The organism is Metabacillus indicus LMG 22858 (assembly GCF_000708755.2).
Classification (GTDB): domain Bacteria; phylum Bacillota; class Bacilli; order Bacillales; family Bacillaceae; genus Bacillus_P; species Bacillus_P indicus.
The window spans coordinates 570,388-653,997 of record NZ_JGVU02000001.1; the positions used below are offsets into that span (position 1 = coordinate 570,388).

87 protein-coding genes (1 of these 87 only partly in view) are annotated in these 83,610 nt (G+C 43.9%); 64 read left to right on the forward strand and 23 right to left on the reverse strand.

The window, feature by feature from the left end; genetic code table 11:
- The 6 genes in view from AZ46_RS02760 to AZ46_RS02790 are tightly spaced (at most 11 nt apart) and all read left to right on the forward strand, a layout consistent with a single transcriptional unit that may run on beyond the window.
- Positions 1-1,098, forward strand: partial view of an ABC transporter substrate-binding protein gene (locus AZ46_RS02760; protein ID WP_029281670.1) — the 3' portion only. Its footprint begins 135 nt before the window's first position; 1,098 of the gene's 1,233 nt are visible here — the last part of the coding sequence; the start codon falls outside the window, past its left edge; the stop codon is at positions 1,096-1,098.
- Positions 1,076-2,731, forward strand: coding sequence for an ABC transporter permease subunit (locus AZ46_RS21375; protein WP_081870120.1), 1,656 nt, complete (start codon positions 1,076-1,078; stop codon positions 2,729-2,731). The genes AZ46_RS02760 and AZ46_RS21375 overlap by 23 nt, the downstream gene beginning before the upstream one ends.
- Before the next feature lie 5 nt (positions 2,732-2,736).
- On the forward strand, positions 2,737-3,723 hold the full coding sequence (locus AZ46_RS20920; protein WP_051865132.1) for an ABC transporter ATP-binding protein: 987 nt from the start codon (positions 2,737-2,739) through the stop codon (positions 3,721-3,723).
- Positions 3,720-4,373 (forward strand): TVP38/TMEM64 family protein, encoded by a 654-nt coding sequence (locus AZ46_RS02780; protein ID WP_029281666.1) that lies wholly within the window; start codon positions 3,720-3,722, stop codon positions 4,371-4,373. The genes AZ46_RS20920 and AZ46_RS02780 overlap by 4 nt, the downstream gene beginning before the upstream one ends.
- A gap of 9 nt (positions 4,374-4,382) precedes the next feature.
- Entirely contained in the window at positions 4,383-4,964 is a 582-nt protein-coding gene (locus tag AZ46_RS02785) for a CDP-alcohol phosphatidyltransferase family protein (RefSeq protein ID WP_029281664.1), read from the forward strand.
- A gap of 11 nt (positions 4,965-4,975) precedes the next feature.
- On the forward strand, positions 4,976-6,397 hold the full coding sequence (locus AZ46_RS02790; RefSeq protein WP_029281663.1) for a dihydrolipoyl dehydrogenase family protein: 1,422 nt from the start codon (positions 4,976-4,978) through the stop codon (positions 6,395-6,397).
- 11 nt (positions 6,398-6,408) lie between these two features.
- On the opposite strand, the gene AZ46_RS02795 is transcribed toward AZ46_RS02790, so the two are convergent.
- Complete coding sequence (locus AZ46_RS02795; protein WP_029281661.1) at positions 6,409-7,485, reverse strand: FAD-dependent oxidoreductase; 1,077 nt, start codon at positions 7,483-7,485, stop codon at positions 6,409-6,411.
- A gap of 267 nt (positions 7,486-7,752) precedes the next feature.
- Complete coding sequence (locus AZ46_RS02800) at positions 7,753-8,208, reverse strand: membrane protein (protein ID WP_029281659.1); 456 nt, start codon at positions 8,206-8,208, stop codon at positions 7,753-7,755.
- 187 nt (positions 8,209-8,395) lie between these two features.
- Here AZ46_RS02800 and AZ46_RS02805 point away from each other — a divergent pair, with 187 nt between their 5' ends.
- The 6 genes from AZ46_RS02805 to AZ46_RS22550 all read left to right on the forward strand — a co-directional run bounded on the left by AZ46_RS02805 (position 8,396) and on the right by AZ46_RS22550 (position 10,676).
- Positions 8,396-8,614, forward strand: coding sequence for a DUF1659 domain-containing protein (locus AZ46_RS02805; RefSeq protein WP_029281657.1), 219 nt, complete (start codon positions 8,396-8,398; stop codon positions 8,612-8,614).
- Positions 8,615-8,650: 36 nt separating this feature from the next.
- Entirely contained in the window at positions 8,651-8,866 is a 216-nt protein-coding gene (locus AZ46_RS02810) for a DUF2922 domain-containing protein (RefSeq protein WP_029281655.1), read from the forward strand.
- Between the two features lie 133 nt (positions 8,867-8,999).
- Positions 9,000-9,140, forward strand: coding sequence for a YvrJ family protein (locus tag AZ46_RS02815; RefSeq protein WP_029281653.1), 141 nt, complete (start codon positions 9,000-9,002; stop codon positions 9,138-9,140).
- A gap of 38 nt (positions 9,141-9,178) precedes the next feature.
- Positions 9,179-10,042, forward strand: a complete 864-nt coding sequence (locus AZ46_RS02820) for a cation diffusion facilitator family transporter (RefSeq protein WP_029281651.1) — start codon at positions 9,179-9,181, stop codon at positions 10,040-10,042.
- A 128-nt stretch (positions 10,043-10,170) separates the two neighbouring features.
- On the forward strand, positions 10,171-10,422 hold the full coding sequence (locus AZ46_RS02825; RefSeq protein ID WP_051827056.1) for a hypothetical protein: 252 nt from the start codon (positions 10,171-10,173) through the stop codon (positions 10,420-10,422).
- A gap of 167 nt (positions 10,423-10,589) precedes the next feature.
- Complete coding sequence (locus tag AZ46_RS22550; RefSeq protein ID WP_369733073.1) at positions 10,590-10,676, forward strand: putative holin-like toxin; 87 nt, start codon at positions 10,590-10,592, stop codon at positions 10,674-10,676.
- Between the two features lie 245 nt (positions 10,677-10,921).
- On the opposite strand, the gene AZ46_RS22425 is transcribed toward AZ46_RS22550, so the two are convergent.
- Entirely contained in the window at positions 10,922-11,053 is a 132-nt protein-coding gene (locus AZ46_RS22425; protein WP_267881635.1) for a hypothetical protein, read from the reverse strand.
- 232 nt (positions 11,054-11,285) lie between these two features.
- On the opposite strand from AZ46_RS22425, the gene AZ46_RS02830 reads away from it, so the two are divergent.
- Complete coding sequence (locus AZ46_RS02830) at positions 11,286-13,682, forward strand: putative bifunctional diguanylate cyclase/phosphodiesterase (protein ID WP_029281647.1); 2,397 nt, start codon at positions 11,286-11,288, stop codon at positions 13,680-13,682.
- A 30-nt stretch (positions 13,683-13,712) separates the two neighbouring features.
- Here the strand turns inward: AZ46_RS02830 and AZ46_RS02835 are convergent, their stop codons facing one another.
- Positions 13,713-14,510, reverse strand: a complete 798-nt coding sequence (locus AZ46_RS02835) for a Cof-type HAD-IIB family hydrolase (protein WP_029281645.1) — start codon at positions 14,508-14,510, stop codon at positions 13,713-13,715.
- 111 nt (positions 14,511-14,621) lie between these two features.
- Positions 14,622-15,047, reverse strand: a complete 426-nt coding sequence (locus AZ46_RS02840; protein ID WP_029281644.1) for a hypothetical protein — start codon at positions 15,045-15,047, stop codon at positions 14,622-14,624.
- Between the two features lie 137 nt (positions 15,048-15,184).
- Between AZ46_RS02840 and AZ46_RS02845 the strand changes: the two genes are divergently transcribed.
- The 13 genes from AZ46_RS02845 (at position 15,185) to AZ46_RS02905 (ending at position 27,275) form a co-directional block, all read left to right on the forward strand.
- Positions 15,185-15,568 carry a DUF6843 domain-containing protein gene (locus tag AZ46_RS02845; RefSeq protein WP_029281642.1) on the forward strand — a complete coding sequence of 128 codons (384 nt, stop codon included), beginning with the start codon at positions 15,185-15,187 and terminating at the stop codon, positions 15,566-15,568.
- An 83-nt stretch (positions 15,569-15,651) separates the two neighbouring features.
- Positions 15,652-16,494: a glucose PTS transporter transcription antiterminator GlcT gene (glcT, locus tag AZ46_RS02850; protein ID WP_029281640.1), complete on the forward strand. Its 843-nt coding sequence runs from the start codon at positions 15,652-15,654 to the stop codon at positions 16,492-16,494.
- A 223-nt stretch (positions 16,495-16,717) separates the two neighbouring features.
- Positions 16,718-18,817 carry a glucose-specific PTS transporter subunit IIBC gene (ptsG, locus tag AZ46_RS02855; RefSeq protein ID WP_029281638.1) on the forward strand — a complete coding sequence of 700 codons (2,100 nt, stop codon included), beginning with the start codon at positions 16,718-16,720 and terminating at the stop codon, positions 18,815-18,817.
- 99 nt (positions 18,818-18,916) lie between these two features.
- Positions 18,917-19,183, forward strand: coding sequence for a phosphocarrier protein HPr (locus AZ46_RS02860; RefSeq protein WP_029281636.1), 267 nt, complete (start codon positions 18,917-18,919; stop codon positions 19,181-19,183).
- Positions 19,183-20,898: a phosphoenolpyruvate--protein phosphotransferase gene (gene ptsP / locus AZ46_RS02865; RefSeq protein WP_029281634.1), complete on the forward strand. Its 1,716-nt coding sequence runs from the start codon at positions 19,183-19,185 to the stop codon at positions 20,896-20,898. Before AZ46_RS02860 ends, ptsP begins: the two co-directional genes overlap by 1 nt.
- 117 nt (positions 20,899-21,015) lie before the next feature.
- The gene (locus AZ46_RS20925; RefSeq protein WP_029281632.1) at positions 21,016-22,554 is read left to right on the forward strand and encodes an ATP-binding protein; all 1,539 of its coding nucleotides are present in this window, start codon (positions 21,016-21,018) and stop codon (positions 22,552-22,554) included.
- A 37-nt stretch (positions 22,555-22,591) separates the two neighbouring features.
- Positions 22,592-22,834: a transcriptional regulator SplA domain-containing protein gene (locus AZ46_RS02875; RefSeq protein WP_029281630.1), complete on the forward strand. Its 243-nt coding sequence runs from the start codon at positions 22,592-22,594 to the stop codon at positions 22,832-22,834.
- A gap of 142 nt (positions 22,835-22,976) precedes the next feature.
- On the forward strand, positions 22,977-24,005 hold the full coding sequence (gene splB, locus AZ46_RS02880; protein ID WP_029281628.1) for a spore photoproduct lyase: 1,029 nt from the start codon (positions 22,977-22,979) through the stop codon (positions 24,003-24,005).
- A 108-nt stretch (positions 24,006-24,113) separates the two neighbouring features.
- Entirely contained in the window at positions 24,114-24,899 is a 786-nt protein-coding gene (locus tag AZ46_RS02885) for an SDR family oxidoreductase (protein ID WP_029281626.1), read from the forward strand.
- A gap of 59 nt (positions 24,900-24,958) precedes the next feature.
- Positions 24,959-25,432 carry a hypothetical protein gene (locus tag AZ46_RS02890; protein ID WP_029281624.1) on the forward strand — a complete coding sequence of 158 codons (474 nt, stop codon included), beginning with the start codon at positions 24,959-24,961 and terminating at the stop codon, positions 25,430-25,432.
- Positions 25,429-25,929, forward strand: coding sequence for a hypothetical protein (locus tag AZ46_RS02895; protein WP_029281622.1), 501 nt, complete (start codon positions 25,429-25,431; stop codon positions 25,927-25,929). Before AZ46_RS02890 ends, AZ46_RS02895 begins: the two co-directional genes overlap by 4 nt.
- Before the next feature lie 33 nt (positions 25,930-25,962).
- Complete coding sequence (locus AZ46_RS02900; protein WP_029281620.1) at positions 25,963-26,838, forward strand: NAD(P)-dependent oxidoreductase; 876 nt, start codon at positions 25,963-25,965, stop codon at positions 26,836-26,838.
- Complete coding sequence (locus AZ46_RS02905) at positions 26,814-27,275, forward strand: GNAT family N-acetyltransferase (RefSeq protein ID WP_029281618.1); 462 nt, start codon at positions 26,814-26,816, stop codon at positions 27,273-27,275. The genes AZ46_RS02900 and AZ46_RS02905 overlap by 25 nt, the downstream gene beginning before the upstream one ends.
- 45 nt (positions 27,276-27,320) lie before the next feature.
- Here the strand turns inward: AZ46_RS02905 and AZ46_RS02910 are convergent, their stop codons facing one another.
- A complete protein-coding gene (locus AZ46_RS02910; protein ID WP_029281616.1) occupies positions 27,321-28,076 on the reverse strand; it encodes a CAP domain-containing protein in 756 nt (251 codons plus the stop codon).
- A gap of 386 nt (positions 28,077-28,462) precedes the next feature.
- Here AZ46_RS02910 and AZ46_RS02915 point away from each other — a divergent pair, with 386 nt between their 5' ends.
- From AZ46_RS02915 to AZ46_RS02925, 4 genes are all read left to right on the forward strand, one after another.
- Complete coding sequence (locus tag AZ46_RS02915) at positions 28,463-30,589, forward strand: peptidoglycan D,D-transpeptidase FtsI family protein (RefSeq protein WP_051865135.1); 2,127 nt, start codon at positions 28,463-28,465, stop codon at positions 30,587-30,589.
- Between the two features lie 119 nt (positions 30,590-30,708).
- On the forward strand, positions 30,709-31,380 hold the full coding sequence (locus AZ46_RS02920; RefSeq protein ID WP_029281612.1) for a carboxymuconolactone decarboxylase family protein: 672 nt from the start codon (positions 30,709-30,711) through the stop codon (positions 31,378-31,380).
- 43 nt (positions 31,381-31,423) lie between these two features.
- Positions 31,424-31,597, forward strand: a complete 174-nt coding sequence (locus AZ46_RS22135; RefSeq protein ID WP_168713759.1) for a hypothetical protein — start codon at positions 31,424-31,426, stop codon at positions 31,595-31,597.
- A gap of 291 nt (positions 31,598-31,888) precedes the next feature.
- Complete coding sequence (locus AZ46_RS02925) at positions 31,889-33,700, forward strand: PAS domain S-box protein (RefSeq protein ID WP_029281610.1); 1,812 nt, start codon at positions 31,889-31,891, stop codon at positions 33,698-33,700.
- Positions 33,701-33,743: 43 nt separating this feature from the next.
- Here the strand turns inward: AZ46_RS02925 and AZ46_RS02930 are convergent, their stop codons facing one another.
- Positions 33,744-34,892 (reverse strand): aminotransferase A, encoded by a 1,149-nt coding sequence (locus tag AZ46_RS02930; protein WP_029281607.1) that lies wholly within the window; start codon positions 34,890-34,892, stop codon positions 33,744-33,746.
- 155 nt (positions 34,893-35,047) lie between these two features.
- On the opposite strand from AZ46_RS02930, the gene corA reads away from it, so the two are divergent.
- A complete protein-coding gene (gene corA, locus AZ46_RS02935; RefSeq protein ID WP_029281605.1) occupies positions 35,048-36,019 on the forward strand; it encodes a magnesium/cobalt transporter CorA in 972 nt (323 codons plus the stop codon).
- A gap of 97 nt (positions 36,020-36,116) precedes the next feature.
- Complete coding sequence (locus AZ46_RS02940; RefSeq protein WP_234703364.1) at positions 36,117-36,677, forward strand: TIGR00725 family protein; 561 nt, start codon at positions 36,117-36,119, stop codon at positions 36,675-36,677.
- Between the two features lie 45 nt (positions 36,678-36,722).
- On the opposite strand, the gene AZ46_RS02945 is transcribed toward AZ46_RS02940, so the two are convergent.
- The 4 genes from AZ46_RS02945 to AZ46_RS02960 form a co-directional block, all read right to left on the reverse strand.
- Positions 36,723-37,109 (reverse strand): hypothetical protein, encoded by a 387-nt coding sequence (locus AZ46_RS02945; protein ID WP_035318995.1) that lies wholly within the window; start codon positions 37,107-37,109, stop codon positions 36,723-36,725.
- A 138-nt stretch (positions 37,110-37,247) separates the two neighbouring features.
- Positions 37,248-37,445: a hypothetical protein gene (locus AZ46_RS02950; protein WP_029281600.1), complete on the reverse strand. Its 198-nt coding sequence runs from the start codon at positions 37,443-37,445 to the stop codon at positions 37,248-37,250.
- A 131-nt stretch (positions 37,446-37,576) separates the two neighbouring features.
- A complete protein-coding gene (locus AZ46_RS02955; protein WP_029281598.1) occupies positions 37,577-38,041 on the reverse strand; it encodes a GNAT family N-acetyltransferase in 465 nt (154 codons plus the stop codon).
- Positions 38,031-38,588, reverse strand: coding sequence for a PadR family transcriptional regulator (locus tag AZ46_RS02960; RefSeq protein ID WP_029281597.1), 558 nt, complete (start codon positions 38,586-38,588; stop codon positions 38,031-38,033). The genes AZ46_RS02955 and AZ46_RS02960 overlap by 11 nt, the downstream gene beginning before the upstream one ends.
- Before the next feature lie 228 nt (positions 38,589-38,816).
- On the opposite strand from AZ46_RS02960, the gene AZ46_RS02965 reads away from it, so the two are divergent.
- Positions 38,817-40,067, forward strand: a complete 1,251-nt coding sequence (locus tag AZ46_RS02965; RefSeq protein WP_174434969.1) for an ATP-binding protein — start codon at positions 38,817-38,819, stop codon at positions 40,065-40,067.
- Positions 40,068-40,547: 480 nt separating this feature from the next.
- On the opposite strand, the gene AZ46_RS02975 is transcribed toward AZ46_RS02965, so the two are convergent.
- Entirely contained in the window at positions 40,548-41,831 is a 1,284-nt protein-coding gene (locus AZ46_RS02975) for an NCS2 family permease (protein ID WP_029281593.1), read from the reverse strand.
- Between the two features lie 254 nt (positions 41,832-42,085).
- On the opposite strand from AZ46_RS02975, the gene AZ46_RS02980 reads away from it, so the two are divergent.
- A complete protein-coding gene (locus tag AZ46_RS02980) occupies positions 42,086-43,405 on the forward strand; it encodes an MFS transporter (RefSeq protein ID WP_029281591.1) in 1,320 nt (439 codons plus the stop codon).
- Between the two features lie 98 nt (positions 43,406-43,503).
- A complete protein-coding gene (locus tag AZ46_RS02985) occupies positions 43,504-44,406 on the forward strand; it encodes a chemotaxis protein (RefSeq protein ID WP_029281589.1) in 903 nt (300 codons plus the stop codon).
- Between the two features lie 60 nt (positions 44,407-44,466).
- Here AZ46_RS02985 and AZ46_RS02990 read toward each other — a convergent pair whose 3' ends face one another.
- The 4 genes from AZ46_RS02990 to AZ46_RS03005 all read right to left on the reverse strand — a co-directional run bounded on the left by AZ46_RS02990 (position 44,467) and on the right by AZ46_RS03005 (position 48,532).
- Entirely contained in the window at positions 44,467-44,928 is a 462-nt protein-coding gene (locus tag AZ46_RS02990; RefSeq protein WP_029281587.1) for a YkyB family protein, read from the reverse strand.
- Positions 44,929-45,010: 82 nt separating this feature from the next.
- Positions 45,011-46,504 carry an HD domain-containing phosphohydrolase gene (locus AZ46_RS02995; RefSeq protein WP_081870123.1) on the reverse strand — a complete coding sequence of 498 codons (1,494 nt, stop codon included), beginning with the start codon at positions 46,502-46,504 and terminating at the stop codon, positions 45,011-45,013.
- Between the two features lie 154 nt (positions 46,505-46,658).
- Positions 46,659-47,948, reverse strand: a complete 1,290-nt coding sequence (locus tag AZ46_RS03000; RefSeq protein ID WP_029281584.1) for an MFS transporter — start codon at positions 47,946-47,948, stop codon at positions 46,659-46,661.
- Positions 47,949-48,037: 89 nt separating this feature from the next.
- Entirely contained in the window at positions 48,038-48,532 is a 495-nt protein-coding gene (locus tag AZ46_RS03005) for a L,D-transpeptidase family protein (RefSeq protein WP_029281582.1), read from the reverse strand.
- A gap of 189 nt (positions 48,533-48,721) precedes the next feature.
- Between AZ46_RS03005 and AZ46_RS03010 the strand changes: the two genes are divergently transcribed.
- The 3 genes from AZ46_RS03010 (at position 48,722) to AZ46_RS03020 (ending at position 54,784) form a co-directional block, all read left to right on the forward strand.
- The gene (locus AZ46_RS03010) at positions 48,722-50,248 is read left to right on the forward strand and encodes a Ppx/GppA family phosphatase (RefSeq protein ID WP_029281580.1); all 1,527 of its coding nucleotides are present in this window, start codon (positions 48,722-48,724) and stop codon (positions 50,246-50,248) included.
- A 156-nt stretch (positions 50,249-50,404) separates the two neighbouring features.
- The gene (locus tag AZ46_RS03015; RefSeq protein WP_051865140.1) at positions 50,405-52,516 is read left to right on the forward strand and encodes an RNA degradosome polyphosphate kinase; all 2,112 of its coding nucleotides are present in this window, start codon (positions 50,405-50,407) and stop codon (positions 52,514-52,516) included.
- 168 nt (positions 52,517-52,684) lie between these two features.
- Positions 52,685-54,784 (forward strand): EAL domain-containing protein, encoded by a 2,100-nt coding sequence (locus AZ46_RS03020; protein ID WP_051865143.1) that lies wholly within the window; start codon positions 52,685-52,687, stop codon positions 54,782-54,784.
- 1 nt (position 54,785) lies between these two features.
- On the opposite strand, the gene AZ46_RS03025 is transcribed toward AZ46_RS03020, so the two are convergent.
- Positions 54,786-55,598 (reverse strand): metallophosphoesterase, encoded by an 813-nt coding sequence (locus tag AZ46_RS03025; protein ID WP_051865185.1) that lies wholly within the window; start codon positions 55,596-55,598, stop codon positions 54,786-54,788.
- 156 nt (positions 55,599-55,754) lie between these two features.
- Between AZ46_RS03025 and fadH the strand changes: the two genes are divergently transcribed.
- The 5 genes from fadH to AZ46_RS03050 all read left to right on the forward strand — a co-directional run bounded on the left by fadH (position 55,755) and on the right by AZ46_RS03050 (position 60,044).
- The gene (fadH, locus tag AZ46_RS03030; RefSeq protein WP_174434966.1) at positions 55,755-56,561 is read left to right on the forward strand and encodes a 2,4-dienoyl-CoA reductase; all 807 of its coding nucleotides are present in this window, start codon (positions 55,755-55,757) and stop codon (positions 56,559-56,561) included.
- Positions 56,562-56,706: 145 nt separating this feature from the next.
- Positions 56,707-57,909: an EAL-associated domain-containing protein gene (locus AZ46_RS03035; RefSeq protein ID WP_029281566.1), complete on the forward strand. Its 1,203-nt coding sequence runs from the start codon at positions 56,707-56,709 to the stop codon at positions 57,907-57,909.
- Between the two features lie 56 nt (positions 57,910-57,965).
- A complete protein-coding gene (locus AZ46_RS03040; protein ID WP_029281564.1) occupies positions 57,966-58,205 on the forward strand; it encodes a hypothetical protein in 240 nt (79 codons plus the stop codon).
- A gap of 185 nt (positions 58,206-58,390) precedes the next feature.
- A complete protein-coding gene (locus AZ46_RS03045) occupies positions 58,391-59,050 on the forward strand; it encodes a DUF3993 domain-containing protein (RefSeq protein WP_029281562.1) in 660 nt (219 codons plus the stop codon).
- Between the two features lie 97 nt (positions 59,051-59,147).
- Positions 59,148-60,044 (forward strand): manganese catalase family protein, encoded by an 897-nt coding sequence (locus AZ46_RS03050; protein WP_029281560.1) that lies wholly within the window; start codon positions 59,148-59,150, stop codon positions 60,042-60,044.
- 46 nt (positions 60,045-60,090) lie between these two features.
- Here the strand turns inward: AZ46_RS03050 and AZ46_RS03055 are convergent, their stop codons facing one another.
- Both AZ46_RS03055 and AZ46_RS03060 read right to left on the reverse strand, forming a co-directional pair.
- On the reverse strand, positions 60,091-60,327 hold the full coding sequence (locus tag AZ46_RS03055; protein ID WP_029281558.1) for a glutaredoxin domain-containing protein: 237 nt from the start codon (positions 60,325-60,327) through the stop codon (positions 60,091-60,093).
- Positions 60,328-60,346: 19 nt separating this feature from the next.
- Entirely contained in the window at positions 60,347-61,309 is a 963-nt protein-coding gene (locus AZ46_RS03060; protein WP_029281556.1) for an MBL fold metallo-hydrolase, read from the reverse strand.
- A 177-nt stretch (positions 61,310-61,486) separates the two neighbouring features.
- Here AZ46_RS03060 and AZ46_RS03065 point away from each other — a divergent pair, with 177 nt between their 5' ends.
- The 6 genes from AZ46_RS03065 to AZ46_RS03085 all read left to right on the forward strand — a co-directional run bounded on the left by AZ46_RS03065 (position 61,487) and on the right by AZ46_RS03085 (position 65,213).
- Positions 61,487-61,723: a YkuJ family protein gene (locus AZ46_RS03065; protein ID WP_029281554.1), complete on the forward strand. Its 237-nt coding sequence runs from the start codon at positions 61,487-61,489 to the stop codon at positions 61,721-61,723.
- 14 nt (positions 61,724-61,737) lie between these two features.
- A complete protein-coding gene (locus tag AZ46_RS22140; protein ID WP_168713760.1) occupies positions 61,738-61,887 on the forward strand; it encodes a hypothetical protein in 150 nt (49 codons plus the stop codon).
- Positions 61,888-62,191: 304 nt separating this feature from the next.
- Positions 62,192-62,710 (forward strand): ribonuclease H-like YkuK family protein, encoded by a 519-nt coding sequence (locus tag AZ46_RS03070; RefSeq protein WP_029281552.1) that lies wholly within the window; start codon positions 62,192-62,194, stop codon positions 62,708-62,710.
- A 73-nt stretch (positions 62,711-62,783) separates the two neighbouring features.
- Positions 62,784-62,978, forward strand: a complete 195-nt coding sequence (abbA, locus tag AZ46_RS03075) for an antirepressor AbbA (RefSeq protein ID WP_029281550.1) — start codon at positions 62,784-62,786, stop codon at positions 62,976-62,978.
- Between the two features lie 197 nt (positions 62,979-63,175).
- The gene (cbpB, locus tag AZ46_RS03080; protein ID WP_029281547.1) at positions 63,176-63,619 is read left to right on the forward strand and encodes a cyclic-di-AMP-binding protein CbpB; all 444 of its coding nucleotides are present in this window, start codon (positions 63,176-63,178) and stop codon (positions 63,617-63,619) included.
- 121 nt (positions 63,620-63,740) lie between these two features.
- Positions 63,741-65,213, forward strand: a complete 1,473-nt coding sequence (locus AZ46_RS03085; protein WP_029281546.1) for an MDR family MFS transporter — start codon at positions 63,741-63,743, stop codon at positions 65,211-65,213.
- A gap of 20 nt (positions 65,214-65,233) precedes the next feature.
- On the opposite strand, the gene AZ46_RS03090 is transcribed toward AZ46_RS03085, so the two are convergent.
- Entirely contained in the window at positions 65,234-65,596 is a 363-nt protein-coding gene (locus AZ46_RS03090; RefSeq protein ID WP_029281544.1) for a VOC family protein, read from the reverse strand.
- 11 nt (positions 65,597-65,607) lie between these two features.
- Positions 65,608-66,339 carry a sulfite exporter TauE/SafE family protein gene (locus AZ46_RS03095; RefSeq protein WP_029281542.1) on the reverse strand — a complete coding sequence of 244 codons (732 nt, stop codon included), beginning with the start codon at positions 66,337-66,339 and terminating at the stop codon, positions 65,608-65,610.
- Between the two features lie 126 nt (positions 66,340-66,465).
- Here AZ46_RS03095 and AZ46_RS03100 point away from each other — a divergent pair, with 126 nt between their 5' ends.
- The 4 genes from AZ46_RS03100 to AZ46_RS03115 all read left to right on the forward strand — a co-directional run bounded on the left by AZ46_RS03100 (position 66,466) and on the right by AZ46_RS03115 (position 69,732).
- Positions 66,466-67,338 carry a LysR family transcriptional regulator gene (locus AZ46_RS03100; RefSeq protein WP_029281541.1) on the forward strand — a complete coding sequence of 291 codons (873 nt, stop codon included), beginning with the start codon at positions 66,466-66,468 and terminating at the stop codon, positions 67,336-67,338.
- A 187-nt stretch (positions 67,339-67,525) separates the two neighbouring features.
- Positions 67,526-68,236 carry a 2,3,4,5-tetrahydropyridine-2,6-dicarboxylate N-acetyltransferase gene (gene dapD / locus AZ46_RS03105; RefSeq protein ID WP_029281540.1) on the forward strand — a complete coding sequence of 237 codons (711 nt, stop codon included), beginning with the start codon at positions 67,526-67,528 and terminating at the stop codon, positions 68,234-68,236.
- 79 nt (positions 68,237-68,315) lie between these two features.
- The gene (locus AZ46_RS03110; protein ID WP_029281539.1) at positions 68,316-69,446 is read left to right on the forward strand and encodes an N-acetyldiaminopimelate deacetylase; all 1,131 of its coding nucleotides are present in this window, start codon (positions 68,316-68,318) and stop codon (positions 69,444-69,446) included.
- A 43-nt stretch (positions 69,447-69,489) separates the two neighbouring features.
- Positions 69,490-69,732: a YkuS family protein gene (locus tag AZ46_RS03115; RefSeq protein WP_029281537.1), complete on the forward strand. Its 243-nt coding sequence runs from the start codon at positions 69,490-69,492 to the stop codon at positions 69,730-69,732.
- 44 nt (positions 69,733-69,776) lie between these two features.
- On the opposite strand, the gene AZ46_RS03120 is transcribed toward AZ46_RS03115, so the two are convergent.
- Entirely contained in the window at positions 69,777-70,619 is an 843-nt protein-coding gene (locus AZ46_RS03120) for a mechanosensitive ion channel family protein (RefSeq protein WP_029281535.1), read from the reverse strand.
- Between the two features lie 331 nt (positions 70,620-70,950).
- Here AZ46_RS03120 and AZ46_RS03125 point away from each other — a divergent pair, with 331 nt between their 5' ends.
- From AZ46_RS03125 to AZ46_RS03140, 4 genes are all read left to right on the forward strand, one after another.
- Positions 70,951-71,493 carry a peroxiredoxin gene (locus AZ46_RS03125; RefSeq protein WP_029281532.1) on the forward strand — a complete coding sequence of 181 codons (543 nt, stop codon included), beginning with the start codon at positions 70,951-70,953 and terminating at the stop codon, positions 71,491-71,493.
- Between the two features lie 67 nt (positions 71,494-71,560).
- Positions 71,561-72,016, forward strand: coding sequence for a TlpA disulfide reductase family protein (locus tag AZ46_RS03130; protein ID WP_029281531.1), 456 nt, complete (start codon positions 71,561-71,563; stop codon positions 72,014-72,016).
- A gap of 460 nt (positions 72,017-72,476) precedes the next feature.
- A complete protein-coding gene (gene cspD / locus AZ46_RS03135; RefSeq protein ID WP_029281530.1) occupies positions 72,477-72,677 on the forward strand; it encodes a cold-shock protein CspD in 201 nt (66 codons plus the stop codon).
- 545 nt (positions 72,678-73,222) lie between these two features.
- The gene (locus AZ46_RS03140; RefSeq protein WP_029281529.1) at positions 73,223-73,840 is read left to right on the forward strand and encodes an acetate uptake transporter; all 618 of its coding nucleotides are present in this window, start codon (positions 73,223-73,225) and stop codon (positions 73,838-73,840) included.
- 44 nt (positions 73,841-73,884) lie between these two features.
- Here the strand turns inward: AZ46_RS03140 and AZ46_RS03145 are convergent, their stop codons facing one another.
- Positions 73,885-74,175, reverse strand: a complete 291-nt coding sequence (locus AZ46_RS03145) for a DUF6509 family protein (protein WP_029281528.1) — start codon at positions 74,173-74,175, stop codon at positions 73,885-73,887.
- A 254-nt stretch (positions 74,176-74,429) separates the two neighbouring features.
- Here AZ46_RS03145 and AZ46_RS03150 point away from each other — a divergent pair, with 254 nt between their 5' ends.
- The 7 genes from AZ46_RS03150 to AZ46_RS03180 all read left to right on the forward strand — a co-directional run bounded on the left by AZ46_RS03150 (position 74,430) and on the right by AZ46_RS03180 (position 83,058).
- Complete coding sequence (locus AZ46_RS03150) at positions 74,430-75,320, forward strand: nitrilase-related carbon-nitrogen hydrolase (RefSeq protein ID WP_029281527.1); 891 nt, start codon at positions 74,430-74,432, stop codon at positions 75,318-75,320.
- Positions 75,321-75,339: 19 nt separating this feature from the next.
- Positions 75,340-76,698, forward strand: coding sequence for an NAD(P)-dependent oxidoreductase (locus AZ46_RS03155; protein WP_035318998.1), 1,359 nt, complete (start codon positions 75,340-75,342; stop codon positions 76,696-76,698).
- Between the two features lie 152 nt (positions 76,699-76,850).
- Positions 76,851-78,131: an NAD-dependent dihydropyrimidine dehydrogenase subunit PreA gene (gene preA / locus AZ46_RS03160; RefSeq protein WP_029281524.1), complete on the forward strand. Its 1,281-nt coding sequence runs from the start codon at positions 76,851-76,853 to the stop codon at positions 78,129-78,131.
- A 15-nt stretch (positions 78,132-78,146) separates the two neighbouring features.
- A complete protein-coding gene (gene hydA, locus AZ46_RS03165) occupies positions 78,147-79,565 on the forward strand; it encodes a dihydropyrimidinase (protein ID WP_029281523.1) in 1,419 nt (472 codons plus the stop codon).
- Between the two features lie 50 nt (positions 79,566-79,615).
- Complete coding sequence (locus tag AZ46_RS03170) at positions 79,616-81,091, forward strand: NCS1 family transporter (protein WP_234703366.1); 1,476 nt, start codon at positions 79,616-79,618, stop codon at positions 81,089-81,091.
- Between the two features lie 13 nt (positions 81,092-81,104).
- Positions 81,105-81,314, forward strand: coding sequence for a hypothetical protein (locus AZ46_RS03175; RefSeq protein WP_029281518.1), 210 nt, complete (start codon positions 81,105-81,107; stop codon positions 81,312-81,314).
- Positions 81,315-81,441: 127 nt separating this feature from the next.
- On the forward strand, positions 81,442-83,058 hold the full coding sequence (locus tag AZ46_RS03180; RefSeq protein WP_029281516.1) for a PucR family transcriptional regulator: 1,617 nt from the start codon (positions 81,442-81,444) through the stop codon (positions 83,056-83,058).
- Positions 83,059-83,610: the final 552 nt, after the last annotated feature.

Genomic DNA, 83,610 nt, shown 5'->3' on the forward strand with positions numbered 1-83,610 from the left:
GTCAGAATGTTTATGTGGGGCGGTGACGAGGGAATTAACCAGTACATTGACGACTGGGCTGCACCGAGGCTTAAAGAACAATATGGACTGACCCTTGAACGGGTTCCGATGGACGCCCCTGAATTTCTTCAAAAGCTCCTGAACGAGAAAAAGGCGGGAGAAAACAAAGGTTCAACAGATATTATCTGGATCAACGGCGAAAACTTTAAAAACGCCAAAAACAGTGATCTTCTGTACGGGCCATTCACAGAAAAGCTTCCGAACTTCAAAAATCATATCAACGGGGATGCTCTTGATATTCAGTATGATTTCGGTGAAAAAACAGAAGGTCTTGAAGCGCCGTGGGGCAAGGTGCAGTTTGTTTTTCACTATGACGGGGCGAAGGTGAAGGATCCTCCGGCATCACTTGAAGAACTTAAGAAATGGGCAGAGGATAATCCCGGAAAGTTCACGTACCCCGATGCAAATGAATTCACGGGAAATGCATTTTTAAGGCATGTTTTCTATGAGTCGGGAGGAGGAGCAGACCTGTTTTTAAAAGAGGGTTTTGATGAAGAACTTGCTGCCTCATCAAGCTCTGATATGTGGACGTATCTGAATGATCTGAAACCATCTCTATGGAAAAAGGGAGCTACTTACCCGAATACGCTGACAGAGCTTGACAGACTGTACAGCAGCGGGGAAGTGTGGATGACAATGGGCTACAACGAAGCAAGAGCGGAAAGCTTAATCGAAAAAGGAATTTTCCCTGAAACGACAAAATCATTCGTGCTTGATTCCGGGTCACTCGGAAACACTCATTTTCTTGGCATTCCATTTAACACTCAAAACCCGGAAGGCGCTATGACGGCCATTAACTTCTTCATGTCTCCGGAAGCTCAGCTTGCGAAGTATGACAGCACATATTGGGGAGAGGGAATGGCTGTTGATCCAGAAACATTTAACGAGGAGCAAAAGAAGAAGTTTAATGACATCGAAAGGGGACAGTCAGTGCTCCCTCAGGATGTGCTCCAAAAAGCGCTTGTTCCTGAAGTGGACGCACAATATGTGGACTGGTTAAAGGAGAATTGGCTGAATGAAGTGGCAGGAAAGAAATAGGCTGAAGCCTGCCGTCCCCGCAGTCCTGTTTACCTTGTTGATGGTTTTTGCAGGACTGTGGCTTGCTGCGGCTGAGAGCTTAACGGCGCCTGATGGAGCGAAAAGCCTGTCAGCGTATCAAGATCTTTTTACTAATGAGTCTTTCAGGGACTCATTATTTTATAGTCTGAAAATCACCCTGCTGTCGACAGTCATCTCTATTTTGGCAGGGCTATTGATTATCAGGTCTGTCTATCCGCTTTTGAAAAATAGATATCTAAAGCTTGCTGCATGGATTCCAATGCTTTTCCCCCATTTTGTATGGGGGTATATGCTGTTTTTACTTTTATCACAGAACGGGTGGATTTCATCCATTTCAACAGAACTGGGACTGATCTCTTCAACAGGCGCTTTTCCTGATTTTATGAAAGATTCAGAAGGGACCGGCATTATTCTCACGTATGTTTGGAAAGAGATTCCGTTCGTTCTTCTCATCCTTCTTCCTGTCTATCTGCAGCTGAATACGGGACGCAAAGATGCTGTGTATACTCTCGGAGGCAATGAATGGGATGCTTTTAAACTGGTGGAATGGCCGGTGCTCATCCCGAGTCTAATTGAAATCTTTATCCTTTTGTTTTCCTTTATTTTTGCAGCCTACGAAGTGCCTGCTCTGCTTGGGACGACTTACCCGAAAATGGTTTCTGTTTTAACTTATGAGTGGTTTTATTCGGGCGACTGGAGCAGAAGACCGGCTGCATTTGCGGTTATGATTCTCTCGACTGCTGTCATTCTGGCAGCTCTGGCAGCTGTTTACCTTCTATTCAATAAGCAAAGAGAAAGAATAACCAGGTCCAGTACGGTGGAAAGCGTCCGACACGGCAGCGGGTCCCGTCCTGTGATGGCCGTTCTGCTGATACTGTTTACAGCCCCGGTGTTATTCGTTATAGCAAAAAGCATGACATCCGGATGGACGGGACTGTTTCCGGAAACTTTCTCAGTAAGAGGATACGCTTTATTGATGGATGAGCCAAAACTGGCAGAAGCTTTGTCTCAGTCCATCACGATAGCCGTCTGTGTGATTGTTTTGAACCTGCTGCTTGGCATACCGGCTGCCCAGGTTCTTGCCCACCATTCTTTTAAAGGGAAATCAGCAGCAGAAACGCTGCTGCTTACACCTGTCATTGTCCCGGTTCTGGCCATCGCAATGGGACTTCATACAGTGTTTATCCAGGCAGGCTTGGCCGGGTCGCTTTCAGGTGTCATCCTGATCCACCTTCTCCCGACTCTGCCCTACACCATCAAGGTAATGCGTTCAGGATTTGAGAGAGCGGGAGTTTTGACGGGCGAACAGGCTGCTCTGCTTGGAGCCGGCAGGTTGAAAGTGTTTTACACCATTTATTTTCCTCAGCTGATTCCGTCCATACGAAGCGTTATTTTTTTGGCATCCACCATCTCCCTGAGCCAGTATTTACTTACAGCTCTAATAGGAGGCGGAAATGTACTTACACTTGCAGGTCTGTATTTTCCTTACTTCAGCAGTGCAGATGACACGGTGATTGCGAGTTTCTCTCTGCTGTTTGCCATCCTTCCGATTGGGATCTGGCTGTTGTTTGAAGGGCTGCTTCGCTTAGTAACTCCATATCAGAAAAGGTGATCGGTTTGAATCAAGGAATAGAACTATGCGCGTTAACAAAAATGTATAAGCAAAAGCCTGTTTTTGACAGGATGGACTTGACCATACACAAAGGGGAAATTGTTTCACTGGTCGGTCCTTCGGGGACGGGAAAAACGACTTTACTGCGGTGCATTGCAGGACTTGAGACGCTGGATGAGGGTGAAATTAAGATTAACGGAGAGAATGTAACCTGGAGTAAACCCCAGAAACGTCCGGTCGTCATGATGTTTCAGCAGCCGCTGCTTTTTTCGCATATGACGGTATTTGAAAATGTTGAGTACGGGTTAAAGGCAGCTAAAAAGAAAAACCGGCGGGAACAGGTCGCTGCGATGCTTGAAAAAGTGGATATGTCAGCTTATTCAGATGCTTATCCAAACGAATTATCAGGCGGCCAGCAGCAAAGGATTTCTCTAGCGAGGGCACTTATCGTGAAACCTGAGCTGATCCTTTTGGATGAGCCGTTTTCAAGTCTTGATCCAGAGCTCAGGAAAAAAATGAGGATGTGGGTCAGAAGGCTGCTTAAGGAAGAGGGCATGTCTGCATTATTTGTTACACATGATATGGAAGAAGCCATGTACATGGGGGACAGGGCAGCCGTGCTTGCTGACGGAAGGGTTCATCAGGCAGATGTCCCGGAAACCGTCTATCTGCATCCTAAAACGGTAGCTGCCGCTTCGATCTTCAGTGAAGGGATGATGACCGGCATCGGCTCCTTTGTGCACATCAGCAACCTGAGACTTGCTGTCGATAAGAAGGAGCAGTATCCATACAGCTATGCTGCTGAAATTGAAGACATTTTCATGAAGCACGGCGTCACTTTCTATACGCTTAAACTGAAAGATGCAAATGATAGAATAACCATCCATTCAGATATATTGGCAGGCATCCAGGATTCAGTCTATGTTGAAGTCGTTCATCCGGAACTCATTCAGACGTTTGATCATTCCGAAAAAGAGGAAGATGCAGGATGAAAAAGAACAGTGTATGGAAATTGCTTGTCATTGCTGCGGGAGCGGGAGTGCTGCTGTGGATTAACAGCCGTTATCTGAATCTGCAGCCTAAGACGATCAAGGACTGGATGTTATCCTTCGGGGCAGCTGCACCGCTCCTTTATATCGTTTTATATTCCGTCAGGCCGTTAATTCTTTTTCCGGCGTCTGTCATGTCCCTTGCAGGCGGCCTTGCTTTCGGCCCCTATCTGGGGACACTGTATACTCTGGCCGGCGCAACAATTGGAGCCGTTGTGGCTTATTTGGCAGCCGGCACCTTCAAGCTTGACATGTTCAGGAAATCAGATAATCAAAGAATGCAGACACTGAAAAAGCAGCTTGAGCAGAACGGATTTTTCTATGTGCTTATCCTCAGGCTGATTCCGATTGTCCATTTTGATGCCATAAGCTATGCAGCCGGCATTTCAAAAGTGAGACTTCTTCCATTCGCGGCTGCAACTTTTATAGGGGTAATCCCGGGTACATTTGCCTTCACCTTTTTAGGATCAAGCTTTGCCGAAGGGAACGTGCTGCTGCTTGCTGCTGCAGGAGCTGTATTTCTTCTTTTGATGCTCTTGCCCCTTCTTTTCAGGGAAAAAGTAAAACAGCTGCTTACCAATGAATCGAAATGAGGAAAATGTATGCTTGATACACATGCAAGAAAATATGTTCAGCCCATCATCCATCATTCTGCAAAGCGTCTCCTGCGAGCGGGACTCACGGCGAATCAGGTGACGGTTCTGGCTTTTATCATCGGTTCGTCTTCCGGCTTTTTCGTTTATATCGGACAGCCTTTCTGGGCCTTGGCCGTACTGTGGCTATCCGGATATTTGGATGCCGTTGACGGAACGATGGCGAGGCTGACGAAACCTTCAGGATTTGGAACCGTTCTTGATATTACATTTGACAGGGTGGTTGAAATAAGCGTCATCGTAGGCCTTGCGTTTGCGTTTCCTGATGCGCGTCTTGCCCTTCTGCTGTTGTCGGTTTCTATTATCCTTTCAATGACAATCTTCCTTACAGTAGGGGCCGTCAGCGAAAAACAGGGAGTGAAAACCTTTTATTATCAGGCTGGACTGGCTGAGAGGACAGAAGGATTTATTTTGTTTTCTCTTATGATTCTTTTAACTGATCACCTTATTCTAATTACCTATTTATTCTTTGCAATTGAACTGTTTACAGCCATGCAGAGGCTGAGAGAAGCGAAAACCATTTTGAAGTAGGGGGATCAGACATGGAATATGACGTAATTGTAATTGGCGGAGGATCAGGGGGGCTGACGGCTGCTGCAGGCGCTGCAAGCTTTGGGGCGAAGACGGCTTTAATAGAAAAAGAGAAAGCTTTAGGGGGAGACTGCCTTCACGCTGGCTGTGTTCCTTCTAAAGCTTTTATCGCTGCAGCAAACAAAGTGTACAGCGCTAAAAAAGCAGCAGCCGCGTTCGGACTTACCTCAGGCGGCAAAGCCGATATGAAAAAAGTGATGGAGTCCGTTCAAAGGGCGATAGCTGTTATTCAGGAGCATGATGATGATGAGCGTTTTGAGAGTCTTGGAATCGATGTGATTCACGGCGAGGCCGTTTTTGTCTCAAGTCATGAGGTCAGTGTGGGAGATAACATCCTCAAAGGGAAAAAAATCATTCTTGCAACAGGCTCAAGACCGGCGATTCCGGATATTGACGGCATCCGCGATTCCGGCTATTTGACAAACCGGAATGTATTTAATCTGGAGGTTCTGCCTGAAAGTCTTGCCGTTATAGGCGGAGGACCGATCGGAGTGGAGCTTGCACAGGCTTTCTCCAGGCTTGGGACCCAAGTAACACTTATTGAAAGGTCCTCATTGCCGCTCTCAAAAGAAGATGATGAGATCAGGGAGACCGCAGCCCGCCTGCTAAGTAAGGAATTCACCATTTTAACAGAAGCAGCCATTGAATCAGTGTCTTCTTTTGAAGACAGGAAAGAGCTTGTGATACGGCAGAATGATGTTCTTAAAACGCTTGAAGTGAGCCATATTCTCGTAGCAGCCGGAAGAAAACCGAACAGTGACGGGCTGAAGCTTGAGACTATAGGGGTCGAATGCGACGAGAAAGGAGCCGTGAAAGTCAACCGTTCCATGCAGACGAGCGTTCCGCATATTTTCGCCATCGGAGATGTTAACGGAAACCAGCTTTTTACTCATGCTGCCGGCCTGGAAGGAAAAGGCGTCGTTCAAAAAGCAGTCCTTGGATTGCCGCATACCGTCAAGTATGACAGCATGCCTTGGGTTACATATACGCACCCGGAGATCTTTCATCTTGGCATGACAGAGGATGAAGCGCGGAAAAATTACAGGGATATTGGCGTATACAAGGCTCTCCTCAATGAAGTGGACAGATTTATAGCCGAAGATGAGACAGAAGGATTTGTGAAAATCATAACGGATAAACACGGCGCTATCTTAGGTGCCCACGCAATAGGAGAGGGAGCGGGAGACTGGATGCAGCCTGTCGTATATGCCAGTCAGCTCGGGAAAAAAATCGGCGATCTTTCCCAGATGGTTTATCCTTATCCCAACAGGGCAGCAGCTGTTCAAAAAACGGCGGACCTGTACTGGAGAGAAAAACTTTTTTCAGGCATTGTGCCTAAACTGACAGAAAAATGGATCAAAGTAAAACGCTGAAGAAAAATTCTTCAGCGTTTCATCTTTTGCATATATCTTCTGTCAATCCAGTGCTTTATTTTCCAGGGGAAACTGCCGTATAAAGAGTATGTCCCGTATAGCAGAACCCCCTTTTTATTTCCTGCAGAAAGAATACTCAAATAGCGTTTTTTAGGTTTGAACGGCTTTAGCTTCTGCCCGAGCTGAAATCTCTTGATATTTTTAAACAAGACTGGAGCCTGCCGGACGGCATATACGCCGTTCTTTGCAAGACCGGGGTATTCCTCAAACGATACACAGTCTCCTGCACCAAAAATATAAGGAAACTGAACAGATTGAAGAGTCTTTGAGACAAGCATAAAACCGTTCTCATCGCATGCAATCCCGCTTTCCTTCAGCATGGGATGCGGAGCCGGTCCTGTAAGGATAAGCGCTGAGTCGAAAGGAATCCTGCTGGTTTCTGTGTGTATTGATTGTAATTTGGCGGATACAGCTGACTGATGGAGAAAGAGCGGGATGTTGTTTTCTTCAAGCAGGCGTGTCAATCCTTTAGAGATATTTTCAGCTGCAGAAGGTGCTATGCCGCTGTTTGAAAGAATCGTAACATTTGAAAGGAACCCGTTTTTCCTTCTGTATGCTGATACGGATAATGCAAGCTCCAACCCTGCGATTCCTGCTCCTATAATAACGGGTGAGTCTGCTTCTCTGAATTTTCTCATCTTTTCAGGAAAGGTATAGGCCGGCTTTATGGAACGGACTGCCGGATGACCTGGAAAAGGGGAATGACTTTCTGACCCGAGGTTCAGGCTGAGCAGGTCAAAAGCCAATTTTCCCCCTGTTTGCAGAAGAACCTCCTTTTTCAATGGATCAATTCTGACTGCTTCTGCTTTTAAAAACTCCGCACCTGCTCTTCTGCAGAGCGCCTCAATACTGAAAGTCAGATCTGCTTCCTCATAAAGCCCCTCTGAAAATCCGGAAAACATGCCGGAGTAAAACTGATATTCAGAAGGAGAAACACATGTGATGCGGCAATTCCATTTTTCTGATTTAGCTCTCTGAAGGAAGGAAGCGTGAACATGCCCTCCTCCAAGCAGCACCAAATGCTTCATTTGAACACCCCTTGACCGCAATGAAAAGCACACGCGCATACAGCGGCGTGTGCAATAAGTAGTTGTAATAGTAGACTGTACTTTTGTGAAAGTCTGATTGTTTCAGCCATGCCGGTACCACCTACACGACGTAAGCCCTGCCTCTCAAACGTCCTTGCGGTTCCAAGCCCGCGCCAGCTGGAGTAAGTGAATTCATGATTGGCTGAAATCTTGCCTCTAGCCATTATTTACCCGATATTCAGGTTGTGAAACACACCATAGAGAGTTTTATTTTATCTTGAGAAGCAGGTATCTGACGAAAAATCCAGCGGAGAGTCCGGGGATCAAAGAGAGCATAGGCAGCCATATCGGCCCTGGCAAAACTCCAAACAGCCGCACTTTGGGGGACAGCATTAACCCGACTGTTACAAAATAAGCACAGGATGCAAATGGCAGAAAGGACAGCTCAGGCTGATGTCCATCTGCATGTTTGTAAGCATCATACATAGCATACATGTAGATGCATGGATAAAACATGAGCCATCCAAAGTCCACCGTCTGAAAAGCAGTATCTATTTCCCCTAAAAAGCTCAGCATAATTCCTCTGTTAAAATGGCTGTACGTATTTATAATCACTTCCAGAGCAATAAAAAGGATCCCCTTCACAAGCTGTCTGTTCAGCAGCTGCCCAAACCCCGGAAATGCTATGCTCCATAACAAAACTTCAAGCTTAGTTGTTTTCACATTCTAACCTGCCTATCCCTGTCTGTCTTATGTATAGAAGAATATGATCTAATGTTATTTTCTGTAAAAAAACAGAGAACATACAGTAAATTTGAACATGAAAAGTAAAAGATGAAAAAAATGATGCCTGACAATGCTACTCCATTCATGATATCCATGTATAACATTCATGAAAGGAGGTGATGAAATGGCAGAAACAGTCATTCTTGATTCACAGCTCCGCCTTGTGTTTGATATGGGTCTAAATGAAAAGGGCGAGCCGGCAGTTAAGTACAAAAATTACAACAACATTAAGACAACAGCAACGCCTGAACAGCTGCTGCAGGCAGCAGCAGCCATTGCGGAACTGCAGACGGAAACGCTTTTGCATGTTGAACGCAATGATTCTCATCAAGTCATGGCGTAATGAAAAAACAGCTGGAGGGAAGGAGGTGGGAGGACTATGGCAAAAACACTTGAACTTCATTTTTTAAATGAAGAGGGAAAAATCGTGAAACTGATGATCGATTCTCCGAAAGAACCTGTTGTGCCCGGTGACGTGTCACTTGCAATGGATGAAATTCTTGCATCCAACGCATTTTTTTCAGCGGGGGGAAACTTCATCAGCAAAAAAGGAGGCCGCATCGTTGAGCGCAATGTAGCAGACCTGACGATATAAAGATAGAGGGCCGGATCCCATGCACGGAGGATCCGGCCCTTTCCTGTATTCAAATCATGCCGGCTGTTAACAGTTGAAAAAACGTGTTTTCAGTCTTTGTGCAATAAATGATGGAAAAGGAGGAAAACCTAATATGGAAGAATGGATTCAAGTAGTGAGTGAAGTCGGATTTCCAATCGTGGTGACGCTCTATTTGCTGCATAGAATTGAAAGTAAACTGGACACTCTGAACAGTACAATCCAGATGCTTCCAAATCAGCTGAACAGCAAGTAAGACTGTGCCGGCCCTCACCGGCGTTAGGAAGTGAACAAGTGGATGTTTATGATGACCTGAAAAAGGGGGAGCGCGGAGCTTGGCTGAGCATCGCATCCTATTTAATTCTGGCAGCGGCAAAACTCTCGATCGGCTATCTTTATTCCTCTCAGGCTCTGCTTGCAGACGGCCTGAACAACGGCACGGACGTTATTGCCTCCGCTGCCGTTCTGGTCGGGCTGAAAATCTCCCAGAAGCCGCCGGATAAGGACCACCCGTATGGACATTTCAAAGCAGAGGCCATAGCTGCGCTTGTCGCATCTTTTATTATCATGTCAGTGGGGCTTCAAGTATTGTTTGAAGGCTTTAAATCTATTATTGAGCCGAAAACAGAATCCCCAAGCCTAATTACCGCATGGGCGGCCATTATCAGTGCGGCCATCATGTACGGTGTTTACAGATATAACCGGGCTCTGACTGCAAAAATCAACTCCAAAGCTCTCGTTGCCGCCGCCCATGACAACAGATCGGATGCGCTTGTAAGTCTGGGGGCGTTTGCCGGCATTGCAGCCTCTCAGTTTGGGATTGCGTGGTTTGATACTCTTACAGCCATTACCATTGGGTTTATCATCTGTAAAACAGCATGGGATATCTTTAAAGATACGGCCCATTCTCTGACAGACGGTTTTGATGACCAGAAGCTTCTCAGCTTTAAATCCACCGTTGAATCAACACCGGGAGTCGACCGAATAAAGGATATTAAAGCAAGGTACCTCGGAAGCAGTGTTCTTGTTGATGTCGTAATTGAGGTCCATGCCGGATTGAATGTGACTGAAAGCCATGAAATTACAGATCTCGTTGAAAGAAGGATGGAAATGGAACACAAGATTTCTCATGTCCATGTTCATATTGAACCATCCTGAAGAAGCGGCCGGATTCGGCCGCTTTTTTTTGGCATCTGCCGCAGATTTATTTCTCGACACAATCATACAAAGGGAATTCTGCTCGTGAAGCGAATGTAATATAGTATGAAACGTAAGGAGGATGAATCATGAGGGAGAAAGAGAAAGCAGCCAAAATCAAAGAACTGAGTGATGAGATTCTGCGAAAAGTGCTACATGATGGATACGCACCTGATGCTTATTCACTTAAGAACGTGGCCGAACTGCTGTCAAGATCCATTTATGATCTGTCGGAAATGTACGTGAATGATCAGTGCAACCATGAAGAAACACTTAAAGGAACACTTGCTAAGATGCAAATCGCCTTAAACACAATGGACCGCACCAAAGTTAAGACTTAACCGGGGGCACATATGCGCTCTCTTTTTTTTGGCTCTTTTGGAAACTTATTAGTACAATAGCATCAAAATGCAAACGTATGTTCCTGTTTTGTTCGAAAAATGTTATAATGGACTTGCAGGTCAATCTTTTATGGATCAGTTTCAACCCCTGGGGAAAGGGGGGATGAATGGTGACAATATTTGAGAGCTTAGTTGTGATGGTTTCATTTGCTACGCTGATTGTAGCCGTGCTTGGCTTCGGACAAAAAAAATAGACCTCGGTATGTTCCTTTGAGGCCCGTGCAAGTGCAATCTAAAAGATGCTGCTGATCCGTATAAGTGCAGTTTGACTGCTTTGGCTGTAGATGTGGCACCATCTGCAGCTTCACGTAAACATTATATCATAAAAAAAGTGAAAATCCCTGCCCGCATGCTGATTTTTAAAAAATTCAGCGCTTGCCGGAACAATGGAAAAAGGACGGTTAAATTAACCGTCCTTATCAGCTTACACTATGTAAACTTATTTTTGTTTTTTGTTAGCTTTTTGCTGATTCATTTCTTGTGCAAATTCTGTATCAGCTTGCTGATTTTGCTGGTTTTGCTGCTGTTGCTGCATATTTTGCTGCTGCTTGTTGTTTTGCTCTTGCTTCATTTTTTTCCCCTCCTTTCAAGTAGTGAAATTCACTTTCGTTCGATAGTTTGCATCAATTTGCAGTATTTTAAACCTCTTTTTATCATTTTTTTGGAAACGATCCCGGATTCAATTCTTTTAACTTGAGAAATAGTGTGGGATACAGAGGGCAAAATTTATAAAAAAACGAACAGAACCTCTTAACTATCTCTCCTTTCGTTCGATATAAGGGATGAGGGGGGAGTTCAGATCGATGTTTGTGAATGCAGATTTGCTGCTGGTTTTACTTGTCATGCTCTTATCCATAGTAAGTTATCATCTTGCTCCTATATTTGCCGCCATCCGCAAATACAATACGAAACCTTCCTTTAGAACGAATCATTGGGTGATGAGCCTGCTGCTGGGGTTCATGTTCTGGATGACGCACGTAACGGCTGTTTTCTCTGCCGGTCTTCCTGTTTCAGAAAAATGGTTCTCTTTATATTTGGTGCTCAGCTTTTGTTTATGCAGCATGATTGCCATCTTTTCAATCAGATCGGGAGACACAGAAAATCTCAACACCTCAGCGTATTTTAAAACGGGATTTGGTATGTCTGCCGGCATTGTTATGGTTGATTTTATCGGCTACATGGTCATATTCAGCGATCATTTGGAAATTAAGCCGCTGCTGATTCTTTTTGCTTTGCTCCTGTCAGTTGCCTTCAGTTTTTCGGGTGTAAGACTTTTGCTGATCGCTCTTCAAGACAGGGAAATGAATCGGAGCAGGTCCATCAGGTATCGTACAGCAGGCAGCATCATCGGAGGAATTGCACTTTCGGGAATTCCATATGTCATCATGACATCTGTCCTGGATTTTGAATTTGCAGAAGGCGGAAAATACGTGTATCTGCTTCCGTTCCTATTCGTTTTCTTTTTAAATTTTATCCTCACTTTGATTCCGGATTTATACAGCCAAACAATGATGTATGAACAGACTGAGAGAATTCATGAAAAAGAAGAGAGATTCAGGTCCCTGTTTCACCAAAGCCCTGATGCTGTTATTTCGACAGATTTAGAGGGAACCATTACATCTGTCAACAAAATAGCGGGTGTGATGACCCAGCTGAATGAATCAGAGCTGATTGGCCTGCGTTTTTTAAAGCTGATTCACAAAGAGGATCATCAAAAAGTGCTGCATTATTTTTCAGAGATCGTAAAGGGCACTCTCATCGATAATGATCTCTCTTTAAAGTTGAAGCAAAAGAACGGTGATAACCTCGATATTCTCATCACAGCCGTAAGGCAGGTAGTAAACAATGAAGTTGTAGGTGTATACGGAGTCATAAAGGATATTACGGAAAGCAAAAAAGCTCAAACCCGGATTAACTATCTCGCATATCACGATGAGCTGACCGGTTTGCCCAACAGAAGATTTTTTGTGCAAAAATTGTCTGAAGTCATCGCAAAAGAAAAGACATTTGCTGTATTAAGTCTTGATTTTGACAGGTTTAAAAGGCTCAATGATCTTTATGGCTATGCTTTTGGCGATCAGGTTTTCATTAAAATCGCGGAGCGTCTGTCTGCGGTGCTTCCCGAAAGGTCGTTTGCAGCAAGGCTTGGGGGAGATGAGTTCAGTGTCATTCTGCTGGATGTCTCACTTGAGGAAGCGAATGAACATGCACATGACATGGTTCATCACTTCAGGCTGCCGATGAAGGTCAGAGGAAATGACTGTCTTGTAACAGCGAGCATCGGGGCTTCCCACTATCCGACTCACAGCACGGATGAGGAATTGCTGCTGAAGTATGCGGACATTGCCATGTATGATGTAAAGGTAAACGGCTCTAACAGCTGGAGCATCTATACACCGGAAATGAACGATAAGATGATCGAAAAAATCAAAATTGAAAATGAACTGAGAAAGGCTATTCAATACAAGGAGCTTACAGTTTACTTCCAGCCGAAATTTAAAGAGAATCTGTCTACAATCATCGGGGCTGAAGCGCTGGTCAGGTGGAATCATAAGGAACTTGGATTTATTCCTCCTTCAACGTTTATTCCGATTGCTGAAGAAACAGGCCTGATCTTTGACCTTGAGAGATTTGTCATTGGAGAAGTTGGAAAACACGTACAGCAGTGGGAAAGAAAAAAACTATCCTTTGGAAGAATTTCAATTAATATTTCACACCTGCATCTTTATCAGGATGATTTAGTGCAGACAATCGACGATGTTCTCTCTATTTACAATATAAGGGCTTCAAGTCTTGAGCTTGAGATAACTGAAACAGCCATGATGGACAATGAGCTCGAGGCAAACATGAAACTTTCCCTGCTTAGAGACAGAGGAATTGAAATCAGCATGGATGACTTTGGAACAGGCTACAGCTCCTTAAGCTATCTTCAAAAACTGAATATCGACAGGCTGAAAATCGATCAGTCTTTTATTAAGGAAATGGAGCACCAAAATGGAAACGAAGCTATTGTCTCGATGATCATCTCTATGGCACGCCATCTTAACTTGAAGGTTATTGCTGAAGGTGTGGAGACTTTGACGCAGAAAGAACTGCTCTCAAACCTCGGCTGTCTTGAATTTCAGGGATACCTTGGCGGCAGGCCTATCCCGGCTGATGAATTTTTTGCTGAGTACCTTGCCAGCGGAAAAGCAAGCTAAAAAAAGGCGAGCATCTCGCCTTTTTTGCAGTTATCCATTATTGTCATTGATCTCCATCACTTTTAAAATTGCATCCCCGACAGAAGCTGCAGTATAGGCGGCTTCTTTCTTTACCTCCGGCAGCGCATTTTCCATAGCGAAGCTGAATGGTGTTAAGCGGAACATCGGTATATCGTTAAAAGAATCGCCGATGCAGGCAATTTCAGAAGGCGCAATATCAAGGTGCTGAATCAGCATCTGAAGCGCATTTCCTTTGCTGATATGTTTGGGCATGATGTCCAGGCACTGACTGTCGGATATGTACGTTTCGATTGTATCAGGATACCTTTCGCGGAGTTTTTTCTGAAGGGGCAGCAAGGACTCATACTCACCAAGTATGGAAATCTTTGAAGCTTTAATATCCCTGCCTATCCCTTCAGCCAATTGTTCATTTTCTGTTATAGGAGCAAACATACGGGATTCGATGCTTGTCACGGCTTCATTCCGCCGTTCTGTATAATTTGTGCTGTAATCTGCGACAATTGTAAGAAAATCTTCTGCGCGAACAACGTCAAAAACTTCCTGTGCAATCACACTCTCAAAAGTAAGAGCATGCAGCGATTCATCGCTGTCAGTGTTGATAAAGGCTCCGTTCTGACTGATCCGGTGGTATTTTTCACCGATTTTCGTTAAGATCTCCCCAATCTCCACATCCATTCTTCCAGAAGCAAGGCATATGTCTACACCTGATTTTTTCAGATGCTTTAAGGCTTCGATGTCTTTATCCGATACTTCTTTCTGATGATCCAGCAGTGTCCCGTCGAGGTCACTTACAAATAATTTAATCATGCCGGAGTTCCTCCCTTTCGGTATGTTGCTTAAAAACATAACACTTGGTTTATTTTAAAGAGACATTGCTGCGGCTGCAATTAAATGGTCTTTTGTAAGCTGTCTTCTCTTTCAGGGCTGCTCTACTCCAAGGGTTTTGATCAGGTTCTCAGGGCTGTAGTTTATTTCAAAGAACAGCGGCTTATTTTCATCTGTAAACAAGATCAGGCGGGGATCATCTTCTTTGCTGTATACGATCATTCCTTCTGATACAATGCCATTGAACCACTTATTTTCCACTTTAAAAGGCATAACAGGCTGAATGAGAACCAAGTATCCTTTTTTGGGAAGCGGGTTTATTTTGACAGTAATGCCTTTCATTGATTGAATAGCCTTCTTTAACTCATTTGAATAGTAGTCAGTAGAAGGAGCGGTCTTTACAACATCGCCAGTCTCTACATCAATTACTTTCACTTCCTTTTCTTCTGCATGTCCTTTGACTGCAGGCAGGGCTATAAGGAAGAAAATAGATAAAAAGCATATGATTTGTTTTTTCATGATGAACACCTCCTTTGTACTTTCCCCAATATCGCAGATTATTTTCTGGCAGTAATTTCATGAAGGCGGACATGAGGATAGTTTTACATGAATGGCCAATCCTAACGAATAGTCATGATATTTAAGGAGTGATGAGAATGAAAAACATACTTATCTTCGTTTTGGCTTTATCCCTTTTAGCAGGATGTAAACAGGCAGATCAGGGCCAGCGTACATTTTTGATTCCTGAAGGTTTTACTGGCTGGGTGACCGTTCACAATGAGCCTGCAGAAGGTGAAGGCAAGAGAGAATATAATGTGACCGAAGAGGGGCATGCAGAAGTGAAGGAAAAAGATATTCATGATGGATGGGCCTCAAATAAGTATTATTACGTGGATAAAGAGGGAAAACGCAAAGAGCTTTCAGAAGGAAAGATGATCCACGGCGCATCAGGCGGAGATGAGAATAAAGGAGAAGCCTTTTTTTTCGTTGGAAACAAAGAGGATTTTGAAAAAACAGAGTATACGCCGGAAGATAAATAACGGCAAGGCTCTTCGCAGTTGACTGCATATGACATTATTAGTACGATATGAAGCATTGAGAGATAAAAGGAGCTGAGGATTTCGTGGAGGAGTCCTTTACAATAAAAAAGGTACTGAATAATAATGTGCTGATTGCCGAGCACGATTCGTTTGAGGAAGTCGTGCTGATCGGCAAAGGGATTGGATTTGGCCGTAAACGCGGGGACAGGCTTGAAGAAACATCCTATGAAAAAATGTTTGTTCTTAAAAATCAGAAGGAACAAGAGCAGTTTAAAATGCTTCTGCCTTTTGTAGATGAAGATATGATTGAGGTTGTGAGCGATGTGATTCATTATATTGCAGAACAGGTAAAGCTCCCCCTTAATGAACATATTCATATCGCGCTTATTGACCATATAACCTTTGCCATTAAGCGTCTGCAAAAAGGGATGGATATTAAAAATCCGTTTTTGACCGAAACCAAAACCCTTTATCCAAATGAGTACATGATAGCAGAGGAAGTTGTTCATATGATCAATGACCGGCTTAAAGTGGACTTGCCGGTCGGGGAAATCGGGTTTATTGCTCTGCACATTCATAGTGCCATTACGAACAAACCAATCTCGGATGTGAATCAATTTTCACAGCTGATCGGACAGCTGATCGGCGTCATTGAGGATTCCATGAAGCTGAAAGTCAATCAGGACAGCGTGAATTACATGAGGCTTGTCAGGCATTTGCGGTATACGATTGAAAGAGTTTTATCCGGTGAAAGTGTTGAGGAGCCAGAAAAATTTGCTTTACTGTTGAAAAAAGAATATCCGCTGTGCTACAATACATCTTGGAAAATGATCAAAGTAATGCAGCAATTCCTGAAAAAACCGGTATATGAAGCTGAGGCTGTGTATCTTACCCTCCATTTATACCGTTTAACAAACAAAACTTAATCTGAAAAAGTACCTTACGTGTTACTGATACGATCAGGCATGAGTGAACAAGTACGTGTTGAAACCGCCAATCAGGGGAAGTATACCCTTTGAGTGCGGATGTCCTTGTTGCACCATGCCTTTTTTGCGTTCTTTTTGGGATTGAAATGTAAACGCTTGTAATTTGCTTTCATGTTTTTTTTGGTTGCTGCTTACACAAACTATTCCTCAAGGAGGTTAAAACATGTTTAAAAATTTATTTGGAGTTCTCCAAAAAATTGGTAAAGCACTTATGCTGCCGGTTGCCATCCTTCCTGCTGCAGGGATCCTGCTGGCATTTGGAAATGCGATGCAAAATCCGGAATTAACATCAAAAGTGCCATTTTTGACAAATGACATCATCCAGCTGATTGCTAAAGTAATGGAGTCTTCAGGGGACATTGTCTTTGCAAACCTTCCGCTGCTTTTTGCAGTAGGTGTTGCTATCGGACTTGCCAATGGTGATGGTGTTGCTGGTCTTGCAGCCATTATCGGATACTTAATCATGAACGCTACAATGAGTGCAGTACTTATTCAGACAGGGAAAATTCCGAGCGACGCTGTAGAGCTTGCGCAATTCTTCCAGCAGCTGCATCCTGAATATGCAAGGGTGCTTGGAATGCCTACCCTTCAGACCGGGGTCTTCGGCGGTATTATCGTTGGTGTCCTTGGTGCATACATGTACAACAAATTCTTTAACATTGAACTGCCTCAATACTTAGGTTTCTTTGCAGGTAAACGTTTTGTTCCGATTATGACCGCTGTATCAGCAGTTGTTCTTGGATTGGTTATGCTGTTTGTGTGGCCGCCGGTACAAGGAGGACTTAATGCCTTTTCAACTGGACTTCTTGAGTCGAACAAAACATTGGCAGCATTCGTATTCGGTTTAATCGAACGTTCTCTTATTCCTTTTGGTCTTCATCATATTTTCTATTCTCCGTTCTGGTATGAGTTTGGAAATTATACAACTCAGGCCGGAGAAATCGTGCGCGGAGATCAGCGTATCTTCATGGCACAGATCAAAGATGGCGCTGAACTGACAGCAGGTACATTTATGACAGGTAAATTCCCGTTCATGATGTTTGGTCTTCCTGCTGCGGCACTTGCGATCTATCATGAAGCAAAAGCTGAAAACAAAAAATTTGTTGCAGGCATCATGGGTTCAGCCGCATTAACGTCATTCCTGACGGGTATCACTGAACCGCTTGAATTTTCATTCTTATTCGTTGCACCTATCTTGTTTGCCATTCACGCAGTCTTTGCAGGTCTGTCCTTTATGACAATGCATATTCTGAACGTGAAAATCGGAATGACATTCTCGGGCGGGGTTATTGACTACTTCCTGTTCGGAATTCTTCCAAACCGTACTGACTGGTGGCTTGTAATTCCAGTGGGTCTTGTATTCTCGCTGATCTATTACTTCGGATTCCGTTTTGCTATCCGCAAATTCAATCTGAAAACACCTGGCCGCGAGGACAAACAGGAAGATGAAGATGCAAGCACAACAACGGAAGTTGCAGGCGATCTTCCATACAACATTCTTGAATCACTTGGCGGAAGCTCAAACATCAAGCATCTTGATGCGTGCATTACACGCCTACGCGTGACAGTAAATGACGTGAAAGCAGTAGACAAAAACCGTCTGAAACGTCTTGGCGCTGCAGGAGTCCTAGAAGTTGGAAACAACATCCAGGCAATCTACGGTCCTAAATCAGACAGCCTGAAATCACAGATTCAGGATGTAATGGCAGGCAAAACGCCTAGACCGGCAAAACCTGTTTCAGCAGAAAAAGAAGTAGAAGAACAGGTAGAGGACATCGTACCTGGCCCGCTTAAAAATGATGTAGATCAGTTCTCATTTGTTTCACCGATGACAGGTGAGATTCACCCGATCACAGAAGTTCCTGATCAAGTATTCTCAGGCAAAATGATGGGTGACGGAATTGCGATTACTCCTTCAAACGGAACAATTGTTTCTCCTGTTGACGGAAAAATCCTGAATGTTTTCCCTACAAAACATGCAATCGGCCTTGAATCTGAAAGCGGGAATGAAATTCTGATCCATGTCGGCATTGACACTGTAAACCTGAAAGGTGAAGGCTTTGAAGCTTTCGTAAAAGAAGGGGATACAGTTAAAAAAGGCCAGAAACTTCTTGAAGTGAACCTTGATTTCGTGAAACAAAACGCACCGTCCATCATGACGCCGATCGTCTTCACGAACTTAAACGAAGGCGAATCGATTGTGATTAAATCATCCGGCAGCGTTGAAGCTGGTCAGGAGCACATCATTTCGATTGAAAAATAAATGAACTTAAGCCGCATCACTTGTCAATCATGTGATGCGGCTGTTATGATAAGGTATTGTGTACTAGCTTTATTTAACTATAAAGGAGATTGATTAATTATGGCAGAAAAAACATTCAAAGTAACAGCAGAATCAGGTATCCACGCACGTCCGGCAACTGTGCTTGTTCAAACAGCAAGCAAGTTTGATGCTGATGTGAACTTAGCATATAACGGAAAAACAGTTAACCTAAAATCAATCATGGGCGTTATGTCTCTTGGCATCGCTAAAGATTCAGAAATCACAATTTCTGCAGCTGGTTCAGATGAAAACGATGCAATCGCAGCTCTTGAAGAAACAATGAAAAAAGAAGGTTTAGGCGAATAATGACTGAACTTAAAGGGATTGGAGCTTCAGCTGGGATCGCGATTGCAAAAGCTTACCGACTAGAAGAACCAGATCTTACAGTAACAAAGCGCGAGGTTGCAGATAAAGCTTCTGAAACCGCACGCTTTGAAGAAGCTATCCAACAATCCAAATCAGAGCTTGAACAGATCAAAGAGCATGCATTCAGAGAACTTGGTGCAGATAAAGCTGAAATTTTTGAAGCGCATATCCTGGTGCTCAGCGATCCTGAACTGCTTAATCCTGTAAAAGACAAAATCAGCAGCGAATCAGTCAACGCTGAATTTGCAATGAAAGAAACAGCAGACATGTTTGTCAGCATGTTTGAATCGATGGACAATGAATACATGAAAGAGCGTGCAGCGGATATCCGCGACGTGACAAAACGTGTAATTGGCCATCTTCTTGGAGTTGAAATTCCAAACCCAAGCATGATTTCTGAAGAAGTGATTATCATTGCCGAAGATCTGACACCATCAGATACTGCACAGCTTAACCGTCAGTATGTTCTTGGCTTTACGACAGATATCGGCGGCAGAACATCACACTCGGCGATCATGGCACGTTCCATGGAAATTCCGGCAGTAGTCGGTACAAAAAAAGCCACTTCTGACATTAAAAACGGCGACATTGTCATCGTGGATGGTATTGACGGGGATGTCGTCATCAATCCTTCTGAAGAAGTGATTGCAGGCTTTGAAAAGAAAAAAGCTCAATACGAAGTGCAAAAAGCTGAGTGGGCGAAGCTTGTTAATGAAGAAACTATTACAAAAGACGGACAGCATGTTGAGCTTGCAGCCAACATCGGAACTCCTGACGATGTTCGCGGAGTTCTTGAAAACGGCGGAGAAGCTGTCGGCCTTTACCGTACGGAATTCCTTTACATGGGCCGCGACCAGCTTCCGACAGAGGATGAGCAGTTTGAAGCATACAAAGCTGTGCTCCAGCGCATGGAAGGCAAGCCTGTTGTTGTCCGCACTCTGGACATTGGCGGAGATAAAGAGCTTCCATACTTAAATCTTCCTAAAGAAATGAATCCTTTCCTTGGTTTCCGGGCAATTCGTCTTTGTCTTGAGGAACAGGAAATCTTCCGCACTCAATTGCGTGCATTGCTTCGTGCGAGCACATTCGGAAACTTGAAAATCATGTTCCCGATGATTGCGGTTGTGGACGAGTTCAGAGAAGCTAAAGCTATTCTTCTTGAAGAAAAAGCGAAGCTTGTAAGCGAAGGCGTTCAGGTGTCAGACACAATCGAAATTGGCATGATGGTTGAAATTCCTTCAACTGCCGTGCTTGCAGATCAGTTTGCGAAAGATGTTGATTTCTTCAGCATCGGGACAAACGACCTGATCCAATACACAATGGCTGCCGACCGTATGAACGAGCGCGTTTCATACTTGTACCAGCCTTATAACCCTGCTATTCTTCGTCTTGTGACGCTTGTTATTGAAGCTGCTCACAAAGAAGGCAAATGGGTTGGCATGTGCGGAGAAATGGCAGGAGATCCTTTAGCGATTCCAGTTCTTCTTGGTCTTGGACTTGATGAGTTCTCAATGAGTGCTACTTCAATCCTTCCGGCACGTTCTTTGATTAAGAACCTTTCAAAAGAAGAAGCTGCAAGCTTTAAAGAAGAAATCCTTTCCATGAGCACAACAGAAGAAGTAGTTGAATTTGTTAAAGCGAAATTCAACGTGTGAGTTTAAAAGACCTGCTGCGGCAGGTCTTTTTTATTTGTCTTTTTCCTTCAGCTTTCCCACTAAATGAGCAAGTTGTGGTAAAATAGTCACGAATGCAGAAGAAATGGGGAAGCTTTCGTGAACCGGATAGAAAATCAAAATTTGAGAAAAAAACTCCTGCTGCAGTCCATGTGGGTCATCTTTATTTTGGACGCGCTTTTTATTTTAGTCATTGAAAGAAGCTATAAATATTTTCCGATTGTTTTGATCTTTGCCGGCATCCTCCTGTGCTACACCTTCCTTCTCAGGACTATAAAGAAGGACTCTTTTTTTGTCTGGAGTTCGCTTGGGCTTATCTATTGCTATTTATTTGCCTTAAACTACACAGATCCATATATAGTGAATTTTATTTTCTTGCTTTTTCCAGTCATTTTCAGCGCGGTGTTTCAAAATCTGAAGGTTGTCTTTATAACAGGTGCAGTCACCATCTGCAGCCAGTTTTATTTTTTTCTGAACAGTTTTGAAATCATCTCGGCTTCGTTTGAAAAAATAGATGTCATGTATTATGTGTTTTTTGCCATCATCATTGTTGTTATTCTGTCGTACTACATCAAATACATAAATTACCTCTGGGAAAAAGTGCAGCGGCAAAATGACAAGGTCTCAAGAAACCTGAAAACGACAGAGGCGAAATTCGACCTTATTTTTTCACAGAGTCATGACGCCATAGCCATTATTGATCCAGAGCGGACGGTAAAAGATATAAATCCTGCGTTTACAGCCCTTTACGGCTGGAGCAATCAGGAAATTGCGGGCTGTCTTTATCCATTTCGTTCAGCAGAAAAGTCAGGCGTCAGCTCCAGGAAAGACAGAACGAAATCCGGTAAAAGTATAGAAGTTGAAGTGACGACAACACCTCTTTATAATCCCTACGGGGAATTGATTGCCTATTGCGAAATGATACGCGATGTGACAGAAAGAAGAGAAGAAGAGCTTGCCCTTTTTCAGCATGAAAAACTGAAGGTAGCGGGTCAAATGGCTGCGGGCGTTGCTCATGAGATCCGGAATCCGCTGACGGTGATCCAGGGTTTTCTGCAAATGATGGATGAAAAGAAAGACATTATCGACCCGCACTATACGAAGATTATGCTTCAGGAACTAAAAAGGATGAACAGCATCGTAAGTGAATTTCTAATCCTTTCGAAACCTCAGGCTGTCTACAAGAAAGAAATGAATTTGAAAGAACTCATCCAGTCCATCATCCGGTTTTTTGAAACGGAGAGTGCCCTTAAAAACATCGGCATTCAGTTCAAGTGCGGGGCTGATCAGCTCCCGGTAATGGGGGATGAAAACCAGGTGAAACAGGTTCTGATCAACCTCTTGAAAAATGCGTTTGATGCAATGTCAGGCGGCGGAAATATACAGGTTGAAGCACGTGCTGAAAAGGACTGTATCCTGGTCATAATCACCGATGAGGGAGAAGGAATACCCCAGCATCTGCTCACTCAGATCCGAAAGCCTTTCTTTACAACAAAGGAAAAAGGGACCGGGCTTGGTCTTGTCATTACTGAAAAGATTATTCGCCAGCATGGCGGAACCCTTTCCATATCGAGCCAAAAAGGCACAGGTACGACGGTTACGGCCACTTTCCCTGCATCAGTTTCTGAAAATGGGTAAAAACTAACTGCATCAACCGATTGAAAGGTGATGTAAAATGGAGAAAAATGATGTCAGAGCAGGCGATAAGGTGTATGTGATCTACCGAAACCCACATGCAGCCAACGTAGCAAATATTCAGCAGGCCGAAGTTGTGGATCATCCGACAGAGCCCGGACAAAAAGCTTTGTTTATCCACGATTCATACCACTTATTAGACGAAGAAGACGCGATTTTCCCATCATATTCAGATGCGGAAGAGATGTATAATAAGCTCTTTGATTACGAGCAATATGAGTAAAACTCCGTTTATGCGGAGTTTTTTTTGTGTCTGAGAAGCCCCGGAAGCCCTTTGCAGTTTAAGGAAATATTTAAAAAGGATATGAACACCCTGAAAGACAAACCTTAGTAACATACCGTTTTAATCAGAAGGAAGTGACAGCATAGTGAAACCATTCGTGCCGCAGCTCGTCTATATCGAACCAAGGGCGCTTGAATACCCTCTTGGTGTGGAGCTGAAAGAAAAATTCGAAAAGATGGGTCTTGAAATAAGGGAAACAACTTCACATAATCAGGTGCGCAATATTCCCGGCAAGAACGATCTTCAGAAATACCGGAATGCGAAATCAACATTAGTCGTCGGAGTCCGAAAAACATTGGACTTTGATTCATCAAAGCCATCTGCCGAGTATGCTATACCTCTTGCTACAGGATGCATGGGTCATTGTCATTATTGTTACTTGCAGACGACGATGGGATCTAAGCCTTATATCAGAACGTACGTGAATACAGATGAAATCTTTCAGCGTGCTCAGGAATACATGGAAGAGCGGGCCCCGCAAATGACCCGTTTTGAAGCCTCCTGTACATCTGATATCGTCGGCATTGATCATTTGACACATTCGTTAAAAAGGGCGATTGAGTTTTTTGGAAAGACAGACATGGGCCGCCTGCGTTTTGTGACAAAATTTCACCATGTCGATCACTTACTGGATGCCGATCACAAAGGGAAGACAAGATTTCGCTTCAGTATTAATGCAGATTATGTCATCCGGAATTTTGAACCTGGAACATCGCCGCTTGATAAACGCATTGAAGCTGCGGTTAAAGTTGCAAAGGCAGGATATCCGCTCGGATTTATAGTTGCGCCAATCTATATACATGAAGGATGGCAGGAAGGCTATAAAGAGCTCTTTACAAAACTTGATGAACTGCTGCCGCCGGAAGCAAGAGACGATATTACCTTTGAGATGATTCAGCACAGGTTCACAAAGCCTGCCAAGCGTGTCATTCAGAAGAACTATCCGAAGTCGAAGCTGGAAATGAATGAAGATGACCGCCGCTATAAGTGGGGAAGATATGGAATCGGAAAGTATATTTATCAGAAAGATGAAGAAGCCGATTTAAGAGATACGCTTGAGAGCTATATCGATGACTTTTTCCCGAATGCAAAAATTGAATATTTCACTTGAAAAAACAGGGGCTTTCTCTGTTTTTTCTGGTTTTAAATCTCAAATAAGACATTCCTGTCCATATCCTGATACTATAAAAGAGAAGATAATCAGGAAGAGGTGCTGAAGATGGATTTAGGTTTTAAGGGGAAAACTGCACTTGTTGCAGCATCCAGCCAGGGACTCGGAAGAGCTGTTGCCGAGGCGCTTGCAATAGAGGGCGCTAACGTCATGATTACCAGCAGAGACCCTGAAAAATTGCACAGGGTCAAAGAAGAGATTTCCAAAAAAGCTTCCGGCAGAATTGAATACAAAGCCTGCGATCTTTCAAATGGAGAGGAAATTGTGCAGCTTGTCGAGGAGACTGCAAAACGCTTCGGAACAATAGATCTTCTTGTTAACAATGCAGGAGGCCCTCCTACAGGCACATTTGAAATGATGACAGATGAAGACTGGCAAAAGTCTTTCGATTTGAACGTCATGAGCCACGTCAGACTGATCAGAGCTGTTCTCCCCTATATGAGAGGAAAAGGCGGTAAGATTGTTAATATCGCTTCGTCTTCTGTTAAAGAACCAATCCCCGGCCTTGTGCTGTCCAATACGTTCCGCTTAGGGATTGTCGGACTGACAAAGACGCTCGCAGCCGAGCTTGCACCATATCAGATTCTGATCAATACTGCAGCACCAGGCCGGATTGCGACTGACCGTACAGCCTCCCTCGATCAGGCTGCAGCAGAAAGACTTGGAATAAGTGCTGAAGAAGCAGAAGAGCTAAACAATAAGAAAATTCCTGCAGGCAGGTACGGTACGCCAGGTGAATTTGCAGCCTATGTTCTCTTTTTGCTGTCAGAAGCCAATACGTATATGACCGGACAGACCCAGCTTATTGACGGCGGTCTGGTTAAGTCCGTATAGAACGGCCGTTTGTGAAGTAAACTAAGGCTTAGATAAACTAGGTAAGGTGGCTTCCATGAATGGCGATCGTTCTCGCTGCAATAATCATCTGGCTTATGATTCACATTTATGTGTATTTGCCTAAAAAATGCAACCCGATTGAGTCTGCTTTTATTTTTATGGCGACTTCAATTATGAATAATATGTTCTGCTCAATAATTACTGAAAACTTGAGATGGGCGGTACCGTATGAAACGCCCGAAGGATTTACCGTCTTAATTTTACAAAGAGTCTTAATTATACCTCTGCTGTTTTTGCTTATTCTTCACCTGTTTTTAACCGTCAGGAGCATTCTTGGCAAGCTGCTTCTATTAATTGCATCATTTGGCATCGTAGTCGGCATGGAGGAGCTCTGCATGTACTTCCATGTGATGAAGTATGTGGATAACAGATGGGCGGTGCCGCTTATCCATACTCCGCTGCTGTTTTTGACGGGACTGATTGCCTTAACGTTATTCAGGCCAGTTTTGAAAAGGGGAGTGACGTTGAGATGAACGGGATGCAAAATGAGCTTTATATTCTTGCTACCATTGCTGTTGCTCTCCTGATCATGGCAAAGCTGCCTAAGAAATTTCCGGCAGGCGTGACAGTCCTGATTTTTACGTTCAGTGCACTTATCGGCCTGACTGCAGATCACATTTTAGCCATTCCGCCATATGACGTTTATGATGTCAATGATTCCGCAAACTTCGAAGTGTGGGATTTTATTTATTACAGCATGTATGGATTTTTCGGATATTTTTTTCTTTTTATTTATCAGCACTTCCGTATAAGAGGAATTCTGACAATCCCATACATCATTCTTTGGTCGATGTTTTCGGTGTTTTATGAATGGGTGGCCGTTCAAGTCGGAATCTTTGATTTTGGCAAGGGGTACAAAATGCAATATTCTTTTCCGATTTACCTGTACATCCAGACGTTCTTTATCATCTTTTTTCATTTTGTCATGAAAGAATATGATAAGCTGAAAGAAAAGTCTTCCATTATATAAAAAGAGGAAGCTGAATAAGAGAGGGAGAGATTCATGACACACATAGGATTTATCGGAACAGGAGTGATGGGCAGAAGCATGGCCATGCATTTGCTGAAAGCAGGCTATCCTGTTTCCATTTATACGAGAACAAAAGAAAAAGCCGAGGATTTGCTTAAAGAAGGAGCTGTCTGGAGAGAAACAGCAGAAGAACTGGCCGGGCACTCTGATGTGATCATGACAATGGTGGGATATCCATCAGATGTAGAGGAGCTTTATTTGGGGGATCATGGCATTTTAAATGCTGCCAAAAGCGGCACTTATGTGATTGATATGACCACTTCTAAGCCGAGCCTTGCCATACACATTTATGAACTGGCGAAGCAAAAGGGAATTTACTCCATTGACGCACCTGTTTCCGGCGGCGATGTCGGTGCCCGAGAGGCCAGACTGTCCATTATGGCCGGCGGAGATAAGGAAGCATTTGAAGCATGTTTGCCGATCTTTTCTATTATTGGGAAAAATATTGTCTACCAGGGTCCTGCAGGAAGCGGACAGCATACTAAAATGTGCAATCAAATTGCCATTGCAGCCGGTATGATTGGTGTCAGCGAAGCGATTGCGTATGCGCATTCAGCAGGTCTTGATCCTGAAAATGTGCTGAAAAGCATTTCGGCAGGCGCTGCGGGAAGCTGGTCATTAAGCAATCTTGCACCAAGAATGCTGAAGGATGATTTTGAACCAGGATTTTATGTGAAACATTTTCTGAAAGATATGAGCATTGCCATCGAAGAGGCTGAACAAATGAACATGGAGGTGCCTGGCCTCGCTCTTGCCCATAAGCTTTATACGGAGCTATCAGAAAAAGGGGAAGCCGAGAGCGGTACACAGGCTTTGTACAAGTTATGGAAATCACCATCAGAAAATTGATTGGCGGGGAAGCTGCCCCAATGCACCTGCTGCTTGAAGCAGATCCCGAGGAAAAAGCCATTCAAAAGTACCTTCACAAAAGCATCGTTTTTTTGGCAGAACATCAAGAACAGACGGCTGGTGTACTGGTACTTAATGAAAATTCCTCCACATCATTAGAAGTAATGAATCTTGCAGTTGATGAAGCATTCCGGGGAAAAGGAATCGCAAAGAAACTGCTCGCACGTGCCAGAATGGAAGGGGAAACCGGCGGTTATGATTTTCTTGAGATTAGTACAGGCAATTCGAGCCTTGACCAGCTGGCCCTTTATCAAAAGTGCGGCTTCAGAATGGACGGAATCATCAGCAATTACTTCCTGGATCATTATGATAAGCCGATTTATGAAAATGGCATACCGTGTCTTGATATGGTCCGCCTGAAAATGTCTCTCACATAAAAAAGACAGCCGGATATCCCGGCTGTCTCACATTATCAAATTCTATTATTTACCGATGAACATTTGAGTCCAGTAGTTGCCTTCTTCAATGTGGCCCACACCGATGTGTGTGAAGTCAGCGTTCATGATGTTTTTGCGGTGACCTTCAGAGTTCATCCATGCTTGAACAACTTCTTCAGGAGAAGCTTGTCCTTTTGCAATGTTTTCACCTGCAGTTGTATACTCAACGCCGAACTTTTTCATCATATCAAATGGTGATCCGTAAGTTGGGCTGTTGTGGTCAAAGTAGTTCTTGCTTTGCATGTCTTTAGACTTTTCTTTCGCTACTTTGCTTAGTTCTTCGTCAAGCTGAAGCGGTTTTAGACCTTGCTTTTCACGCTCTGCATTTGTAAGTTCTACAACTTTTTTCTCGAATTCACTTACTGCAGCCTGAGTTTGCTCTTGCTTTGGAGCTTCTTCTTTTGCTTCAGGTGCCTGCTGCTGTGCAGGTGCTGGAGCTGCTTCTTGCTTAGGCGCTTGAGCTTGTTCTTGCTGAGGTGCCTGTGGTGCAGCCTGTCCTTGCTGTGCTTTAAACTGGCTCAGCTGCTCTTCAACCATTTTTTGAAGCTCAGGATTGTTGATGTTTTTCAGCATATCCTGTGTTTGTTCCTGATTTAAATTGCAGTTTTGACCGGCAATTTGGTAAGCTTTAACTTGCATATTTGATTGCTGTGGCGCTGCTGCATCTGCAGTTTGTCCACCCGCATTAAATGTAAAAATAGTAGCTGCTGCTGCAACTGAAAGTGCAATAGACTTCTTCATGAAAAAATTCCTCCTAAGAGTTTTTTTTGTTGTGTTCCTTGCTACACACATATCGTAACACACGATTCTTGTAATATATCAGCCAGTGCTTTCCATTGACACTCATTCAAAATGGCAATCTATCGTCCTTACAAATTGTAAGTCTCACAAAAACCTGACAGCAAAGAATTTGCGGCGGATTAAACATCTGTCTGACCCAACAGGTTTTTGGCGGATTTTTTCTAGCATTATCCAGTAAAACTAACTTTTTCATTGAATTGTTTCTTGACAAAAAATTTACCCCCATTTTTGTGTAACAAGTATTACACAAGTGTTACAATAGGGTTGTAATTAGATGAATGAACCCACAATCGGATGAATCCGATTTTGAAAGGAGATAAACTGCGTTGACTGAGCAAGGCAATAGTCAGGCGGATCTGCGGAAATTAAAGAAAAAACGCTTAATCCGCATCAACGTTTTCTTTTTCTTTGTGTTTTTGCTGTTTGTAGCACTTATAATCCGGCTTGGTGTGGTGCAGATTGTCCAGGGAGAGGAATTCTCCAAGGAAGTCAGCCGCACAGAGTCCAACTATGCCAGTTTCCCTGCACCCCGGGGTAAGATGTATGACAGGAACGGAAATGTCCTTGTTGAGAACATTGGCGTAGACGCAATTACGTATACGGTTGAAAAAACAACCAAAGCAAAAGACAAGCTCGAGACTGCTGCGAAACTGGCTTCATTAATTGAAGTCCCAACCGAATTTCTAAAAGAACGAGATTTGAAGGACTACTGGGTCGCAGCGAACCCGGAAGATGCAGCAGACCTTTTAACCGAAAAGGAAAAATCGAAAAAAGGCAGTGAAACCTATAAGCTTCAGATCGACCGGGTACCCGTAAAAGAACTTGAAGCATTAAAGGCTAATCCTGCAGAACTTGAAATAGCGGCACTTTATACCCGTTTTTCATCCGGCTATGCCTATGAGCCCCAAATTGTAACAGCTACAGGCCTGACAAAAGGCGAAGAGCTGACAAAGGACGAGCTGACCCGCGTGGCTGAAAATCTTGAAGATCTGCCAGGTGTGGATATCATCACAGACTGGAAACGCTCCTATCCCAACGGCGACCTTCTGACAGGGGTTTTCGGCAGTGTGACAACTCCTAAACAGGGAATTCTTGAAGCAAGAAAATCATATTACACAGCCCGCGGCTATGCCCGCAACGAACGGGTTGGCCGAAGCAACCTTGAGTATCAGTACGAAGACTATCTGAATCCGAGAAAATCTAAAGTGCAATATGTGACGGACACAAGCGGCAATGTCATTTCCGAATCGGTCATCGACGAAGGAAGACGCGGCTATGATCTAAAACTGTCCTTTGACCTTGAGCTTCAGAAGCAGCTCGATCAAATTGTCGAACAAGAACTGAAAGTCGCCCGAGGAAAATCCGGAAATTACCTCGTGGACAGAGCCTTTGCGGTCATGATGGACCCGCATACAGGCGACGTGCTAGCCATGTCAGGGAAGAAGTACAGTTTTGAAGAGGGGAAGATGAATGACTATATCATCGGAAACTTTACATCCCAATATGAAATAGGTTCTACCATTAAAGGGGCTACTGTTCTCGCCGGATACCAGAATGGAATGTCGATGGGAACTGTTTATAATGATGCTCCTATCCTTATAAAGGATACAAAACCAAAAAAATCAGTGCGAAATATGGGACCGGTAAATGAAATCACGGCTCTAAAGAGAAGTTCTAACGTCTACATGTTCAGAATTGCATTCGATATTGCTGGAGAAAATTATGTACCTAACGCACCATTTAACGCATCTTCTGCAGATTTTCAGAAGATGAGGAATTACTATAGCCAGTTCGGATTAGGCGTTCCAACAGGTATTGACCTCCCTAATGAGGCAACAGGACAGCAGAATACACCTCCGGATGCAGGTATCCTGCTAAACATGGCAATTGGACAGTATGATACCTATACACCATTGCAGATGGCGCAATATGTTTCAGTAATTGCAAACGGAGGCTATCGAGTTGAACCTAGGATTGTGACTAGCATTCATTCACCAGATGAAAATAAGCAGCTTGGTCCAGTTGTGACTGAACATGAAGCAACCATCCTTAATAGAATAAATAACACACCTGAACAGATCAGACAGGTTCAGCGCGGTTTTGAAGCTGTCACTAAAACAGGCGGAACGGCGGCAGGTTACTTTGGAGACAACGATGTTGCAGGTAAAACAGGTACTTCGCAAACACTGTATTATGGTGAGCAAAGCAAGCGGGCCTATTGGGGAACAGAAACAAACAACCTCGCTTTTGTAGGATATTATCCTGCTTCAAACCCTGAGGTTGCTATAAGTGTCATTGTCCCTTATACAGGCAAAACCGCTGCACATCCAGTTAATAAACTTATCGCCAAGCGCGCAATCGAAGCCTATGCAAACCTTGATCCTAAACCGCAGAATCAGGATGCAGACAGTTCGGCTGATGTCTCTTCGCAGGAAGAAGCCGGGCAGGAATAACAGGCAGACTCCAGCTTTCCTTCACAGGAAGGCTTTTTTCTTTGCCTTTTTTTCTGAAATCAGAGTAGTCCATTATATAGTAGGAAAAAATAGGGTAAATCAAAGAAATGAGGGATCACATGGGATTTTACTCTCCTGAAAACATTCAGCTTATGAAGAGGTTTCCTGATCTTGCGCCTGAGCTTTATCAGTCATATACTGCATTCAGCAAAGCAGTGCTGAGTGACGGTCATTTAACGAAAAAGGACAAGGAAATCATTGCTGTGGCTGTTTCTCATGCAACGGAATGTCCTTACTGCATTGATTTTCATACGAAAAAAGCAAAGAAAGAAGGGGCAAGTGCGGAAGAATTATTTGAAGCAGTCATGGTCGCGGCTGCAATTGAAGCAGGCGGCGCATATGCTCATAGAATGCAGATGCACAGGGCATACGACGGTAATGCTGCAGATGCCTTTTATAAAAGCTCGGATCTTGCAGATTTAAAAACGATGAGCGATTTGACTCCGGAAATCGGTGCTTCGGCCCATGCCTTTTTTTCTAAGGCAATGACTGCCGGCAAGCTATCTGCCAAACAAAAGCAGCTGATTGCAGTGGCGGTGGCGCACACGTCAGAATGCCCATACTGCATTGCCTCCCATACAGCAGGTGCTAAACAGGAAGGCTGCTCTAAGGAAGAACTGGCGGAAGCCGCTATGACAGCAGCACTATTAAGGTCAGGCGGTGTTGTCACACATGCGGTAAATATGCTGAAATCCTTCGAGGGTGAAAACGAAAAATCTTCACATAATTGAAGCGGACATGCCAAAACTAAGATAAGTCAAAGGAGGGAAGAACATGTCTAAAACAAACAAAAACGATGCGGATCAGAAAAACAAAAAAGGGTTTGACTCAAGCAAAACGGACTCTGAGTTCAGCAATGAGCTTGGCAGTGCCGCTTCAAACCGCGCGCACAAAGAAAAAGCAAAAAAAGAAAAAGCTTCAAAAAATGCAGGTGAATATAAAGGTTAAAAGCAAGCCGGATCTCAAGCCGGCTTACTTTTTTGATAGCTAGAATGACAGCGATCCTTGCATAACCCGGAAAAAAATTAACTTTTTCAGGAAATCTTAAAGGAATTTTGAAAGACAGAATCGAATTTTGTTAAGTAAAATCGAACGTTCTGCAGGCGAAGGTCATCTGCTTCCTTGTTTCTTCCTTTTTCTCCTCTCAGGCTCCCGCATGACGATCATTTTGACTGCTGTTTCCCAAAAGCAGAAAGCACGGAATTGTGTTGTGATTCACATTTTAAGGGGGGGCAATGCATGAAGCAGGAAACAGAAAGCGAATATCAGGTATTGCCGCAGGCAGAGCTGTTTGCAGTGATGAACGACAGCGGCAGGTTTCAGTTTGTGTCTGCAAACAGCGAGGAGCACCTGGGCTTTAAAAGCAGTGAAATGATTGGCACCGTATTGAAGGAATATGTTCATAAAGATGATCTTTTTTTAGTGGAGAGCTATTTTTACAATGAACATCATCTTCATCCTTGCACCTTTCGTTTCATGTTAAAGAATGAAACCTATATATGGCTGGAAGCTGATATTGATTTTATAAGAGCTGCAGCTGCAGAGGAAAATCAGATTATTCTCAAGCTGAAAATTCCGAAAACAAGCCGGCATGGAGATCCGTCCAGGCGTGTGCAGCTGAATAATCCCTTTTTAAGTGAAGAATCACAGGAAATCAGCATTCATGCGACAGAGCTGCTTAAAAAACTGCCGTGTCCCCTGTTTATATCCCAGAAGGGCCAGCTTTGCTATGTCAATCAGGCCCTTATTGACCTGCTTGGAGGATCCTCAAAAGAAGATCTTCTTGGGAAAGATGTTCTTGATATCATCGATCATGATTACCATGACATTGTAAAAAATCGCATACAAAGAATGCAGCAGGGCTCCTATGTCGGCCTTATCGAACAAACGTGGAGAAGGCTTGACGGAACACCTGTAGAAGTGGAAATTAAAGCGGCCCCCGCCATTTATAAAAACAAGCCGGCGGAACTGGTCGTTCTAATTGATATTTCATCACGCAAGAAGTTCCAGAAAATTCTTCAGAAAAGCAGGGAGCGTTATCAGCTCCTGATTCAGAATTCCATTGATACCATCGCTGTTATTCATAGAGACAAATGGGTTTTTATTAATGAGTCTGGAGTAAAGCTTTTTGAAGCTTTAGACTACCCTGATATGCTCGGCAAAAACGTCTTTGCCTTATTGGAACAGGAAGATCATGAACAGGTGAGGGAAAAACTCCGCAGTATTGTCGAAGAGAAATCTGAAGTGGAAGTAACGAAGCAATCCTGGCATACATACAACGGCAGCACAATTTATACGGAAATGGTCTGCATTCCCACCACGTATTTTGGCGAACGGGCCGTTCAAGTGATCTTAAGGGATATTTCTGACCGGAAAAAGGCAGAGGAGCTCATGCTTCGCTCTGAAAAACTTTCCGTTGCAGGACAGCTTGCAGCCGGAATTGCCCATGAAATCCGCAATCCGCTGACGGCTATCAAGGGATTTCTGCAGCTTATGCATTCTGCAAACCGCCACGATCAAGGGTACTACGAAATTGTCTTTTCTGAGCTGAACCGAATTGAACTGATCCTGAGTGAACTGCTGATGCTTGCAAAACCTCAGGAAAGGGTCCTGAAAAAAACGGACTTAACTGCTCTTGTAAGTGACGTTGCAACGCTGCTTGAAACGCAGGCAATCATGAATAATGTCATCATACAAACCGTTCCCCAGGAAGAAAAACTGTTTATCCACTGTGATCAGAACCAGCTGAAACAGGTGTTCATTAATCTGATTAAAAATGCGATTGATTCCATGCCTAAAGGAGGGACCATTCAGCTTCGTTTCGAAAAAGCGGAAGGTTTCATTTTTGTGCATGTGAAAGATGAAGGGGAGGGAATACCTAAAGAAGCCCTGAAAAAAATCGGCGAACCCTTCTACACGACGAAAGAAAAAGGAACAGGCCTTGGATTGATGATCACATATAAGATCATTGAAAATCATAAAGGCAGCATGAGCATTGAGAGCACGCCTGGAATGGGCACGGTTTTTACACTGAAGCTGCCTGAAGCATAAAAGGCAAAAAGCCAGCGAAGCATGTAGCGTCCGCTGGCCAATCTTACCTGCTTTTTATATAGTGTTCAAACCGGTCCATCGCCTCTTGAAGCTGTTCAAAGCTGCAGGCATAAGAAATTCGAATGTATCCTTCCCCAAAAGCAGAAAATGCACTCCCCGGCACTACAGCCACTCCCCCATCCTTTGCAAGCGAATAGGCAAAATCAAAAGAAGAGGCATTGAAATGCTTGATGCTCGGAAAAATGTAAAAGGATCCGTCCGGCTTTTCAGTCGGAAGCCCCATCTCCGTTAATCTCCTGTACACATAGTTCATTCTTTTTGAATATTCACCGTTCATAGGTGCTGCATCGTTTTTGCCTGCTGTAAGAGCCTCCAGAGCAGCCTTTTGCGAGATGGAGGACGCACAGGATATGTTATATTGATGCACCTTCAGCAAATGCTTGCTGATGGCAGCCGGCGCGAACACAAACCCGATTCGAAAGCCGGTCATGCTGTGTGATTTTGAAAGTCCGTTTATGACGATTGTCTGATCACGCAGGTAAGACGCAATCGAACGGTGTTTTCCATCAAAAACAAGTTCGCTGTATATTTCATCTGACAGAACGAAAAGATCTTTGCCTTTCAGCAGTTCGGCAATTTTCATCAGTTCTTCCTCATCAAGCGTAACGCCTGTAGGATTGGATGGATACGGCAGGACGACACAGCGCGTTTTTTCAGTCAGATGCCTGCTGATCAGTTCTGCCGTTAATTTAAACCCGTGTTCTGTTGTATCAGCGTGCACCGCTTCAGCTCCGCAAAGTGAGATGATTGGCTCATAGCCGGGATAGACCGGTCCTGGCAGAATGACTTCGCTTCCCGGAGAAAGGATGGTCCTGAATGCAATATCAATGGCCTGACTGGCTCCGGCTGTTACTATCACTTCATCTTTTCCTTGATAAGTTAGCCCATATTTTTCTTTTACAAAGGCAGCGGCAGCTTCTCTGAGTTCGGGGTAGCCCGCATTGTGGGTATACGTGGTAAAATCGCTCTCAATCGCCTCGATGGCGGCCTTTTTCACATGAGCTGGAGTTAAAAAATCCGGCTGGCCGATTGTGAGTGATATGGTATCCTCAAATTCGGAAACCATATTGAAAAACTGGCGGATGCCAGAGATCTGAATGTTTTTAACCTGCTGATTAATAAGGTGCTCCATCATGTTCATCCTTTTTCTATGTAATCAAATAACGTGTTATTATACCATCATACACAATTATTCCGTCAAATTCACCCATTCTGCGCGTGTTTAGTAACATAGTAAGAAGGGTAAAAGTCAAAAATATATTTATCTACAAAGAAAGATGTGACAGAATGATACGTACATTAGCCGTTCAATCCAGCGGGGAGGTTGTTTATGACCTGCCCCTTAAAGAACTGAGAAAACCCGAAATAAAATGGTATTGGGTCGATTTCCAGGATCCTACCGCAGATGAAACGAAACTGCTGAGCAAATTCTTCCGCTTTCATCCTCTAGCCATTGAAGACTGTGTGGAGTTTGTTCAAAGACCGAAAATTGATACATATGACACCTATTTGTTTGTTGTCATGCATGCCATTCAGCAAAAAACTCTTGAAGCTGAAGAACTCGATCTTTTTATTGCGAGGAATTACGCGGTTACTTTTCATAAAAAGCCGATAAGGGATTTGAATAATATCTGGTTTAAAATGAAAAAGGACGAAGGCTTAAAGGAAGGGGGGCCTTCCCTTTTGATGCACCAGCTGATGGACCAGCTGGTAGATGAATATTTCCCTCCTGTCTATAAGCTTGAGGACTTGCTGAATGAAATTGAGGAGAATACGAAGGATCTGACAATCAGCGAATTGATGGAAGGTGTTTTTGATATCCGCACAGATTTGTATAAGCTGAGAAGAACAATCATCCCAATGCGGGACCTGCTGTACAGGATGATCAGTTCCAGCAGTCTTAAAGCCTATATCAGAGATGAGATCTATTTTCAGGATATATACGATCACCTGCTGAAGCTTGTTGAAATGATTGATGCGAACAGGGAGCTGAGCGCAGATATCAGGGACAGCTATCTGTCCATCAGTTCAGACAGAATGAACAGAGTCATGATGACATTGACGGTCATCTCGTCCATTTTCCTTCCGCTTACATTTATTGCGGGGCTTTACGGGATGAACTTCCAGTACATGCCGGAGCTCACCGGCAAATATAATTACTTTATTGTTGTGGGCATCATGGTGCTGATTGCAGCCGGAATGATTTACTTTTTCGCGAAAATGGGCTGGTTCAGATATCATAAAGGAACAAAGCTATAACGCACATACACGCTGCCTTCGGGCAGTTTTTTTACGTTTAATTAAAAGAATGAAGAGGAAAATCATAGTATAATAAAGGAAAAGACTGAGGCGGTGGATGGTTTTGAAAAGAATTGCTGTTATTGGCCAATCGGGAGAGATACCAGCTGAAGTGCGGGCAATAAGTGAAGAAGTGGGAGCTGAAATTGCCAAGCGAAATGCCGTGCTGCTGACAGGCGGCGGAAGCGGAGTGATGGAAGCGGCGTCCAAAGGGGCAAAAGAAGCGGGAGGTCTTGTCATCGGGATTCTTGCAGGAGATGAGACTCATGTTGCCAACGATTACCTGGACGTTCCGATTACGACGGGCTTATCCTTTGATTACAGAAGTCTTGTGCTGGTTCATTCCTGTGATGCGATCATTATGATCAGGGGAGGAAATGGGACATTGGGAGAACTGTCTGCTGCCTATATGAATAAAAAGCCTGCCGTTGTCATTGAAACATCCGGAGGGTGGGCGGCGAAGCTGAAGGAAGCCGCATTTGAAGGAGCCTATCTTGACGAGCGCCGGACCGTGGAAATCCACTACGCGAACTCAGCAAAAATGGCAGTAGACAGAGCCTTCTTAAGAATCGAACATCCGCTTGATGAAATGAAAAATACAGGGATTATCGGGGATTAATAAAAGATAAAGCGGACGTGCTGTTTGGCCGTCCGCTTTTTCTGGTTATCTGCTACAAGAAAACGAAGCAATCCGCTGCGTGTCAATTCCGAAATAGACCCATCTGAATTGGCGGGGTCTCCATCTGTACCCTGCGACGGATGTTCTGCCGACAAAGGTCGGGTAAAACCAAAAGCTGTTTCCATTGTTAAGCCAAACGTACGTAAAGCGGAAAAGACATCCGCTGATGGCTCCCGGGTCTACTGCAAAAAGTGATGGACTTTGCTGGGGGATCTGGCTTGGAGGGGGGCCTGTCGGTGCCTGCGTTCCTCCGCCTCCAAATCCTGGCGGCGGACCTGGCGGCATGCCTCCTCCAGGACCAAAGCCTCCTCCAGGACCGAAGCCTCCTCCCGGAAAACCTGGAAATCCCTGACGATCGTATGGATTGTACATATTCACATTCCTCTCCTCATTAGCCTACAACTCACAGTATGCATCAGCGGGTAAGGAAGTGAATGGAAATTCTGGGCTTTGCTCAGCACAACGTAAAAAGGAACGCTTCATCTGAGCGTCCCTTTTTGCGTTGGCACATTAATATCCGAAATCCCAATCCATTTGCTCCTGCCAGACAGCGAAATGAAAGGGGGGAAGAATCATCGTTCTGCCATTCACTTTACAGCTGCACGAGTCTGAACCCGCATTCTCTTTCAGTTGCACATATATTTCTTCAGGAATATCCTCAAGAACAGTCATATCCTGATTTTCATGAAACAGCAAAACGGTTCCCACCGAAAAAACACCTTCTTTTACTAGAGATCAGTCAAAAAACACATTTAGAATTCTACCATGTTTTCGAATGAAATCCGCGGCTGAAAAGAAGATGTCATAAAATCGCCAAATCGAAATCGTTTACAGGAAGTTTAAAGGTGTTTTTTCATTTTGTACTGAATGAAGAGCATGGGATCAATAGACACGTAATGCTCAGTTAAAACCGAGTAGCCCCTGTTCATGAAAAAGGTCCGGGCTGTTATTCCCGTACTGAGAGTGACCTTTTTGTGGCCCGAATCTCTTGCCGTTTTCTCCAGTGCCTCAAGAATGGCGGATCCGGTTCCCGTCCTTTGATGGTCTTTATGAGAATATAAAAAATGAATGTCTCCGTTATGAGTCAGTGTGCCAAATCCTGTAATTTTTTTATTTATTACAGCAAGGAGAGTCGTGTTCACTGTCAGCAGGTCACCCCAATTTTCGTAGTGATCAAGTCTTTTTGGAGCAAGTGCATGTATATGATCAGATGAATAGTCTCTTCCATTAATTTCACAGACTGTATCAATATATAAGTTAATAACTTCTTCAAGATCCTTTTCTTCAAATAATCTAATCTTCATCAGCACCACCAAGTATGTTTAATTTTTCTGCACGCGCATCTTTAATTAAATCGGTTAACCAGGCAAGTTCTGCTTCTCCATGCAGTATTGATCCTCTAATTAAGTGAATAACAGCTCTCGGAAGCTTCTTATATAAGTCAAGTATTCCTTTAAGCTCTGTCACTCTCTTCTTTGTAAGCTCCACTCTCTTTTCAAGAACATCTGCGACTTCCTGAGGATTGCTGTGGAGAGTAAAAGCAACGCCCGTAAAAAGAGGATGATACAGATTTGAATCGCTCGACAGTTCGTCCAGAATCAATTTGTGAAAGAGTTTTTTCCCTGATTCGGTAATCGAATAGATCGTTTTATCAGGCCTGTTCGTATCTTTAATAATGTCAACAATTTCAATATGCTCTTTCTTGTAAAGCTGTTCCACTGCATAATACAAGGAGCCTTTCTGCAGTTTCATAAAATGGTCCATATGTCTTTGTTCCATAATCTGCTTCATTTCATAGGGATGGGCATCCTGTTCCATTAAAAGCCCTAGTATGACCAATTTCATTGACATACAGCATACCTCGCTTTACCGAAGCTGGTGGATCTTGATCAGCTTACTTAAATTATATAGTCTAGTTTGACCATTTAGCAACGATTTTACATGAAGGTTCACTAAATCGATAAAAGGGAAAGATATCGGTGGAAATGTAAATGAACCATCTATCTATTTTCTGTTCTATCCTGTAAAATAAAGTGTTTGAAAAAATAGTTCCTTTATGGAGGAATACGTGTGCTGCAAATGATGAAACCTTTATTGGTTAATATTACAATTCTTTTTTCCCTTACCTATAATGCGAATCTGTTTTTTCCGTTTCATTCAACCCAGAAGCAGGCATTAAAACAGAAAATCATTTATGGGCTGATCAGCTCATTCGGCGCTCTTCTTTGCATGGCGTATCCGATCGAAACACTCGGTGATACGAATTTTGATTTGAGAATGGTTGTTGTGATGATTGTCACCCTGTATTCCGGTTTTCTGTCAGGTGGAATTGTTCTTATTGTAACATGCTTTGCCAGATTTTTAATCGGCGGAGAATTCTATCAGATCGGGATTGCTGTTACAGTCTTTGCTTATGTTATGGCACTGCTGTTCAGGAAGGCGTTTCTTCAGTCAAGCAATAAATACATGTTTGGAAGCATCATTTTTGCCGTTTATTTTGCTGTCTATATTTTGATCATTTACTCTAAGATCAATTTTCTGGGACTTCCTTTTTACTTTGTCTATTTCCTGACCTTTTACTTTTCATGTATTTCGATGATTTATATTATTGAAAGCCTCATAAAAACAAATAAGCAGTTTGATGAAATGGTTTATATGGATAAACTCACGACAATTGGCCAAATGGCAGCAGCCATTGCCCATGAGATCCGCAATCCAATCACAACGGTCAGAGGATTTATCCAGTATATACAGCAGAATACAGCTGATGAAAATCTGAAAAAGTTTTCTCCTTTGATTTTGGAAGAACTGGACCGGACAAACAAAATTATTACAGATTATCTGCTGCTGTCAAAGCCCGGAAATCGTGAAATGACGAAGATCGATATAGATAATGTGCTAATGGACAGCATCGAGCTGCTGAAACCGCTCGGGTATTATTCCAATGTCAGCCTGACTTTCGAATCTGACGCCAGAAACGCCGTATATGGGGACATCCATCTCCTGAAGCAGTCTTTGATGAATGTGATTAAAAATGCAATTGAATCCATTGAAGACAGCGGGGAAGTAGAAATAACCAAAACAACGAATGATGCAGACGGAACCATCAGCATTGCCATCAGTGATAACGGAAAAGGAATGACGGAGGAAGTAAGAAAAAACCTCGGTTTGCCGTTCTATACCACAAAATCAAAAGGCACCGGTCTTGGATCGATGATCACAAACAGGCTGATCAGGGAAATGGGCGGCACAGTCGAATACGAAAGTGAGCTTGGAAAGGGCACCTGCGTAATTATCAGCCTTCAGTTATATCAGGAAATGAATCACTGAAGAGAAGAAGGAGACACGAATGTTCGGAGAGAAAGTATAAAGGAGAAGGGGGAGACTGGAGATCACATGTTTTCTTTTCTCATGCAGGCACTAACCGTTGCCGGTGCCATTTTCTTGTTTACAGCCCTGTATATTGTGATTCGAATGATTAAGAAGCAGTAAAAAACCCAGTTCAAGCTGAACTGGGTTTTTTGTATTGGACTCCCGGAGCTAAACGGGCGATTCCGCTTTTCTCGGTGTCCAGCTACATCGCCCAACTCCTCTGCCAGAACGGAACCGTCGGCAAAGGCAAAAAGCGCCTTCACCGCCGTTTCCTTATCTGACTCCCGGAGCTAAACGGGCGATTCCGCTTTTCTTATTGTCCAGCTACATCGCCCAACTCCTCTGCCAGAACGGAACCGTCGGCAAAGGCAAAAAGCGCCTTCACCGCCGTTTCCTTATCTGACTCCCGTAGCTTACCGGGCGATTCCGCATTTCTATCTATATACTATGTGAAATAAAATTAGCAAGAAACAGCACTGCGATGATGTAAAGCGGCAGGGCCACTTCGTTTGTGCGTTTCATGGCAAGTTTTAAGATTGGATAAGCAATGAATCCAAAGGCCATTCCGTCTACGATGCTGTAGGTAAGGGGAATGAGTGCAATGATCAAAAAGGCCGGAAAGCTTTCCGTAAAATCTTTCAGATCGATGTTCTGGATATTCTGAATCATCAGCCCGCCGATTAAAATTAAAATAGGGGCAATTGCACTGTCTGGAATCAATTTAAGATACGGCAGAAAGAACAGTGATCCTAAAAACAGGAAGCCTGCTGTGATGGCAGTCAGTCCTGTGCGTCCGCCTGCCTGAATTCCTGCAGCTGTTTCGACCGTGCTTACTGTTGGACTAGTTCCGAATAAGCCAGCTGTAATGGCCGAAATGGCATTTGCCCTGAGCGAACCGCTGTACCTGTCTTGTCTGCTGATCATATTGACGTGTCCGTGAACAAGGCCGATGTTTTCAAACACGATGACCATCGTGAGTGAGAAAGTGGCCGTCCAGAATGCGAGATCTGCCATCTGATTAAATGACATGGCGCCAAAAACCTGAGTATACGACGCCGCAGAAAAGGAGGTCCCGCTGCTTTGAGAACTGTCAATCAAGCCAAATCCTGCAGCAATGGCTGAACCGGCAAGAATGCTGATCAGGAAGTTGCCCGGAATGTTCCTGGCAAACAGCACAATTGTAATGATTAATGTTATCAGCGTAACGAAGACATGGGGATCTGTAAAATCACCAAGTTTGACGAACGTCGTCTCGCTTCCGGTGACAATTCCGCCTTTTTGCAGACCGATAAACGTAAGGAATATCCCAATTCCGACCGTAATCGCTTCTTTCAGCGAGTCCGGTATGGAAGCGCTGATGATGCCGGAGAGCTTCGTGAATGCAACAAGTGCAAAAAGAAGACCTGAGACAAAAACGACGGCAAGACCTTCCTGCCAGGAAAGTCCCATAGAACCGCAGATGGTGTAGGTGAATAACGCATTCACCCCCATCCCTGGAACTAGAATAATCGGTGTTTTTCCAATAAAGCCCATTAGTACACAACCTGTGAAAGAGGTAAGAATGGTGGCGATAATGCCTGCTTCAATCGGAATGCCTGCGTCTGCCAAGATCGCTCCGTTAACGGCTACGATATAGACAATCGTAAAAAAGGAAATCATTCCTGCGAGCAGCTCTTTTTTGACTGTCGTGTCATGCTGTTCAAGCTGAAAGTACTTATGCAATTTTTAACCCTTCCTTAAAAAGTAACCCTCGACCCAACCCGTACAACCGGCATCAGCCGATTCACATATAGCATTATACCAAGAGGGAAGACTTTGTGCATTATCTTTATTTGTCATTTTCTGTGAGAGGCTTTTTTATCATGACTCTTATTAAACAGACAGGAGCTCGTTCACGTTAATTTTTTGTAAACGGGCAGGTGGCGGCTTCCTGTTTAAAGAAGATAACCATACAAAAAGAAAACGGAGGATGCAAAATGGCACACTTAGAAAAGCCTGAAACGATTAGCCTTCAAAAGGATAGGGCCTGGAAACTGTACTTGTCGCTCCCTATTTTGTCATGGGCGCTTTATGATTTTGCGAACACCATCTTTTCATCTAATATTACAACCATTTTCTTCCCTTTTTATTTGCAGGAAGTCATTGGCGCAAACGAAAGACTGGACCAGATCGCAAGTTCATTTATATCCTATGCCAATGCAGCAGCAAGCTTCCTGCTCGTTCTGTTTTCTCCGCTGTTCGGCGTATTAATTGACAGATCGGGTAAAAAGAAGGCACATATTATTCCTTTTACCTTAATAACCGTGCTGTGCACCATTCTTATGGGGGTTTTTGGAATGACAGAGTTTTCTTATACGCTCTTTGGACTCCCCGCTGGTTTAGTGTACGTTATTTTGCTCTTTATCATGGCGAAATTCTTTTACCATTCAAGCCTGATCTTTTATGATACGATGATTTCTGATTTAGGCACTGGAAAGCAGATTCCTTTAATATCTGGATTCGGTGTTGCCGTAGGGTATGTAGGGACTCTTGTGGGCCTCAGTGTTTATCTGCTTATTGGAGATTCAGGCTTTCATAAGGCATTTATTCCGACAGCCCTTCTTTTTCTGGTCTTTTCCCTTCCGCTTTTTTTCTTTGTGAAAGAAAAGCCTTTTGAGGGTAAACCTCAAAAGACCGGATTTTTGGATGGCTACAGAGAAATTATCCGGACCTTTAAGGAAGTAAGAACGTATAAAGCCGTTTTTTTATTCATGATTGCCTATTTCTTTTTAAACGATGCCATCGCCACCGCCGTAGCGATGATGGCTGTTTATTCAAAGGCGATTGTAGGGTTTTCATCAGGTGAATTTATTTTGCTGTATCTTGTCTCAACGGTGGCAAGCATAGCCGGGTCTTTTGTATTTGGATATATTACAAAGGCATCAGGAACGAAAAAAAGCATTATGTATGTAGGCATCATTCTTGTCATAGCGCTGGCTTTTGCTGCATTTGCTGTTAATGCAGCCATGTTCTGGGCAGCTGGAAGTTTATTCGGAGTTTCTCTTGGAGCTATGTGGGTCACATCAAGAACGTTCATTGTAGAATTGACGCCGGAAAACAAGAGGGGACAGTTCTTTGGGCTTTTTGCCTTTTCCGGGAAGGTGTCATCCATTGCAGGGCCGCTGCTTTACGGAACCATTACACTTGTTCTTGCTGATTACGGTGATCTTGCAAGCCGGATCGCCATTGGCTCACTGATGATTCTTGCAGGCATCGGGCTTGCTGTCCATATGTTTGTTCCTGACCATGAAGCGTAAGCCTGAGATTTCCTCAGGCTTTTTTTCATTGTCCGGTTGAGAAAGATCAAATTGTTCCGATATATAAGGTATGTGTAACTATAGAGAGGAAGAAAACGATGCAGCAGACAGAGATATTATTGGAAAGCGGCACGAATGAACTTGAAATCGTTGAATTTACTGTAGCGGGACTAAAATTCGGGATTAATGTCATTAAAGTGAAAGAAATCATCCAGCTTCAGACGATGACAAAAGTGCCTCATGCCCATCCGAACGTTGAAGGCATTACTGAGCTGAGAGGGGAAGTTCTGCCTGTAGTGGATACAGCAAAAGCACTTGGTCTTGGGGAGAATCCCAACTCATCTGCAGACAAGCTGATTGTGACGGAATTTAATAAGCAAAAGGTCATCTTTCATGTGCATGGCGTCACTCAAATTCACCGGATTTCATGGAGCCTGATTGAAAAACCGTCCCGTCTTTACCAGGGTCTCGAAAGTCAGATAACAGGAGTCGTGAAATGGAACGGGGAAATGATTCTTCTGCCTGACTTTGAGAAACTGATTGTTGAGATTAATCCGGAATCGGGCATTCACTTAAATCAAATAAAAAAGCTCGGAAAGCGCGAACGGTCAGATAAGAAAATCGTCATCGCAGAAGATTCGCCATTACTCAGAGGGCTATTGCATGATACGCTGCAGGAAGCGGGATTTGTAAATCTGGAATTTTTTGAAAATGGCAAAGACGCACTGGACTACCTTCAAACGCTCTGCAGCAGCGGCGGTGCATTAAAAGATGAAGTGCAGCTGGTGATTACAGACATTGAAATGCCGCAAATGGACGGCCACCATCTGACGAAGCGTATTAAGGAGCATACGGCGCTTGCGGTTCTGCCTGTTCTCATTTTTTCTTCGCTCATAACAGAGGATCTTAAACATAAAGGTAGAAAAGTCGGGGCGGACGGACAAGTAAGCAAACCTGAAATTGCTGAGCTCGTTTCCATGATTGATCAATATATTCTTTAGGGCTGCAGGATGAAGAAAGAGGCCTTTCCATATGAGGAAAGGCCTCTTTCATATATCTCTTCAATAGCTCTCGCCCAAGCGTTTAAATACAGGTTTTTTGTATGTAGGTGCAGATTTATTGGGGCGGTTTGAAACAGTCTCCTTTACGCCGACATACTGCTGAAGCAGTGCTTTTGCTTTTGCCAGGGATAAATGTATTTTTGGATTTCGGTATGACTGATTCAGTGAACCGAGATGTGGGAGATTTTCGAAGTCATCTTTAGTGGGAGGCATATGAAAATAATATTCTCCGGCAGATATAAGAACGTCTGACTGCTGTTTGCTGTTTTTAGGGTTATTGGAAAAGTGCAGTCCTTCTTTTTTTGCTTTTCCTTCGGTTAAGAGTTTTTGAAGGGCACGTTTCTTCAGCATATATAAAAATTTCGGGTCTGGCGCCGTCTTAGCATGCCGGTTTACGATATAGATTGCTTTTGCTACATTATCTGTCGTTGGTTTAAGCGGCTGATTTCGCTGATCGTCCATTTTCTCTCTCCTTTGAACATTTATTCGCTTATTCTAAATTATACGTTTCCAGGTGTAAAATGCAAACTTAATCTAAAATCAATTACCCGTTTTCCCGGTTTTCGTTCATCAGCTGACGATCTGAAAACGAATCCATGATCTTCAGGAAATAATCCGCATAAACAGGATCCCATTGTGTGCCGCGTCCTTCTTTAATAATGGAGAGCGCTGTCTCAGACGGCATTCCGCGTCTGTATGGTCTGTCAGAAGTCATTGCGTCGTATGCGTCCGCAACGGCCATAATCCTTCCGAAAAGAGGAATATCATTTCCTGCGAGTCCTTCAGGGTATCCATGACCGTCAAACCGTTCATGATGATATTTGACGCCTGGAATGAGAGGCCGGAGCATTTCAGCAGGCTGTACACTTGAGAGAATGCTTGCACCAATAACCGGGTGTTTTTTAATTTCTTCATATTCTTCCATGGTCAAGCGTCCTTCTTTCAAAAGGATGCTGTCTTTAATGCCGATTTTGCCGATGTCATGGAGAAGCGCTGATTTCCTCAAGTCATCAAGAGTTTCTTCGCATAATCCTGCTTCCCTGCCAATCATAACGGAATATTCCGCTACTCTGATGGAGTGGCCAGCGGTATTAGGATCTCTTGCATCTAGAGCAGAGGCAAGTGTTGTATACAAACTTTCCAGAAGCTGATTATTGATCTGATCACGCTCTTTGAGCCCGCGTATCATTTTATTAAAACCCGCGATAACCGTTGCAAATTCATCCGAATAAACCTCATTCCGGTAATGGAATTGCCCCTGTTCAACCTCTGCCATGCCCTCCTGAAGCTTCTCAATAGGTTCAGAAATGTTTTTGAACAGCAAAAAAGAGCCAAAAACCGCAAATAGCACAGACATAATGACAATCAGCATGGACCAGCTCCAATATTCAGGCAATCCCGGAGCCACACCTTCCTTAAAACGCAGCTGTGAAGCCAGAGCAAACAGCAGCAGCGGGTATACACCAATGTAGATGGCGCTGAACATGACTTTGGACTTTAAAGAGATGGGGATTTCCCGGTCAGGCACAAGATCCGTCCCATAAAGCATAAGACCTTTATTGCGGAGGGTAATAAGCATAGGCTTCACCGCTTTGGAACATAAAAAGAATTCAATGACGCTGTGCATGCCCGCAACTAAGAACGTGACTGCAAAAGCTGGAAGAATGTATGATAGCGGGATATTCAGCAAGTTATTTTTTATTAGGCAGATTCCAAGCAGAACCGCAGGAACTGAAAAGCCAAAAAGATGAGGACCTAAAATTCTGTATACGCTTAGAAGCGGAAAACGGTGTGCCTGTCTGAAAGCAGCATCAAGCGTGTCCAAAGAGGTATCTCTGTCTTTGAAAACGTTTTTGATCGGAGCAATGTGTATTCGGAAGAGAGCCCATTCACAAAGGCTCATGCAGATAACCGAACACAAGAGCAGCAGCATCAGCAGCATGACTTCTGATGCTGAAATCGTAAGTGTAGTAAAAATAAGAACGGAACCCACGCCAAATACAGCCAATAAAGACGCAGTAAAATTATGAATGATCAACTTTGTTATAAACTCTTTATATAGTGTCAATTGGGGACCCAACTTTCAGTCAATACTTCTCCAGTAATATCGGCTGTTTTTTCTGAATCTTTACCGGAACACTGAAAACTTGAAAAAAAAGACAGCAGATGATGTCTGCTGCCGTGAAAACGACTTACGAAATATGAATCTGTTCTTTTCCTGTCCGCTGTGCAAGCTTTCTCTGGGAATACTCGAGTTCTTTGCTTAGCTTTGGCAAAGTAAGGGCATAGAAAAGGAAAACGAAAAGAATCACAGTGGCCATTCCATAGTAGAGATATTCAATGTTGCTGATAAATTTCGGAAAGACTACGGCAATAATGCCAAGGGTCAGGGACTGAGCAAACATCATCAATGGATCAGTCCATCCGCTTACTCTGCCCATCAGTTTTGGATGGACGATTTTAGGCATCCAGCCTCCAATGGCCACATTAATTGGTCCAATGCATGTCCCAATAATGAACACAGTGGCAAGAAAAATGCCAAGATGATCGGTCAGACCAAGCATAAAAATCAGAATGCCGCTTACGAAAATCGGATAAATCATCATTTGATGCGGCTTGAATCTTGAAGACAGGAATGTACCGATGAGGCTTCCGGCAAGAAGTCCGGCTCCAAGGGAAATGGCGAAAAATGAAGCATACTTTTCGTAATTGTCAGGCGACAGCTCGTACTTCATAGTAAAGATCGGAAGGATGGAAAAAGCACCATTCACAAACCCGAATACAAAGAAACCGAACACGAGCGAAGCGAGCAATTTGTTTTTTACAATATACAGAATGCCGTCTTTAAAGTCACGGTAAGTGGAAGAAAGACTGAAATCCTTCCATTTCGCTTTTCCATTTGGAAGTCTTGCCTCCATGGGGATTTTGCAGCGCCGGATGAGTATTGCTGAGATGACAAAGCTGATAAAGTCGAAAACCACGGCGCCCTTTAGTCCGATTGTCTGATAGGCGATTGCACCGAGCCCCACTCCAAAAACCATGAAGATACTGAACAGAATCTGGTTCAGCCCTGCAGCCTGCGCATACTGCTCTTTACTTAAAATTCCCTGCACGAGGCTTGCTTCTGCAGGATAGAAAAATTTTGTCACTGCACTTCTTAAAAAGAGCAGGAAGAAGATGAGCGGGATGGAATTTAAAAACAGGGAACCAAACAGAATCACAGTCAGAAAGGCTCTGATCCAGTCACAGTTTTCAGCTACTTTTTTTCTGTCAAAACGGTCTGCTACCACCCCGACCAAAAAGAAAACAAACAGCGTTGGAAGTGAATACATCAGTTCTGCCAGTGTCGCATAGGACGGCTGGTGGCTGAAGCGGTCCAATAAGTAAAAGGCAAAGGCCATATTTCCGATTGTAGTGCCCATTTGCGAAGCGAGTGCTGCAAAAAAGAGCTTCACAAAATTTCTGTTTTCAAAGATTTTCATTATGCTGCTCCTTATTTTGCAGGATAGTAGTCACAGTAGTTATTATAATAGAAACATGTTCGTTTTAACATAAAGGTTTTGTAAAAATTTTACTGGCGAATGGATACCCTTGTTCCGTTCGGGACAAGGGACCCGAGCTCAAGGACATCTTTGTTCTGCATGCGGATGCATCCTCTTGAAACAGCCTTTCCGATTGAGCTTGGATCGTTCGTGCCGTGTATGCCGTAATGAATTTTTGACAGGCTGAGCCAAAGCACTCCAAATGGACCTCCAGGATTCGGCTGTCGGTTGACAATGACAAATTCTCCAATAGGGGTTCTTGAAAGAATCTTCCCGACAGCTATCGGATAGACTTTCATCACTTGTCCTCTATTCAGCAGAGTCAGCTGTCTGCGGCCAATCGATATCATGATGCTGTATGGAATGGAAGAAGGCTCAGGCAGCCCGGGAATAATCAGAGGCTGTCCGGCGGTTAATTTATTTGGATCTGACAGCTGGTTGGCAGTAATGAGAACCGCCGGACTGATGCGGAAGTCCTGGGCTATTGAGGTGAGGGTCTCACCGGGTTTTACAAGATAGATCATCTGTTTTCACCGCTTTATTTGTGATGAATACTTCTTTTTACATGACAACTCTCCGGATTTCTTGAGGCATTTGCACAGTTCCGGCGTTTTAAAGCATCATATGTGCACATATGGATATTGTTTCCGCCCGCTGTGCCACTCCGTTTCTTCGATGTGGTATAATTTTCTATATTCAGAGGAGTTGAGCAGATGATTAAGGAAAAATATGCGATTATTGACATTGGCTCTAACACAATGAGACTGGTTATTTATCAGCGTGATAAAAGCCGGAGACTCAAAGAAATTGAAAATGTAAAGATATCGGCGAGGCTCCGGAACTATTTAACAGATGAGTCTTTCTTAAACGACGAAGGAATCAGCGTTTTAGTTTCATCTCTGCTCAGTTTTCAGGAAGTAACGAGGCATCATGACCTTAAAGATGTGAAGTGTGCAGCAACGGCGACCATCAGACAAGCTGTCAATAAGGACGCCGTATTAGGATTAGTCAAAGAAAAAACAGATTTTACGATCCGTATTCTCTCCGAATATGAAGAGGCATATTACGGTTTCCTCGCAGCCGTAAATTCCACTCAGATCAGGAGCGGAATCACCATTGATATCGGCGGGGGGAGTACGGAGATTACCTACTTTGAAAACCGCAGCCTCATAAATTATCACAGCTTTCCTTTCGGCGCCCTGTCTTTGAAAAAAGAGTTTGTAAAAGGGGAAAAACCGACAAAGACAGAATTGCATGAGCTAAGGCTTTATCTTGAAGAAAACTTCAGAACACTGCCTTGGCTTATGAATAAAGGTCTGCCGGTAGTGGCAATAGGGGGAAGTGCGCGCAATATTGTACAAATCCACCAGGCCATGCAGGAATATCCGCTTGCAGGCGTCCACTTATATGAAATGTCAGGAAACGATCTCCTGGACGTTCAGCAATTTCTTTCCCCCATGACCATGCATGAGCTGCAACGAACGGAGGGACTGTCAAAAGACAGGGCTGATATTATTCTTCCGGCAGCGCAGGTTTTTGTCACGCTGACAGCCATTACGGCTTCAGACCGGTTTATCTTGAGCCGAAAGGGCCTGAGGGACGGTGTTTTTTATGAAGAGCTTACGAGAGGCACAGGAACAGCCATTTTTCCGAGTGTGATTGAAGAAAGCTTTCACGAATTGCTGAGTGATTATGACATTGACCTTGATCACGTGCAGCATGTCACAAAAATTGCCCTTGAGCTGTATTCCGGTTTAGCTGCTGCGGGGAAAATTTCTTATACAGAAGAAGATATCCGCCTGATCAGGAGAGGATCGTTCGTTTATAATCTGGGGCAGTACATTGATTCGGAATCAAGCAGCCAGCATACCTTTTACCTGATCGCCAACCGGACGATAGACGGTCTGTCCCACAGAGACAGACTGAAGCTTGCGCTGATCGCCTCCTTTAAAAGCAAGTCTGCCTACAAACAATATTCAGCTCCATTCAAACACTGGTTTTCAAAAGTTGAGCAGCACAAGATCATGCTGCTTGGAGCCATCATTAAATTTGCCTACAGTCTGAATGCAACAAAAAGAAATGTTGTCCGTTCTGTCAGCCTGCAGGATGAAATTGACCGCACAGTCTGCATCATCACATGTGACGGCAATTATATGCCTGAGGAGTATCAGGCAGAAAAACAAAAAAAGAATCTTGAAAAATTTCTAAAGAAAAACATTCAATTAAAGTTTCAGCAATAGATTAGGAAAGGGAAAAGAAGAGGAGAAGCTCTTCTTTTTTCTGCAGCATTTACATAAACCACAAATAATCTTTACACACCATTTACTTTCCTCTAAACCTCAAGTGCTATCATTACAAATGAATCCAAATGACTAATTCAAAAGGGTGACTTTTTTATGAGCACATTGCACACCGATGAAGCAAAACTTGGCAGCCCTCACTATTATAATAACCGGGAGCTCAGCTGGCTTGCCTTTAACAAAAGAGTGCTCGAAGAGGCGATTGACAGCAGAAACCCACTTTTGGAACGCTTGAAGTTCCTTGCGATTTTCAGCTCAAACCTTGATGAGTTTTTTATGGTCAGGGTTGCGGGTCTAAAGGACCAGGTGAAGGCGGGTTTCGGCAAACCTGAGAACAAAGCAGGACTTACCCCGAAACAGCAGCTGAAGCAAATATCAGAACTGAATCATAAACTTGTTGATCTCCAGGCAGGCACCTATAATGACGTGATTCTACCCGCATTGAAGAAGGAAGGGATTGTATTCTTAAGCTTAGAAAGCCTTAAGGAGGACCAGCTTGACATCATTGAAAAACACTTTGACGAGCACATTTTTCCCGTGCTGACCCCAATGGCTGTTGATGCATACAGGCCATTTCCCATGCTTCTGAATAAGAGCCTCAATCTGGTCGTGAAGCTTGAAGATCATTCTGAAACAGAAGAATTCAGGGCGAAAACGGCCATAGTGCAGGTTCCGGCCGTGCTCGACCGGTTTATTCCCATCCCTTCAGGCGAAAAAGACTGCTCATATGTACTATTGGAAGATGTAATCACCCGCTATATACATAAACTGTTCCACGGCTATCACGTCCAGTCGGTCACACCTTTCCGCATTACCCGAAACGCCGATATGACCATACACGAAGAAGGGGCAAGAGACCTTCTGAAGGAAATAGAAAAAGAACTGAAGAAAAGAAAATGGGGTGCAGCCGTCCGGCTTGAAGTGAGAAAGAACGGCTTTGATTCGCACGTTTTGGATTATCTCCTTGAAGAACTTGAGATCCACAGCGGCGATGTTTATGAAATTGACGGACCGCTCGATTTTACTTTTCTGTTTGGTTTTTACAAAGAGCTGAGTTCTAAATTTGAACATCTTACGTTTGAAACGTTTATTCCACAGCCTCCTAAAGATCTTCTTGCTGATGATGATGTTTTTCAGACCGCAGCCGTCCAGGACCTGTTTTTGCACCATCCCTATGAATCTTTCGAACCTGTGATTGATTTTGTCAGAGACGCTGCAGAAGACCCTGATGTATTAGCCATCAAACAGACTCTTTACAGGGTAAGCGGCGGATCGCCTGTCATTGAAGCGCTGAAAAAAGCGGCTGAAAATGGCAAGCAGGTAACCGTCCTAGTTGAACTTAAAGCAAGGTTTGACGAAGAGAACAATGTTCAGTGGGCAAAAGAACTGGAAAAAGCGGGATGTCATGTTATTTACGGTATGACCTATTTAAAAACCCACAGCAAAATTACGCTTGTTGTCAGACGGAAAAACAGCCTGATTGAACGGTTTGTTCATCTGGGGACCGGAAATTACAACGATCAGACAGCGAAAATTTACACGGACATGAGTTTGATTACCTCTGACTACCACTTTGGAATTGATGCGACCAATTTCTTCAATTATTTAAGCGGCTACACAGAAAAGCCGGAATTTCATCACATTTCAGTCGCGCCCTTCGATATTAGAACCGATTTTTTAAAGCTTGTTGATCAGGAAATTGATTACCACCGTCATTTCGGAAACGGAAGAATTATTGCGAAGATGAATTCACTCACAGATAAAGCGATTATTATGAAGCTTTATGAGGCTTCGATTGCAGGAGTGAAGATTGACTTGATTGTGCGGGGCACATGCTGCCTGAGACCGGGAATTGAGGGAATCAGTGAAAAGATCCGGGTAAGAAGCATTGTCGGCAGGTTTTTGGAGCACAGCCGGATTTACTCTTTTCATCACAACGGCGAAAATAAGATGTTTTTATCCTCAGCTGACATGATGACCAGAAATATGGAAAAGCGGGTTGAAATACTCTTTCCGGTGTTTGATGTGAAAATTAAGACGAGAATCTTTTCAATGCTTGATATTATGCTGTCTGATAATGTCAAAGCCAGAGAACAGGATGCGTCCGGTGATTATCATTATGTATCCCGGCTCCCCCATGAAGAGGAGATTGACAGCCAGGCAATATTGCGAAAATTGTCCTACAGAGTATCAGAGGATGAGGAATGATAAGGAGAGTGCCGTTCAGGTGCTCTTTTTTTGCGTGGAGTAAATAGCAACAGCCCACTTTCACAGAAGGAATCATAGTACAGGCAGTGCAGGATATGATACTATGAAAAAAGACTTATTAAAAACGGTGAAGTGCGTGATAAAGATCATGCTGAGAATGAGGGTATCATGAATAAATTAAAGAAAGCCATTACAGAAGATTTCAGTTCAGAAGAAAACATTGAAAAAATAGAATCCATCATTTTTGCCATCATTCTTGAACATATAAAAGATCTTGTTTTTCTGATGAAGGTTGATGAGGGGCAGCTGCGGTATGTATTTGTGAATGACGAAGGAGTAAGGCATGCCGGGCTTCCGGATCATTACGGGGGCATGGCGCTTTCGGATGTGATGGATAAAAGCACCTCCCTTCATCTCACGGAAATGTACAGGACCGTCATTGAGTTAAAAGAACCATATTCCTTTCAGGATCAAGTGCAGTTATCGGATGGGTCTCTCATGTTCGGTGAATCGATGCTGACGCCGATTTTAAACGATAAAGGAGACGTCATCTATATTATTTCAGTCACAAGGGATATTTCAGACCGAATGCTTGAAAGGCAAAAGCTCATTGAGAGCGAGCAGAGATACAGGTCTCTGTTCGATCACACGAATGACAGCATCCTCTCACTCAATTTGAACGGCACAATCCTGTCGGCAAATCCCGCTGCAATTAATCTTTTTAAAAGAGTAACGATTTCAATTACAGGAAAGTCCATATTTAAACTGTTTGAACAAAATACAGCTGAAACGGAGAAGCTGTTAACCGAAGCATCTGAAGGAAGAACGTTTGAGACAGACGTCCAGCTTACAGTGAAAAGCAAGGAATGGCACCTTCACCTGAAAACATTTCCGATTGTTTTAAATGGAAGCGTTCAGGGCATCTATCTGTTTGCGAAAGACGTTTCTGACCAAAAGCGGCACGAGGCCCTGATCAGTCATATGGCTTTTCATGATGCACTCACCGGACTTTTGAACCGGACGGCCCTTGAAAAACATCTTAAAGATTGTCTAAGCAGTGATGCGGACTCTGTTCATGCGCTCATGTATATTGACCTGGACAGGTTCAAATGGCTGAATGATACAGCAGGCCACTCGGCAGGAGATCTGCTCCTGCAAAAAGTGAGCGATCGCCTGCAGTCCATTGCAGCACCGTCCTTCAGTGTATACCGCCATGGAGGGGACGAGTTTATCCTGTTATTCAGAAATACTGATAAGTTGGAGGCAACCTCCTACGCTAAGCAAATTCTTGATTTGTTTGCCGAACCTTATTATCTCAATGAACTTGTTTATTTTGTCAGTCCGAGCATCGGAATCAGCCTGTACCCTGAGCATGGAATAAGCGGGGAAGAACTGATTGCGGGGGCCGACCTTGCCCTGTACGAAGCCAAGCATCAGGGAAGGGGACAGTTTCAAGTATTTCACGCCGGGCTCCATCACCGGTCAAAAAGGCTCCTTGATATGGATTCAGGCCTCAGGCAGGCGATTGAAAACGATGAACTTCACCTCGTCTATCAGCCTCAAATTAACCTTGAAACGGGCGAGACAGAGGGTTTTGAAGCTCTTGTCAGGTGGGAAAGCGAGGTGCTTGGAAACGTTTCTCCTGCCGAATTCATTCCTGCTGCAGAAGAATCCGGACTAATTATTCCCATTGGAGAATGGATCATGGAAGAAGCGTTCAGGCAGCTTGCAGAGTGGAGATTTGAGGGATTCGGGAACCAATGCATTTCCATTAACCTGTCTTCCAAACAATTTCAGCAGCGCAACCTTCCTGAAATGATCAGGTCGCTGCTTCGGACCTATCAGATTTTGCCCCGGCAAATTACACTTGAAGTGACTGAAAGCGCGCTTCATCACCAAAAAGAAGCTTCACTTGCCTTAAAGAAGCTGAAAGAAATCGGTGTGAGGATTGCGATTGATGATTTTGGGAGCGGATTAACTTCGCTGCAAAGCCTTAAAACGTATCCTGTGGACCTTTTAAAAATAGACCCGGCATTTATTAAAGGCGGAATCAGCGATGGCAAAGACGCGGCTGTAATTGCGTCAATCGTTCACTTTGCTCAAAGTCTTTCTCTTGAAGTTCTCGCAGAAGGAATTGAGACTGAAAATCAGGCGGAGTGGCTGCTTTCGCTGAATTGCAACAGGGGCCAGGGATTTTATTTTTCAGGCCCGCTTTTACCGTCAGAAATATCGTCCGGGTTCAGCTGCAGCACCAAAAAAGCACCTTAATTCAGGTGCTTTTTTCTTTTGTTCTTAATGTGAAAACAGTGATTTCAGGGACAGAAAGAAATCGGAAAGGAAGCCTCGTCGTACCAAGCCCCCTGTTCACATAAAGGGTCAGCCCATCCTCTTCATACATGCCCTCTGTATAGACAGAAGCAAAGGGAGGAGTTATGAGCGGGCCATAAAGGGGCAGCTGGACCTGTCCGCCGTGGCTGTGGCCTGAAAGCTGCCAGTCTGCAGGGTGCTTTTTCGTTTCCAGTGCAGCATCCGGCTCATGTGCAAGAAGGAGAGTGAAATGACTGCTGTCTGCACCGGCAAGCGCCTGCTCATAATCAGGTTTTCCAAGCATCAAATCATCGATCCCGGCCAAATAGATGAATGAACCATCCAGCAAAGAAATCTTTTTGCCGCTGTTTTTCAGCAGAGAAAAACCGGATTCATCCATTATGGCCTTATAAACGTCTGTCCCGTATCCCCCATGGTCGTGATTTCCATATATGGAGTATTTTCCGAGCGGTGCTTTTAATTTTTTCAGTTCAGGGGCAATTTTGTGCAAATATTCATATTGATTCGGTTTATCGACTAGATCTCCCGTAAATAAAATGATGTCTGGAGAAAGCTGGTTTATTTTACTGACAACTTTGACCAGCTGGGCAATTGAATAATCATGACCCAGATGGGTATCGCTGAATTGAACCAATCTAAGGCCATCAAAGGCCGGAGGGATTTTGCCGTTTTTCATAGTGATTTGAGTCACTTTCATCAATTTTGGCTCAATATAACGTGCATAACCATAGCCGAAAAAAAGAGCAAACAGCATTCCTGCAGCTGCCGATAAAAAAAATTTGAGAAAACTTCTCCTCGAATGGGTGTGTTCCAGACTGCCGCCCCCTTTCAAAAAAACTGCCCCTACTACTTTTAGAAAGAAGGTCTGTTTTCCTCTTTTTGAGATAATTATTTTAATTGTTAGAAAACTATGGTAAAATATGAATGGTCATTCATTTTGGGGGTGTTTTTGTTGAAGGATAAAGTAATTATAGTTACAGGCGGTTCCAGCGGGATGGGAAAAGCAATGGCGGGTAAGTTTGCGGCACAAGGCGCGAACGTTGTCATTACCGGAAGATCAATTGAAAATTTAGAAGCAGCCAAAGAAGAAATGACAGGTCTTGAAGGGACAATCACTCCATTTCAGATGGATGTGAGAGTGCCTGAAATGTCAGAAGAGCTGATCCGCAAAACCGATGAAGCATTCGGACGCATTGACGGTCTCGTCAACAATGCTGCGGGTAATTTCATCTGTCCGGCTGAACAGCTTTCGGTTAATGGCTGGAACTCCGTTATCAATATTGTCTTGAACGGAACGTTTTACTGCAGCAGTGCAGCAGGGAAGTACTGGATTGAAAAGCAGCAAAAAGGATCGATTTTGAACATGGTTGCTACATATGCTTGGGGAGCAGGAGCGGGTGTCATTCACTCTGCTGCAGCGAAAGCAGGCGTGCTGTCCATGACAAGAACGCTTGCTGTTGAGTGGGGAAGAAAATACGGCATTCGGGTAAATGCCATCGCACCGGGTCCTATTGAGAGAACTGGGGGAGCGGACAAGCTGTTTCAATCTGAGGAAGCAGCTAAAAGAACGCTGAAAAGTGTACCGCTTGGACGTCTTGGAACTCCTGAGGAAATCGCAGCCCTTGCTTCGTTCATCCTTTCTGAAGAAGCTTCATACATGAACGGAGAATGCATTACATTAGACGGCGGACAATGGCTGAATCAGCACCCGTTTTAATCACTGACGATACATTCAAAAAGATGCTCGCCTTAGAGCATCTTTTTTCATTTCTTAAGCATCATTAAACCGTCCTCTCACTATGGTATAATCATACAAAACAAAGAGAGAAAGCGGGGAATGGGATTTGGATCCATTGGATATTATGTCAAACCTGGAGGACGCCAGACCGTTCTACCAGGCCATTTTCAGTGCTGACGAACAAAAGGCAATCGGGTATGAGATCGTAGGGAGAATCAACCTAAACAATGAATGGAAGAGCATGGGGCCTTTCTTTAGAGATGATTCCATTCCTGATGAATACAGACTTGAGGCAGACTGCCACATTTTACATAAGGCTCTTGATAATTTTCTAGATCCGGCTGATGATACCCTGATATTTATTAACAGAGATGCAAATCTGCTTATGCTCGATCACGGTGAAAGTCTTCTCGAATTATTGTTTCAATGGCAGGAAAAGGGCGGAAATCTTGAACGGATCGTGATAGAGATTACAGAGCATACATTTACAGGTGATATTCGGCAGCTTACACATGTTTTTACTTATTACCGGACATACGGCATTAAAATGGCGGTTGAAAATGTAGGGAAAGCAAGCAGCAATTTGGACAGAATTGCTCTTCTGATGCCCAATATCCTGAAAATTGATCTGCAGCCACTCAGGTTAACGTCGCCCCTGCAAACGTATCACGATGTTTTGTATTCCATATCCCTGCTTGCAAGAAAAATAGGTGCAGCCATTTTGTACAGCGAAATTGACCTTCATTTCCAGTTTCAGTACGCGTGGAAAAATGGCGGCCGTTTCTTTCAGGGGGATTATCTTCAGCCGCCAAGAGAAGACAAAATAGAACCTTACCTCCTGAAAGAGAAAATGACAGGAGAGTTTCAGGCGTTTATCAGGTATGAAAAGAAAAAGCTGCAGCATTTTTATGACCTGTCCGAACAGTTTCATCAGCGAATCAGCCTTCTCTTTGCGAAAGAATCGAAGCATGATGCAGGTTCATTTGATGAACTCATTAAAAAACTCGCGGAAGAACTGAACGATTGCTGTTTCAGAATCTACGTCTGCGATGGGGACGGATTTCAGCAAAGCTCGAACTTCCTGAAAAAAGACGATGAATGGAAAATTCAGCCTCACTACAACCAAAAAAACTGGAGCTGGCGCCCTTATTTTCTTGAAAATATTATGAAGATGCAGATCAGGAAAAAAGGCTTTTTCAGTGATGTTTACAGCGACATTGAAACAGGTGAATCCATCAGAACATTCTCCTACCCAATTGATCAGCAGCATTACCTGTTCCTCGATCTGCCCTATTCCTATCTTTACGAAAATGAAGGGCTGCTGTAATAAATTTTGTTCATTGCGCCATCCTAGATAGAAAGAACGCTCTAAGGGGTGACAATATGGACAAATTCACAATCGCTCTGGCCATTCTCGCTTTTATGATTGTAGCTGGGGGACTAATCTACACGGCAGGAATCGGCCGACTTGTTGACATAAGAAAAAGTGAAATAGATACTCCAATGAATGAAAAAATTCAGCGTCATCCATACATTCGAAACCCGATCTTCCTTACCTACCTTATCGCGCTGGGCCTGGTGGGTTTCTATATTCTATATTTGGCTTTCACGAGATCCTGGTAAAAACAGCAGCAGTCAGTTGCTGTTTTTGTTTTGATAAGAAATACGATTAACCTTTTTTCAATAGGGTAAGGAATAAAATAAGAGAAATTGTCAGAAAATGATGGTATTTTGTGGATTATCGTTGGATAAAAACGACACAGACTCTGATAAAATTTAAGCACAGATATTAGCGGGAGGGTAATGACATGAAACTTCTATTAAGCACACTCGTCGCACTTATATTATTTCTGGGTTACGGACACGCAGGTTCTGCTGAGGAACTGCTGACCGAGGAACAGTCGGTTCAGGCAGTGAAGGAGGCGTCAGAGCTGCAGGCGGCCCTCACCGAAAAGGAACGGCCTTTAAATGAAATAAAGGCAATGATGGAACCTTATTTCACCCATGCATTTATTGAAAAGTATGTAAAAGAGAACGTAAAAGAAACGGAAAACGGCTATATCGTATATGGCAGCGATTTTACTCCTTACAGCATGCCTTATTTTAATTATGAGGAAGATCTGTCGTTCGGTTCTGAAAATAATACGCATAAATTATTTCAGTTTTTTCCTGCTGAAGAGGAAGGGCCTGTGAGCTATGATGACCACTATGAGGCTGTCCTGTTTGTCCATGAGAACGGCGAGTATAAAATTGATGATGTCATCTTTTCAGAGACTGAGCCGAAAACAGAATCTCCTGAAGTGAAACAGAGTCCGTTTAATGTCAGCCTGATTTTCGATCAGTCTGATGCTGTTTCTTTTGGGAATGAGGGCGGTTTCAGTTTTATTTGGAACCCTTATTTCAAAATGAAAACACTGCTGAGCGCTTACGCCTATGACGTAAAGAGTGCTGCAGGAAATGCAGAGTGAAAAGAATGATATCTTCCGGTTTTCAGACAGGTAATAAGACAAATCCCGGCCTGCATAACCTCTAAAGGGAACCACTCTTTTAAAGGGGGATTACGGGATGATAAAGCGTTTTAACCGGCTGCTGATTGAGCTGCCAAAGCCGAAGTATGCGGATCCAAATGCGGCAGCTGCCGTTCAAGAGCTGCTCGGCGGAAAATTCGGTGAGATGTCAACGCTTAATAATTATATGTTTCAGTCCTTCAATTTCAGACAGAAGAAAAAGCTGAAGCCTTTTTATGATCTGGTTTCAAGCATAACGGCCGAGGAGTTTGGCCATGTTGAGCTCGTTTCCAATACGATCAATTTAATCCTGAGCGGCTCCACTTATCCTGCACCTCCTGATGCGACACCTATGCAGGGGGCAAAGGACAAGAGGAACAGCCAGCATTTTATTCAGACGGCACAGACCTCCTATCCCTTTGACTCTATGGGAAAACCATGGACGGGAGAAAATGTATTCAACAGCGGGAATCTGGTCCTTGATCTGCTTCATAACTTTTTCCTTGAATGCGGGGCGAGGACGCATAAAATGAGAGTGTATGAGATGACGGACCACCCGGTAGCTAGAGAGATGATCGGGTACTTGCTCGTCCGTGGCGGGGTGCATGTCGTTGCCTATGCAAAAGCTCTTGAAGTCATTACCGGTGTTGATGTCGGAAAAATGCTGCCGATACCTAATCTTGATAATAAAGCTTTTGCAGATGCGAAAAAATTTGAGGACATGGGCATCCATCTGAGGCTTTATACGTTCAGTGATACGGATTATAAAGACATAAATAAAATCTGGAAGGGACAGCATCCGATTGACGGCCAGCCTCTAAAAGTATTTGACGGCATGCCATCAGGAGCGCCGGTGCCGGACCTGGAAGAAGTTCCTGAAGAATTTGCCCCGGGTATTTCAAAAGAGGATTTTGATGAAATTGCCAAGAGGCTGATGAGATCAGCGGGAATATAAAAAGGATGTCCCAAAAATAAAACTTTGGGACATCCTTTTTGCTCGTTCAGCCAATTTCAAGCAGTTTTTCAAGCTTCTGCAAATCGAATCCTGCTACTGTTTCCCCGTCTACCGTCACTGTTGGTGTAGAAAAAGATTTTAATTGTCCTGTCATTCTGTTTCTTGCTTCAGTATCTTCTGCTACATTGAAAACCTTGTATTCAATCCCGTGATGATCTAAATATTGCTTGACGATCTGACACGGCGGACAGTCGGGCTGTGTATAGACATGTACTTCTTTCATTCCTGTCATGCTCCTTTTTTCAGCTCTTTATCTTTTTGGCATATGCATCAACAAGACCCATGGCACAAACGGATAGATCAAGATCCAGTATTCTGTAAACGCTGTGTGTTCTTGGGATGCCTTTTAAATCAAGATAAGCATAAATCTCTTTTTGAAGTTCCATTTTAACACGTTCTGCTGCTTTTTCTAAAGAGTGAACCCCGGTTTGACCCGCGCCTGTTTCCGCTGCCCTGATAAAGACCGGCAGCCATTCTCTGAGTGCAGCCGTAGCGGTTTTTGGATTGCGGCTCACTCCGAAATGACTGAAATGGATCGCATTTAAATCCAAGCTGTCAAATAAATCAGCAGCTTTAAGCATCGCTTCGGGGTTGAACTGATTCGGGGAAGTGGACGGCAAATAAAATTCAAGCCCTTCAGTAAGCAGTTCCTGATAGTAAATGCCGATTGTGTCTCCTGTATACATACTCATGCTTTTATGGTCTAAAATGCTGAAATGATGATTGGCATGCCCTGGTGTATCATAAAAAGTGAGCTTTGAATCCGGTCCGATCCCAATGGATTCACCATCTGACATGGCGATAATCCGGTCTTCAGGCACTGGTACAATCGGCGAAAAAAGACCGTCAAACTGTTCGCCGTACACCGCTTTTGCACCGGCAATCAGTCTGCTGGGATCAATTAAATGCCTGGCCCCTTTTGGATGCACGACAACCTTTGCATTCGGGCAGCTTTCAAGAAGCAAACCCGCTCCGCCTGCATGGTCAAGGTGGACATGGGTAACAATAATATAGGAAATATCTTCAAGCCGGACGCCAAGGTCATTCAACCCATTTTTAATATGTGGAACAGAAGGACTTGATGAAGGCTCAAAGAGTGTGATATTCTCTTCAAGTAATACATAGGAACTTGTACGACCCGTCATCCCTAAATCATGACTGTCGATGATTGCTGAACGTTCATCCATTTTGGTTACAAGCGACACGTTTTTACCCCCTTGTGATCATTTTATTTCTCCCATCATACCCATTTTATGTTTGCCCGGACACGATGTAAAGAATTTTCAGGCAGCTGTAAATCCGATGGATAGAATAAAGAAGGACGCACAAACTAGAGGCGAAGGCGGACCTCAAGTTGACTCACTCTGTTGGAGGTGATACTAATGTCACAGCTTTTAGGTATCATAACTAGACTTCAAAGTCTGCAGGAAAATGCCGTTTCGAATGAACCAAGCCAGCGCTTCTTTGAAGTTGAGGGTGAAAAACGCTGCAGTGTAAAATATTTTGATAAAACGGATACGTTCGAACTTGAAGTATTCCAAAAAGATGAAAAGCCCCAGTCTTATCAATTTGACAACATCGATATGATCGCAATTGAAATTTTTGATTTGCTCCAATAAACGGGAGGGAACCGATGAATACGAAACCAAGCGTCATTTGTCCGAATTGCCATGAGCAGCAGCCTCTAAATGAAGTGCTGACAGCTCTGTCGAATCAGAATGTCAATTATTCGTGTTCCAGCTGCCATTATCATATGCGTAATATTCAAACGAAAAAAGGGTAAACAGCCAAAATCATTGGCTGTTTTTTTTTGTGACCATTTTCTAGTCTTAACCAACATTTGGTTAAGTGAAAAAAGTTTTTATAAATTTGTGTGAAAATCCGAAACCTTCATTCAATTTCAAACGTTATATATAGTGACTCGGGAAATGATACGGATCTGTTCAGCGGTGAAACAGCGGACTGTTTAAAAAGAGTGCTTTGAGGAAAAAATATACTATAAAATTTACGCCAATTTGCTCAATACTCTCTTCAGCCAAGCATATAATATCTTGGTTCTGCAATTTCCGCTGAAAAGGAGCTGTCTTATGACTGACCATTTTGCCTTTTACAATGTCTCTGAAGGAAACATGTCATTTGAAGCTATGATCCATAAAATTAAATCTTTCCTTAAAAAAGATCCGAGGAGCACCTATCTTCTGTCAATCGGCACAGATTCACAGGTTCATCAGACAGAAACAAAGTTTATCACTGCTGTTCATGTTCACCGAGTTGGAAAAGGAGCGTGGGGCTGCCTGAAGAATACAGTCTTCCCGCGGCCAATGACGAGCCTTCATGAGAAAATATCCATGGAAACGACTCTAAGCCAGGAGCTTGCCTATGCGTTTACATCCGTTTATTTAGCAGAGCTTGCAGAAATTCTTATTCCTTATTCGGATGAGGGAGCAGATCTTACATTTGAAATTCATCTGGATATTGGGAGGAAGGGTGTGACAAAGGACCTTATTCAGGAGATGACCGGAAGAATTCAGGCTATGGGCCTGGAAGCAAAAATCAAGCCTGACTCCTATACTGCATTCAGCTATGCCAATCGGTTCACAAAATAATGAACCTGTCGGAATTTGCGGTTGACGCAGTGCTTTTTCATTGATTAATCTACCATTAAGGGGGCAATCTATTATGAATTCTGCAGCAGAAATTCTTTCACAGGACGACCAAAAATTTTTAGTTGAGCTTCTTCTTAAACAGCAATATGCTCTGGAACTTGTCAGCAGCGAGATTTATGAAATTGAAAACGGCACAAAACAGTCCGATCATGCAACCTATCAAAAACTGATCCGGCTTTATGACCGAATCCGATTTGAAGTGAAATGATTACATACACCTGGTACTCTTAGCAAGAGTATCTTTTTTTTGCTTTTCATGATAAAAGATGCTGATGAGCGAATGGCAAAGGAAAGATGAATCCGCATTTCTTTGCCTCTTTGTGGTAGAATAAAGGGGTGGTTTGAACATATTTAAAGCGGGGTAAATGGGTTCGGTGTGAACTTTTTTAGAGAGGGAGAACAAATGTGATTAGCATACATACAAAGAAATTACTCAATGAATCAACGATAGAAGAATATATGATACCTTCAGATAAGGTTGCACATGTACAGATTGGGAATAACCTTGAGCATGCGCTGCTTGTTTTGACAAAAACAGGCTACACGGCGGTGCCGGTTCTTGATCCTTTCTTTAAACTGCATGGACTTCTTGGCACAAACATGATGATGGATGCTATCTTAGGCCTCCAGCGAATCGAATTTGAAAAGCTTGAACATATGAAGGTTGAAGAAGCAATGAATGCGGATATTCCAAGGCTGCATTTGAAAGATCCAATATCAAAAGGGCTGGATTTAGTCATTGATCACTCTTTTGTCTGCGTTGTCGATGATGACGGCATATTTGAGGGAATCTTGACAAGACGCGCCATTTTGAAAGAACTGCAAAAACAAATGACTGAAAACAGATAAATTCCGGGAGAGAAGGAGAGGTATATTTGCTCCTTCTTTTGCTTTTTTAAAGAAAAGGGAGACGATGAAGGTGGCACAGGCTATTCTTGAAAAAGAAGAAATCAAGCAGCAGTCTTCGAATATGAAGCGCCCATTTATCCTGGCTGCGGTTATGCTCGCAATGTTTATGGCTGCCATCGAGGCCACGATTGTATCTACAGCCATGCCTGCGATTGTAGGGGAGCTTGGAGGATTTTCATTATACAGCTGGGTTTTTTCATCCTATTTGCTGATGAATGCTGTTACCGTATTGATTTATGGAAAGTTATCCGATCTATTCGGCAGAAAGCCTGTTCTAATATTCGGCATTTCTGTTTTTCTCGCCGGTTCTGCAATGTGCGGGATGGTCAGCTCGATGGAGTGGCTGATTGCAGCACGTTTTATTCAGGGGTTTGGTGCTGGCGCTGTCATGCCGATTGCATCGACAATTGTCGGGGATATTTATACAAAAGAAGAACGGGCTAAAATTCAGGGATATTTATCAAGCGTATGGGGGATTTCAGCCATTATGGGACCGGCAATCGGCGGGCTGTTAGTCCAGTTTGTGAGCTGGAGATTCGTCTTTTGGGTCAATATTCCGCTTGGGCTTTTAGCGATTGCAGGGCTTGTTTTATATCTCCATGAAAATGTGGAGCGGAAAAAACATGAAATTGATTACAAAGGAGCCCTATTCTTATTTCTTTCCATAAGCACAGCGATGATTGTTCTTGTAGAAGGAGGCATCAGATGGCCATGGATGTCAAGTCCGGTGCTGCTGATCTCATCGGCAGCCATTCTTACTTTTGTCCTATTTATTCGACAGGAAAAACGAGCAAAAGAGCCTATGATGCCGTTTAGTATCTGGAAAGAAAAAAGCATTTTCATCGCAAATATGACCTCATTAACAACAGGTGTCATGCTGATTGGAATCTCTTCTTTTCTGCCGGCATTTGTACAGGCTGTGATGGGACAGACTCCGATTGTAGCGGGATTCACTCTTACCGCTATGTCCATTGGCTGGCCAATCGCATCAACTATATCAGGCCGGCTTCTTTTTAAAATTGGTTTTAGAACCACCTCGGTTATCGGGGGTGCAGCCCTGATTGCCGGAAGTGCTGTTTTCTTCACGCTGACACCTGACGACGGCCCTCTCTGGGCTGCCTTTGGTTCCTTCCTGGTCGGCATAGGGATGGGAATGACCACAACGGCTTTCATTGTCTCTATTCAAAGTACAGTCAGCTGGGAGCAGCGGGGTTCGGCAACAGCGGCAAACATGTTTATGCGAACGCTGGGCAATACGATCGGCGCTGCTCTGCTTGGAGGCATTTTAAATACCCGGCTGCAGTCTTATTTCAGAGAAGAAGGAATTGGCGAAACAATCGATCTAGATTCCGTGAACAGGCTCCTCAGCCCTGAGGAAGCATCAAAGCTTTCTGCTGATGCTATGCAGGCTTTAAAAGAAGGGCTGACCTACTCCCTGCACAGTGTCTATATCATGGTGTTTGTATTTGCTGTTATTAGTTTCGCGCTTATATTGAGGCTTCCGAAAGAAAAGAAAGAGGCGCAGGAGAAATAACTCCCGCGCCTTTTTGCTATTTAATTCAGTTCAAGCAGTTCAATCCGGTTTCCGAACGGATCGTAAAATGAAAATCTGTTAACACCCGGAACCCCAATTTCTTCTTTTATCTCTACAGAAAGCTTAGTCAGAAAATCCCTGGCACCTTCAAGATCTTCTACTTCAAAGGCAGGATGCCGCTTGCTTTTGGTGCCGTCCGTTTCCTCAAGGCCGATATGAAGTTCTATTTCTCCTGCCCGGCACCAGAAACCGCCATTTTTCAGAAGGGCAGGCGGCTTGGGTATCTCTTCAAATCCGAGCTCTTGAATGTAAAACTTTCGGGCATGTTCTTCTTCTGCAGGAGAAACGCACAGCTGCAGATGATGGAGTCTTTTTATTTTCATTAGAAAACCTCCTATACGATAAGGTTATAGAATAACTGCAGAATGAGGAGAACAGTGATCAGGCGTATCAGCCAAGCCGCCTGTTTAAAACTGAGCTTTGCTGCAAAACGTACGGCAATCTGTGCTCCAAGTATGCTTCCTGCAGCAAGGCTCAGCGCAATATTCCAGTTCATGATGCCTGAGAAGGCGTAGGCTGTGAATGCCCCGGTGCAGCTTAAGAAAGTCTGAAAACGTGTAAAGGCAACCGATTTAATATAGGTAAATCCGTTATGCAAAAAAGTGTACATAAGGAGAGTTCCCTGTCCGGGGCCGAACATGCCGTCATACGCTCCAATTCCAAATACAAGCGGGTAAAGCCGTTTCTTCAGCCGGGGTTCGGCCATTTTCTGTTCCTGCGGTTTTTTCAAAAGATTGAGCCCTAAAGCGAAAAGGAGGAGAAAAAGAGCGATGACAGTCATCACTTCCCCGTTCAGCTGACTTGTGAAGTAAGCCCCGAGTATGCCTCCGCCAATCGTAAAAGGCGCAGTTGCCGCCATTTCTTTTACGTTCGCTTCCTTTTTTTTCACAAGGACAGCAAAGCTTGAAAACGAACTTAGCGTATTTGCAAATTTGTTGGAGGAGATAATGGTGTGAATAGGCAGTCCGTACATGAGCATAAGGGGCATGTTAATCATCCCGCCGCTTCCTGCAAGTGTTCCGATGAAGGTTGCTGCAGTACCGATGAAAAAAATCGGCCATTCCATAAAGCATCACATCTTCCTGAGGGGTTAAAGCGCGCTTTTCAACCTTAGTATATTCTTCGAGTGACAATAATGAAATTATGAATAAATTAGCATATAATATAAGGAAAACTTATAGAGGAGGTATTTATGCAGCTGACTGAATTAAAAATGCTCGTAGTTCTATCTGAAGAAATGAATATGAGAAAAGCATCCGAACGGCTTTTTGTTTCCCAGCCTGCGCTGTCACAAAGGCTGCAGTCCATCGAGAAGTCATGGGGCTTTCAAATTTTTATCCGTTCACAAAAAGGGCTGACGCTTACGCCTGCGGGAGAAAAGATTGTAGCATTCGCAAAAGAAGTGACAAAGAAAGAAGAAAAACTGCGTGAAGAAATTTCAGAGCTTGAAGGAGAAGTGCACGGAACGCTGAAAATCGCTGTGGCATCCATCATTGGACAGCACTGGCTGCCTAACATCCTAAAAAAATATGTCAGCAAATATCCTCATGCAAAGATTTCCCTTGTTACGGGGTGGAGCAGCGAGATTTTAAAAAGCATGTATGAAGATCACGTTCACCTTGGCATCATCAGAGGAAATCCGGAGTGGAAAGGGGTCAAGAAGCACTTGCTGACAGACACCCTGTACTTAGTGGATTCAGAAATTCATAAGGTTGAGGATTTAATTGATACCGAGCGGCCCTTTATTCAGTTTAAAAGTGACTCATCCTATTATCAGGAGATTCAGGATTGGTGGCATAAACATTTTCAGAGCAGTCCAAAGCGCACGATTGTTGTCGACCAGATTGAAACGTGCAAACAAATGGCCTACAACGGAATCGGATATGCGATACTTCCGTCAGTCACGCTTGTGGACGACAATCGGGACATTCATAAAATCCCATTATTAAACGAGCACGGAGATCCAATAGTAAGGGATACATGGCTGCTTGGGTTTGAGTCATCGTTTAAATTGAAACAAGTGCAGGCATTTCTCGATATTCTGAACGAAGAAGGGATATCGTAAAAGTGACGATTTTTTTGCAAGCAGCTGATAAAGCTGTTTTTTTATTTCAGCTAATGTTTGCAGATACAGCTGCAGAAGGGAGGCTGCCGGAAAATCAATGATAGGAATGCAGCGCCAGGTTTCAGCTTGTCAACAAACCCGTCCTTTGATACAGTAATGAGGTATATAGTCTGAAGGAGGAATACATATGAAAATGATGGATGCGAATGAGATTATCTCGTTCATTCAAAATAGTACAAAATCGACACCTGTGAAAGTTTATGTGAAAGGTGATCTTGAAGGAATCGATTTTGGATCTTCTTCACAAACATTCATAAACGGCAACAGCGGTGTTGTTTTTGGCGAATGGGCTGAAATTCAAACGGTTCTTTCTCAAAATCAAGCGAAAATAGATGATTTTGTTGTGGAAAATGACCGCCGCAATTCAGCGATTCCGCTTCTTGACATGAAAAACATCAAAGCGCGAATTGAGCCAGGCGCAATTATCCGCGACCAAGTGGAAATCGGCGATAACGCTGTTATTATGATGGGAGCTTCCATCAACATCGGTTCAGTAATCGGCGAAGGCACGATGATTGATATGAACGTTGTTCTTGGCGGCCGTGCTACAGTAGGGAAAAACTGCCATATTGGAGCGGGATCTGTTCTTGCAGGCGTCATCGAACCGCCATCTGCAAAGCCGGTTGTCATCGAAGATGATGTTGTTATCGGAGCCAATGCCGTTGTATTAGAAGGTGTTACTGTAGGTAAAGGCGCTGTCGTTGCTGCAGGCGCAATCGTCATTGATGATGTTGAGCCTTATACAGTTGTAGCAGGTACGCCTGCCCGCAAAATTAAAGAAATCGATGAAAAAACAAAATCAAAAACTGAAATCAAACAAGAGCTTAGACAGCTTTAATACTTGAATGATTGACCGGCGTGGGTGTTTTAGCACCCACGCCTTCTCTATAGAATCAGGGGGGATACGATTGGATCAAATGCACCTATTGTCAAAAATCAGACAGGATCTGCACCGCATTCCTGAGCTTGGCTTCCAGGAGTTTAAAACTCAAGCCTACCTTTTGGAACATCTCGGGCATTTACCGGCAGAAAGACTCGAAATCAAAAAGTGGAAAACCGGTTTGTTTGTAAAAGTGAAAGGAACAGCTCCTTTGAAAACACTTGCTTACCGTGCAGATATTGACGGACTTCCCATCCGGGAGGAAACAGGCTATGAGTTCAAGTCCCATCATCCTGAGCTCATGCACGCTTGCGGCCATGATTTCCATATGACGATTGCGCTTGGAATCATTCAGTATTTCGTCAAGCACCCTGTAAGAGATGATCTGCTGTTTCTTTTTCAGCCTGCAGAGGAAGGTCCCGGAGGAGCTGAACCGATGCTAAGGAGCGAAATAATGAAGGAGTGGAAGCCTGATTTCATTACGGCTCTTCACATTGCCCCTGAATATCCTGTCGGGACAATCGCTACACGTCCCGGTCTTTTATTTGCGAATACATCGGAATTATTCATTGACTTAAAGGGGAAAGGCGGACATGCAGCCTATCCGCATACGGCTCAAGACATGATTGTAGCGGCTGCATCACTTGTCACCCAGCTTCAGACGGTTGTTTCAAGAAACGTTGATCCGCTTGACAGTGCGGTGATTACGTTCGGGAAGATAACAGGAGGCACCGTTCAGAACATTATTGCAGAGAACGCAAGGCTTGAAGGAACAATCCGGACACTGTCCGTAGAGTCGATGGATAAAGTGAAAGAACGGATTGAAGCCCTTGTGAGAGGGCTTGAGGTCGGCTATTCCTGCAGCGCGTCCATTGATTACGGTTCGATGTACCATCAGGTATACAACCATCATGAGCTGACGGAAGAATTCATGGAATTTGCAAAAGTGAACACAGATACTGAGGTTGTACTGTGCAGAGAGGCCATGACGGGCGAAGATTTTGGATATATGCTGGATGAGATTCCGGGATTTATGTTCTGGCTCGGAGTGGACTCCCCGTTTGGACTTCATCATTCAAAGCTTCAGCCTAAAGAGGAAGCAATAGGGGCGGCTGTTGACCTTATGTGCAGATATTTTCTCTACAAAGCGAACGGCTTATCAGAATAAAGGTCCCTCCTATGAGACACATTAGTCTTAGGAGGTGGATGAGATGCCAAAAATCGGTGTTGAACAATCATTATCAGACGTAACAGCTGCACTTCAGTCAAAGGGGTATGATGTTGTAGAACTCCGCAATGAAGAGGATGCAAAAGGCTGTGACTGCTGCATTATTACAGGCCAGGATTCCAACATTATGGGAATCAGCAATGCTGTAACAAGCGGTTCTGTTTTTACAGCAAGCGGTTATACAGCTGATGAAATCTGCCAGCAGGTAGAGAGCAGGCTTCAATAAAAAAGAAATGAGCTGCCGAAGCCGGCAGCTCATTTGCTGTTTTTTTACTGTTTCTTCTCAATATAAACCTGATGAGGAAACGGGATTTCAATTCCGTGTGCATCAAGTGTTTCTTTCACTTTTTTACGAAGATTGCGCTCTACGCCCCATTGCATCATATTCTCTGTCTTGGCGATAATCCGGATCACAACATCCGATGCGCCAAGGCTTTGAACACCGATCACACTTGGTCCTTCAATGATCGATGCATCCTCGGCGGCCATTTCATCACACGCCTTTTGAATAACCGATATAGCCTCATCGATATTATCATCGTATGAAATGCCGATATCAACGAGAGCACGCATGTTGCCTCTTGAATGATTGCTTAAGCTGATGATCTCTCTGTTCGGCACATAATTAAGCGTCCCGTCAAAGCTTCTGATCTGAGTGGTCCGAAGGCCAACCTGCTCAACGATTCCAGAATATCCTGCTGTTGTTACATAATCCTCCACATCAAGCTGTTTTTCAAGGAGCAGGAAGAAGCCTGTCACCACATCGCTGACAAGTCCCTGTGCGCCGAAACCGATGGCAAGTCCTACAACTCCAGCCCCTGCGAGAAGAGCAGTTGCATCGTATTCAAATACTTCAAACACCATCACGACAAAAATAAAGATCAGAATATATGAGAAGAGATTGAGTGTCAGACTCTGCAGCGTTCTGGATCTCCCAATTGAAATGGACTGACGCTCCTGAACCCTCTTAAACGTCTTTTCAACCACTCTTGTGCCAATAGCCCTTACAACCAAAAAAGCAATAAGTATGCCGATCAGCTTGAGTGTGATGACACCGGCTGCAGTCAAAATGCCAACCCAGTTTACTCTGCTGATTAAATCAAAAAATTCCATGAACCAACATCCTTCCTGTACTAATAAAGTAAGACTAATTATTTGGTTACCCCAAGGACATCATGTTAAACTTGATTTTGTAGAATTTAATCAGAAATTGCTGAGATTTGGTGATTGTTTTCAATCTGAAAAGGGAATACCAATACATGTGCTCCTATTTAGGCACAGAGCCTTTTTAAATTAATTATTATTTAACATTGACTAAAAATAGTCGTTGCACTATAATGGTCAATGTGAAATAAACAAGACAACAATTGAGAAAATCGATTTGTGATTCTCAATTAAGCTGATATCGATACCAGATATCAATTACATATTGGAGGGATACATCATGGCAGAACGCATGGTAGGTAAACAAGCACCGCGCTTTGAAATGGATGCGGTAATGGCTGACAAGGAATTTGGAAAAGTAAGCCTTGAAGAAAATATGAAAAACGACAAATGGACAGTGCTGTTCTTTTATCCAATGGACTTCACGTTCGTTTGCCCGACTGAAATTACATCAATGTCAGACCGTTATGATGAGTTTGAAGATCTTGATGCTGAAGTAATCGGCGTTTCTACTGATACAATTCACACTCATCTTGCATGGATCAACACAGACCGCAAAGAAAACGGCCTTGGCGATCTTAAATTCCCGCTTGCAGCGGATACAAACCATATGGTTTCACGCGAATACGGCGTCCTTATTGAAGAAGAAGGCGTAGCTCTTCGCGGACTATTCATCATCAATCCTGACGGCGAACTTCAATACGCTGTTGTTAACCACAACAACATCGGCCGTGACGTAGATGAAACACTTCGTGTGCTTCAGGCTCTTCAAACTGGCGGACTTTGCCCGGCTAACTGGAAACCTGGACAAGCTACACTTTAATAAACGGTTGATGAGAGGTCTAACTATTTGTTAGGCCTTTTTTAAACAAGCAATGGAGGGAAACACAATGAAATTACGTGCACAAATGCCGGAATTAAGCGGCGCGACTGAATGGCTGAACGGCCAGCAGACGAAAGAAGATTTAATTGGAGAAAAACCTACACTGATTCACTTCTGGTCAGTAAGCTGCCACCTCTGCAAAGAAGCAATGCCTCAGGTAAATGAATTCAGAGACCAGTATAAAGACAAACTGAATGTAGTGGCTGTTCACATGCCAAGATCAGAAGACGACCTGAACCTTGAGGACATCAAAAAAGTTGCGGCTGAGCATGATATTACACAGCCAATCTTTGTTGACAGTGAGCATAAGCTTACAGATGCATTCGAAAATCAGTATGTTCCTGCTTATTATGTATTTGACAAAACAGGAGCACTCCGTCACTTCCAGGCAGGCGGAAGCGGCATGAAAATGCTTGAGAAACGTGTAAACCGCGTGCTTGCCGAAACAGAAAACGCAGAATGAAAAAATAGCGCTCCGTTCTGCGGAGCGCTTTCTTTTTTCGACATTTTTAACCATTTATTTGATTTTCTAAACCTTTCCATGTATAATGAAAAAGTTAGTTCATTATGAAATACCCTTCTACCATATTAATAATGAGTCAATCAGTCCTTATATGGACAAATGCTTCAAATTCAAATCCTTTGATTTTTGTTAGCTCAATTCAAGCTGGCGCGGTCATCGGAGCCGCAAGGACGAGAGAGAGGTAGGGCTTTCGTTGCTTTGTGTTCACAGATAATAAATGAATAACCAATAGATTTGTCAAACTATCAAAATCTTTTCATGATTTTATATGGCATTTAGCATTCACATGTTATAAAGACTATCTATTCCTCTAATTGATACTCTTTATAATATGTGAATATTTTATTTACCATGTTGTAAATAGTAGGGCATATTAAAAAATTTTTGGAGGTTTTCTCTCATGACGACTGGAAAAGTAAAATGGTTCAATTCAGAAAAAGGCTTTGGATTTATCGAAGTTGAAGGCGGAAACGACGTATTCGTTCACTTCAGCGCGATCACAGGCGAAGGGTACAAAACATTAGAAGAAGGCCAAGAAGTTGAATTCAACATCGTTGAAGGCAACCGCGGACCTCAAGCTGAGAATGTTGTAAAATTATAATGAACGAAAAAGCCGCTCAGGTCTGAGCGGCTTTTTTATGCGCTTTTTTCCTGGATTTGCAGCAAAAAAAACCAGGAAATCCAGGTTTAGAACTGATGGCTGGACCTTTCGCAGTTTCGTGCGATGCAAGCGGGTAATGACCTTTCGCAGAGTCCGTTGATGCATGAGGTGTCATAAGCAACTGGTATATGACCTTCGGCAGATTCAGCTGATGAAGGAAGGGTCATAAGCAAGCAGGTAATGACCTCTCGCAGAGTTCTTCAAAGCCTGAAGGGTCATAAGCAATCAGTTAATGACCTTTCGCAGAGTCCGTCGATGCATGAGGGGTCATAAGCAATAAGGCAATGACCTTTCACAGAACCCATCGATGCATATAGAGTCATAAGATGCTAAAATATGACCTTTCACAAAGTCCGGTGATGAATGAAAGGTCATAAATATCTTTGGAAACGGTTACCTTTATCAGCTCATGAAAAATCCATTGACACGAGTATCTGCATCCTGTATCGTGGTCGAGTATGTGTTAAAAATTTAGGAGGCTCACCATGAATCAACAAAATGTACAGCAAGTAAAAATCACTACTGCAGATCCTTCAGCAATCGGGCTTTTTGGACTCGCTATGGTAACACTAGTGGCTTCGTCACAAAAACTAGGATTAACTGACGGGCTTTCTCTTATATTGCCTTGGGCTATATTCCTCGGAGGTTTTGCCCAGCTTTTTGCAAGTATTCACGACGCAAAGCATAACAACACATTTGGAACAACTGCTTTTGGCGCTTTTGGCCTTTTCTGGCTTGGAGTCGGCGCAACTTGGCTGATTCAAATGGGAGTGTTCGGCGAGAAGCTTGCAGCAGCTGCCGATCCGAAACAGCTTGGCTTTGCCTTTATCGGCTATCTGATCTTCAGTCTGTTCATGACAGTCGGTGCGATGGAAACACATAAGGTATTGTTTTTGATTTTTGTTTTTATCGATTTTTTATTTATCGGACTTTCATTAAGTGCTTTTGATATCATGCATGAGGCAACCCACATGCTTGCTGCTGTATCTGAAATGATCATTGCCCTGCTGTCGTTCTACGGTTCTGCTGCAGCGGTGCTGAATACTCATTTCGGAAAAACAGTGCTGCCTGTTGGAAAACCTTTTGGGATTTTCAAAAAATAAGCAAAAGAAAAACGAGCAGGGTGCTTACCCTGCTCGTTTTTTTTCTATTCTTCTCTGTAATGCTTCTGGCAAAATGCTTTAACCATCATTTCTTCTTCTTCTTCAAGCTCAAAATCAAGGACGGCATTTGTTTCCTGCTCCATCAGATGATAAACAGAAACGGTTCCTTCACCGGTGTCGTTAACAGCAAAAATCACCTTCATGAGAAGACCTTTTTCAGTATAAAGCTCATCCTCTTCATCTACCTCAAGGTCAAGAATAAATTCATACCGGTCTCCGGTGAGAATGCCAAATGGATCCTGCAGTTTTTCAACCGTATAGGCTGCAATGTTCATTATGTATCATTCCAATCTTTCAGGGTATACTCCCTACCTATCCTACCTAAAAAGTGTCCATAAAACAACTTTATAGAAAAGAGTGTCAGATTTACTGACAGCACTCTGCTTATATTTTACATTCTGCAAGACAAATCTCCTTAACCATTTAACAATTTGTACAGTGTAAACCCAATTTGTTAAAAGTAAAATAGAGACAGGTATTATTTTTTTAATATTTAGACTATTTATTTGACGCAGAGGAGGTTTTTTATATGCCGGATAAGGTGGTCATCGGTTTAATTCAGGCAAGCAACGATACAGACGGAAATGAGGCTGTGGATATCCATAAAGAACGGGCGATTGAAAAGCACGTGAAGCTTGTGAGGGAAGCAAGCAGCAGGGGTGCGCAGATTGTCTGTCTTCAGGAGATATTCTACGGCCCTTATTTCTGCACGGAACAGAATACGAAATGGTACGATGCAGCAGAGGAAATTCCAAACGGGCCGACCACAAAACGGTTTCAGGAGCTTGCCCGGGAGCTTGGAACGGTGATCGTGCTGCCGATCTATGAAAGGGAAGGAATAGCAACCTATTATAATACAGCTGCTGTCATTGACGCGGATGGAACGTATTTAGGGAAATACCGCAAACATCATATCCCTCATGTCGGAGTCGGAAAAGACGGCGGCGGTTTTTGGGAGAAGTTCTACTTTAAGCCAGGCAATCTAGGCTACCCTGTTTTTGATACAGCGTTTGCGAAGATCGGTGTCTATATTTGCTATGACAGGCACTTTCCTGAGGGAGCAAGGCTTCTCGGGCTGAACGGTGCGGAAATTGTTTTTAATCCTTCAGCAACAGTTGCAGGCCTGTCTGAATACCTTTGGAAGCTTGAACAGCCTGCACATGCTGTCGCAAATGGCTATTATATTGGCGCCATCAACAGGGTGGGATATGAGGGGCCTTGGAATATGGGTGAATTTTACGGACAATCCTATCTCGCCGATCCAAGGGGCAGATTTGTTGCGGAAGGAAGCCGTGACAGAGATGAAGTGGTCATTGGAGAGATGGATAAAAAAGTGATCCGCGAAGTCCGGGATACCTGGCAATTTTACCGTGACAGACGCCCTGAAACGTATCAGGAAATGACGGCCCTGCTGCCTTAAAAAGGAGGTAATGAGCTTGATGAGAGAGATTACGGCCCATGAACTTGAACAAAATTTCATGGAAGTAGAACCGCCCCTGTCTGCCAGGGAAGCACTTGAGGAAGCAAACCGGTGCTTGTACTGCTATGATGCACCGTGCATTAAAGCCTGTCCGACCGGCATCGATATTCCTTCTTTTATTAAGAAAATCGCTTCAGGAAATTTGAAAGGATCAGCTAAAACCATTATGTCGGCAAATCCCGTCGGCGCAAGCTGCTCCCGTGTTTGTCCGACTGAGGAACTTTGCGAGGGAGCCTGTGTGCTGAATTCTTCCACGAAACCGATTATGATCGGCAACCTTCAGCGCTATGCAACCGACTGGGCGATTCATAATGAGCAGGTCCTGTTTAAAGCAGGGGAGAAGAACGGAAAAAACGTTGCCGTTGTAGGCGGCGGTCCTGCAGGTCTCTCGGCTGCAAGAGAACTTGCCCTGCTTGGATATGAAGTCACCATTTTTGAAGCGGAAAGTCAGGCAGGCGGCTTAAACACATACGGCATTGTTTCATTCAGGCTGCCGCAGGCCATTTCGTTTTGGGAAGTCGATCAGGTGAAGAGCCTAGATGTGAAGATCAGAACGAATACCAAAGTTGGAAGAGACATTTTGCCTTCAGAGCTGCTTGAGGAGTATGATGCCGTGATTCTTGCCACAGGCATGGCTGCTGTGCCAAAGCTTGGCATAGAAGGCGAGGATGCAGATGGTGTCTATGATGCGATTGAATTTGTCAAAGAAACAAAAACGGAAAAAACGCTTAAGCTTGCGGGGAAAAAAGCGGTCGTAATTGGTGCAGGGAATACGGCAATCGATGCTGCAACCTGCTCAGTCCGCCTTGGTGCAGAGGATGTGAGCATTCTTTACAGACGAACAAGAGCTGAAATGACAGCCTACGAGTTTGAGTATGAATTTGCCAAACAGGATGGCGTCGTCTTCAGATGGCTGACGGCACCAAAGCGGATTATTAAAAATGAAGAAAATAAAGTGACTGGCCTTGAATGCATCAAAATGGAGCTTGTTTCAGCAAGAGAAGGAGAACGTCCGCGTCCGGTGCCTGTTGAAGGATCTGAATTCATCATTGAAACAGATGCAGTAATCCGGGCAATCGGCCAATCAAGATATGTATCTCTCATAGAGAGTTTTGGGCTCGACCATGCAGACGGAGTCGTAAAGCTCTCATCAGGGACTTATCAGACCTCGAATGATAAAGTGTTTGCCTGCGGTGACGTAATCTTCGGAAAGGGCCAGGGCGAAGCCATGGTCGTCTCTGCAGCCCAGCAGGGGAAACTGACAGCTTATCAGATTCACAAAAAACTAATATCAGAGGCGCTCAACCCTGCTTTGTGATTTCAATTTGTCATTAGGAACTGCCCACCGCCTAGCTCCTCGGCCAGAACGGCTCAGCCATAAAAAGCAAACCCGGCTTTTTCTGGCTGATCCTTTTCTGTCCTTCGGAGCTGATCGAGGCGGTTCCACTTTTCTATAAAGGAGGATTCACTATGGCTGATTTAAAGATTGATCTTGCCGGGATACGGTCTCCGAATCCGTTCTGGCTTGCTTCAGCTCCGCCGACAAACTCAGGCTATCAGGTTCAGAGGGCATTTGAAGCAGGCTGGGGGGGAGCAGTCTGGAAAACACTCGGTGATCCGATCCTGAATGTTTCATCACGGTTTGCAGCAGTGAGTTTTAATGGACAGCGCGTTGCAGGCTTTAACAATATTGAGCTTATTACGGACCGGCCGCTTGAAGTGAACCTTAAGGAAATTTATGAAACGAAAAAAAGGTTTCCGAATCATGCCATTATCGCTTCTTTAATGGTTGAGCCAAAACAGGAAAAGTGGCATGAAATTGTTAAGCGTGTTGAAGATGTCGGAGTTGACGGGCTCGAACTGAATTTCGGCTGTCCTCACGGTATGGCAGAGCGCGGAATGGGCGCGGCCTCAGGTCAAGTGCCTGACCTTGTTGAAAGGCAGACATACTGGGCGAAAGAAGCTGCGAAAACGCCTGTTATCGTGAAGCTGACGCCGAATATTACGGATATTACCGTGACCGCAGAAGCTGCAGTGGCAGGCGGAGCTGATGCGATCTCGATGATCAATACGATCAACAGCCTTGCAGGAGTAGACATCGATACATGGAATACGATTCCGCATGTAGCAGGAAAAGGGGCTCACGGCGGATATTGCGGTCCTGCTGTTAAGCCGATTGCGCTGAATATGGTCGCTGAATGTGCAAGAAATCCCCGCATCAATGTTCCGATATCAGGAATAGGAGGGATTTCAAACTGGAAGGACACAGTTGAATTCATTCTGATGGGAGCAACCGGCGTGCAGGTATGCACAGCTGCCATGCATCATGGCTTCCGCATTGTTGAAGACATGATTGAAGGTCTTTCAAACTACTTGGATGAAAAGGGTCTTGCGTCCGTTATGGACCTTGTCGGAAAATCGGTTGAGAGGTATTCAGACTGGGGCGAGCTTGATCTGAATTATAAAATTGCTGCAAGAATTAATGAAGATGTCTGCATTAACTGCAATAAATGCCATATTGCCTGCGAAGACACGTCCCATCAGTGCATTGATATGCTGATGACCTCCGACGGAAAACCATACTTGAAAGTCAGGGAAGAAGATTGCGTCGGCTGCAATCTCTGTTCCATCGTCTGTCCTGTTGACGGGGCTATTGACATGGTAGAACTTGCAAATGAACTGCCGCCAATGACGTGGAACGAGCGTCAGTCAGCGATTGCATCTCTTGGAACGTCCAATGCTGTGAAATAGGAAAGGGGGATACACATGAAAAAACTCATTAAAAACGGAACGATTGTGACGGCTTCTGATACCTTTCAGGGAGATATTCTCATTATCGGAGAACAGATTGCTGCCATTGGCCTCAATCTGACAGAAAACGGTGCAGAAATCATTGATGCAAACGGATGCTACATTTTCCCGGGAGGAATTGACCCTCATACACACCTTGATATGCCGTTTGGAGGAACCGTTACAAAAGATGATTTTGAAACAGGGACAACCGCAGCAGCCTTTGGAGGCACAACGACCATCATCGATTTCTGCCTGACGGAAAAAGGAAAGCCATTAAAGGATGCCATAAAGACATGGCATAAGAAATCCAAAGACAAAGCCGTCATTGATTACAGCTTCCACTTAATGATTTCAGAAATCAATGATCAGGTCCTTGATGAATTGCCTTCTGTAATTGAAGAAGAAGGAATTTCCTCCTTTAAAGTCTTTATGGCCTACAAAAATGTTTTTCAGGCAGATGATGAAACCCTTTTCCGGACACTGCTGACCGCAAAAGAGCTAGGCGGTCTTGTCATGGTTCACGCAGAAAACGGGGACGTGATTGATTATTTAACAAAAAAGGCACTCCAAGAGGGCAAAACAGATCCGGTTTATCATGCTCTTACACGTCCGCCTGAAGTAGAAGGCGAAGCAACAGGAAGAGCAGCACAGCTCACAGGTCTTGCGGGATCGCAGCTGTATGTCGTTCATGTTTCCTGTGCAGAGGCTGTAGAAAAAATAGCCGAAGCAAGAAGCAGAGGTTTTGATGTCTGGGGAGAAACATGCCCGCAGTATCTTGTGCTTGATCAGTCTTATTTAGAAAAGCCTGAGTTCGAAGGGGCAAAGTACGTCTGGTCACCGCCGCTGCGCGAGAAAAAGCACCAGGATGTTTTGTGGAACGCCATGAAGACAGGCGTGCTGCAGACACTTGGCTCTGATCAGTGCTCGTTTGATTTTAATGGCCAAAAGGATCTTGGCAAGGGCGATTTCACGAAAATTCCTAACGGCGGGCCGATTATTGAGGACCGTTTCAGCATTCTCTATTCTGAAGGGGTAAGTAAAGGCAGGATCAGTTTAAATCAGTTCGTTGATTTAACGAGCACAAAGGCTGCGAAGCTGTTCGGCCTGTATCCGAAAAAAGGAACCATTGCAGTTGGATCTGATGCTGATCTTGTCCTGTTTGACCCGTCAGCAGAGAGAACGATTTCTGCTTCAACCCACCACATGGCTGTGGACTATAATGCGTTTGAAGGCATGGAGGTGAAAGGAGTGCCCGTTTCTGTTCTTTCAAAAGGGGAATTTGTCGTGCGCGACAGACAGTTTGCAGGAAAAGCAGGGACCGGGCAATATATAAAACGGGCCAAATACGGGGAACAGCTTGGAACAGCCGGCTCTTCAAAAGTCTCAATATAAGAGTAAGGCTTTGAAAATTTAAATGTTTCATGCGGAAGGGGACATGTATTGTGGCGAAAGGTTATTTGAAATCTCCGGATTTGCTGCCGATTCCTCATCATAAGAAAAACATCGGTTCACTTGGTTTTGGCCTGATTTGGGTAGGGATGGCTGTTGTTCTTGCTGCATTTGCCATAGGGGGTTCCGGGGTTCAGTCTCTTCCGCTTGGATGGGTCGTGGCCGCCACCATAGTTGGATCCGTTGCCCTTGGGTTTATTATGACGCTTACGGGCGACATTGGTGTTGAACACGGTTTAAGTTTTCCAGTATATATGAGAGCGCCGTTTGGTACGGTTGGAACACACATTCCGTCTGTTGTGAGGGGATTTGTTGCTTCCTGCTGGTTTGGAGTCAATACGTTTTTCGGAGCAAGCGCGATGAATGCGATTCTTGCAACTTTATTTGGATTTGATAATTGGATGGTCTGCTTCTTCATCTTTGCCATTTTGCAAGTTGTCAACACGGCTCTTGGCATGAAAGCGATCGAGCGCTTTGCAGATCTCGCGGCACCCGTTATTATTCTTATTTCCGGATGGATGTATTTTACGCTGTCAGATCAGGCTCTTGCGCAGGGAAGAAGCGTCTGGTCGTGGGTAGAGAGTCCGGCAGCCGGAGGGGCAGCTGTCACCGCTTTTATGGTTGTCATCATGGCGAACATGGGGTTTTGGGGAACGCTTGCGGCAGATATGCCCTCCCTTTCCAGGTTTGTAAAGGCGCCTAAAATGGAGCGTAATTGGTTTAAGCGAAACAGGAGCCAAATCGCAGGAAATCTGATCGCCTATCCAATTGTTCAAACGTTTATGGTCGTCATTGGTGCTGTGTCCTATATCGCTGTGACGAACTATGATCCTGTTGTTGCCCTGCAGCAGTCTGCAACAGGCATCATTCTCGGCATATTGCTCATTATGATCGTCCTGGCCCAGTGGTCGACAAATACGTCCGCTAACCTCATACCGGCCGCGACCATTTTTTCAAATGTCGGCGGTCCGAAAGTTCCTTTTTGGGCAGGGGTTGCGGTTGCGGGCATAATCGGAATTGTCGTGCAGCCGTGGAGTCTGTTTGGGGTCATTATTGAAATTCTGCTCGTTGTCGGAGGCATTCTTTCTGCCATCTGCGGCATTTTAATTTCAGACTACTATCTTCTCAGAAAGCGGAGAGTGAATGTAAAAGATCTTTACGAAGCTGAAGGGCAGTACAAATACTATAAAGGCATCAATGCAGCGGGCTATATTGCCTGGATTGCCGGGGGAGCAGCTGCAGTCATCTTTAAAGACTACTCTTTTATCATAGGTTTTGCAGCCGGAGGGGCAAGCTACTATCTTCTTGCAAAATACTGGTGGTTTAAAAAATATGCACAGGCTGAGATCAATGACCCGGATGATTCCAAGTATCTTGGCATAACTGCGGGTAACGACTGGATCATTGACCTTGAAGAGGAATATGAACCGAACATCGCAATCACAGCTGCTCCAACAGAACATATTTAATAGGAGGAGAAGGATGTCAGATTATCAGGAGTATCTTGCTGAACGGGACAAAATGGATTACTATCTCGGAAAAGGGTGGAAGATTTCTTCCGTTACGGAAAACCTGAGCGGAGCATTCCTTGTCTTCAAAGATCAGGATGATACTGAGGCGGAGATGCATGTGAAAACGGCTGACGGTCGAAAATACTTTTCGGCCATGCTGATTGCACAAGCTAAAAATTGACATGGTTCGACGCGGATAGGGCAGATTTTGTCCTATCTTTTTTGTGAGAAAAGCTGACAAACGTATAGTGTTCACCCTGTGCCTCTTTTATAATGAAAGGAAGCGACATCAAAAAAGGGGTGTGCGGATGAAATCATACATAACGATTGACGAGATTTTAAATCGAAAGCATTTTTCCCGGACTGAAGTCATCGCAGGAGTAAATGGCCTGCGGCGGCAGCTGAAATGGGTGCATATTGTCGAATCGATACAAATCAGCAATCTTTTAAATGGTCATGAACTGATTCTGACTACCGGTCTTGGTTTCAAGGATCATCCCGGACAACTTGTTTCTTTTCTTCAGCAATTAATCGACAGGCAGGCTGCCGGACTGTGCATTGAGCTCGGCACCCATATCCACACCATACCTGAAGAGGTGATTGCACTTGCAGATTCCCGCCATTTTCCCATCATTCTGTTTCATCACGAAGTGCCTTTTGTTGAAATTACACAAGATGTGCATTCCCTCATCATCAATAAACAATATCAACTGTTATCTGAACTTGAAACCTATTCTCAGCAGCTGAACAAGATGCTTCTTGAAATTGAAGATTACAAGCAAATCCTCAAATTTATGCAGTCCTATCTGGAAGTACAGGTGGCGGCTGTTCTCGGAGGGAATAAAACCGATTTTTTCCCGGAACCTGACAGCAGCGAAAAGGAAGCATTGCTCTTTTCATTAAGAAGTGAGGAAAAGAAAGCAGGGGCGGCCAGCCAGCCCGTCCAAATACTCGGCGAAACGTATGCAGAATTGCATATATGGACCGAGTGCAGAGAACTGAACGAATTTGATCTTCTCGTATTAGACCGAACGGCAAATGCATTTGCCCAGCATTTGCTCAGGGATCTCTATGTAAAAGAGAAAAAAATGGCAGAAGAAAGTGAGTGGCTGACCAACTGGCTTGAGGGGGAATATACCGATGAAGTGATCAAAGAGCAGCTTGCTTTTCAAGATCCCATGCTGAGGCTTAACGGAGGCGCGGTGTGCATCTGCAAATTATCCCCTGATGCAGCAGGCCAGACACAAAATGCAGACAGCACGTATTTTAAGTTATTATTCAGAACCGTTTTTGAACAATTCGGCTTTCACCTGTTTACCGTGGAAGTGCGCCATCACCTGATTTTCATTGCAGGAAACAAACGGAACAGGCAGGACTGGAAAGACCGCATGAGCGGTGCGATTTCAAGAATATATTCAGGAAGCGGAACAGAGAGGCAGAGAGCCTCCTCCCTCACAATCGGTGTGGGAAAATTTGCGGACAGACTGGGGAATATTCCATACAGCTATCAGACGGCCAAAGAAACACTGGCCCTTCAGGACTCTCTCTCAGCAGAAGGGAAAAGCTGCTTTTATCAGGATCTTCATATGTACAGAATGATGTCTCTTTTAAAAAAACACGGTGACCTAGAAGAGACAATCAATGAATACCTCGGTCCCGTTCTTGAATACGACCGCAAGTACAACGGTGATATGCTGATTACGCTGAAAACCTATCTTGCCTGCAGCGGGTCGAAGCAGGAAACCTCCAAAAAGCTCTTTATAGTCAGGCAGACCCTGTACCACCGAATTGAAAAACTTGAGCTTCTTCTTGGGGAGAACTTCATGAATTCAGACAAGCGCCTCGCCCTGGAGTTTATGCTGATGGCCTATGATTTTGTCCGAAATACAGAAGGCACCATCCCGCTGCAGCATAAAATTGAATAGTAGATTAGGAGCACTTCTATACGGAGGTGCTCTTTTTGCTGTGAGGGAGGGGAGTTTCTTACCCTGCAAAACTGAAATTCGATATGTGAGGGTAAGCAAATGATGGAATCGTACCCTCTCAAACTGAAAATCGATATCGGAGGGTAAGCAAATGATGGAATCGTACCCTCTCAAACTGAAAATCGATATCGGAGGGTAAGCAAATGTCTGAATCGTACCCTCTCAAACTGAAAATCGATATCGGAGGGTAAGCAAATGATGGAATCGTACCCTCTCAAACTGAAAATCGATATCAGAGGGTAAGCAAATGATGGAATCGTACCCTCTCAAACTGAAAATCGATATCGGAGGGTAAGCAAATGTCTGAATCGTACCCTCTCAAACTGAAAATCGATATCGGAGGGTAAGCAAATGATGGAATCGTACCCTCTCAAACTGAAAATCGATATCAGAGGGTAAGCAAATGATCGAATCGTACCCTCTCAAACCGTAAATCGATATCGGAGGGTAAGCAAATGATGGAATCGTACCCTCTTAAACTGAAAATCGATA

Excerpts from the sequence above, each read along its gene's own strand:
- AZ46_RS21375 (WP_081870120.1), top strand. The coding sequence starts at position 1,076 with ATGAAGTGGCAGGAAAGAAATAGGCTGAAGCCTGCCGTCCCCGCAGTC.
- AZ46_RS02780 (WP_029281666.1), top strand. The coding sequence starts at position 3,720 with ATGAAAAAGAACAGTGTATGGAAATTGCTTGTCATTGCTGCGGGAGCG.
- AZ46_RS02785 (WP_029281664.1), top strand. The coding sequence starts at position 4,383 with ATGCTTGATACACATGCAAGAAAATATGTTCAGCCCATCATCCATCAT.
- AZ46_RS02790 (WP_029281663.1), top strand. The coding sequence starts at position 4,976 with ATGGAATATGACGTAATTGTAATTGGCGGAGGATCAGGGGGGCTGACG.
- AZ46_RS02795 (WP_029281661.1), bottom strand. The coding sequence starts at position 7,485 with ATGAAGCATTTGGTGCTGCTTGGAGGAGGGCATGTTCACGCTTCCTTC.
- AZ46_RS02805 (WP_029281657.1), top strand. The coding sequence starts at position 8,396 with ATGGCAGAAACAGTCATTCTTGATTCACAGCTCCGCCTTGTGTTTGAT.
- AZ46_RS02810 (WP_029281655.1), top strand. The coding sequence starts at position 8,651 with ATGGCAAAAACACTTGAACTTCATTTTTTAAATGAAGAGGGAAAAATC.
- AZ46_RS02815 (WP_029281653.1), top strand. The coding sequence starts at position 9,000 with ATGGAAGAATGGATTCAAGTAGTGAGTGAAGTCGGATTTCCAATCGTG.
- AZ46_RS02825 (WP_051827056.1), top strand. The coding sequence starts at position 10,171 with ATGAGGGAGAAAGAGAAAGCAGCCAAAATCAAAGAACTGAGTGATGAG.
- AZ46_RS22550 (WP_369733073.1), top strand. The coding sequence starts at position 10,590 with ATGGTGACAATATTTGAGAGCTTAGTTGTGATGGTTTCATTTGCTACG.
- AZ46_RS22425 (WP_267881635.1), bottom strand. The coding sequence starts at position 11,053 with ATGAAGCAAGAGCAAAACAACAAGCAGCAGCAAAATATGCAGCAACAG.
- AZ46_RS02830 (WP_029281647.1), top strand. The coding sequence starts at position 11,286 with ATGTTTGTGAATGCAGATTTGCTGCTGGTTTTACTTGTCATGCTCTTA.
- AZ46_RS02835 (WP_029281645.1), bottom strand. The coding sequence starts at position 14,510 with ATGATTAAATTATTTGTAAGTGACCTCGACGGGACACTGCTGGATCAT.
- AZ46_RS02840 (WP_029281644.1), bottom strand. The coding sequence starts at position 15,047 with ATGAAAAAACAAATCATATGCTTTTTATCTATTTTCTTCCTTATAGCC.
- AZ46_RS02845 (WP_029281642.1), top strand. The coding sequence starts at position 15,185 with ATGAAAAACATACTTATCTTCGTTTTGGCTTTATCCCTTTTAGCAGGA.
- ptsG (WP_029281638.1), top strand. The coding sequence starts at position 16,718 with ATGTTTAAAAATTTATTTGGAGTTCTCCAAAAAATTGGTAAAGCACTT.
- AZ46_RS02860 (WP_029281636.1), top strand. The coding sequence starts at position 18,917 with ATGGCAGAAAAAACATTCAAAGTAACAGCAGAATCAGGTATCCACGCA.
- ptsP (WP_029281634.1), top strand. The coding sequence starts at position 19,183 with ATGACTGAACTTAAAGGGATTGGAGCTTCAGCTGGGATCGCGATTGCA.
- AZ46_RS02875 (WP_029281630.1), top strand. The coding sequence starts at position 22,592 with ATGGAGAAAAATGATGTCAGAGCAGGCGATAAGGTGTATGTGATCTAC.
- AZ46_RS02885 (WP_029281626.1), top strand. The coding sequence starts at position 24,114 with ATGGATTTAGGTTTTAAGGGGAAAACTGCACTTGTTGCAGCATCCAGC.
- AZ46_RS02890 (WP_029281624.1), top strand. The coding sequence starts at position 24,959 with ATGGCGATCGTTCTCGCTGCAATAATCATCTGGCTTATGATTCACATT.
- AZ46_RS02895 (WP_029281622.1), top strand. The coding sequence starts at position 25,429 with ATGAACGGGATGCAAAATGAGCTTTATATTCTTGCTACCATTGCTGTT.
- AZ46_RS02900 (WP_029281620.1), top strand. The coding sequence starts at position 25,963 with ATGACACACATAGGATTTATCGGAACAGGAGTGATGGGCAGAAGCATG.
- AZ46_RS02905 (WP_029281618.1), top strand. The coding sequence starts at position 26,814 with ATGGAAATCACCATCAGAAAATTGATTGGCGGGGAAGCTGCCCCAATG.
- AZ46_RS02910 (WP_029281616.1), bottom strand. The coding sequence starts at position 28,076 with ATGAAGAAGTCTATTGCACTTTCAGTTGCAGCAGCAGCTACTATTTTT.
- AZ46_RS02920 (WP_029281612.1), top strand. The coding sequence starts at position 30,709 with ATGGGATTTTACTCTCCTGAAAACATTCAGCTTATGAAGAGGTTTCCT.
- AZ46_RS22135 (WP_168713759.1), top strand. The coding sequence starts at position 31,424 with ATGTCTAAAACAAACAAAAACGATGCGGATCAGAAAAACAAAAAAGGG.
- AZ46_RS02925 (WP_029281610.1), top strand. The coding sequence starts at position 31,889 with ATGAAGCAGGAAACAGAAAGCGAATATCAGGTATTGCCGCAGGCAGAG.
- AZ46_RS02930 (WP_029281607.1), bottom strand. The coding sequence starts at position 34,892 with ATGGAGCACCTTATTAATCAGCAGGTTAAAAACATTCAGATCTCTGGC.
- corA (WP_029281605.1), top strand. The coding sequence starts at position 35,048 with ATGATACGTACATTAGCCGTTCAATCCAGCGGGGAGGTTGTTTATGAC.
- AZ46_RS02940 (WP_234703364.1), top strand. The coding sequence starts at position 36,117 with ATGGTTTTGAAAAGAATTGCTGTTATTGGCCAATCGGGAGAGATACCA.
- AZ46_RS02945 (WP_035318995.1), bottom strand. The coding sequence starts at position 37,109 with ATGTACAATCCATACGATCGTCAGGGATTTCCAGGTTTTCCGGGAGGA.
- AZ46_RS02955 (WP_029281598.1), bottom strand. The coding sequence starts at position 38,041 with ATGAAGATTAGATTATTTGAAGAAAAGGATCTTGAAGAAGTTATTAAC.
- AZ46_RS02960 (WP_029281597.1), bottom strand. The coding sequence starts at position 38,588 with ATGTCAATGAAATTGGTCATACTAGGGCTTTTAATGGAACAGGATGCC.
- AZ46_RS02965 (WP_174434969.1), top strand. The coding sequence starts at position 38,817 with ATGATGAAACCTTTATTGGTTAATATTACAATTCTTTTTTCCCTTACC.
- AZ46_RS02980 (WP_029281591.1), top strand. The coding sequence starts at position 42,086 with ATGGCACACTTAGAAAAGCCTGAAACGATTAGCCTTCAAAAGGATAGG.
- AZ46_RS02985 (WP_029281589.1), top strand. The coding sequence starts at position 43,504 with ATGCAGCAGACAGAGATATTATTGGAAAGCGGCACGAATGAACTTGAA.
- AZ46_RS02990 (WP_029281587.1), bottom strand. The coding sequence starts at position 44,928 with ATGGACGATCAGCGAAATCAGCCGCTTAAACCAACGACAGATAATGTA.
- AZ46_RS03000 (WP_029281584.1), bottom strand. The coding sequence starts at position 47,948 with ATGAAAATCTTTGAAAACAGAAATTTTGTGAAGCTCTTTTTTGCAGCA.
- AZ46_RS03005 (WP_029281582.1), bottom strand. The coding sequence starts at position 48,532 with ATGATCTATCTTGTAAAACCCGGTGAGACCCTCACCTCAATAGCCCAG.
- AZ46_RS03010 (WP_029281580.1), top strand. The coding sequence starts at position 48,722 with ATGATTAAGGAAAAATATGCGATTATTGACATTGGCTCTAACACAATG.
- AZ46_RS03015 (WP_051865140.1), top strand. The coding sequence starts at position 50,405 with ATGAGCACATTGCACACCGATGAAGCAAAACTTGGCAGCCCTCACTAT.
- AZ46_RS03020 (WP_051865143.1), top strand. The coding sequence starts at position 52,685 with ATGAATAAATTAAAGAAAGCCATTACAGAAGATTTCAGTTCAGAAGAA.
- AZ46_RS03025 (WP_051865185.1), bottom strand. The coding sequence starts at position 55,598 with ATGCTGTTTGCTCTTTTTTTCGGCTATGGTTATGCACGTTATATTGAG.
- fadH (WP_174434966.1), top strand. The coding sequence starts at position 55,755 with ATGGTAAAATATGAATGGTCATTCATTTTGGGGGTGTTTTTGTTGAAG.
- AZ46_RS03035 (WP_029281566.1), top strand. The coding sequence starts at position 56,707 with ATGTCAAACCTGGAGGACGCCAGACCGTTCTACCAGGCCATTTTCAGT.
- AZ46_RS03040 (WP_029281564.1), top strand. The coding sequence starts at position 57,966 with ATGGACAAATTCACAATCGCTCTGGCCATTCTCGCTTTTATGATTGTA.
- AZ46_RS03045 (WP_029281562.1), top strand. The coding sequence starts at position 58,391 with ATGAAACTTCTATTAAGCACACTCGTCGCACTTATATTATTTCTGGGT.
- AZ46_RS03050 (WP_029281560.1), top strand. The coding sequence starts at position 59,148 with ATGATAAAGCGTTTTAACCGGCTGCTGATTGAGCTGCCAAAGCCGAAG.
- AZ46_RS03055 (WP_029281558.1), bottom strand. The coding sequence starts at position 60,327 with ATGAAAGAAGTACATGTCTATACACAGCCCGACTGTCCGCCGTGTCAG.
- AZ46_RS03065 (WP_029281554.1), top strand. The coding sequence starts at position 61,487 with ATGTCACAGCTTTTAGGTATCATAACTAGACTTCAAAGTCTGCAGGAA.
- AZ46_RS22140 (WP_168713760.1), top strand. The coding sequence starts at position 61,738 with ATGAATACGAAACCAAGCGTCATTTGTCCGAATTGCCATGAGCAGCAG.
- AZ46_RS03070 (WP_029281552.1), top strand. The coding sequence starts at position 62,192 with ATGACTGACCATTTTGCCTTTTACAATGTCTCTGAAGGAAACATGTCA.
- abbA (WP_029281550.1), top strand. The coding sequence starts at position 62,784 with ATGAATTCTGCAGCAGAAATTCTTTCACAGGACGACCAAAAATTTTTA.
- AZ46_RS03085 (WP_029281546.1), top strand. The coding sequence starts at position 63,741 with ATGAAGCGCCCATTTATCCTGGCTGCGGTTATGCTCGCAATGTTTATG.
- AZ46_RS03090 (WP_029281544.1), bottom strand. The coding sequence starts at position 65,596 with ATGAAAATAAAAAGACTCCATCATCTGCAGCTGTGCGTTTCTCCTGCA.
- AZ46_RS03095 (WP_029281542.1), bottom strand. The coding sequence starts at position 66,339 with ATGGAATGGCCGATTTTTTTCATCGGTACTGCAGCAACCTTCATCGGA.
- AZ46_RS03100 (WP_029281541.1), top strand. The coding sequence starts at position 66,466 with ATGCAGCTGACTGAATTAAAAATGCTCGTAGTTCTATCTGAAGAAATG.
- dapD (WP_029281540.1), top strand. The coding sequence starts at position 67,526 with ATGAAAATGATGGATGCGAATGAGATTATCTCGTTCATTCAAAATAGT.
- AZ46_RS03110 (WP_029281539.1), top strand. The coding sequence starts at position 68,316 with ATGCACCTATTGTCAAAAATCAGACAGGATCTGCACCGCATTCCTGAG.
- AZ46_RS03115 (WP_029281537.1), top strand. The coding sequence starts at position 69,490 with ATGCCAAAAATCGGTGTTGAACAATCATTATCAGACGTAACAGCTGCA.
- AZ46_RS03120 (WP_029281535.1), bottom strand. The coding sequence starts at position 70,619 with ATGGAATTTTTTGATTTAATCAGCAGAGTAAACTGGGTTGGCATTTTG.
- AZ46_RS03125 (WP_029281532.1), top strand. The coding sequence starts at position 70,951 with ATGGCAGAACGCATGGTAGGTAAACAAGCACCGCGCTTTGAAATGGAT.
- AZ46_RS03130 (WP_029281531.1), top strand. The coding sequence starts at position 71,561 with ATGAAATTACGTGCACAAATGCCGGAATTAAGCGGCGCGACTGAATGG.
- cspD (WP_029281530.1), top strand. The coding sequence starts at position 72,477 with ATGACGACTGGAAAAGTAAAATGGTTCAATTCAGAAAAAGGCTTTGGA.
- AZ46_RS03140 (WP_029281529.1), top strand. The coding sequence starts at position 73,223 with ATGAATCAACAAAATGTACAGCAAGTAAAAATCACTACTGCAGATCCT.
- AZ46_RS03145 (WP_029281528.1), bottom strand. The coding sequence starts at position 74,175 with ATGAACATTGCAGCCTATACGGTTGAAAAACTGCAGGATCCATTTGGC.
- AZ46_RS03150 (WP_029281527.1), top strand. The coding sequence starts at position 74,430 with ATGCCGGATAAGGTGGTCATCGGTTTAATTCAGGCAAGCAACGATACA.
- AZ46_RS03155 (WP_035318998.1), top strand. The coding sequence starts at position 75,340 with ATGAGAGAGATTACGGCCCATGAACTTGAACAAAATTTCATGGAAGTA.
- preA (WP_029281524.1), top strand. The coding sequence starts at position 76,851 with ATGGCTGATTTAAAGATTGATCTTGCCGGGATACGGTCTCCGAATCCG.
- hydA (WP_029281523.1), top strand. The coding sequence starts at position 78,147 with ATGAAAAAACTCATTAAAAACGGAACGATTGTGACGGCTTCTGATACC.
- AZ46_RS03175 (WP_029281518.1), top strand. The coding sequence starts at position 81,105 with ATGTCAGATTATCAGGAGTATCTTGCTGAACGGGACAAAATGGATTAC.
- AZ46_RS03180 (WP_029281516.1), top strand. The coding sequence starts at position 81,442 with ATGAAATCATACATAACGATTGACGAGATTTTAAATCGAAAGCATTTT.